This is a genomic window from Dyella sp. Tek66A03 (assembly GCF_052567735.1).
Window position 1 is genome coordinate 1,087,672 of the sequence record NZ_CP199584.1, and the last position, 114,345, is coordinate 1,202,016.

At 62.2% G+C, this 114,345-nt stretch carries 103 protein-coding genes, 3 tRNA genes and 1 pseudogene (2 of these 107 cut by a window edge); 67 read left to right on the forward strand and 40 right to left on the reverse strand.

Annotated features, from left to right (window positions below):
• Together ACT01B_RS04775 and ACT01B_RS04780 are read right to left on the reverse strand one after the other, a co-directional pair.
• A protein-coding gene (locus tag ACT01B_RS04775; RefSeq protein ID WP_445146240.1) for a DUF1631 domain-containing protein crosses the window boundary here: on the reverse strand, positions 1-711 show its beginning. Its footprint begins 1,581 nt before the window's first position; only the first 711 of its 2,292 coding nucleotides appear in the window; it begins with the start codon at positions 709-711; its stop codon lies beyond the left edge, outside the window.
• A 163-nt stretch (positions 712-874) separates the two neighbouring features.
• Entirely contained in the window at positions 875-1,147 is a 273-nt protein-coding gene (locus ACT01B_RS04780) for a Trm112 family protein (protein WP_445146241.1), read from the reverse strand.
• Positions 1,148-1,212: 65 nt separating this feature from the next.
• Here ACT01B_RS04780 and purE point away from each other — a divergent pair, with 65 nt between their 5' ends.
• Both purE and ACT01B_RS04790 read left to right on the forward strand, forming a co-directional pair.
• On the forward strand, positions 1,213-1,716 hold the full coding sequence (purE, locus tag ACT01B_RS04785) for a 5-(carboxyamino)imidazole ribonucleotide mutase (RefSeq protein WP_445146242.1): 504 nt from the start codon (positions 1,213-1,215) through the stop codon (positions 1,714-1,716).
• A complete protein-coding gene (locus tag ACT01B_RS04790) occupies positions 1,713-2,873 on the forward strand; it encodes a 5-(carboxyamino)imidazole ribonucleotide synthase (protein ID WP_445146243.1) in 1,161 nt (386 codons plus the stop codon). Before purE ends, ACT01B_RS04790 begins: the two co-directional genes overlap by 4 nt.
• Positions 2,874-3,014: 141 nt before the next feature.
• On the opposite strand, the gene sodB is transcribed toward ACT01B_RS04790, so the two are convergent.
• Complete coding sequence (sodB, locus tag ACT01B_RS04795) at positions 3,015-3,593, reverse strand: superoxide dismutase [Fe] (RefSeq protein ID WP_445146244.1); 579 nt, start codon at positions 3,591-3,593, stop codon at positions 3,015-3,017.
• A gap of 117 nt (positions 3,594-3,710) precedes the next feature.
• Here sodB and grxD point away from each other — a divergent pair, with 117 nt between their 5' ends.
• From grxD to ACT01B_RS04825, 6 genes are all read left to right on the forward strand, one after another.
• Entirely contained in the window at positions 3,711-4,034 is a 324-nt protein-coding gene (gene grxD, locus ACT01B_RS04800) for a Grx4 family monothiol glutaredoxin (RefSeq protein WP_445146245.1), read from the forward strand.
• Positions 4,034-4,804, forward strand: coding sequence for an SDR family NAD(P)-dependent oxidoreductase (locus tag ACT01B_RS04805; RefSeq protein ID WP_445146246.1), 771 nt, complete (start codon positions 4,034-4,036; stop codon positions 4,802-4,804). The genes grxD and ACT01B_RS04805 overlap by 1 nt, the downstream gene beginning before the upstream one ends.
• 36 nt (positions 4,805-4,840) lie before the next feature.
• Positions 4,841-5,440 (forward strand): YhgN family NAAT transporter, encoded by a 600-nt coding sequence (locus ACT01B_RS04810; protein WP_445146247.1) that lies wholly within the window; start codon positions 4,841-4,843, stop codon positions 5,438-5,440.
• 101 nt (positions 5,441-5,541) lie between these two features.
• The gene (locus tag ACT01B_RS04815) at positions 5,542-7,251 is read left to right on the forward strand and encodes a GNAT family N-acyltransferase (protein WP_445146248.1); all 1,710 of its coding nucleotides are present in this window, start codon (positions 5,542-5,544) and stop codon (positions 7,249-7,251) included.
• Positions 7,252-7,723: 472 nt separating this feature from the next.
• Positions 7,724-10,150 carry a TonB-dependent receptor gene (locus ACT01B_RS04820; RefSeq protein ID WP_445146249.1) on the forward strand — a complete coding sequence of 809 codons (2,427 nt, stop codon included), beginning with the start codon at positions 7,724-7,726 and terminating at the stop codon, positions 10,148-10,150.
• A 478-nt stretch (positions 10,151-10,628) separates the two neighbouring features.
• Positions 10,629-13,937: a TonB-dependent receptor gene (locus tag ACT01B_RS04825; protein ID WP_445146250.1), complete on the forward strand. Its 3,309-nt coding sequence runs from the start codon at positions 10,629-10,631 to the stop codon at positions 13,935-13,937.
• A gap of 110 nt (positions 13,938-14,047) precedes the next feature.
• Here ACT01B_RS04825 and ACT01B_RS04830 read toward each other — a convergent pair whose 3' ends face one another.
• Positions 14,048-14,422 carry a DUF2784 domain-containing protein gene (locus ACT01B_RS04830; RefSeq protein WP_445146251.1) on the reverse strand — a complete coding sequence of 125 codons (375 nt, stop codon included), beginning with the start codon at positions 14,420-14,422 and terminating at the stop codon, positions 14,048-14,050.
• Between the two features lie 291 nt (positions 14,423-14,713).
• Here ACT01B_RS04830 and ppnN point away from each other — a divergent pair, with 291 nt between their 5' ends.
• From ppnN to ACT01B_RS04845, 3 genes are all read left to right on the forward strand, one after another.
• The gene (ppnN, locus tag ACT01B_RS04835; RefSeq protein ID WP_445146252.1) at positions 14,714-16,126 is read left to right on the forward strand and encodes a nucleotide 5'-monophosphate nucleosidase PpnN; all 1,413 of its coding nucleotides are present in this window, start codon (positions 14,714-14,716) and stop codon (positions 16,124-16,126) included.
• Positions 16,127-16,193: 67 nt separating this feature from the next.
• Positions 16,194-16,270 (forward strand) — tRNA-Asn (locus ACT01B_RS04840).
• Positions 16,271-16,454: 184 nt separating this feature from the next.
• Positions 16,455-17,672, forward strand: coding sequence for a tyrosine-type recombinase/integrase (locus ACT01B_RS04845; RefSeq protein ID WP_445146253.1), 1,218 nt, complete (start codon positions 16,455-16,457; stop codon positions 17,670-17,672).
• Positions 17,673-17,715: 43 nt separating this feature from the next.
• On the opposite strand, the gene ACT01B_RS04850 is transcribed toward ACT01B_RS04845, so the two are convergent.
• Positions 17,716-18,249 (reverse strand): hypothetical protein, encoded by a 534-nt coding sequence (locus tag ACT01B_RS04850; RefSeq protein WP_445146254.1) that lies wholly within the window; start codon positions 18,247-18,249, stop codon positions 17,716-17,718.
• Positions 18,250-18,601: 352 nt separating this feature from the next.
• Here ACT01B_RS04850 and ACT01B_RS04855 point away from each other — a divergent pair, with 352 nt between their 5' ends.
• The 9 genes from ACT01B_RS04855 to ACT01B_RS04895 all read left to right on the forward strand — a co-directional run bounded on the left by ACT01B_RS04855 (position 18,602) and on the right by ACT01B_RS04895 (position 24,181).
• Entirely contained in the window at positions 18,602-18,952 is a 351-nt protein-coding gene (locus ACT01B_RS04855) for a hypothetical protein (RefSeq protein WP_445146255.1), read from the forward strand.
• A 93-nt stretch (positions 18,953-19,045) separates the two neighbouring features.
• Positions 19,046-20,032 carry a hypothetical protein gene (locus tag ACT01B_RS04860; RefSeq protein ID WP_445146256.1) on the forward strand — a complete coding sequence of 329 codons (987 nt, stop codon included), beginning with the start codon at positions 19,046-19,048 and terminating at the stop codon, positions 20,030-20,032.
• A gap of 110 nt (positions 20,033-20,142) precedes the next feature.
• Entirely contained in the window at positions 20,143-20,355 is a 213-nt protein-coding gene (locus tag ACT01B_RS04865) for a helix-turn-helix transcriptional regulator (RefSeq protein ID WP_445146257.1), read from the forward strand.
• A 259-nt stretch (positions 20,356-20,614) separates the two neighbouring features.
• On the forward strand, positions 20,615-21,100 hold the full coding sequence (locus ACT01B_RS04870; RefSeq protein WP_445146258.1) for a hypothetical protein: 486 nt from the start codon (positions 20,615-20,617) through the stop codon (positions 21,098-21,100).
• 342 nt (positions 21,101-21,442) lie between these two features.
• Positions 21,443-22,060, forward strand: a complete 618-nt coding sequence (locus ACT01B_RS04875; protein ID WP_445146259.1) for a hypothetical protein — start codon at positions 21,443-21,445, stop codon at positions 22,058-22,060.
• A 72-nt stretch (positions 22,061-22,132) separates the two neighbouring features.
• Positions 22,133-22,699, forward strand: a complete 567-nt coding sequence (locus ACT01B_RS04880) for a hypothetical protein (protein WP_445146260.1) — start codon at positions 22,133-22,135, stop codon at positions 22,697-22,699.
• 285 nt (positions 22,700-22,984) lie between these two features.
• Positions 22,985-23,257 (forward strand): hypothetical protein, encoded by a 273-nt coding sequence (locus ACT01B_RS04885; RefSeq protein ID WP_445146261.1) that lies wholly within the window; start codon positions 22,985-22,987, stop codon positions 23,255-23,257.
• 33 nt (positions 23,258-23,290) lie between these two features.
• Positions 23,291-23,491 carry a hypothetical protein gene (locus tag ACT01B_RS04890; protein ID WP_445146262.1) on the forward strand — a complete coding sequence of 67 codons (201 nt, stop codon included), beginning with the start codon at positions 23,291-23,293 and terminating at the stop codon, positions 23,489-23,491.
• A 231-nt stretch (positions 23,492-23,722) separates the two neighbouring features.
• Positions 23,723-24,181, forward strand: a complete 459-nt coding sequence (locus ACT01B_RS04895) for a hypothetical protein (protein WP_445146263.1) — start codon at positions 23,723-23,725, stop codon at positions 24,179-24,181.
• Positions 24,182-24,925: 744 nt separating this feature from the next.
• Here ACT01B_RS04895 and ACT01B_RS04900 read toward each other — a convergent pair.
• Together ACT01B_RS04900 and ACT01B_RS04905 are read right to left on the reverse strand one after the other, a co-directional pair.
• A complete protein-coding gene (locus tag ACT01B_RS04900; RefSeq protein WP_445146264.1) occupies positions 24,926-25,462 on the reverse strand; it encodes a hypothetical protein in 537 nt (178 codons plus the stop codon).
• 522 nt (positions 25,463-25,984) lie between these two features.
• The gene (locus tag ACT01B_RS04905; protein WP_445146265.1) at positions 25,985-26,542 is read right to left on the reverse strand and encodes a GspH/FimT family pseudopilin; all 558 of its coding nucleotides are present in this window, start codon (positions 26,540-26,542) and stop codon (positions 25,985-25,987) included.
• A 157-nt stretch (positions 26,543-26,699) separates the two neighbouring features.
• On the opposite strand from ACT01B_RS04905, the gene uvrB reads away from it, so the two are divergent.
• From uvrB to ACT01B_RS04925, 4 genes are all read left to right on the forward strand, one after another.
• Complete coding sequence (uvrB, locus tag ACT01B_RS04910) at positions 26,700-28,718, forward strand: excinuclease ABC subunit UvrB (protein ID WP_445146266.1); 2,019 nt, start codon at positions 26,700-26,702, stop codon at positions 28,716-28,718.
• Positions 28,719-28,799: 81 nt separating this feature from the next.
• Positions 28,800-28,874, forward strand: a tRNA-Val gene (locus tag ACT01B_RS04915).
• Positions 28,875-29,136: 262 nt separating this feature from the next.
• The gene (locus tag ACT01B_RS04920; protein WP_445146267.1) at positions 29,137-29,700 is read left to right on the forward strand and encodes an OmpA/MotB family protein; all 564 of its coding nucleotides are present in this window, start codon (positions 29,137-29,139) and stop codon (positions 29,698-29,700) included.
• Positions 29,701-29,824: 124 nt separating this feature from the next.
• A complete protein-coding gene (locus ACT01B_RS04925; RefSeq protein WP_445146268.1) occupies positions 29,825-30,274 on the forward strand; it encodes a CopD family protein in 450 nt (149 codons plus the stop codon).
• Positions 30,275-30,303: 29 nt separating this feature from the next.
• Here ACT01B_RS04925 and ACT01B_RS04930 read toward each other — a convergent pair.
• Positions 30,304-30,645: pseudogene (locus tag ACT01B_RS04930) on the reverse strand (GDP-mannose 4,6-dehydratase); the annotation flags it as partial.
• A gap of 333 nt (positions 30,646-30,978) precedes the next feature.
• Here ACT01B_RS04930 and thrS point away from each other — a divergent pair.
• The 9 genes from thrS (at position 30,979) to ACT01B_RS04975 (ending at position 39,086) form a co-directional block, all read left to right on the forward strand.
• The gene (gene thrS / locus ACT01B_RS04935) at positions 30,979-32,880 is read left to right on the forward strand and encodes a threonine--tRNA ligase (RefSeq protein ID WP_445146269.1); all 1,902 of its coding nucleotides are present in this window, start codon (positions 30,979-30,981) and stop codon (positions 32,878-32,880) included.
• 45 nt (positions 32,881-32,925) lie between these two features.
• On the forward strand, positions 32,926-33,453 hold the full coding sequence (infC, locus tag ACT01B_RS04940; RefSeq protein WP_323134909.1) for a translation initiation factor IF-3: 528 nt from the start codon (positions 32,926-32,928) through the stop codon (positions 33,451-33,453).
• A gap of 331 nt (positions 33,454-33,784) precedes the next feature.
• On the forward strand, positions 33,785-33,982 hold the full coding sequence (gene rpmI, locus ACT01B_RS04945; protein ID WP_017463631.1) for a 50S ribosomal protein L35: 198 nt from the start codon (positions 33,785-33,787) through the stop codon (positions 33,980-33,982).
• A gap of 16 nt (positions 33,983-33,998) precedes the next feature.
• On the forward strand, positions 33,999-34,358 hold the full coding sequence (rplT, locus tag ACT01B_RS04950) for a 50S ribosomal protein L20 (RefSeq protein ID WP_131409389.1): 360 nt from the start codon (positions 33,999-34,001) through the stop codon (positions 34,356-34,358).
• Between the two features lie 256 nt (positions 34,359-34,614).
• Positions 34,615-35,610: a phenylalanine--tRNA ligase subunit alpha gene (gene pheS / locus ACT01B_RS04955; RefSeq protein ID WP_445146270.1), complete on the forward strand. Its 996-nt coding sequence runs from the start codon at positions 34,615-34,617 to the stop codon at positions 35,608-35,610.
• Positions 35,611-35,901: 291 nt separating this feature from the next.
• A complete protein-coding gene (gene pheT, locus ACT01B_RS04960) occupies positions 35,902-38,301 on the forward strand; it encodes a phenylalanine--tRNA ligase subunit beta (RefSeq protein ID WP_445146271.1) in 2,400 nt (799 codons plus the stop codon).
• 1 nt (position 38,302) lies between these two features.
• The gene (gene ihfA, locus ACT01B_RS04965; protein ID WP_019467382.1) at positions 38,303-38,602 is read left to right on the forward strand and encodes an integration host factor subunit alpha; all 300 of its coding nucleotides are present in this window, start codon (positions 38,303-38,305) and stop codon (positions 38,600-38,602) included.
• Entirely contained in the window at positions 38,583-38,939 is a 357-nt protein-coding gene (locus tag ACT01B_RS04970) for a MerR family transcriptional regulator (RefSeq protein WP_019467383.1), read from the forward strand. Before ihfA ends, ACT01B_RS04970 begins: the two co-directional genes overlap by 20 nt.
• A 70-nt stretch (positions 38,940-39,009) precedes the next feature.
• Positions 39,010-39,086, forward strand: a tRNA-Pro gene (locus ACT01B_RS04975).
• Positions 39,087-39,187: 101 nt separating this feature from the next.
• Here ACT01B_RS04975 and ACT01B_RS04980 read toward each other — a convergent pair.
• Positions 39,188-39,871, reverse strand: coding sequence for a TetR/AcrR family transcriptional regulator (locus tag ACT01B_RS04980; RefSeq protein WP_445146272.1), 684 nt, complete (start codon positions 39,869-39,871; stop codon positions 39,188-39,190).
• 85 nt (positions 39,872-39,956) lie between these two features.
• Here ACT01B_RS04980 and ACT01B_RS04985 point away from each other — a divergent pair, with 85 nt between their 5' ends.
• Genes ACT01B_RS04985 through ACT01B_RS05005 form a run of 5 tightly spaced genes read left to right on the forward strand, consistent with a single transcriptional unit; the run spans position 39,957 to position 45,573 of the window.
• On the forward strand, positions 39,957-41,585 hold the full coding sequence (locus tag ACT01B_RS04985) for a xylulokinase (protein WP_445146273.1): 1,629 nt from the start codon (positions 39,957-39,959) through the stop codon (positions 41,583-41,585).
• A complete protein-coding gene (locus ACT01B_RS04990; RefSeq protein ID WP_445146274.1) occupies positions 41,582-42,232 on the forward strand; it encodes a class II aldolase/adducin family protein in 651 nt (216 codons plus the stop codon). The genes ACT01B_RS04985 and ACT01B_RS04990 overlap by 4 nt, the downstream gene beginning before the upstream one ends.
• Positions 42,229-43,704 carry an aspartate aminotransferase family protein gene (locus ACT01B_RS04995; protein WP_445146275.1) on the forward strand — a complete coding sequence of 492 codons (1,476 nt, stop codon included), beginning with the start codon at positions 42,229-42,231 and terminating at the stop codon, positions 43,702-43,704. Before ACT01B_RS04990 ends, ACT01B_RS04995 begins: the two co-directional genes overlap by 4 nt.
• A gap of 5 nt (positions 43,705-43,709) precedes the next feature.
• A complete protein-coding gene (locus tag ACT01B_RS05000; protein WP_445146276.1) occupies positions 43,710-44,348 on the forward strand; it encodes a hypothetical protein in 639 nt (212 codons plus the stop codon).
• A gap of 46 nt (positions 44,349-44,394) precedes the next feature.
• Positions 44,395-45,573, forward strand: coding sequence for an MFS transporter (locus ACT01B_RS05005; protein ID WP_445146277.1), 1,179 nt, complete (start codon positions 44,395-44,397; stop codon positions 45,571-45,573).
• 60 nt (positions 45,574-45,633) lie between these two features.
• Here the strand turns inward: ACT01B_RS05005 and serA are convergent, their stop codons facing one another.
• Positions 45,634-46,866, reverse strand: coding sequence for a phosphoglycerate dehydrogenase (gene serA / locus ACT01B_RS05010; protein WP_445146278.1), 1,233 nt, complete (start codon positions 46,864-46,866; stop codon positions 45,634-45,636).
• Positions 46,867-46,989: 123 nt separating this feature from the next.
• On the opposite strand from serA, the gene ACT01B_RS05015 reads away from it, so the two are divergent.
• The 3 genes from ACT01B_RS05015 (at position 46,990) to pip (ending at position 50,500) form a co-directional block, all read left to right on the forward strand.
• Positions 46,990-48,372, forward strand: coding sequence for an FAD-binding oxidoreductase (locus tag ACT01B_RS05015; protein WP_445146279.1), 1,383 nt, complete (start codon positions 46,990-46,992; stop codon positions 48,370-48,372).
• 67 nt (positions 48,373-48,439) lie between these two features.
• The gene (locus ACT01B_RS05020; RefSeq protein WP_445146280.1) at positions 48,440-49,471 is read left to right on the forward strand and encodes a YncE family protein; all 1,032 of its coding nucleotides are present in this window, start codon (positions 48,440-48,442) and stop codon (positions 49,469-49,471) included.
• Between the two features lie 72 nt (positions 49,472-49,543).
• Positions 49,544-50,500, forward strand: a complete 957-nt coding sequence (gene pip / locus ACT01B_RS05025) for a prolyl aminopeptidase (RefSeq protein WP_445146281.1) — start codon at positions 49,544-49,546, stop codon at positions 50,498-50,500.
• Positions 50,501-50,560: 60 nt separating this feature from the next.
• On the opposite strand, the gene ACT01B_RS05030 is transcribed toward pip, so the two are convergent.
• The 5 genes from ACT01B_RS05030 to ACT01B_RS05050 form a co-directional block, all read right to left on the reverse strand.
• Complete coding sequence (locus tag ACT01B_RS05030; protein WP_445146282.1) at positions 50,561-52,327, reverse strand: EAL domain-containing protein; 1,767 nt, start codon at positions 52,325-52,327, stop codon at positions 50,561-50,563.
• A gap of 52 nt (positions 52,328-52,379) precedes the next feature.
• Positions 52,380-54,026, reverse strand: coding sequence for a methyl-accepting chemotaxis protein (locus ACT01B_RS05035; protein ID WP_445146283.1), 1,647 nt, complete (start codon positions 54,024-54,026; stop codon positions 52,380-52,382).
• Positions 54,027-54,276: 250 nt separating this feature from the next.
• Entirely contained in the window at positions 54,277-54,918 is a 642-nt protein-coding gene (upp, locus tag ACT01B_RS05040; RefSeq protein WP_445146284.1) for a uracil phosphoribosyltransferase, read from the reverse strand.
• Between the two features lie 103 nt (positions 54,919-55,021).
• Positions 55,022-55,375 (reverse strand): PsiF family protein, encoded by a 354-nt coding sequence (locus ACT01B_RS05045; RefSeq protein ID WP_445146285.1) that lies wholly within the window; start codon positions 55,373-55,375, stop codon positions 55,022-55,024.
• 158 nt (positions 55,376-55,533) lie between these two features.
• Positions 55,534-57,036 carry an aminotransferase class III-fold pyridoxal phosphate-dependent enzyme gene (locus ACT01B_RS05050; RefSeq protein WP_445146286.1) on the reverse strand — a complete coding sequence of 501 codons (1,503 nt, stop codon included), beginning with the start codon at positions 57,034-57,036 and terminating at the stop codon, positions 55,534-55,536.
• A 284-nt stretch (positions 57,037-57,320) separates the two neighbouring features.
• Here ACT01B_RS05050 and ACT01B_RS05055 point away from each other — a divergent pair, with 284 nt between their 5' ends.
• From ACT01B_RS05055 to ACT01B_RS05105, 11 genes are all read left to right on the forward strand, one after another.
• Positions 57,321-58,235, forward strand: a complete 915-nt coding sequence (locus ACT01B_RS05055; RefSeq protein WP_445146287.1) for an ABC transporter ATP-binding protein — start codon at positions 57,321-57,323, stop codon at positions 58,233-58,235.
• Complete coding sequence (locus ACT01B_RS05060) at positions 58,235-59,029, forward strand: ABC transporter permease (protein WP_445146288.1); 795 nt, start codon at positions 58,235-58,237, stop codon at positions 59,027-59,029. Before ACT01B_RS05055 ends, ACT01B_RS05060 begins: the two co-directional genes overlap by 1 nt.
• 45 nt (positions 59,030-59,074) lie before the next feature.
• Entirely contained in the window at positions 59,075-60,289 is a 1,215-nt protein-coding gene (locus ACT01B_RS05065) for a sensor histidine kinase (RefSeq protein WP_445146289.1), read from the forward strand.
• 187 nt (positions 60,290-60,476) lie between these two features.
• A complete protein-coding gene (locus tag ACT01B_RS05070; RefSeq protein ID WP_445146290.1) occupies positions 60,477-61,079 on the forward strand; it encodes a response regulator transcription factor in 603 nt (200 codons plus the stop codon).
• Positions 61,080-61,146: 67 nt separating this feature from the next.
• A complete protein-coding gene (locus tag ACT01B_RS05075) occupies positions 61,147-62,367 on the forward strand; it encodes a DUF3142 domain-containing protein (protein WP_445146291.1) in 1,221 nt (406 codons plus the stop codon).
• 278 nt (positions 62,368-62,645) lie between these two features.
• A complete protein-coding gene (gene queA, locus ACT01B_RS05080) occupies positions 62,646-63,677 on the forward strand; it encodes a tRNA preQ1(34) S-adenosylmethionine ribosyltransferase-isomerase QueA (RefSeq protein WP_445146292.1) in 1,032 nt (343 codons plus the stop codon).
• Between the two features lie 215 nt (positions 63,678-63,892).
• Positions 63,893-65,020, forward strand: coding sequence for a tRNA guanosine(34) transglycosylase Tgt (tgt, locus tag ACT01B_RS05085; protein WP_445146293.1), 1,128 nt, complete (start codon positions 63,893-63,895; stop codon positions 65,018-65,020).
• A gap of 205 nt (positions 65,021-65,225) precedes the next feature.
• On the forward strand, positions 65,226-65,567 hold the full coding sequence (gene yajC / locus ACT01B_RS05090) for a preprotein translocase subunit YajC (RefSeq protein WP_445146294.1): 342 nt from the start codon (positions 65,226-65,228) through the stop codon (positions 65,565-65,567).
• A 90-nt stretch (positions 65,568-65,657) separates the two neighbouring features.
• A complete protein-coding gene (gene secD, locus ACT01B_RS05095; protein WP_445146295.1) occupies positions 65,658-67,529 on the forward strand; it encodes a protein translocase subunit SecD in 1,872 nt (623 codons plus the stop codon).
• 16 nt (positions 67,530-67,545) lie between these two features.
• Complete coding sequence (gene secF, locus ACT01B_RS05100) at positions 67,546-68,502, forward strand: protein translocase subunit SecF (protein WP_445146296.1); 957 nt, start codon at positions 67,546-67,548, stop codon at positions 68,500-68,502.
• 1,007 nt (positions 68,503-69,509) lie between these two features.
• Entirely contained in the window at positions 69,510-72,326 is a 2,817-nt protein-coding gene (locus ACT01B_RS05105; RefSeq protein ID WP_445146297.1) for a TonB-dependent receptor plug domain-containing protein, read from the forward strand.
• Between the two features lie 116 nt (positions 72,327-72,442).
• Here ACT01B_RS05105 and ACT01B_RS05110 read toward each other — a convergent pair whose 3' ends face one another.
• The 6 genes from ACT01B_RS05110 to ACT01B_RS05135 form a co-directional block, all read right to left on the reverse strand.
• Positions 72,443-73,549, reverse strand: coding sequence for a radical SAM protein (locus ACT01B_RS05110; RefSeq protein WP_445146298.1), 1,107 nt, complete (start codon positions 73,547-73,549; stop codon positions 72,443-72,445).
• A 514-nt stretch (positions 73,550-74,063) separates the two neighbouring features.
• Positions 74,064-75,179, reverse strand: a complete 1,116-nt coding sequence (locus tag ACT01B_RS05115; protein ID WP_445146299.1) for a sterol desaturase family protein — start codon at positions 75,177-75,179, stop codon at positions 74,064-74,066.
• Between the two features lie 174 nt (positions 75,180-75,353).
• Positions 75,354-76,025, reverse strand: coding sequence for an N-acetylmuramate alpha-1-phosphate uridylyltransferase MurU (gene murU, locus ACT01B_RS05120; RefSeq protein WP_445146300.1), 672 nt, complete (start codon positions 76,023-76,025; stop codon positions 75,354-75,356).
• On the reverse strand, positions 76,022-77,032 hold the full coding sequence (locus tag ACT01B_RS05125) for an aminoglycoside phosphotransferase family protein (protein WP_445146301.1): 1,011 nt from the start codon (positions 77,030-77,032) through the stop codon (positions 76,022-76,024). Before ACT01B_RS05125 ends, murU begins: the two co-directional genes overlap by 4 nt.
• A gap of 192 nt (positions 77,033-77,224) precedes the next feature.
• Positions 77,225-78,565, reverse strand: coding sequence for an ammonium transporter (locus ACT01B_RS05130; RefSeq protein WP_445146302.1), 1,341 nt, complete (start codon positions 78,563-78,565; stop codon positions 77,225-77,227).
• The gene (locus tag ACT01B_RS05135) at positions 78,555-78,893 is read right to left on the reverse strand and encodes a P-II family nitrogen regulator (protein WP_445146303.1); all 339 of its coding nucleotides are present in this window, start codon (positions 78,891-78,893) and stop codon (positions 78,555-78,557) included. Before ACT01B_RS05135 ends, ACT01B_RS05130 begins: the two co-directional genes overlap by 11 nt.
• A 340-nt stretch (positions 78,894-79,233) precedes the next feature.
• On the opposite strand from ACT01B_RS05135, the gene ACT01B_RS05140 reads away from it, so the two are divergent.
• The 5 genes from ACT01B_RS05140 to ACT01B_RS05160 all read left to right on the forward strand — a co-directional run bounded on the left by ACT01B_RS05140 (position 79,234) and on the right by ACT01B_RS05160 (position 84,698).
• Positions 79,234-79,668 (forward strand): SUF system Fe-S cluster assembly regulator, encoded by a 435-nt coding sequence (locus tag ACT01B_RS05140; protein WP_445146304.1) that lies wholly within the window; start codon positions 79,234-79,236, stop codon positions 79,666-79,668.
• A gap of 44 nt (positions 79,669-79,712) precedes the next feature.
• Complete coding sequence (gene sufB / locus ACT01B_RS05145) at positions 79,713-81,191, forward strand: Fe-S cluster assembly protein SufB (RefSeq protein WP_445146305.1); 1,479 nt, start codon at positions 79,713-79,715, stop codon at positions 81,189-81,191.
• Positions 81,192-81,303: 112 nt separating this feature from the next.
• Positions 81,304-82,074, forward strand: a complete 771-nt coding sequence (gene sufC, locus ACT01B_RS05150; protein ID WP_445146306.1) for a Fe-S cluster assembly ATPase SufC — start codon at positions 81,304-81,306, stop codon at positions 82,072-82,074.
• Positions 82,071-83,390 carry a Fe-S cluster assembly protein SufD gene (gene sufD / locus ACT01B_RS05155; protein WP_445146307.1) on the forward strand — a complete coding sequence of 440 codons (1,320 nt, stop codon included), beginning with the start codon at positions 82,071-82,073 and terminating at the stop codon, positions 83,388-83,390. The genes sufC and sufD overlap by 4 nt, the downstream gene beginning before the upstream one ends.
• A 60-nt stretch (positions 83,391-83,450) precedes the next feature.
• Entirely contained in the window at positions 83,451-84,698 is a 1,248-nt protein-coding gene (locus tag ACT01B_RS05160) for a cysteine desulfurase (protein WP_445146308.1), read from the forward strand.
• Between the two features lie 165 nt (positions 84,699-84,863).
• Here ACT01B_RS05160 and ACT01B_RS05165 read toward each other — a convergent pair whose 3' ends face one another.
• The 9 genes from ACT01B_RS05165 to ACT01B_RS05205 form a co-directional block, all read right to left on the reverse strand.
• The gene (locus ACT01B_RS05165; RefSeq protein WP_445146309.1) at positions 84,864-85,187 is read right to left on the reverse strand and encodes a putative hemolysin; all 324 of its coding nucleotides are present in this window, start codon (positions 85,185-85,187) and stop codon (positions 84,864-84,866) included.
• Between the two features lie 258 nt (positions 85,188-85,445).
• Positions 85,446-86,909 carry a radical SAM protein gene (locus tag ACT01B_RS05170; RefSeq protein ID WP_445146310.1) on the reverse strand — a complete coding sequence of 488 codons (1,464 nt, stop codon included), beginning with the start codon at positions 86,907-86,909 and terminating at the stop codon, positions 85,446-85,448.
• On the reverse strand, positions 86,906-87,664 hold the full coding sequence (locus ACT01B_RS05175) for a class I SAM-dependent methyltransferase (RefSeq protein ID WP_445146311.1): 759 nt from the start codon (positions 87,662-87,664) through the stop codon (positions 86,906-86,908). Before ACT01B_RS05175 ends, ACT01B_RS05170 begins: the two co-directional genes overlap by 4 nt.
• Positions 87,665-89,809 (reverse strand): glycosyltransferase, encoded by a 2,145-nt coding sequence (locus ACT01B_RS05180; RefSeq protein WP_445146312.1) that lies wholly within the window; start codon positions 89,807-89,809, stop codon positions 87,665-87,667.
• A gap of 44 nt (positions 89,810-89,853) precedes the next feature.
• Entirely contained in the window at positions 89,854-90,933 is a 1,080-nt protein-coding gene (locus ACT01B_RS05185) for a hypothetical protein (RefSeq protein WP_445146313.1), read from the reverse strand.
• A gap of 69 nt (positions 90,934-91,002) precedes the next feature.
• Positions 91,003-92,127, reverse strand: a complete 1,125-nt coding sequence (gene wecB, locus ACT01B_RS05190; protein ID WP_445146314.1) for a non-hydrolyzing UDP-N-acetylglucosamine 2-epimerase — start codon at positions 92,125-92,127, stop codon at positions 91,003-91,005.
• A 210-nt stretch (positions 92,128-92,337) separates the two neighbouring features.
• Positions 92,338-94,374, reverse strand: a complete 2,037-nt coding sequence (locus tag ACT01B_RS05195; RefSeq protein WP_445146315.1) for a M13 family metallopeptidase — start codon at positions 94,372-94,374, stop codon at positions 92,338-92,340.
• A gap of 77 nt (positions 94,375-94,451) precedes the next feature.
• Positions 94,452-95,831 carry a sensor histidine kinase gene (locus tag ACT01B_RS05200; protein WP_445146316.1) on the reverse strand — a complete coding sequence of 460 codons (1,380 nt, stop codon included), beginning with the start codon at positions 95,829-95,831 and terminating at the stop codon, positions 94,452-94,454.
• Between the two features lie 25 nt (positions 95,832-95,856).
• On the reverse strand, positions 95,857-96,534 hold the full coding sequence (locus tag ACT01B_RS05205) for a winged helix-turn-helix domain-containing protein (protein ID WP_445146317.1): 678 nt from the start codon (positions 96,532-96,534) through the stop codon (positions 95,857-95,859).
• 258 nt (positions 96,535-96,792) lie between these two features.
• Between ACT01B_RS05205 and ACT01B_RS05210 the strand changes: the two genes are divergently transcribed.
• The 3 genes from ACT01B_RS05210 (at position 96,793) to ACT01B_RS05220 (ending at position 97,944) form a co-directional block, all read left to right on the forward strand.
• Entirely contained in the window at positions 96,793-97,005 is a 213-nt protein-coding gene (locus ACT01B_RS05210) for a hypothetical protein (protein ID WP_445146318.1), read from the forward strand.
• 73 nt (positions 97,006-97,078) lie between these two features.
• Positions 97,079-97,627, forward strand: a complete 549-nt coding sequence (locus tag ACT01B_RS05215; protein WP_445146319.1) for a GNAT family N-acetyltransferase — start codon at positions 97,079-97,081, stop codon at positions 97,625-97,627.
• 38 nt (positions 97,628-97,665) lie between these two features.
• Positions 97,666-97,944: a non-heme iron oxygenase ferredoxin subunit gene (locus ACT01B_RS05220; RefSeq protein ID WP_445147427.1), complete on the forward strand. Its 279-nt coding sequence runs from the start codon at positions 97,666-97,668 to the stop codon at positions 97,942-97,944.
• A 79-nt stretch (positions 97,945-98,023) separates the two neighbouring features.
• On the opposite strand, the gene ACT01B_RS05225 is transcribed toward ACT01B_RS05220, so the two are convergent.
• The 5 genes from ACT01B_RS05225 to ACT01B_RS05245 are packed head-to-tail and all read right to left on the reverse strand — an operon-like array spanning position 98,024 to position 103,097.
• Complete coding sequence (locus ACT01B_RS05225; protein ID WP_445146320.1) at positions 98,024-98,833, reverse strand: MipA/OmpV family protein; 810 nt, start codon at positions 98,831-98,833, stop codon at positions 98,024-98,026.
• A gap of 27 nt (positions 98,834-98,860) precedes the next feature.
• Positions 98,861-99,796: an efflux RND transporter periplasmic adaptor subunit gene (locus ACT01B_RS05230; RefSeq protein WP_445146321.1), complete on the reverse strand. Its 936-nt coding sequence runs from the start codon at positions 99,794-99,796 to the stop codon at positions 98,861-98,863.
• Complete coding sequence (locus tag ACT01B_RS05235; protein WP_445146322.1) at positions 99,793-100,551, reverse strand: ABC transporter ATP-binding protein; 759 nt, start codon at positions 100,549-100,551, stop codon at positions 99,793-99,795. Before ACT01B_RS05235 ends, ACT01B_RS05230 begins: the two co-directional genes overlap by 4 nt.
• Positions 100,552-100,554: 3 nt before the next feature.
• Complete coding sequence (locus tag ACT01B_RS05240) at positions 100,555-101,688, reverse strand: ABC transporter permease (protein ID WP_445146323.1); 1,134 nt, start codon at positions 101,686-101,688, stop codon at positions 100,555-100,557.
• Positions 101,688-103,097, reverse strand: a complete 1,410-nt coding sequence (locus tag ACT01B_RS05245; protein WP_445146324.1) for a TolC family protein — start codon at positions 103,095-103,097, stop codon at positions 101,688-101,690. Before ACT01B_RS05245 ends, ACT01B_RS05240 begins: the two co-directional genes overlap by 1 nt.
• A gap of 383 nt (positions 103,098-103,480) precedes the next feature.
• Here ACT01B_RS05245 and ACT01B_RS05250 point away from each other — a divergent pair, with 383 nt between their 5' ends.
• Both ACT01B_RS05250 and ACT01B_RS05255 read left to right on the forward strand, forming a co-directional pair.
• Positions 103,481-104,185 carry an MtnX-like HAD-IB family phosphatase gene (locus ACT01B_RS05250; protein ID WP_445146325.1) on the forward strand — a complete coding sequence of 235 codons (705 nt, stop codon included), beginning with the start codon at positions 103,481-103,483 and terminating at the stop codon, positions 104,183-104,185.
• Between the two features lie 47 nt (positions 104,186-104,232).
• Positions 104,233-105,642 carry an aspartate aminotransferase family protein gene (locus tag ACT01B_RS05255; protein WP_445146326.1) on the forward strand — a complete coding sequence of 470 codons (1,410 nt, stop codon included), beginning with the start codon at positions 104,233-104,235 and terminating at the stop codon, positions 105,640-105,642.
• Positions 105,643-105,796: 154 nt separating this feature from the next.
• Here ACT01B_RS05255 and ACT01B_RS05260 read toward each other — a convergent pair whose 3' ends face one another.
• Positions 105,797-107,215 (reverse strand): sensor histidine kinase, encoded by a 1,419-nt coding sequence (locus ACT01B_RS05260; protein WP_445147428.1) that lies wholly within the window; start codon positions 107,213-107,215, stop codon positions 105,797-105,799.
• Positions 107,216-107,256: 41 nt separating this feature from the next.
• A complete protein-coding gene (locus tag ACT01B_RS05265; RefSeq protein ID WP_445146327.1) occupies positions 107,257-107,946 on the reverse strand; it encodes a response regulator in 690 nt (229 codons plus the stop codon).
• A 226-nt stretch (positions 107,947-108,172) separates the two neighbouring features.
• Between ACT01B_RS05265 and ACT01B_RS05270 the strand changes: the two genes are divergently transcribed.
• Genes ACT01B_RS05270 through ACT01B_RS05290 form a run of 5 tightly spaced genes read left to right on the forward strand, consistent with a single transcriptional unit; the run spans position 108,173 to position 112,852 of the window.
• A complete protein-coding gene (locus ACT01B_RS05270; RefSeq protein ID WP_445146328.1) occupies positions 108,173-108,832 on the forward strand; it encodes a PepSY-associated TM helix domain-containing protein in 660 nt (219 codons plus the stop codon).
• A gap of 12 nt (positions 108,833-108,844) precedes the next feature.
• The gene (locus ACT01B_RS05275; protein WP_445146329.1) at positions 108,845-109,360 is read left to right on the forward strand and encodes a DUF2271 domain-containing protein; all 516 of its coding nucleotides are present in this window, start codon (positions 108,845-108,847) and stop codon (positions 109,358-109,360) included.
• A 21-nt stretch (positions 109,361-109,381) separates the two neighbouring features.
• A complete protein-coding gene (locus ACT01B_RS05280; RefSeq protein WP_445146330.1) occupies positions 109,382-110,194 on the forward strand; it encodes a DUF4198 domain-containing protein in 813 nt (270 codons plus the stop codon).
• Between the two features lie 58 nt (positions 110,195-110,252).
• The gene (locus tag ACT01B_RS05285; protein ID WP_445146331.1) at positions 110,253-111,209 is read left to right on the forward strand and encodes an FAD:protein FMN transferase; all 957 of its coding nucleotides are present in this window, start codon (positions 110,253-110,255) and stop codon (positions 111,207-111,209) included.
• Complete coding sequence (locus ACT01B_RS05290; RefSeq protein ID WP_445146332.1) at positions 111,206-112,852, forward strand: flavodoxin domain-containing protein; 1,647 nt, start codon at positions 111,206-111,208, stop codon at positions 112,850-112,852. Before ACT01B_RS05285 ends, ACT01B_RS05290 begins: the two co-directional genes overlap by 4 nt.
• Before the next feature lie 3 nt (positions 112,853-112,855).
• Here the strand turns inward: ACT01B_RS05290 and ACT01B_RS05295 are convergent, their stop codons facing one another.
• The 3 genes in view from ACT01B_RS05295 to ACT01B_RS05305 are tightly spaced (at most 8 nt apart) and all read right to left on the reverse strand, a layout consistent with a single transcriptional unit that may run on beyond the window.
• On the reverse strand, positions 112,856-113,425 hold the full coding sequence (locus ACT01B_RS05295; protein WP_445146333.1) for a HutD/Ves family protein: 570 nt from the start codon (positions 113,423-113,425) through the stop codon (positions 112,856-112,858).
• Positions 113,422-113,961: a GNAT family N-acetyltransferase gene (locus ACT01B_RS05300; RefSeq protein WP_445146334.1), complete on the reverse strand. Its 540-nt coding sequence runs from the start codon at positions 113,959-113,961 to the stop codon at positions 113,422-113,424. The genes ACT01B_RS05295 and ACT01B_RS05300 overlap by 4 nt, the downstream gene beginning before the upstream one ends.
• Before the next feature lie 8 nt (positions 113,962-113,969).
• Positions 113,970-114,345, reverse strand: the 3' portion of a protein-coding gene (locus tag ACT01B_RS05305) for an SET domain-containing protein-lysine N-methyltransferase (protein WP_445146335.1). 101 nt of this gene lie beyond the right edge of the window; only the last 376 of its 477 coding nucleotides appear in the window; its start codon lies off the right edge, out of view; the stop codon is at positions 113,970-113,972.

Genomic DNA, 114,345 nt, shown 5'->3' on the forward strand with positions numbered 1-114,345 from the left:
GGCCACTTCATGGCGCAACTGCGGCAGCACGCCGGCCTTGATCAGCTCGGCGTTGATTTCCTGGTAAAGCTCGTCCAGCGAAGCCAGCACGTAGCGGTCGAACAGCTTGTAGATGATGAGCTTGACGCGCATCTCGGCGTTGAGTTCGCGCATGGCCTGGCGAAATGCCTGGGACAGTGCGGAGGGGCCGACCGGGTTGCTGCCGTCGTCGATCTGGATGCCGCCGTAGATCACCGACAGGCGTTGGTTCACGGCAAAAAGATCGCGCGTCAGGCGCGACTCGTTCTTGCCGATCATGCTGGTGATGGCGAGCGATTCTTCCAGCTCGTTGTCGGCGACCAGCGACAATTCCACCGAGCCGATCGGCAGCGGCGATCCGCTGCCGGTTCCCGCGTTGTTCCGGTAGTTCGAGGAGAACTCGCTCAGGTCACGTGACACCTGGCTCAAGAAACCGCGCTCAACCATCGGGCGGCGTTTGCGCACTTCGCGCATGCCGTCGAAGTAATGCATCTGCGCAGCGTTGTTCTCGGCCTTCTCAGCCAGGTCGAACAACGCATCGTCGACATGTTCGAACATGCCGTTGACCAAAATCTGCAGGCGGCGACCTGCGACGTCCCGGACGTTGTTCAAGAGGGCGCCTCCGCGCTCGCTGGAAGGGTCCAGGCGCTGGCTCAGGCTGACGATATTGGATGGTTCACTGGCATCTTTCATCGCCACACCCCTAAGTGATGCCGATGTTCAATCAGCCCATCGCGACAATACGCTGGCCTACAATAAGGTATAGCCGGGCGCGCTGTCATGCCCCGTGTGGCTCGGCTGTGACGCGGTCGTCAGGGGCAGGTACTTACGCCAGCAGAAAAGTCTGGCGAAGGGGTCAGGCGGCGGTCGGGAAATCCCGCAATTGGGTGGTCCCGATACCTTCCTCCGGGAGCATCACCGGGATGCCATCCTCGACCCGGTAGATGACCTTGCGATCGGTCGTGATCAGGCCTTCGGCCAAGGCTTCACGGACGGCCACGCCGGACACGCTTTCGACCTGGCTGCTGCCGATGGCGTTGTTCAGGGCGTCCAGTTCGGCCCGGCTGAGCGGGCGGACCGGAACCTTGCTGACGGGGCAGCACAGGATGTCGAGCAGGCGTTTGTCCATAGGAAGCAGGGTCGTGCCGAAACGCGGAAAGTCCGTACAATAACCCCTTTTGGATGGCTTGGGTCATGACTTCGACTTCTCTCCCGCCGCGCGTAGGTGTCGTGATGGGTTCCCGCTCGGACTGGGAAACCATGGAGCACGCGGCCAGCGTGCTGGTTGAGCTGGGCGTGGCGCACGAAGTACGAGTGGTATCCGCACACCGCACGCCGGACCTGTTGTTCCAGTACGCCGAGGAAGCGATAGGTCGCGGTATCCAGGTGATCATCGCCGGTGCCGGCGGTGCCGCCCACTTGCCGGGCATGCTGTCGGCCAAGACGCGCTTGCCAGTCTTCGGCGTGCCGGTGCAGTCGAAGGCCCTCAATGGCATGGATTCCCTGCTGTCGATCGCCCAGATGCCCGCGGGTATCCCGGTCGGCACGCTGGCCATCGGCCGCGCCGGTGCGGTGAATGCGGGTCTGTTGGCGGCCTCGGTGCTGGCCTTGCATGACCCGTCCTTGGCCACAGCGCTGGACAACTACCGCGCTCGCCAGACGCAGAGCGTGCTGGATCATCCGGACCCGCGTTCGTGAGCGCTCGCCGTCAGCCTGTCGTAGGCATCCTCGGTGGCGGTCAGCTCGCCCGCATGTTGGCGCTTGCGGCGGCCCCACTGGGCGTGAAAAGCCTGGTCGTGGACAGCGCCGCTGACGCGTGTGCCGGTCAGGTGGCGCCGCTGGTGGTGGCCGATTGGACTGACTATGAGGCCTTGGAGCGCTTTGCCGCCCAGGTCGACGTAGTCACCTTCGATTTCGAGAACGTGCCGGCGGAAACCGCCCACTGGCTGGCGCGCAAAGTGTCGGTGTTCCCGGCGCCGCGTGCCCTGGCGGTAGCGCAGGACCGCTTGGCCGAAAAGACCCTGTTTCGCGAGTGCGGCCTGCCGACGCCCGAATTCAAGGCGATCGACACGCGCGCCGAGCTGGATCAGGCCTTGGCGATCATTGGTGCGCCGGCCATCCTGAAAACCCGACGCCTGGGTTACGACGGCAAGGGGCAATTCCGCATCAAGAGCTTGGCCGATGCCGATGCTGCGTGGGCGGCATTGGGCGGACAGGCGACGGCGCATGGCCTCATCCTCGAAGCCTTCGTGCCGTTCGATCGCGAACTGTCGGTGATTGCCGTGCGCAGTCGGGATGGCGATTTCCGCACCTGGCCGCTGACCCAGAACTGGCATACCGAAGGCGTGCTCTCCTTGAGTCTCGCGCCAGCACCCGACATCGCGGCATTGCAGGCGCGTGCCACCGGACTCGCGCGAACCCTGGCTGAGAAGCTGGAGTACGTCGGCGTGTTTGCGCTGGAATTGTTCGTCAAGGACGGCCAGCTGCTCGGCAACGAGATGGCGCCGCGCGTACACAACTCGGGCCACTGGACCATCGAAGGCGCGCTCACCAGCCAGTTCGAGAACCATGTGCGTGCCGTGCTTGGCCTGCCGCTGGGCGATACGTCGGCGCGTGGCCTCTCGGCCATGTTCAACTGGATCGGCGAGCTGCCTGACGCGGCGCCGGTACTTGAGGCGGTGGATGCGCACTGGCACGACTACGGCAAGGAGCCGCGTACGGGCCGCAAGGTGGGGCACGCCACGGTATGTGCGCCCGATGCGCAGCAACTCGTGCAGCGCCTGTCGGGCATTGCCCATGCGCTGGGCCGCGACCTGCAGGCCGAGCCAGCCGTGGGCGAGCTCGAAAACAAGTAAGGCCTGTTGTAGGAGCGCACCCTGTGCGCGAACAGCCTGCGTAGCGGCAACCTCGTGATCGCGCACAGGGTGCGCTGCTACAAAAGAGGCAAAAAAACGGGGCCGTGATGGCCCCGTTTTCATACCAAGGTCACGGCGACATCAGGCCAGGTTCTTGGCCGCAAAGTCCCAATTAACCAGGTTCCAGAACGCCTCGATGTACTTCGGACGAGCGTTGCGGTAGTCGATGTAGTAAGCGTGCTCCCACACATCGCAGGTCAACAGCGGCTTGTCGCTGCCAGTAATCGGCGTGGCGGCGTTGGAGGTGTTGACGATGCCCAGCGAGCCGTCCGCACGCTGCACCAGCCAGGTCCAGCCCGAGCCGAAATTGCCGACGGCTGACTTGGTGAACTCTTCCTTGAACTTCTCCACCGAGCCGAATGCCTTGGTGATGGCGTCAGCCAGCTTGCCGGTAGGCTCCTTGCCGCCGGTCGGGCTGAGTGAGTGCCAATAGAACGTGTGGTTCCAGATCTGGGCCGCGTTGTTGAATACGCCGCCGGACGACTTCTTGATGATGTCCTCCAGGGGAGCGCTCTCGAACTCAGTACCCTTGATCAGGTTGTTGAGGTTGGTCACATAGGCCTGGTGATGCTTGCCGTAGTGATACTCCAGGGTCTCGGCGGAGATGTGCGGTTCGAGCGCGTTCTTTTCGTAGGGCAGGGCGGGGAGTTCGATCGCCATGTTGTGGCTCCTGGGCGTTGGCTAAGGATGGGGTCGCATCGGGGCGGTCAGACGACCACCGATACACGACTGTTACACTATCGACCTACATGCATTGTAATGATGAATGAAAAGACTATGGACGTTAACGAGCGAATCAAGGCCGTATTGGGTGATCACGCCATCGTGCTCTTCATGAAGGGTACGCCGCAGTTCCCCATGTGCGGGTTTTCCAGCCGCGCCGTGCAGGCGCTGCGGGAGGCGGGCGCGGAATTCCATGCCGTGAACGTGCTGGCCGATCCGGAAGTGCGTGCCGCACTGCCGCACTACGCCAACTGGCCGACGTTTCCGCAGCTGTTTATCCAGGGTGAGCTGATCGGTGGCTGCGACATCGTCGAAGACTTGAAGGTCTCCGGTGAACTCGCCCGCATGGCGGCCGAAGTGGCCGGAGTGCAGCACTGATGGCTTTGCCGCTCGTACGTTTGCCGCAGTCTTGGACGTCCACTGCGGATGCGCTGGCTGGTCGCGTGATCCTGGTCACCGGTGCCTACGGCGGCCTTGGCGCCGCGGTAGCGCGCGCCGCGGCGCGCGCCGGCGCGACGGTGGTGATCACGGGTCGCCGCAAGCGTCAGCTGGAACAGCTCTATGACGCCATGCTGAGTGAAGGCTTGTCCGAGCCGGTCATTCATCCGCTCGATATGGAAGTCGCCACGCCGCGTGATTACGAAGCGCTGGCCGACGGCCTTGAGCGCGATTTTGGGCGGCTGGACGGTATCGTCCACGCGGCGGCCAGCTTCAACGGTCTTACGCCGCTTGCCGTGCACAAGCCGGATGACTGGCTGCGTGCGATGCATGTCAATGTATCGGCGCCGTTTGCGTTGACTCAGGCTTGCATGCCCTTGCTGACCCTGTCGGAAGACAGCGCCGTCGTGCTGGTGTTGGACGATCCCGCGCTGATGCAGCGCGCCCACTGGGGTGCTTACGGGGTGTCCAAGGCGGCACTGGAACGCTTGGTCGAAATCCTGCACCAGGAAACCGAGCAGACGCCGTTGCGTGCGCATGCCTTGCTGCCGGCGCCGATGCGCACCACCTTGCGCCGTGCGGCCTATTTCGGTGAAGACACCACCCTCCAGCCGCTGCCGGATGCCACCGCGTCTGCCGCGGTCTATCTGCTTAGCGCGCAGGGCACGGTGGCGCGCGGCGCGGCACTCGACCTGCGTTCGCAAGCATGATCGTGCCATCGAGGCCGATCTGACATGGAAGCGCAGATGACCACGCTGTCGGCGGCGATCCTGTTGTTCCTGATCATGGATCCGCTGGGCAATATCCCGATCTTCCTCAGTCTGCTGAAGGATGTAGCGCCCAAGCGCCGTCGCCACGTGATGGTGCGCGAGTTGCTGATTGCACTGGGCGTATTGTTGGTTTTCCTGGTCGGTGGCCAGCACATTCTCAAGGTGCTGCAGCTCAAGCAGGAATCGATCAGCATTGCCGGCGGCATCGTGCTGTTCCTCATCGGCATCCGCATGGTGTTTCCACCGGCGGATGGCGGCGGCATCTTCGGCAAGCCTGGCGAAGGCGAGCCCTTTATCGTGCCGATGGCTATTCCTGGCGTGGCCGGGCCTTCGGCCATGGCGGCGCTGCTGCTGCTTACCAATACGCAGCCCGGCCGTACGGCGGATTGGGCGATTGCCCTGCTGGGCGCATGGCTGGCGACGGCGGTCATCCTGCTGTGCTCCACCTACCTGTTTCGCTGGCTGGGCGAGAGCGTGCTTACCGCGCTGGAGCGGGTGATGGGCATGCTGCTGATTGCCTTGTCGGTGCAGATGTTTCTCAGCGGCATTGCGGCGTACCTGCATCTAGCCGTTTGAAACGTAGGCTAATCGCGCTGCGTAACTTTTTTCGTCCCTGAGCGATCACCTTGCTGTCATAATCCGCCACCAGCATCTGGGGTAATCCCAAGGAGGCGGTCATGCTCAGTGTTGAACAGACCCTCACCGAACGTCTGCCATGGTTGGCGCAACACCCCCTGATACGCCGGCCGGTCGCCGGCATGCTGGGTCGCCTGGCCGATCAGGATGGTTTCAACCGGACGCTGGACGCGATCGGCGAGGCTGAAGGCTTCGATTGCGTTGAGCGCGTGCTCGAGATTCTCGGCGTCAGCTATTTCGTGAATCCTCGCGAACGCGAGAACATTCCGGTCGAAGGTGGCGTGTTGATTGTCGCCAACCACCCGGTAGGCATGATGGATGCGCTGACCCTGCTCCAGCTGGTCGGCTCGGTGCGCAGTGATGTACGAATCCTCGCGAACGACTGGCTGATGTCCATACCGCAACTGCAGAAACTACTGCTGCCCGTGGATGTGTTCGGCAAGGGCGCGGCGTCGCGTATGCGCGCCATTTATCGCGCGCTGGAAAATGGCGAGGCGCTGATCGTGTTTCCCGCGGGGGAAGTCTCGCGCATGAGTCCGTCTGGCTTGAGCGACGGGCGCTGGGCTGACGGCTTTGCACGGTTGGCGTTGCACAGCCGCGTGCCGGTGCTGCCGATCCATGTTGCGGCACGCAATTCGGCCATGTTCTACGGCCTGTCGATGCTGGCCAAGCCCTTGAGCACGGCCATGCTGCCGCGAGAGGCGATATCGCCGGTGAGCCGGCGCATTGGTTTCAGCGTGGGTGCGCTGGTGTCGGCCGACGAGCTGGAGCAGCGCAGCGGCGGTTCCGCCAAGCGCGCCGCCAAGTTGATGCGCCGTCACGTTTATCGGGTGGGGCGTCACCGCGGACAGATTTTTGGCGGCCAGGCGCCGCTGGCCCATCCGGAACCCACCGATCGTGTGGCGGCCGAATTGCAGATGCAGGCCGAGAAACTGGCCGATCTCAACGACGGCAAGCAGGTGCTGCTATTCAAGGGAGCATCCGACAGCGTGGTGCTGCGCGAAATCGGGCGGCTGCGCGAGCTCACGTTCCGCAAGGTGGGCGAGGGCACCGGCGCGCGGCGCGATCTGGATGCCTACGATCCGCACTATGAGCACCTCGTACTGTGGGACCCGAAGGCACTGCGCATCGTCGGCTCCTATCGCTTCGGACATGGCGGTCGACTGATCGGCGAACGCGGCATGGCAGGCTTGTATACCTCCAGCCTGTTCAATTACTCGCCGGCCCTTGAATCGCGTCTGGCGCAAGGCCTGGAGTTGGGTCGCAGCTTTATCGCACCGGCCTACTGGCGCTCGCGCGCGCTGGATCAGCTGTGGCAGGGCATCGGCCTGTACCTGCAGCGTCATCCGGACCTGCGCTACCTGTTCGGCCCCGTCAGCATGTCGGTGAGCTTGCCACTGGAGGCTCGCGAATGGATTGCCGCCGCCCATCAGCACTACTTCGGCGCGCCGGGCCTGGCCTCGGCGCGGCAGCCGTTTGAAGTGTCGCCGGCCGTCATCGACCTGGTACGGGGCGCGCTCGAAGGTCTGGATCCCGCAGCGGGTCTTGGCAAGCTCAAGCATCATCTTGATGCGCTCGGTGTCAGCCTGCCGGTGCTGTATCGCCAGTATGTAGACCTGGTGGAGCCGACCGGCGTGCAGTTCCTCGCCTTCGGTGAGGACCCGGGCTTCTCCGGTTGCGTAGACGGCTTGGTGATGCTCGATCTGGCCAGCCTGAAGCCGGCAAAACGCACCCGCTACTTGGGCAAATAAAACTCGTCTTCATGTCGCGCATCCTTGCGCCGCTGGCGCAAGGATGCGGCTGCTCGGCTATCGCCGACGCTCGCTCGCATCGCGCAAAGTTTCGATCAACCGAGTGATCTCGGTGAGAATTGTGAGCTATTGGTAAATTCACTGTAAAATACTTATGCCAACCTTAGCGAGTTAGCCCAAGCGCAAGGGGTGTTTCGCGGCTTGGGTCAACGTTGTCTGGTTGTTTTCTGCATTTCTGCCCGATCTCTCCGATCGGGCTTTTTTTGGCTCGGAGGAAACGTTTAAAATTACGTTAAATGACAAGAAATTGCGTTAAAGCACAACTGCTTACGCATGTTCTTTCGATCTTCGAGAGATTTTCTGTCGGGCCATGCCCCCTATATCCGAATCGTTTGCTGGCCATTACCACGGCGGTCGGCGGGTTCACTTTTGCCATTTATTTCAACCTTTGCAACTTAGGAAATACCTAACGATGAAACGAAACCACCTTTCCATGGCGATTGCCGTCGTGTTTTGTATGGCTGCCGGTTCGAGCTGGGCGCAGGATGCAGCAAACCAAGCAGCAAACCAGGCTGATCAGGCCGCAGCGACAACCCAGCGCAACAGCGCGTCCAGCACGTCCAACACGACGACGTCCAACGACACCAAGCGCGTGCAGCAGCTGAACACCGTGACCGTGCAGGCGCAGACCCTGTCGCTGGGCGGCGGCCTGATGTCGGTGCAGACGGCGCCGAAGTCGGTTTCCACGATTACCCGCGACGCCATCATCAAGGCCTCGCCGGGCGCGAATTTCACCCAGATGATCGCCACCATCCCCGGCGTGAATGCGGCAACCGATGACGTTACCGGCCTGGCCAATGGCCACTACAGCATCCGTGGCTTCGACTCCTCGGATATCGGCATGACGCTCAACGGCGCGCCGATCACCGACTCGGGCAGCTACTCGGTCTACGCGACGGAATACGGCGATACCGAGAACATGGGCGATATCACGGTGTTGCAGGGCATTCCGGATATCGACATGCCGGACTCCGGCGCCAGCGGCGGCCACATCGGTTGGGCCACCATCGACCCGACGCATACGGCGGGCTTGGACTTCACCCAGAGCTGGGGCAACAACGACTATCGCCGTACCTTCCTTCGCCTCAATACGGGCGATACCGGTCCGGTTCGTTCGTGGCTCTCCTATTCGACCAACAGCGCCAACAAGTGGCGCGGTTCGGGCGATATGGATGTGACCAAGGTGGACGGCAAGTCGATCTGGACCATCAACGACGACAACTCCATCAGCGCGTCGCTGCAGTACAACCGCGAAAACAACATCAACTACCGTTCGCTGACCAAGGCCCAGGTGGCTCAGAACGGCTATAACTACGACTACACGCAGACCTGGATGCCGGGCTCGTCCGCCGCCGCCATCGCCAACAACACCTACTACTACGGTCTGCGTACCAACCCGTTCCGCAGCTACCTGTTTAGCATGGATGGCGAGTTCAAGCTGGCCGATAGCCTGCGCCTGTCCGTGGTGCCCTACTTCTGGTACGGCAATGGCGGCGGTGGCGCCGGTGCGACGGTAACCGAGAGCACGCTCCAGGCGGATCGCTTCGGCTATGCGGATCAGGACGTCAATGGCGACGGCAAGGTGATCAACAACACCAAGGGTGTGGTCTATTCGTTCTCCGCGGCCACGACGTATCGCCCCGGCGTGATCGCCAAGTTCAACCAGGATTTCGGTCTCAACAACGCCCTCGAGTACGGCGTGTGGTACGAGCGTTCGCGCAAGAGCCAGGAAAATGTCTACGGCCAGGTCGACAGCTCGGGCAACCCGGTCGATCTGTGGGGCAACTCCAGCTTCATCACCTACCCGGTCAGCGGCCTGCCGCAGAAGGTGTATGACGAATACACCACCACCGAGATCAAGAAGGGCTTTGTCACCGACAACTGGACCCCGAACGACCAGTGGACCTTCACCGCTGGCGTCAGCTACCTGTGGACGAACCGCACCGGCTACGTGTGGGAGTACCCCGGCTCGACGTCCGGCTCGGCCACCAAGCTGCAGAACTTCACCGACGTGGACAAGAACTGGAACAAGTTCCTGCCGACGGCAGGCATCAAGTTCCAGCTCGATGAGCGCAACCAGTTCTTCATCGGCAGCGGCAAGACGTTCCGCGCTCCGCCGAATACAGTGCTGCTGTTGAACACGCTGGACAAGCAGTCGCAGGCCAATGCGCCCGAGACCGCCTGGAACACGGACCTTGGCTACCGCTTTTATGGCGATGCACTGTCGGCCAGCCTCGACGTCTACCACAGCAATTACAACAACAAGCAGGAAAGCGCCTACGACCAGGCGACGGGCTACACCTACTACACGTCGATCCATCGTATGCACATGGACGGCTTCAGCGGTGAGTTGAGCTACAAGATCGCCAAGGACTGGACGGCCTACACCTCGTACACCTACACCAAGGCGCAGATCGTGGGCTCGATCGACGGCGGCAGTGGCGACGGCATCTATCCGACCGACGGCAAGACCATGCCGGACACGGCTCGCCACATCGGCAACGTGAGCCTGGGCTACGACGACGGTAGCCACCTGTGGGCGAACCTGTCGGCTCGCGTCACCAGCTCACTGTACGGTGACTACATGAATACCGAGCGCGTGGGTGGCTTCACTACGTTCAACCTGAGCGCGGGCTACCGCTTCAACAACTGGCAGCTGCTGAAGAGCCCGTACGTGAAGTTGAATCTGATGAACCTGACCGATCGCAAGGCGTTCTCGTACGTCAGCTCGGCGCAGTTCCTCGCCATGGCAAGCGGCTCGCTCTACGCCAGTTCGCCGACGTATGGCCTGCTGCAGCCGCGTGCGTTCATGGTGACCGTCGGTACGTCCTTCAACTAAGAACAACGACGAACGGTTCAGTCGAAGCCGGCCCCGAAAGGGGCCGGCTTTTTTGTGTTGCCCGAATGTATTCCGTGGCCGCCCGTTGCATGCAGTGCCTGCACCCGCCAGGCGCTGCCCGAGCCGCCGAGGCGTGCCACGCGAGCAGTCGAGCCGCGATCTCCCAATCCCCATGCCCATGGACGAGCCCTCAAGAGGCGCTTTTCCGCGCTCGCATGGACCTGCAGAGAGAGAAAGATCCTACGATTTTTGGTGGTGAGATGGCGCAAGAAATAAGTGGTTTTCCTCAAGAAGTTACGTATCTGTAATATTATGCGCTTACATTCGTCGTGACGCGCCTGGGCCGGTGACTACTCCGAGCCCCTAGGCAAATCAAATAATTTCATGGAATCAGCCACTTAAGACGGTGGTGGAGGGCATGAGACTCCTCTGCGCTGATCCCATGCTCTTTTGCGAATCTCTTAGGGGTTGAATCTCGATGAACCACTCTTTGCGCACGAAATTACTACCGATAACGATCGCGACGCTGCTTGCGGCATCGCCAGTCCTCGCCCAGGACACTTCCTCTTCGATCAGCGGTCGCGTGCTGGATGCCAGCGGCCAGCCGATTGCCGGCGCCACCGTGCAGATCGTGCATGCGCCGACGGGCACCACCAAGACCACCACCACCGACGCCAGCGGCCGCTATGCCGCCCAGGGCCTGCGCGTGGGCGGTCCGTTCGACGTGAAGGTCTCCAAGGATGGCACCCAGACCGAGCAGGACAATGTCTACCTGCAGCTGGCGCAGGACACCGCGGTCAACTTGAGCATGGGTACGGCCCAGGCCGCTGCGAAGACATTGGATGGCGTGACCGTCTCGGCCAATTCGCTGTCGCAGACGTTTACCCCGGACAACAAGGGGCTGTCGACGAACGTCTCGCGTCGTGAAATCGAAGCCACGCCGACGCCGGGCCGCTCGATCCAGAACATCGTGCGCCTCGATCCGCGTATCACCATCACCGACCGGGCCCGTGGTGAAATCTCGGCCGTTGGCCAGAACAGCCGCTACAACAACATCACCGTCGATTCGGTCAGCGCGAACGATCCGTTCGGCCTGAACGCCAATGGTCTGCCGACGCTGGGTACGCCGATCTCGCAGGACACCATCGAGGAATACAACATCTCGACGGCGAACTACGACGTGGCCACCCGTCGCGGTCTCGGCGCCAATATCAACGCCGTCACCAAGAGCGGTACCAACGACGTCCACGGCTCGGTGTATTACGCCTTCCAGAACACCGACATGATCGGCGACAACGAGATCGGCAAGGAATACGCCGGCTTCAAGCGCCAGTGGACGGGTGGCGCCACGGTGGGCGGTCCCATCATCAAGGACAAGCTGTTCTTCTTCGCCTCGGTGGAAAAGAGCGAGCAGGTCGGCTCAGGCAGCCCGTACGGCCCGCAGGATTCTGGCGCAGCGACGCCGATCAAGGGTCTGACCAACGCGCAGGTGCAGCAGGTGCGCGACATCGCCGCCAAGTATGGCCTGACCGATATCGGTTCGGTCGGCGGCGGTAACTCCAACCTGGAGGACAAGCGCTATCTCGGCAAGATCGACTGGAACATCACCACCAATCATCGCGCCAGCTTTACCTATAGCGAGACCAAGGAAAACAAGCCGATCATCACCGGCAGCCAGACCAAGCTGGTGCTGTCCAGCGGCTGGTACAAGACCAACGTCGACAACAAGAGCTATGCGCTGCATTTCTACGACGACTGGTCGGACATCTTCTCGACCGATACCACGGTGTCGTACGCCAAGTTCGATCAGAACCGTGGTCCGTATAACGGTGTGGCGATGCCTGACATCACCGTCTATCCGGTGGCGTTCGGCGGCCCGGCGGTGGAGTTCGGTACCGAGTACTCCAGCCAGGCCAACGTGCTGCAGGTGAAGACCTTCAATGCAGCATGGGCCGGCTCGCTGTTCCTCGGCGACCACACCGTGAAGGGCGGTATCGATTTCGAGAAGGATCAGTACTACAACCTGTTTCTGCAGAACTATTTCGGCAGCTACGTGTTTCAAGAAGTTCCGGGTCCCAAGGGCTCGACGGGTTTGAGCAACTTCGCTGCCGGTAACTACTACCAGTACCGCTACAACCGACCGGCCGACGGCCTGAGTCTGGACGATGTGGCCGCGCGCTATACCCTCAACCAGTGGGGCGTATTCCTGCAAGATACCTGGCAGGTCACCAACAATCTTTCGCTGCAGTACGGCGTCCGCGTCGACATTCCGTTGATGGACGACAAGCCGATCTACAATCCCAAGTTCGCAGCAGCGCCGGGTGTGGATGCGAAAGGCGCCGCCACTGGCGGTTTCGGTCGCAGTAACCAGGCCACCATCAACGGCAACCGCGTGGTGCAGCCGCGCATGTCATTCAACTACGCATTCAACACCGAGTTGATGACGCAGTTGCGCGGTGGTGCGGGTCTGTTCGTGACCAACCAGCCGGGCGTGTGGCTGGGCAATATCTTCTCCAACTCGGGCATGACCCAGATGCAGTACAACTGCGGTCCGACGCAGTCCGCTCCGTGTAACACCAACCTGCCGGCGTTCAGTCCCGATCCGCATAACCAGCGCAACGGCCCGGGCGGCTCGGGCGTGATGACGGTCAATACCATCTCGCCGGACTGGCATATTCCCACGGCGTGGAAGCTCAGCCTGGGCATCGATCGCGAGCTACCCTGGTACGGCCTGGTTGCGACCGCCGACTGGCTGCACATCGCTCAGCGCGATGCGATCTGGTTCCAGAACGTCAACCTCGGCGCGCCGACCAACGTGCTGCCGGATGGTCGAGTTTCTTATTACGGGGCACTGACTGACCCTGCTACGACCAAGCCTGGCGCGCGCGCAAAAGCGAACCCGGCGTTCTCGGGCCAGATGATCAATCTCGCCAATACCAGCAGGGGCAGCGCCGACAGCATCGCGCTGGCACTGCGCAAGCCGTTCTCGGACGACTGGTCGGGCATGGTCGGTTTCACCTGGAGCCGTTCGACCGAGGTGAACCCTGGCACGTCGTCGGTGGCCAACTCGAACTACAGCAACAATTACGTCTACAACTCGAACGAAAACATTGCCAGCACGTCGAACTACTCGGTGCCGCGCCGCGTGATCGCCTCGCTGAACTGGCAGCATCGTTTCTGGGGTGACTACAACACCAGCGCCAGCATCTTCTACGACGGCCACTCGGCTTCGCCGTACAGCTGGACGTTTGGCAATGACGCCAACGGTGACGGTTACACCAACGACCTGGTCTACATCCCGCGTCCGGGTGAGGTCGAGTTCCGTAAGGATACCGATCCGAAGCTGATCCAGCAGTTCTGGGACTATATCCAGAAGAACGACTTCCTGAAGGACCATCAGGGTGAAGTGGCCAAGCGCAATGATGATCGCGCCGGCTGGATCAACCAGATCGACCTGAGCTTCAGCCAGGAAATCCCGGGCATCTTCAAGGGCAACAAGGGCATCATCCGCTTCGACGTGTACAACTTCACCAACATGCTCAACAAGCATTGGGGCATCGAGAAGCGCGTGAACTTCCCTGGCGGTCGTGCATTGGCTGACTATGCTGGTGTCGATCCGAAGACCGGTAAGTACATCTACAACATCGATTGCGGCGGCAAGGCGTCCTGCACGACCTACAACCAGGGCAATGGCTACCAGCCGCTGCCGGTGCCGACCTATATCAACAACAACGACGACCTGGCCCAGCGCTGGTCGGTCCTGTTGACGCTGAAGTACGCGTTCTAAGGCCTGATGAAGTCTTGGCGTCCCCGCGCGGGGACGCCAAGACCACAACACGCATTGCCCGTTTCGCACGATGCGGTCCGGTTTCAGGAACGTCGTGGCTGAGACTCCGGTTATCTGCGTCGCCGCGGTGGAACCAGGCGCCAGGCTAGCAGTACGAGCAAGGCGAAGAGCGCATAGGCGAGCGTAAACACCCAGGACGGCAAGTCGTAATAGAGCAGACGGCTCACCCAATGCTGTACAAAGCCTTCTGCGCCGACTGCACCGGTACGCAGCCAGTCCTCCAGCACGGTCAATGGGCAGGCTATGCCTAGCAGCGCCAGCGCCGCCACCACGCCGATGGCGCATAAGTGGAACAAGCGAAAGCGCCGATTGCCGACCCACTGCCAACCGACGCCCGCGCCGATCCATATCGCCGCTAGTCCGCCAACGATGAACAGCACGAGCAATGCGTGCACCGCGAGTACGGTGTTGGCCAGCCAGGCCACGGCGTTCTCCTCTATTTTCAGCAAATTTTCGACGCGTGTCTCGCGTAAAGCAATCGCGGCGTTTCTTTCCAGGGAAGGTCTGAATAAGCCGTCATTCCAGCGAAAGCTGGCATCCAGTGCCTTCAGTACCTTGCAAAGACACTGGATCCCAGCTTTCGCTGGGATGACGATCAAAGAGTCATTCAGGCCTTCTCTGGCTTGACCCTGCCATGCCTGGCGCGGGAAGCTAGACGGCCCGCCACGTTCCTGCGGACGTACGAGCCGCGAGGACGCGGTTAGGAGATTGCTTCAATGAATGACATGAAAGCCAGCAAGGCCGGTCGAGCCGCCACCGTCAGCGCGCGCATTTCGCCCGCCGGTGGCCTGGATATTCTTTCGCGCAACGAGGTCGCGCGTTTGCGCGATGCCAGTGGTTCGGGCTTGCACGCCTTGCTGCGCCGCTGCGCGCTGGCGGTGCTGACGTCGGGCAGCATGAGCGATGATCCGCGCACCATCCTCGAGCAGTTTCCCGACTTCGACATCCAGGTGCTGCAGCAGGATCGCGGCATCAAGATCGAGCTGACCCACGCGCCGGCCCAGGCGTTTGTCGATGGCCAGATCATCCGCGGCATCAACGAACTGCTGGTCGCCGTGATGCGTGACATCGTCTATGTGTCGACGCAGATGGCGCAGGGGAATTTCGACCTGGACGACAGCGTCGGCCTGACCCACGTGGTGTTCGAGATCCTGCGCAATGCGCGCATTCTCAAGCCGCAGATTGATCCCAACCTGGTGGTGTGCTGGGGCGGCCATTCGATCTCGCGCGACGAATACGAATACACCAAGCAGGTGGGCTATCAGCTCGGTCTGCGCTCCCTGGATATCTGCACAGGTTGCGGCCCGGGCGCGATGAAGGGGCCGATGAAGGGCGCCACCATCGCCCACGCCAAGCAGCGTCGCCGCAACAACCGCTATATCGGCATCACCGAGCCGGGCATCATCGCCGCCGAATCGCCCAATCCGATCGTGAATCACTTGGTGATCATGCCGGACATAGAGAAGCGCCTCGAGGCCTTCGTGCGCATGGGCCACGGCATCATCGTGTTCCCGGGTGGCGTCGGTACGGCTGAGGAAATTCTTTACCTGCTCGGCATCCTGTTGCATCCGGACAATGCGGGTGTGCCGTTCCCGCTGATCCTCACCGGTCCCAAGCACTCGGCCGCCTACTTCGAGCAGATCGATCGCTTCTTGCGTCTGACGCTGGGCGATAGCGTGGCGCAGCACTACCAGATCATTGTCGACGACCCGGCCGCCGTGGCCCGCGCGATGGTCCGGGGCATCGACAAGGTGCGCAATCACCGACTGGACAACAAGGACGCGTTCTTCTTCAACTGGACGTTGAATATTCCGTACGCGTTCCAGCTGCCGTTCCGCCCGACGCACGAGGCCATGCGCGCGCTCGCGATTCGTCGCGATCGTCCGCGCCACGAGCTGGCCGCGGACTTGCGCCGAGCTTTTTCCGGCATCGTCGCCGGCAATGTGAAGGAAGAGGGCGTGCTGGCCATCGAGCAGCGCGGCCCGTTTGAGATCGACGGCGACAACGACATCATGCACACCCTGGACGAGCTCCTGAAGGCGTTCGTCTCCCAGAACCGCATGAAGCTGCCGGGCGGCACCGCCTATGTTCCGTGCTACCGGGTGCTTACCAGCGAGCCGGCCCACTGAGGGCACTCAAGTAGCCTGAAAGGCTTGACAGCTCGGGGCTGGATATTCAAACTATCTAGCTCACCCCGCCCGAATAGCTCAGCTGGTTAGAGCACTTGACTGTTAATCAGGGGGTCGCTGGTTCGAGTCCAGCTTCGGGCGCCAAATAAGAGTCTCAGGACGTCCCATAGAGTCCAGAAACCGTAAAGAAACCCGCCGTTTAGCGGGTTTTTTTATGCCCGCTCGTCCAGATTCGTCCAATTCCGTCCCAGGGCATCGCACCCTTTTGGTGAGTAACTTTGGGAGTAACATCGCCCCTAGCCCGTTACTCACTGGGGGAGTTACTCACATGCTGACCGATGTGAAGCTGCGTGGATTGAAGCGCAAAGCGGCCCTTTATCGGGTGGCGGACGCCGATGGGCTGGCGGTGGAAGTTCCGGTGTCGGGTGCCCTGCGCTGGCGCTACCGCTACCGCTTCGCCAGCAAGGCCAAGATGCTGAGCCTTGGCACCTATCCCGCCGTCTCCCTCGCCCAGGCCCGCCAACGTCGGGATGCGGCTCGAGTGCAACTTGCCCATGGCATCGACCCCAGCACGCACCGACAGACCGTCAAGCACGCTCAGATCCAGGCGCTGGCACCCGTGGTGACGTTCCAGCATGTGGCTCTGCAGTGGGCGGAGCGACAGAGCGTTGCCCAGATAACGGCCAACAAGAGCCAGTGGATCTTCGCGAGCTTCCTGTTTCCCGAAATCGGGGATATGCCCATCGGTGAGATTACGCCACGCATCCTTCTGGATGCCCTGCGCAAGATTGAGGAAACCGGCAAGCTGCATACGGCCAGCCGGGCGAAGGTCAAGGCGGGGCAAGTATTTCGCTTTGCCATCCTGGAAGGCCTCACGGACAACGATCCGACCGCCAGCTTGCGGGGTGCCATCAAGACACCCAAGGCCAAGCACCACGCCGCGATCACCGATCCGAAAGCCGTGGGCGAACTCCTGCGAGCCATCGAGGGGTTCTCTGGCCAGTACGTCACGCAATGCGCCCTGAAGCTGGCCCCGCTGGTGTTTGTAAGGCCTGGCGAACTGAGGCAAGCCCAATGGTCGGAGTTCGACCTGGACGAGGCTCTGTGGCGCATCCCGGCCACGCGCATGAAGATGAAAGCGGCCCACCTCGTGCCCTTATCGACTCAGGCCATAGTTGTCCTGAGGGAACTGCATGCCATGACCGGGCAGGGTGGCTATGTGTTCCCGGGTATCCGCACTTCTAGCCGCCCGATGTCGGAGAACACGATCAACGCGGCCCTGCGTCGCCTAGGCTACAGCGGTGACGAGATGACGGGGCACGGTTTCCGCAGCCTCGCAGCTACCAGACTCAACGAAATGGGCTGGAATCCGGATGCCATCGAGCGCCAGCTAGCCCATGCCGAATCCAACAAGGTTCGTGAGGCCTATACCCATGCCGCCCAGTACCTGGATGAGCGCAAGCGCATGATGCAGGCGTGGGCGGATTGCCTGGATGGTCTTCGCGCAGGTGGACGTGTCGTGGCGATACGGCGAAAGGCAAGCTGATTAAGCGTCAATTGCCCTTCCTCGGGGTGCGCCTGATGCAACTCTATCCATGATGGTTCATGAGCAGCGAGTGCAGTAGATCCATGCCGTTCGGCAGGTGCCGCAGACCTGCTTCGAGCAATTTAGTCGTGAGCGTTTTCATCGCTTCAGCAGGAAGTGAACGAACCTGCTTGACCATTTCGCTTTTCATTGTGGTGGATGCGTCGGACTTTTCCACTCGATCAATGATGAGGGCTTTGATGCTGTCCTCGTGAAGCTTGATCGTGACCACGCCTAGAAGGGCCGTTAGGCCTCCATCGTCGGCCAAAAAGTCGCGCCCTTTGGCGGTTATTTTGGCGGGATATGCCATGATATCCCCGCTCATCATGGCCTGGAACTTGGTGTCTACCAGTCCATGTTCCGTTAGGTAGTGAAGTTGGGCAATTACCTCGCGCTCGTCCCTCTCCTTAAACAGCTCACCGTACAGCGTCTCTGGATAACACTCGTCCAGCTGCTCGAGAAGTTGGCGCTGAAGCTCGCGGTTCATTCTTGTGGCCAACGGATTTTCCTCTGGTAAATGGATGTCCATAGTATGCATGTGTGCATCTCTTATGCTGAGACCTTCCGTGCCCTAGAGCTTTCTCTGAGTTGCCTCATAGACCTTCCGTGGTGCTTGGTTGACTCTCACTACGATCAGCGTATACATACAGCTGTCGCCGCCAATTCGGCGACCAGGCGTAGGAACCTGTTTAGTTACGAGGCGCAACGGCGCCTATGGCGTTTTTTTTGTGTCCGTTGCGTCACGCCCGAGCCTTCTATGGTGGGCGTGTAGGGCAGCCTTCGGGCTGGCCGGTTACCTCGTACACCGGTATTCCTACCCCTGCACGTCCGCCACCCTCTTCGCAATGGTTTGGGTGGCTCCTTCGAATAGAAGTGACCAGGGGTAGATCATGGCGAAGAAGAAGCTTGCACAAACCGAGGATTACGCACGGGAGACATTCGATGCGTATCTGTCCAAGGAGCAGATGGCGGAGATAGAGGAAGCGGCACGACACCCAGATCGCGGATGCGTACGGCGTATCGGGCTCGCTTTTCTCACAAGGTCTAAAGACCAACTCATGGAAGGCATGGACACGGCTGGCGCAGAAGCCCTAATGCATGCCTTTGATGCTGTGCACGCGTATAGGGAGCATCTCCAGAGCATTATTGGCATCATGGAATCGGTGGAAGTACGAATGATGGTAGTGCTGCACTCGGCACTGCAAGTGAACCCTGATCTAGCTAATGTCGAGATGGATTGATTCGAGCTTACGCCGCGCCTAGGACGGCCATCCGAACACCGGGCACCTTCCCTGGCTGGCGCGGCATCCCTTGAAGGGCGCAGAGGTGAGCGCATGGAACTTGAGTTCGTTACAAGTCTCGACGAGCGGTATTCATTGGGCGATAGCTACGGCGAGCTATTCCGTGAAGCGTTTCGCGAAAAGATCCGTGCACTAGAGGGGCGGATCAGTCAGCGTGCAATCGAGTCGCTCAACAACTATGGCTCGCGCTATAGCCGCCAGGATTATTCGTGCTATCGCATGCTTAACCCTGCTGGGGCTTGGAGTGGTTATTGGGTAAGTCAGGAAGGAAATTCGCCTCAAATAGTTATGTGGGCACGTCAGTTAGAAGTTGCGCGGCATGGCTTTCCCGACCTCTACGAGTCTCATCTAGCAGTTTCGGTGGAAGGCAACTCGGACTGGACAACCGTTTCAAAGTCTATCCCGACCCACACGATTGACGAAGCGCACGATTTCTTCACTGCGGTGCTGAAGGGTCATCACGGAGACCTATTGGCGCACGCGCTAGGAGAGAGCCCTGCCATTCGTCTTTTTGGGGTAGCGTCCGCTCCCAAGGCGCTGGGAAATATGGTGGACGTGCCCACCCCTAATCGCACGGAGTTGCTAAGGGCCACGGCAGATATCAAGAAGGGAGCGATAGCCCTCCGCGATGCTCTAAGGTCTTGGGAAGGAACTGATGCCCTCAACTATCTGATCGATGCAGGACTACGTAGGGATCTTAGGAACTTTCATAGCAGGGGCAGTTCATATCCGCTTGAGGGGACTGTGGAGGTGCTTTGCTCTATCGAGCAACTTTTTTCATCGCCTGCCAAGCTACAGGGTAGGCCTGCTAAAGGCGGTCGTGAACATAGACTGGCGAAGATTCTCGCTCGTCTTTGGACGGCCTGTGGATTGGGTCCGCCGAAGCTTTCGCCTCAGTCGCGGTTCGTCCGCGCGTGCGCGGTCGTCCTGCCATGGCACAACGTCCATAAGGCAGACGTATCGCAGTTCATGCGAGCTGAGCTTAAGAAAGAAACTCACAAGGGAGTACTAATTGGCTAGTTTGGGAGCATTAGTACAAGGGTGCATTCCGCCCAGCATTCCCACGAAATCACCACTGACGTAACTGCCGCTCGTCAGATGCAATAGGCGTCACCAACCGAGGTGACGCTATGGAATTCACTCCCGACGCTATCCGTTTCATCCGTCTACCGGACGTTTGCCGTCAGACAGGTCTTAGCCGCTCCCAAATCTACCGGCTTGAGGGCTCAGGTCAGTTCCCTCACCGTGTGAAGCTCGGGCAGGCCGCCAGCGCCTGGATCGAATCCGAAGTCCTTCAATGGTGCGCTGACCGCATCGCCGCCTCTCGCGAGGTAGCGGCATGACTGCACTGAAGCTGACGGGTTGTCGCTGCCAGTGCTGTGCATGCAGCGAGTTCTTCACGTCTGAGCGAACGTTCGACCGCCATCGAGTGGGTGAACATGGCAGGAGCCGCCGTTGCCTGTCTGTGGTGGAAATGCTGGCGCTTGGTTGGGTGAAGTCTGAGCGGGGGTTTTGGTCTAACAAGCCCTTTGGACACGCGCAGGCCGACATTTCGGCCTCGCCGAGCACCCGCCCCGCTACCACCCTACAGGGGGTGTGACTGTGACCAGCAAATTCCAGAAATTTCGTGGCCGGAAAGAGTCTGGCACTTTCCTCAAGGTTCCCACTGACGTACTCGGCAGCCCCAACTTCTGCACGCTGTCCACGAAAGCCAAAGCACTCGTTCTGGACATCGGTGCGAAATACAACGGCCACAACAACGGCGACTTGGCCGCTCCCTGGTCATGGATGAAGGAGCGAGGCTGGCGGTCGAAGGATACGTTGCAACGGGCAATCCACGAGCTACTTAGCAACGGCATCGTGGAGTTGACACGTCAGGGTGGTCTACACGGCCCGAACCTCTATGCGTTTACCTGGCTAGCCATCGACCAGAGCAAGGTGAGGTTGGATGTGCCAGCAACCAACGTTGCATCCGGGAAGTGGAAACTGCCAGCGGAAGAAATAGTCTCGCCGAAAACACAATGCCCACCCCGATCATTGGGGCAACCTACCCCGATAGTCGGGGCAGCGATAGCGAAAACAGCCTGATTTGGACGCTCACCGCCCCGATAGTCGGGTCCATTTCTCAAGATTTGAGACTTTTGCCACCCCGATAGTCGGGCACCTTCTAAGAATCTACCAAGGGGGTGTATGCCCATGCTCTTGCAACTAATCTCCTCTTCAACTGCCGGCGGCCGATTTGTGGATCTGAGAACAGCCCTTGCTGCCGCCAGCCGTTCGGCGGGCTGGAACAACCGACCGCGAGAAATTCAACAGTACCGGCTAGACGGCTGCGTGCTGTACGTCGTGCCATTTCGGCGTTGGGCGTGGCGACGTAGGGAGCGCGAAATCGCGCAGGCCCAGCCCGGGCTTCGGCAAGGCTGAGCTGATATGGCAGATGGCGGGCAGGCCATTTACCACTCCGACGTTGTCGAACGTGCTGCGCGAATCCTGGCTAAGGCTCTGGGTACAGGGCAGGCCTGGTTTGCCGACATCGAGCACGCTAGCAGTGCACAAGCGTCCGGATACGAGATCGACCCAAGCGAACGCTTAGCGATCGCTAGGCGTGGGCGTGTGGTTGAGCAGGCGGCCAGGGCAGGGAAGGCACGTCACGTCCGCAGGCAGCATGAGTGGCATCGGTCTACAGTGGTGGTGGCCATTCCTCAGCACCGCCCCAACTACGATGCCTTGGCCGCGCTCAGCTTCGCCAAACTGGAGGGTCCGCTGGAGGCGATCCTGTTGCTGTATGCCACGGGCGATGTACGTCGGTACTGGCCGACCGTAAAACGGTTCGGTTTGGCTTCGAAACCCAGTGGGTTTTCAGAGGAGGCTTTGACTGACGCGATGCAGCGCATACTTTGTGGGAAAGCTGCAATTGCCCAAGACGTTCGAGCCAAGGAGATTTGCATCAGGGCGGCACGATATCGTCAATTGACGAAGGAGTACGAAGTCATGCTGCGCGAATGGCTTAGAACAGCTGCGAGGAGGTTCATCGCGGCGCAAGAATGAACGCTGCTGTTCGGTTGGCCAGCTTGTTAGAATTACAGCCGAAATCTGAATATTATTCTTAGGAATGGAAGCTTGAAGCCTACGTCGATACAGAAGTTCGATATGGATGCAGCTCCGCCATCCTGGTACGAGGTCGCAAAGGCTCTCAACGCCCAAGCGCGGACGCTACAGAAGAGTAGAGGAGTGGTCATTCATTTCACTGATAGGCATGGGAATGCTCGCTCGCGCTATGAAGCCAATCGAGGCGTCTTTCTATTGGCTGGCTTTTCCATCGAGAACATTCTGAAGGCTTTCTTGATCTATGAAGATCCAGCCCTGATTGCTGATGGACAGATCTCAAGAAAGATCAGGACTCATGCGCTCTCAAAGCTATGGGAGGCTAGTTCCTTCGTTCCCTACAAAAGGAGATACGGGCCGACGGTGGCGTCCCTGGAAGACGGGCTTGAGTCTTGGGCACGCTATCCCTGTGGTTTGAATCACGAACGGAATGCCGTTGAAGGCGTCATGACGGACAAGCTATGGGCTGCGTATCTTTCTGTATTTTCGGCATGTTCGAAGCGATTGGAGCGCCTTCTATCGAAAGGTTGGGTGGATCACAACGGGGAGTTCTATAGCATGAGCTTTGAGCATTTCGACTGACAGACGAGACGCGTCTGGACGGAAACACACCACGAGAACGACAAGGTAAGTAGAGGGGCGTACTGCCTTGCGTAGTCCTCTCCCGTCGCCGTGCCGGGTCATGCACGGCCCCAATTCCACAAGGCAGAGGTAGACATCATGAGCGGCGGCGGCGGTCCTTCCAACGTAACCTAGACCACATAGACCCAGCTTCCTGCGTGGCTCACAAGCGCGAATGAATTCGGCATCGGGCAAGCGCAGAACCTGTATAACCAAGGCGGTGCCAAGTACTACCCGGGCCAACAAGTGGCTGATCTGTCTCCACTGCAAAACCAGTATCTGACGGAGAGCCAGCAGCTTGGCGTTAACGGCAATCCGTCGCTTAATGCGGCGATGAATTACGACACTAACGCTGCCAACGGCGCTTACCTCAACGCTAACCCATACCTTAATTCCACGTTCCAGAACGCAGCGAACGCGGTACAAAATCAGGTTGGCTCGGAGTTCGCTGGATCGGGCCGCAATCTGGAATCGTCCATCCCGGTCCAGAATGACCAGATGAACCAGCTGGCCACCTAGATCTATGGCGGCAATTACGCGAACGAGCGCCAGTTGCAGGCGCAGTCCGCGCTCCTGTCCCCAGGGCTCAACCAAGCGAACTTGCAGAACCTGGACCAACTCGGGGCTGCCGGCCAAGCCCTTCAGGGGCAATCGCAAAATCAGATCAATGCGGCAATGAACCAGTGGAGCTACAACCAGAACCTGCCATTGAACAACCTCACCAATTACATGAATCTTGCCAATTCGCTGTAGCACGGCAATAGCACGGCCAACACGCAACCGGTCTACTAGAACCAGCTCGGCAATGCGCTTGGTACGGGGCTAGGGGCACTCGGTCTCTATAACGCAGGCACTACTGCGGGTCTGTGGGGTGCGGGCGCGGCTGGGGCCGGCGCAGCGGCTATGGCGACGGGTGGTTCGGTGCTTGGCTCGACAGCCGTCGATGCTTTGGCCGCTGGCGCGATGTTGGCGTAAGGAGAGCACATGACTGGCTCACGTAAAGCGTCACCGCTCCTAGACATGATCGACATCGCCGCTAAAGATGACGCGCCCGTTTCACCTCTGGCGTCATTAGCGGTAGGGGATGGCGGGACTGGATTCTTGCCGCTGATTGCTGCCCAGCATGTCCCCAAGGCGTGCGCAGACTTCGACTCGCTGTTCTGGGCTGGCTTTCGAGGCCAGGCGATGACCTTCCTTTCCTTGGGCGAAGCAGATCATGTGGGGCTGATTCGCGAAGATCCCCAGAGGGCCATCAAACTGTACGACATGATCAACCATGCGCATCAGTACAGCCGCCAGCTAGAACAGTGGGTCGATGCCATGAAGACGGTCCACACCCGCGCACAGACCGTAGCCGCAGCTATTGCCCAGATCTACCCGAATATGGGAGTGGGGCCCAACAGTAGCCCCAAGCTGGAAGTCGCTGGGATAGGGCATGCCTGAAAGGGCGAGGCCGGGGGCTATCTAAAGTAGATCGAGATAGATCACGGGCAGGGGCGTCCTGACGGCTAAAGTAGTGATGAGTAGCGATGGTAGGCTGCTTGAATCGCAAAGTGCGATCAAGTGCGATAAATCCGAGCGGACAGCTAGGGTGTGCCGGGGGAATTTTCCTACGCGGGCGAACAGGGCTGGCTATCCGCTGATAGCCTCAAGATCGACCGAGAAGACGCGCTGGTGATCTATGGGGAGTGCTGGCCACCACTGAAGCCGGCCAGTTCCTCGGCCCCGGATCCGTCCACCTAGCGCAGGGAGGTGAGCCATGGGTGAGTCTCGATGGCGTCAGAGATGCGCGGTGATGTCACTCCATCGGATCGACCTGCTCCCACCGGACTGGATGATCATCGTCCCCTCCGCCAACTAGGCGGAGCCGGTTCCGGCGGCCGCATTCTGGACAGATGAAGTGCAGTCCGAAATCGTCCACGCCGGGTCGGACGTCTTTTTCAGAAAGCCGCACCCCGCAGCAGATGCAGATCCACATGGCGCGCCCTCCAGCTTTTAACCGGAATTTTACGCCTCAATTTGGTGGGGGCATGAACCCAGCACGAATCACCACCTACCGATCGGCAGGAGTCAACAGCGCGCTGCAGGCTGGCTACACCAGCACCGTGTTAAGGCGCAGCCGGAATGGTGGTCAGCCACCGGAACCCGCAAACCGAACGTCATTGAGAACAATGAATATCAATGGTGTCAGCGCATGGATTCCGCCACATGTTTGGCCATGTCTTCGATGAGATCGTCTGGCGTTGTCAGGTTGGTGGCCGAATGAGTTCGGTTACTGAAGAACGCCATGACCTGGCCATCTGAGGTACGGAGCACGCGTACGGAGACGCCAGCTCGCTCAGCTCGGAAGGTCATGGGGGCTACTCGGTAATAGTCCTCCACATCGCCGTTGACCACATATGCGAATCCCTTAGCTTTGGCGTAGGTCACTGCCTGATCGTCGCTGAGCTGAATCTTGGGCGTAACTGGGCGGTCTAGCGGTGCAGCCTTCATGCCGGGTTGCTGAGCGATGATACGGGCGAAAATCGAGCCGGCAGTTAGACCTGATCCATCGCAGTCTTCCTGTCCCGCGATTGTGCAGTCACGGAACATGATGACGGCGACGTCGCTTCCTGCTGGTATGCGCTCTCGGACAGTCACAGGAGGCGTGGATACACAGGCCGCCAGCACGAGCGGGCCCACTGCTGTTGCAGCCATCGTAGCGAGCGCTTTGAGCTGCTTCATAAGATTCCCCTTGTTGCCGGCTTTCCGACTGTGCGTCATTTTCGCGTCGAACCGCGTCTACGTCCCCGATTTGATCGGCTCGCCTGGACGGCCTCTCGCCACTCAATGATGTCCCTGGCCAGCCAGCGAGGATGCCCGTTACTGTCTACCCTCTTTGGGAATCCAGGCTTACAGACTAGGTGATCGCGGACATAGGTCTTGCTATATCCAAGAAGCTCGCCGACCTGTTCGGCATTGAGCGAACGCAGTTCGAACGGGATTTCGATGTGATCCGGTTCGTGCATGACCCGATCTCCAAGCGTGAAAGCTAGAGAGTCCATGGCGACTCTTGAGCAAGCGCAATTCTAGAGCCGAGGGTACTCACTCGTGTTGTGAGTAACTTTGGGAGTAACAATTCAATCGTTGCCTGAAGAATGGCTAAATGACTGGCTTTGTTAGTCCAGCTTCGGCGCCATATTCGACGAGGCCTTGCAGCGATGCAGGGCCTTGTTTTTTGGTGTTTGCGCAGCGCGGCAGCAGTGTCTAGCCGGCTTTGGCGCAGTCGCGGACATTATCCGGCTTGACCTCAGCGTTTCTGATTCGACCTGAATTTGAGACGGCGACGCTGAGCGCGCCGTCAGCGCGGCCACGCAGGCAAAGTGTGAACGTGACCGTACTTCCTTCGGCACTGCCGTCGCTCTGGAAGCGCACGCGAGGGCGCCCGGCCGTGCTGAGGATGGTGACTTGCTCGTGGCTAGGCCCCGTGAGCAATGGCTTGCCATGCAGCAGGTCGGATTGACCTGTGCGGTAGTGGCCGATGAGCCAGCCACCCTCCCAATGCTGATCACTGACGCATCGCTGGCCGTCGCGAGTAGGGCAGAGCATGGTGCGGCGCCCCGTGGTTGCCGCCAGCGCCCGCGTGTGATGCAGGGCCGAGACCAGGTCCAGCTGTGCTGCTTGCAGGCGGCTCCGACTCAGTAGATGGGCCATGGCGGGCGCGGCCATGCAGGCCAGCGTGATCGTGATCATGCCGGCCAGGATTTGCTCGAAGAGCGTGAATCCTCCCTGGTGCCGGTAGGCGGGCAGCCGATGCTGATTCATGGGACGCCGCTTCCTGGGCTGCCGGGTGGAATAGGCTACGCAAGCCCGTAGGGCGGTTGCAGTCATCGCCATGGCGATCCTGGCGTCATTGCCTGCTGACAAGCCCTGTCAGTAGGGGCAATTTAAAATGTCCCCCTGCGACCTCATGTAGACCGCCATGACTGACCGCTTTGAACTCGTATCCCCTTACAAGCCATCGGGCGATCAACCCGCGGCTATCCGTTCACTGGCCGAGGGCTTCGAGGCGGGTCTCGCGTCGCAGACGCTGCTGGGTGTCACCGGCTCGGGCAAGACCTTCACGATCGCCAAGGTGATTGAGAAGGTACAGCGGCCCACCATCGTGCTCGCGCCGAACAAGACGCTGGCAGCGCAGTTGTATGGCGAGTTCAAGGAATTCTTCCCGCACAATGCGGTGGAATATTTCGTCAGCTATTACGACTACTATCAGCCAGAAGCTTACGTGGTGGCATCGGATACCTTCATCGAGAAGGATGCCTCGATCAACGAGCATATCGAGCAGATGCGACTGGCGGCGACGAAAGCGCTGTTGTCGCGTAAGGATTCGTTGATCGTTGCGACGGTATCAGCCATCTACGGCCTGGGCGACCCGGAAGACTATCTGTCGCTGCGCTTGATCCTGGCGCGCGGTGAGCACATCGATCAGCGTGCATTGATTCGCCAGCTTACCGAGCTGCAATACACGCGCAACGAACTGGAATTACGCCGCGGCACCTATCGTGTGCGGGGTGAGGTGATCGATGTGTTTCCGGCTGAATCGGAAACCGAGGCGCTGCGCATTGAGTTGTTCGACGGCGAAGTGGAAAACATGTCGCTGTTCGATCCGCTGACGGGCGAAACCATCCGCAAGGTGCCGCGCTACACGGTGTACCCGCGTACGCATTACGCGAGCACGCGCGAGAGCGTGCTCAACGCGGTCGAGACCATCAAGGTCGAGCTGAAAGAGCGGTTGGAGCAGCTGTACAAGGACAATAAGCTGGTGGAGGCGCAGCGCCTCGATCAGCGCACGCGCTTCGACCTGGAGATGATGGCCGAGGTCGGCTACTGCCAGGGCATCGAGAACTACTCGCGCCATCTGACGCGGCGTAGCGCTGGCGAGCCACCGCCGACCCTGTTCGACTACCTGCCGGCCGACGCGTTGCTGGTGGTGGACGAATCCCACGTCACCATTCCGCAGCTGGGCGCCATGTACAAGGGCGACCGTTCGCGCAAGGAGACCCTGGTCGAGTTCGGCTTCCGCCTGCCTTCGGCTATGGACAACCGCCCGTTGCGCTTCGAGGAATGGGAGCAGCGCGCGCCACGCTCCATCTATGTTTCGGCCACGCCGCGCGAGTACGAATTGCAGAAATCACAGGACGCCATCGTCGAGCTGGTGGTGCGCCCGACCGGTCTGATCGATCCGGAAGTGGAGGTGCGTCCCGTACGAACCCAGGTCGACGACCTGCTCGGCGAGGTGCACAAGCGCGTGGCCATGGGCGACCGCGTGCTGGTGACGACGCTGACCAAGCGCATGGCCGAGAATCTCACCGAGTACCTCGGCGAGCATGGCGTCAAGGTGCGCTACCTGCATTCGGATATCGAAACGGTGGAGCGCGTGGAGATCATCCGCGACCTGCGACTGGGCGAATTCGACGTGCTGGTGGGCATCAACCTGCTGCGCGAAGGCCTGGACATGCCCGAGGTTTCGCTGGTGGCGATACTCGACGCCGACAAAGAGGGTTTCCTGCGCTCTACCGGATCATTGATCCAGACCATCGGCCGCGCGGCGCGCAATTTGCGCGGCAAGGCCATCCTCTACGCCGATGTGATCACCCGCTCGATGAACGCGGCGATGGAAGAGACCGCCCGTCGCCGCGAGAAGCAGCAGGCTTATAACGAAACGCACGGCATCACGCCGCAATCGGTGGTGCGCCGCATCTCCGACATCATGGAGGGCGCCCGCAGCGAGGGTGCCAGCCGTGGTCGTGGCAGTCGTGGCGAGCGCCGCGCGGTGGCCGAGCAGGGCGCCGACTACGCCGCGCTCAGCGCCGACCAGGCCTCGGTCATGATCAAGAAACTGGAGGCGCAGATGTACAAGCACGCCGAGAACCTGGAGTTCGAGGATGCGGCCCGGCTGCGCGACCAGATCCACCACTTGCGGGAGCGCGCCCTGCGCTGAGATGCCGTTTTGCGGGGTGGTTGTCGAGGTGATTTCGCTCACGTATACTGCGCGGCTCGCACGGTACGCCGTTCGAGAACCGGGCGGTTAGCTCAGCGGTAGAGCACTACCTTGACATGGTAGGGGTCACAAGTTCGATCCTTGTACCGCCCACCAATTCGTAACCCATTGATCGAATGGGGCTAAGAGAGGAATCCGAGAGGGTTCCTCTTTTTGTTTGCGTTTTGCGGGGACGCACAAATCAAGCCCCTGGAGCCGGTGGCAAGGATCACCGAATATCCACCCCCCTCCCTCTCCCCCCCGCAATTTCTTTTTGTTTTGTTCACAAAGTGTCGGCGAAGATCCTTGTCACAAACGGCAATTTTCTTCAGGGGCCAAGATCGCAACCGCACAACTTCTCGGTGAGAGGGGAAGCCCAATGACGAAACTTTCGACAGTGTGCGTATTAGGTGCAGCTCTGCTTATGGCGGGCTGCGTGTCGCAGCAGAAATACGATGAATCACAGCAAAGGAATGCTGAGCTCGAGGCGCAGTACCAGCAACTGAACCAGACCATGGGCACCGAGATCAATTCCCGCGACGTGCATATCACGCGGATGCAAAACGCGATCAAGGTTTCGGTCAACAGCCAGTTGCTGTTCCCCTCGGGCGGTTGGGAAATGTCGGCCCAGGCCAAGACGAGCATTGCCAAGATAGCCTCGGTCCTGGCGCCTCATCAGAAAAACAAGATCAACGTGAACGGCTACACGGATAGCACGCCGATAGGTGCGCAACTGGCGAGTCAGGGTGTCTCGACCAATCTCATCCTGTCGCAAAAACGGGCTGACAACGTAATGCAGTTCATGATCTCGCAGGGCGTCCGACCGGACATGGTCTCGGCTCACGGCTTCGGCGAAGAAAATCCGGTGGCTTCCAACGATACGGCGGAGGGCAAGGCGCAGAATCGCCGCGTGGAACTGACCATAGCGACTCCCAGCCAGTGACCTAGCGAAACAGGGGCAGGGTACACTTCAAGAAGGATCGTACTCTGACCCCTATGATTGGCTCCGACGAAACGGCGCGGCCTTAGGGTTCGCGCTGTTTTTATTTCTGCCGAAGGAGCCGTGCATGACGTATCAGTGGATCAAGACCTTCCATGTGTTGTTCGTCATTGCCTGGATGGCCACGGTGTTTTACCTGCCGCGCATCCTGGTGAATATCGCCGAGGCCGGCGACGAGCCGGCGGTGCGGGCACGGTTGGTGTTGATGGGGCGTCGGTTGTACCGCTTCGGGCACAACATGTTTGGGCTGGCGGCAATATTTGGCCTGACCCTTTGGCTGGGTTGGCGAGTGTTTCCAGGCGTGCTGCCGAACGTAACGGCATCGCTGCATTGGATCGATGCCAAGCTGGGCCTGATTGTTCTGCTGCTGGGCTATTTCATCTGGACCGGCCGCCTGCTCAAGCGCAGTGAGCAGGGCGGTGCGCTACCGTCGTCCAAGACGCTGCGCGTCATGAACGAACTGCCGGTATTCCTGCTGCTAGGCGTGATTTTCCTGGTGATTGCCAAGCCGTTTTGAGGAGCTCGCCGCCTCCTTAGCGTCATCGGGTTGCTCTGCACGTAGGCTTGGGGGCTTTTCAGCGAATAGCGCACGCCAGCCTGGGCGGCGGGGTTCACCACACGCTGCGGGCGAAAGGCCGCAAAGGCGTCGTTTATGGCATCCGCGTCCGCCAGGTCGGCGCGCCGATGGGTGTCATTCGGGTGTTGGGCAAAGCGCGCGAGACGCGCGTCTTTTAGCTTCGGATCGTAGTAATCGTTGTGGTTGTCGATGCCATAGACCTCGTCGCCGCGTGCCAGCAGGCGCCCAGCCAGGGCGGCGCCAATGAATCCGGCCGTGCCGGTGACGAGATGCGCATCCGAATACCCTTCGGAATGATCGGCGCATTCTATCGCCGCGGCTTGCGCGGCCCTACTGAATTGACAGCGCATAGTGGGCTAAACTAGCGTTCTATCAGCAAACCACAGAGACAAGGTGGCCCGCGCTCATCACGCCGGCCGAGTGTGCGACATGGCAACTACGAACTTCCAACGCTGACCACGCCACGCCTTGTACTCAGGAAGGGCGCGTGGCGCCCTTTATTTTTGGGTTTTATTCATGGCCGCCAACCGGGCGAGCAAAGTAAAGACCGGCCATCCTTGGCTGGACTATTCACAAAAAGCACGCTTCGCATGTACGCGTGTAACTAAGAGCACGCTTTGTGGGCGTGCGTATCAGGTACTGACATGATTGAGATCACGCTACCCGACGGCAGCAAACGCCCTTTTGAACATCCGGTGACGGTGCAGGATGTCGCTGCGTCCATCGGTGCCGGCCTGGCCAAGGCCACGCTGGCCGGCAAGGTCGATGGCAAGCTGGTCGATGCCAGTTTCCCCATCGACCACGACGCCAGCCTCGAGATCGTCACCGAGAAGAGCCCGGAGGCGCTGGAGATCTTGCGCCACTCCACGGCGCATCTGCTGGCGCAGGCCGTGCAGCGCTTGTATCCCGGCGCGCAGGTCACCATCGGCCCGGTGATCGACAACGGCTTCTTCTACGACTTCGCCTATGAGCGCCCGTTTACGCCCGACGATCTGGTGAAGATCGAGGCGGAGATGGAAAAGATCGTCAAGGAAGGCCTGCCCGTAACGCGCAGCGTGAAGACGCGCGATGACGCAGTGACGTACTTCCGTGGTCTTGGCGAGGAATACAAGGCTGAGATCATCGAAAGCATTCCGGCCAATGAGGAGCTCTCGCTCTACACCCAGGGCGAGTTCACCGACCTGTGCCGTGGCCCGCACGTGCCGAACACCGGCAAGCTGCGCGCGTTCAAGCTGATGAAGGTGGCTGGTGCCTATTGGCGCGGCGATTCCAACAACGCGATGCTCACGCGCATCTACGGTACTGCCTGGCTCAACGACAAGGACCTCAAGGCCCACCTGCATCAGTTGGAAGAGGCCGAGAAGCGCGACCATCGCAAGATCGGCAAGGCGCTCGACCTGTTCCATCAGCAGGAAGAGGGCCCGGGCATGGTGTTCTGGCACCCCAACGGTTGGGCGATCTGGCAGCAGGTGGAGCAGTACATGCGCCGCGTGTATCGCCAGAGCGGCTATCAGGAAGTGCGTTGCCCGCAGGTGCTGGACGTGTCGCTGTGGAAGAAGTCCGGTCACTGGGACAACTACCAGGAGAACATGTTCTTCACCGAGTCGGAGAAGCATACATACGCGCTGAAGCCGATGAATTGCCCGGGTCACGTGCAGATCTTCAACACCGACCTGCACAGCTACCGAGAGCTGCCGATTCGCTACGGCGAATTTGGCGCCTGCCATCGCAACGAGCCTTCGGGCGCGTTGCACGGCATCATGCGCGTGCGTGCCTTCACCCAGGACGATGGTCACATCTTCTGCACGCCGGAGCAGGTCGAGGCTGAAGTCACCGCCTTCCACTTGCAGGCCATGAAGGTCTACTCCGACTTCGAATTTACCGATATCGCGGTCAAGCTTGCGCTGCGGCCCGAAAAGCGCATCGGTTCCGACGAGTTCTGGGATCGCACGGAGGACATGCTGCGGCGTGCGCTGCGTGCGGCTGGCGTTGAGTGGGAAGAGCTCCCAGGGGAGGGCGCGTTCTATGCGCCCAAGATCGAGTACCACCTCAAGGACTCGATTGGTCGCGCCTGGCAGGTCGGCACCATGCAGGTGGATTTCATGATGCCCGAGCGCCTCGGTGCGGATTACGTTGACGAAAATTCACAGCGCCGTCATCCTGTGATGTTGCATCGTGCCATCGTTGGCTCGATGGAGCGCTTCATCGGCATCCTGATCGAGCACCACGCTGGGCTGCTCCCGCCTTGGCTGGCCCCGATCCAGGCCGCCGTGTTCAGCATTACGGACGCGCAGGCCGACTATGTCCGCGAGGTTACGCAAACCCTTGTCGATAAAGGTTTCCGCGTACAGGCCGATTTGCGCAATGAGAAGGTCGGCTATAAAATCCGCGAACATACGATGCAAAAAGTCCCTTACCTGCTAGTGGTCGGAGATCGCGAGAAGGAATCAGGGGCTGTTTCCGTGCGTACGCGTTCGGGCGAGGACCTCGGCAGCATGCCGCTGGCCACGTTTATCGAACGCCTGGAAGCCGAATCCCGCCGCTAAGCGCGCGGGGCGGCACTTTTAAGAACTCTTCTGGAGGATTGTGGTATCGCTACCACCGACACTAAGGGCAATCGCCGTAACCACGAAATTCGCGTTCCTCGCGTACGCGTGATCGGCGCCGATGCGGAACAGCTCGGCATTCTCACCCGTGATGAGGCGCTGGCACTGGCCCAGGAAGCGGGGATGGATCTGGTCGAGATCCAGCCGAACGGCGACCCACCGGTCTGCCGCATCATGGATTACGGCAAGTTCAAGTTCGAAGCCCAGAAGAAGGCTCAGGCGGCCAAGAAGAAGCAAAAGCAGGTTGAAATCAAGGAAGTGAAGTTCCGTCCGGTCACGGACGTGGGCGACTACCAGATCAAGCTGCGCAACATGCTTCGCTTCCTCGAGGAAGGCGACAAGGTCAAGGTCACCATCCGCTTCCGCGGTCGCGAAATGTCCCACCAGGACCTGGGCCAGAACCTGGCCAAGAAGATCCAGGAAGACGTGGGCGAGAATGGCGTGGTGGAGTCCTTCCCGCGCCTGGAAGGTCGTCAGATGGTCATGATGATCGGCCCGAAGAAGAAGCAGTAAGCGAAAAGGCGGCCTCAGAGGCCGCTTTTTTCTTCCTCTCCCCTTCGGGGAGAGGACCGAGGTGAGGGGCGGGTGCTCGCGAGAGCCTTACTACCCGTGTTTTCGCCCAATCCAGGACTGAGGCCAGCCCGGCCCCTCACCCCAACCCTCTCCCCGGAGGGGAGAGGGAGTGAAAGGCTGGCATTGGCCACACTTCCTCCGTATAATCGCCGGTTCGACCCATACGGACGGGTCGTGAACCGATCGTGGCAGGACGGAAAGAGCAGCCTTCTGGGTTGCCGCCAGATCAGTCAGAAACCGGGGTCTCAATCCCCACTCAAGGAGCATTCCGATGCCCAAGATCAAGACCAACCGGGCGGCAGCGAAGCGTTTTCGCAAGACCGCATCGGGCAAGTTCAAGGCGGGTCACGCCTTCAAGTCGCACATCCTGACCAAGAAGTCGACCAAGCGTAAGCGCGGTCTGCGTGCGACCAACCACGTCAAAGCTTGCGACACCAAGAGTGTTGCACGCATGTTGCCGTATCTCTAAGGCGGAGGACTGAACCATGGCTCGTGTTAAGCGTGGCGTTACCGCCCGTCGTCGTCACAAGAAGATCATTGGCCGTGCGAAGGGTTACTACAATGCCCGTCGCAAGGTCTTCCGCGTTGCCAACCAGGCCGTCATCAAGGCTGGTCAGTACGCCTACATCGGCCGCAAGCAGCGCAAGCGTCAGTTCCGCGCCCTGTGGATCGTGCGTATCAATGCCGCTGCCCGTCAGTTCGGTCTGTCGTACAGCCGTCTGATCAATGGCATGGCCAAGGCCGGCATCACGGTCGACCGCAAGGTCCTGGCTGACATCGCCGTGCACGACATCAAGGCATTTGGTGCGATCGCAGAGAAGGCGAAGGCCAGTCTGGCCGCTTGATCGTCTAGCGCTCTGCGCACCGACGATATGATGTGATCAAGCGGGGAGGAGGCCATCAGCCTCCTCCCCGTTTTTGTTTGGATGGTGCTCACGGCGTTCGCCTCCTCTCCCCTCCGGGGAGAGGACCGAGGTGAGGGGACAAGACTTGCCTCGATCCTCAATCGAAGCGCGCTTCGAACAGGCGGCAACGCAAGAGTGACCTCTCACCCTGCCCGCTCCCCAAAAGGGAGAGGGAAAGTAGCGAGAAGCGCATCTTATGGACGATCTGGATAGCCGCGTCGCACAGGCGCTGGCCGATATCGACAAGGCCGACACGCTGGAAGCGCTCGATGCGCTGCGTGTGAGCCTGCTTGGCAAGAGCGGCATTGTGACCGCTGCCCTGAAGGCGCTCGGCGCCTTGGCACCCGATGAGCGCAAGGCGCGTGGCGCCGAGGTCAATCGCGTCAAGGATCGCCTCGCCGACGCACTGGCCGCACGCAAGCAGGTGCTGGAGCAGGCCGAGCTGGATCGTCGCCTTGCATCGGAAACACTGGATATCACGCTGCCCGGCCGCAATGGCGAGCGCGGTGGTATCCATCCGATCACGCGCGCGCTTGAGCGCATCTCCGCGATCTTCTCGCGCCTGGGTTACCAGCGTGCCGACGGTCCCGAGATCGAGGACGACTGGCACAACTTCGAGGCGCTGAATTTCCCGCCGCATCATCCGGCGCGCGCCATGCACGACACCTTCTATTTTGGCGACGGCCGTTTGCTGCGCACGCATACCTCGCCGGTGCAGGTGCGTTCGATGCAGGGACGCCAGCCGCCGATCCGCATCATCGCGCCGGGCAAGGTCTACCGCAGCGATTCGGATCAGACCCATTCGCCGATGTTCCATCAGATTGAAGGCTTGCTGGTCGACGAGACATCCAGCTTCGCCGACTTGAAGGGCACGCTGGCGGAATTCATTCGCGCGTTCTTCGAGCGTGACTTCGAGATGCGCTTTCGCCCCAGCTACTTCCCCTTCACCGAACCTTCGGCCGAAGTGGACATCCGTTGGGATGCCGAAGACGGCAGCACGCGCTGGCTCGAGGTGCTGGGTTGCGGCATGGTGCATCCGAATGTGCTGAGCAACTGCGGCATCGATCCGGAACGTTACACCGGCTTCGCTTTCGGCCTGGGCGTGGAGCGCTTTGCCATGCTGCGCTACGGTGTTTCCGATCTGCGCGCGTTCTTCGAGAACGATCTGCGCTTCCTCAAGCAGTTCGCCTGAGAGCCTGTTTATGGTCTCCATGCAGTCCGCGTTGAGTCGGTGTGCCCGCCAGGGAATGGCGCGTGGCGAAGCGCCTGACTGGCTGTCAGGTCGAGCCGCGAGCCGTTTCCTGGTGGGCACACCGACTCAACCCTTCGGGCCGGATCTGTTTGCCCCCAGGCCGGCGTCATCACTCGGTTGTGTACGGACGTACACGCCCTCGTTCTTCCTTGGCCTGCGCGCAAACAGCTTCCGGCGCGGGCTACATGGAGACCATAAACAGGCTCTTAGTCGCGGCAGGAATCGATACGCATGAAATTCTCCGAGAACTGGCTGCGCGAACTGGTCGAAATCCAGGCGGACCGCGCGGTACTGGCTCACGCGCTGACCATGGCCGGGCTGGAAGTGGAAGAACTCACGCCACTGGGCGATGGCCTGGACGGTGTGGTGGTCGCTGAAATCATTGGTGCGGAAAAGCATCCGGAAGCCGATCGCCTGCAGGTGTGCAAGGTGAGTGTGGGGCAGGGCGAGCCGTTGCAGATCGTCTGTGGCGCGCCGAACGCACGCGTAGGCCTCAAGGTGCCGCTCGCTACAGTGGGCGCGACTTTGCCCGGCGGTATCGCCATCAAGGCGGCCAAGCTGCGTGGCGTGGAGTCGTTCGGCATGCTGTGTTCGGCCAAGGAGCTGGGCATCGATGCCGACGCTTCGGGCTTGCTGGAACTGCCTGCCGACGCGCCTGTAGGCCGGCCGCTTGCTGCCTATCTGGGCTTGCCCGATGCCAGCTTCGAACTGAAGCTCACGCCGAACCGTCCGGATTGTCTGGGCCTGTTTGGCCTTGCGCACGATGTGGCAGCCTTGTTCGGCAGTCACGTGAAGGTTGGCGAGCAGGCGGCGGCACCGGTAAGCAGCGACGGGCGCCGTGGCATCCGTCTTGAAGCCGGCGCCGATGCGCCGCGTTATCTCGGTCGCGTCGTCGAAGGCATCGATCCGAAGGCGCGCACGCCGCTGTGGCTGGCCGAACGTTTGCGTCGTGCGGGACTGCGCCCGATCAGCGCCGTGGTCGACGTCACCAACTATGTGATGCTGGAGCTTGGGCAGCCGCTGCATGCCTTCGACAACGACAAGCTGCACGGCGACATCGTGGTGCGCCACGCGCGGGCAGGCGAAACGCTGAAGTTGCTTGACGGTTCCGAAGCAAAGCTCGATGAAGGCTTCGTAGTGATCGCCGACGAGCAGAACGGTTTGGCCGTCGCTGGTGTGATGGGCGGCTTCGATTCGCGCGTCACCGACGACACGCACAACATTTTCTTCGAAGCGGCGCACTTCGCTCCCGCAGCGATCATGGGCCGTGCGCGCAAGCTCGGCATGCATACGGATGCCTCGCATCGCTTCGAGCGTGGTGTCGATCCGGCCTTGCCGCGTCGTGCACTTGAGCGCGCTACCGAACTATTGCTGTCCATCGCAGGCGGCAAGGCGGGCCCCGTGCTGGTGGCGGAAAACCTCGCTGACCTCCCCAAGCCTGCCACCGTGGTGTTGCGTCGCGCGCGCCTCAAGCGCGTGCTGGGTATCGAGGTGGCTGATGCCGAAGTGGCGCGCATTTTCACCGCGCTCGGCATGCAGGTGGTGTCGCAGGCGGACGGCTGGCAGGTCACCGCGCCGAGCAGTCGCTTCGACATCGAGCGCGAGGAAGACCTGATCGAAGAGGTCGCCCGCATCCACGGCTACGACAATATCCCCACCCATACGCCTGCCGGTGCGCTGACGCTGGCGGCTGAGCCGGAGGGTCGCCTCAACGAATTGGCCGTACGCGAGCAGCTGGCTGCGCGCGGTTACTACGAGGCGGTCAATCTCGCCTTCGTCGGCAACGACCTGCTACAGCGCTGGGGCATGACCGAGCAGTTGGTGGCGCTAGCTAATCCGCTGTCGGCCGACCTGGCGGTGATGCGTCCCTCGCTGCTGCCAGGCTTGATCGAGGCGTTGTCGCACAATCGTGCGCGCCAGCAGGAACGTGTGCGCCTGTTCGAACTGGGCCGCACCTTCCAGATCACGCCGGCAGCGGCTGCCAGTAAAGAGGCGCCGACGGAAACCCCGTCCTTGGCCATCGTGGCCTGCGGTACGGCCCACGCCGAGCAATGGGGCGAAGCTGCTCGCACGTTGGACTTCCATGACCTCAAAGGCGACCTCGATGCCCTGATCGCCTGGGGCGGTGAGCCGCAGCGCTGGGCCGTCCATGCCGATGGCTTGCCCGGCTGGCTGCATCCGGGGCGTGGCGCGCGGGTGACCCGTGATGGCGTGACGGCCGGTTACCTGGGTGCGCTGCATCCCCAGCTGGCCAAGGCCTTGGACCTCGGTGCCGATGTCCACGTGCTGGAGCTGGCGCTGGATCCCGTGCTGGCGCGTCGCCTGCCCGAGACAAAGCCGGTGCCTCGCTTCCCCTCGGTTCGCCGCGATATCGCCATGGACCTGCCGGAGGCGGTCAGCTGGTCACAGATTGAGCAGGTCATCCGGGCCACCCTGGGCGGGCAACTCAAAGAGCTGCGCCTGTTCGACCGTTACAGCGGCAAGGGGGTCGAAGCAGGCCGAAAGAGTCTCGCTATGGGCTTGATTTTGCAGGACGATTCACGCACGCTTACTGACGACGACGCGGACCGTTATGTACGTGAAGCGGTCGCTGCGTTGGAGATGGCATGCAAGGCAAGATTGCGAGGGTGAAATGGCGCTGACCAAAGCGGAGATGGCAGAGCGCCTTTTTCTCGAAGTGGGCCTCAACAAGCGTGAGGCAAAAGAATTCGTGGACGCCTATTTCGAGGTGGTCCGCGAGGCGTTGGAAAAGGGTGAGCAGGTCAAGCTGTCCGGTTTCGGCAATTTCGACCTGCGACAGAAGAACCAGCGACCGGGGCGTAATCCCAAGACGGGTGAGGAAATTCCCATTTCCGCACGCCGCGTGGTGACGTTCCGACCGGGTCAGAAACTCAAGGTGCGAGTCGAGGGCTATGCTGGACCAAGGGAATAACACCGAACTTCCGGCCATTCCGGCAAAGCGCTACTTCACCATCGGTGAGGTCAGCGAACTGTGCGGCGTGAAGCCCCACGTGCTGCGCTACTGGGAGCAGGAATTTCCCGCGCTCAATCCGGTCAAGCGCCGCGGCAACCGTCGTTATTACCAGCGCCATGATGTGCTGATGATCCGGCAGATCCGTGGCCTTCTTTACGACGAAGGCTTCACCATCACCGGTGCGCGTGCCCGTCTGGAAGGCCCGCAGGCACGCATGGAGTCGAGCATTTCCCACCAGATCGTGCGCCAGGTGCGCATGGAACTGGAAGAAGTGCTTGCTTTGCTGCGTCGCTGAGTACGAATCGTCTTTAATGACTTCCGGTGCTACCCGCTGAGCTGGTAGACTCGTCGACTTGCCGCATCGTCGGGGCGTAGCGCAGCCTGGTAGCGCATCTGCCTGGGGGGCAGAGGGTCGTGGGTTCGAATCCCGCCGTCCCGACCAATTCGGCAACTGAATCAAGAAAACGGCGCCCTTGGGCGCCGTTTTTGTTTCTGCGTGGTGATGCCTGGCCGCGTTCACCGTGGTGGCAGTGGGTTATCCCATCACCTGTTGCTGGCGGCTGTTGCGCTCAGGCGCTCGAAGTAGCTGGTCAGGGTGGCCGCCACGATGGCCATGACCGCGGGCGGATCCAGCGAGGGATCATCGAACAGCATTTCCAGCGCGGCGTAGGCCGTGCCATCGGCGACGCGGCTGATGAGTTCAAGCTGCGCCACATCGATGTGTGGGAATACCCGGCTCAAGCGCTGCGTGGTCTGGGCGGTGACTTCGCGGGCCGATGCCAGCCGCACATCCTGCAGTGCGGGCACGGCACGCAGCGCGCGCAGGATCCACATGCCGCCCTTGGTCTCCTGCGTGACCCGGTAGGTCTCGAGCAGCAGTCCGGTTAGCGCCTGTTCCAGCGCGAGGCCGTTGCCACGAAACACCGACGGCGTGAGCCAGCGGGCGATAAGTGCGTTCTGCTGCACCATCAGGCGACGGCCAAGCTCGTGCAGCAGGGCGTACTTGTTTGGGAAGTAGCGATACAGCGCCGGCGGTGACAAACCCGCCCGCTCGCAAACCATATTGGTCGAGAGCCGCTCGAAGCCCACTTCGGTGAGGATTTGCGCGGTGACGGCCAACAGATGCTCGTAGGTCTCGGCGGCGCGCGTTTGCGCCGGGCGCAGCTTGGGCGCGAGCTCGGGTGCGGGGAGCTTGGTGCGGCGAGAGCGGGGCGATGTGGAGGGCACGATCGGCATCCGGGGGAGGGGATTGTCGAAATTATAGTCATAACTATACGATAGCGATAACTACCTTATTCGAGCCGAGCCCCCGATGCCTGTCGCTACACCAGCCGCCGCGTCTGCCCACGCCCCCTGCCTGGTGCTGGCTGTCGACCTGGGTACCTCGGGCTGCAAGTGCGCCCTGGTGGGATTGGATGGCGTGGTGCATGCCTGGGCGTTTCGTCCGGTGGAGTTGCACCTGGTTGGCGACGGCGGCGTGGAACAGGACCCGCAGGACTGGTGGGAGGCCTTCCTTGGCGCCGCCCGGGAACTGCTGGCCCCGGAAAACGGACGTCGCCGCCAGGTGGTGGCCGTGTGCTGCTCGTCGTTCGGCGAGTGCACGGTGCCGGTGGATGCCGAGGGACGCGCACTGGCGCGCGCGATGCTTTGGTGCGACATGCGCGGGGCACAGGCCATTCGCCGTCGTGCGCGTGGCGGCTTGTTGAGCGTCCAGGGTTACGGTCCGCTCAAGCTGGCGCGCTGGTTGCGCCTGACGGGCGGCGCACCGTCGCTGTCGGGCAAGGATTCGGCGGGGCATCTTGCGTGGCTGCACGATCATCACCAGCCGCTGGTCGAGCGCACGCACAAATTCCTCAACGCGCTCGATTTCATGAATCTGCGCTTGACTGGCCGTTTTTGTTCCACCCACGACTCCGCGCTCACCACCTGGGCCACGGACAATCGTGACCTGTCCAAGGTGCGCTATGACGCCGGTCTGCTGAAGGCGCTCGGCCTGAGCGGCGACAAGCTGCCCGAGATAGTGCATTCGACCGACGTGATCGGCACCTTGCTGCCATCCGTCGCCGCACTATTGGGGCTGGCACCAGGCACACGCGTGATCGCCGGAGCGGTCGATAATTCGGCGGCCGCGATTGGCGCGGGCACCGTACGCGACGGCGAGCTGCACCTGTATCTCGGTACGTCTTCCTGGCTCGGCGCGCATATTCCAGAAAAGCGCACCGACCTGGGCTCGTTCGTGGCCTCGCTGCCTTGCGCGCAAAAAGACCGCTATCTGGCCATGGCGATGCAGTCGGCCGCCTGCGGCAACCTGGCGTTCCTGCGCGACCGCATCCTGTTCCACCCCGACGAGTTGTTGAGCGACGACATGCGCCCGGACGTCTATCAGATACTCGACCGTATCGCCGAGCGCGTGCCGCCGGGTTCGCGCGGCTTGATCTATACGCCCTGGCTGTTTGGCGAGCGCACGCCGGTCGACGACAAGACGCTGCGCGCTGGCTTGTTCAACCTGTCACTGGAGCACACACGCGAGGACGTGATCCGCGCCTTCCTCGAAGGCGTAGCATTGAACACGCGCTGGATGCTTGAGCCGATGCTGCGTTTCATCCGCGGACAACGCGGCGCGGCCATGACCGTGGTAGGCGGCGGCGGCCAGTCGGCGGTGTGGTGCCAGATGATCGCCGACGTTACCGGCATGGTGGTGCGCCAGCCGCAGGCGCCGATCCAGGCGAATGCCCTGGGTGCCGCCTTTATCGCCGGTGTGGCCCTGGGCGAGCTGAACTACGCTGACGTGCCAGCGCTGTGTCGCCATCGCCAGCAGTTCGAACCGCGCGAGTCGATGCGCGGGCTCTACGACGAGAGCTTCGCCACCTTCAAGGAACTGCATCGGCGGCTCGCGCCGATGTATCGCCGTATCAACCGCAACAAGGAGGCGCCCCGATGAGATTCCAGGCCGAACGCCAGTGCGTGGTCGAGATCAGCAGGAAACTGGCTGACCGTGGCTACTTCGCCGCCACCGGCGGCAATCTCGCGCTGCGCATCGATGACGAACACATGGCGGTCACGCCGTCGGCCACCGATTACCAGCGCATGCTGGCGACGGATGTATGCGTGCTGCGCCTGGACGACCTGCGCAAGGTGGAAGGCGATCGCAAGCCATCGGTGGAAACAGGCATGCATGCGCAAATGCTGCGCGCGCGGCGCGATTGCCGTGCCAGTGTGCATACACATCAACCGGCGGCCAGTGCGTGCACGCTGCTCGGAAAGGCTTTAGTGGTTGATGACCAGCGCCGTGTGCTGTTGGGCGCGGAAGTGCCTGTAGTTGGCTACGCTCCTTCTGGCACCAGCTGGTTGTCGAACAAACTGCGGCGCGCGCTGCGCCCGGACGTGAATGCCTACCTGCTGCGCACCCACGGTGCGATCTGTTGCGGCGCATCCATCGAGGCAGCGCTGCAGGCCGTTGTCGCGCTCGAGGCGCTGGCGCAGGAGCAGTTGCGCGCTCGCATTGCGGCGCGCGCATCCACCAACCTCGCGCTGCAGCATTTGCTCGCCACTCTCGACGATCACCCGGTCCAGGACTTACACGCATGAATATCACCCGTGCTCCCATCGAGCCGCCTGTGGGCAGCGCCATCTCGCAATGGCCGGACACCGATACGCTGTATCGCCGCTTCGATGCCTTGGTCAACCAGCCCATGCGTCCGATCCGGCGCGAGGCCATGGCCAAGGTGATGGACTACTTCGAGCAGCGTTGCCAAGGTTCCAGGCGCCTGGCCGAGCAGGCCAAGCAAGTGATTCCCGGCGGCGTGCAGCACAACCTCGCGTTCAATCTGCCGTTCCCGCTGGCCATTGCCGACGCCAACGGCGCGCACATGACGGATGTGGATGGCAATCGCTACATCGATTTCCTGCAAGCCGGCGGCCCGACCCTGCTGGGTTCCAATGACCCGACGGTGCGCGCCAAAGTATTCGAGCTGCTTGAGCACTGCGGACCCACCACCGGTTTGCTGCACGAATACGAAGTGAAGTTGGCCGAGCTCGTCTGCGAGCTGATGCCGGGCATCGACATGTTGCGCATGGCGGGATCGGGCACCGAGGCGGTCATGGGCGCCATCCGCCTGGCGCGTGCCTATACCGGTCGCAAACGCGTGATCAAGATTGGCGGTGGTTATCACGGCTGGAGCGACTCGATGGTCTATGGCATGCGCCTGCCCAAGACGGGGCGCATGGAAGCGGTGGGCATTCCGCGTGGCGCCACGGCGAACACGCAGGAAAGCCTGCCCAACGACCTGGAAGCGATCCGCCGCAAGCTGCGTTGGAACCGCCTGCGTGGCGGTACCGCAGCGGTGATCGTCGAGCCGTTCGGGCCCGAAAGCGGTACGCGGCCGGTGCCCAAGGACTTCAACGCCCAGCTGCGCAGGCTGTGCGACGAGTTCGGTGCCTTGCTGATCTTCGACGAAGTCGTGACGGGATTTCGTGCCGGCCTGGGCGGTGCGCAGGCCTATTTCGGCGTGACGCCGGATCTCACCGTGCTCGGCAAATGCCTGACCGGTGGCTACCCGATGTCAGGCGGAATCGGCGGGCGGCGCGACATCATGATGATGTTGGTGGGCGGCATCGGCACCACAGCCAAGCGTGCGTTCGTCGGCGGCACGCTGACGGCCAATCCGCTGTCCTGCGCCGCGGGATATTACGCGCTGAAGGAAATCCAGCGTACCGATGCCGCGGTGAAGGCCGGGCGCGCGGGCGATCGCCTGCGTCATGGCTTGGACCAGATCATTGAGCGCCTGGGGCTGCCCTTTGTGGCGTACAACATGGGCTCGATCGTGCACCTGCAGACTTCCGGCGTGATGTTGCTGGACACCAGCAGCCTGCTCAAGCTGGTGCGGCTGAAGGATGAAGCCAAGCGTCGCAAGCACATGATGGAAGAAATGGGCGCGGCCTATACCGCGCATGGTTTGATCACGCTCGCCGGCAGCCGGATCTATACCAGCCTCGCCGACACCGACGAGATCGTCGACGAGGCGTTGAACCGCTTCGAAGACGTGTTGAAACTGGTGTGACGCCCATGAACCTTTCCCACCTGCTTGACGAAGCTTGCCAGCGCCTGCATGACCGCCACCTGCTGGGCACGGACGGCAGCATGTCGATGCGCCTGCCTGGCGAAGCGGTCATGTTGCTGCGTGCCGCCGATGCCGATGGCGGCAGCCTGGTGTCGGTACCGTTCGCCAAGGCGCAGGGCGACGCCGCGGTGCATGCCGCGATCTATCTCGCCCGCGCGGATGTTGGTGCGATCGGGCTGGGCGGTGGCGCGTTCGGACGTACCCTGGCCGGTTTCGGCGGTGGCTTGCCACAGGTCTTCGACGAACAAGCGCGACATCTCGGCCGCACTACCGTGCCCTTGCGCGCCATCGGCGCGGATTTGCGTACGGATGCGAAGCGTTGTCTCGCGAAGGGCGGCAACCTGTGGGTCTGCGGACGGCGCGTGGCGATTCTGGGCACGACCGAACAGCGATTGGTGCTCAACGCGGAACTGGCCGAGAAGTGCATCAAGGCCTATGTGATGGCGGCGGGCACCGGTGATCCGGTGCATACGCTGCCGTGGTGGGTCTGCTACATCGCTAACGGCCGCTTGCATAAAGACCAGGCGCGCGCGGCCACGCGTATGGCGTCGGGGCTCAGACCGGAAGAATCGAACGGTTACTAGGGGGCAGCATGCAACGCGACGACGTCTGTATTTGCCGGGTACGTCCATGAATAAGCCCGTTTCAACGAACTTCCGTCGTTCCGAAGTGATCGCGGCGCTGCTGCTCGGTTGCGTGGCGCTGATGATGCTGGGGCTGCAGCCGGTCCTGCTGGGCGAGTTGGTGACGCAGCGAAGAATCTCGCTGGAAGGCGTGGGTGTGGTCGCCATGGGCGAGATCTTCGCGCTTGGCGTTGGCGTGATCCTCGTCGAAAAATGGCTGCCGCTAGGATATCTCCGCCACACGACGGCGCTCGCCAGCCTGCTGCTGGCTGGCGTCAACCTGCTGACGCCATTGGCTCATGGTGACCTCGCCTGCGCGTTGATGCGCATAGCGGCCGGACTGCTGGCGGCTGGTTTGTTCGGGATCACGGCCATGGTGATCGTGCGCTCGATCAAGCCTGATCGGCTCGCTGGCATTTTTCTCACCTTGCAGACGCTGGCCCAGGCGCTGGTGGCCTTGTTGCTGGCGCGCTGGCTGATGCCTTATGTCGGCTGGCAGACGGGCTTCGTCGCGCTGGCCGTGCTGTCGCTGCTGCCGCTGCTCTTGCTGCGCTGGCTGCCCATGCGGCTGGGCTTGCATGAGGAGGCGATCACGCCCTCGGTGGTGTCGCTTCGCGGTTTCCTGGCGCTACTGGTGCCATTCGCGCATCTGTGCGCGGTGGGTACGCTTTGGGCCTATATGGAGCCGCTGGGGCAGGCAGCCGGATTCACTGCAAGCAACGCGCAGGTACTGGTGGCACTGGTGCTGGCGATGCAACTGATTGGCGGCAGCGTGGCTTCCGCCGTGGTGCGCTGGTGGCGGGCGCCGTATGTGCTGGTGGCTGGCGCCGTGTTGTTCGCCGCCATCGGCGTGGCCATCCATGGTTTGGCCGCAGGCAATACGCTGATGTTTGCCGTGCTGAGCGGCGTATTTGGATTTGGATGGCTATTCCTGATGCCGTTCCATATCCGCCTGGCGTTCGACGTTGATCCGCAAGGACGCGTCGCCATGCTCGTGCCGGCTGCCCAATTGCTGGGCAGCGCCTTTGGTCCCTTGACGGCCTCCTTCAGCATCAGCGGCAATGACGTGGGGCATGTGCCGCTGGTGGCTACGGGCTTCGCCTTGCTGGTGGCAGCGTCCCTGCTGGCGCTGCGGCTCCGCGCACCGGCGGCATCGCTTAACCCTACCGGCGCGAGTCCAGAGTAGTCCGTTGCGCAAAAGAAAACGGCGCCGCGAGGGCGCCGTTTTCTACCGTTGGCGCGGGACTCAGTACAGTACGCGACTGCGCAGCGTACCTGGGATGGCGGCGAGCTGGTCCTTCAATGCGCCCGACTGCTTCTCGTCGGCGGCGACATCGATGACCACGTAGCCGACCTCACTATCGGTCTGCAGGAACTGGGCGTCGATATTGATATTGCCGCTCGAGAACAGTTCGTTGATGCGCGAAAGCGTGCCCGGCACGTTGCGATGGATGTGCAGCAGGCGGCGACTGTGCGGGTGTTCGGGCAGGGATACTTCGGGGAAGTTCACCGCGGACAGGGTCGAGCCGTTGTCGCTGTAGCGCACCAGCTTGGCCGCCACTTCGATACCGATATTGTCCTGCGCTTCCAGCGTGCTGCCGCCGATATGCGGCGTCAGGATGACGTTGTCCATGCCGACCAGGGGCGATACAAAGGCGTCGTCGTTACCCTTGGGTTCCACCGGGAACACGTCGACGGCGGCGCCGAAAAGATGGCCGGAACGCAGCGAGGCGGCCAGCGCATCGATATCCACCACGGTGCCGCGCGAGGCGTTGATCAGCAGCGAGCCTTGACGCATGCGCGACAGCTCGTTTGCACCAATCATCATGCGCGTAGCGGCCGTTTCGGGGACGTGCAGGGTGACAATGTCGGCACGTTCGAGCAGATCTTCCAAGCTGTCGGCGGCCCGCGCATTGCCCAGCGACAGCTTGGATTCGATGTCGTGGAAGATCACGCGCATCCCCAAGCTTTCGGCCAGCACGCCTATCTGGGTACCGATGTGGCCATAGCCGACGATGCCCAGCACCTTGTCGCGCGCCTCGAAGCTGCCGGCGGCGGACTTGGTCCAGCCACCGCGATGGCAGAGCGCGTTCTTCTGTGGAATGCCGCGCAACAGCATGATGGCTTCGGCGATCACCAGTTCGGCCACGCTGCGCGTGTTGGAGTAGGGGGCGTTGAACACCGGGACGCCCAGTCGGCGTGCGGCGCCCAGGTCCACCTGGTTGGTGCCGATGCAGAAGCAGCCGACGGCAATCAGCCGTTTAGCCTGCTGCAGCACGTCGTCGGTGAGCTGGGTGCGCGAGCGGATGCCGACGATATGGGCGTCCGCAATACGTGCCTTCAGTTCGGCTTCCGGCAACGCCTTTTCGTGGAACTCGATCTGGCTGTAGCCGGCGCGGTGGAAGCTGTCCACGGCGCTGTGGCTGACGCCTTCCAGCAGGAGCACCTTGATGTCTTGTTTCGGGAACGAGGTCTTCATGGGCCGTTGCGCAAGGGATAACCTCCTCACTATGCCAGACCTTGTGACAGATTTGCGGCATCGCAACACTGGACGCTGCGAGCCAGCGCTGGCAGGCTGCACAGATGCCTCTGGGACCTTTTCATGACTGACGCTCGCCTGGCCGTTCTTGCCGACCGACTGCCCAACCTGCGACTGCTGACCGACCCGGCCGACCTTGAGCACTATGGCCGCGACTGGACCCGCCGCTGGACACCCGCCCCGCTGGCCATCGCCTTGCCGGCTGAGGTGGCCGAGGTGCAGGCGATCGTCCGCTGGGCGAACGAGCGGGGCGTGGCGGTGGTGCCTTCAGGCGGTAGGACGGGCCTGTCTGGCGGCGCGGTGGCGGCCAACGGCGAGCTGGTGCTGAGCCTGGAGCGGATGAACCGTGTGCTCGAGTTCGATGCCGTAGACCGCACCCTCAGCGTGCAGGCCGGCATGACCTTACACGCCGTGCACGAGGCGGCACGGGAGCAAGGCTTGGTCTATCCCGTGGATTTCGCCGCGCGCGGTTCCTGTTCCATCGGCGGCAATATCGCCACCAATGCCGGCGGCATCCGCGTGATCCGTTACGGTAATACGCGCGAGTGGATCGCCGGGCTGACCGTGATAGCAGGCAATGGCGAACTGCTGCAGCTCAATCGTGGCTTGATCAAGAACTCCAGCGGCTATGACTTGAGGCAATTGATGATCGGCTCGGAGGGAACCCTGGGCGTGGTGGTCGAAGCGACCTTGCGCCTGACCAATCCGCCGCCGCCGTCGCAAGTGATGTTGTTGGCCTTGCCGACCATGGAAGCCTTGATGGAGGTGTTCGCGCTGTTCCGCGCGCGCCTGTCGCTGCAGGCCTTTGAGTTCTTTACCGATGCCGCGCTAAGCCACGTGCTGGCGCACGGCGCGCAGCGTGCCATCGACGGCGATCATCCGTATTACGTGGTCACCGAATTCGATGGCGACGAGGCCGCCCAGGATGCTGCGCTGGCAACGTTCGAACTGGGTATGGAGCGCGGCTGGATCAGCGATGGCGTGATGGCGCAGAGCGACGCGCAGGCCGCCGCCTTGTGGCGCCTGCGCGAAGGTATTACCGAGAGTCTGGCGCCGCATCGGCCGTACAAGAACGACATCTCGCTGCGCATCAGCGCGTTGCCCGATTTCCTGCACGAAATCCAGGGGCTGCTCGGTCGCGAGTATCCCCATGTCGATGTGGTGTGGTTCGGGCATATCGGCGACGGCAACCTGCACATCAACGTGCTGCGCCCCGCGGATCTATCCGAGGCCGATTTCATCGCGCAGTGCGAGCACGTGACCAAGCTGCTGGCGGATACCCTGCAGCGCCATGGCGGCAGCATTTCCGCGGAGCACGGGATCGGGCTGGTGAAGCGTGCCTACCTGGGAAGCACCCGTAGCGAGGCGGAGATTGCCCTGATGCGCGGTGTGCGCCAGGTATTCGACCCCAAGGGCATCCTCAACCCCGGCAAGCTGTTCTGTTGACGTCACTAAGGCGGCCCTAAGCCCAAGGGAGCATGCTCAGCGGACCTCATCTCCGACGGGCCTGAACATGCAACGACATCTCCGCAGCACCCTGGCCGCGACCCTGCTCGTTTTCTGCGCCTCCTACGCCATGGCCGCGCCGCAGCCCTCCGACTACCGCGTGCTGTCGCGCCTGCAGCTGGGTGGCCCGGGTGGTTGGGACTACCTGAGTTTCGATGCCCAGCACCGGCATCTCTTTGTCAGCCGCGCCGATCGTGTGTTGGTCGTCGACGTTGACCAGAACAAGCAGATCGGCACGATCCCCGGCACCGAGGGCGTGCACGGCATTGCCATCGCTCCCGAACTGAAGCGTGGCTACACCAGCAATGGCAAGAACGCCTCCGTGACCGTGTTCGACCTGGATTCCCTGGCCGTCGTCGCCACGGTGAATGGCACCGGCGAGAAGCCGGACGCCATCCTCTATGACCCCGCATCCAAGCACGTGTTCACGTTCAACGGCAAGAGCAACTCGGCCAGCGTGATCGACACCAAGACCAATAGCGTGGTGGGCACCATCGCGCTCGCCGGCAAGCCGGAATTCGCGGCCACGGACGAGATGGGTCATGTCTTTGTAAATATCGAAGACCGCGCCGAGCTGGTGAAGATCGACACCAAAACCAATACCGTGGCCAGTACCTGGAAGCTGGGTACCTGCGAGTCGCCCAGCGGCCTGGCCATCGATAACAAGAAGCATCGTCTGTTCTCGGTCTGCGACAACAAGCAAATGGCCGTCGTCGATGCAAATAACGGACACGTCGTGGCGATCGTGCCGATTGGCGAGGGCCCGGACGCAGTTGTGTTCGATGAGGGCACGTCGATGGTGTACAGCTCCAACGGCGAAAGCGGCAATATCACGGCCGTGCACCAGGACGATGCGGATCACTACAGCGTCGTGGCCACGATTCCCACGCAGCCGAGTGCGCGCACGCTCGCGCTCGATCCGAAGCTGCATCGCCTGCACCTCTCGGCGGCACAGTTGGTTGCGCCCACGACACCGGGTGCCGGCAAGCGCTCGATGGTTCCCGACAGCTTCACCATCCTGACGGTGGGACGCCCGTAAGGATCGCCCTGCGAGCTCAGGGACGGCGTGATAGCCTTATCCGCCGTCCCTGATGTGTTGAGGAGATTGAGCATGCCGCAGGCACTTCGTTCGTTGTATCCCGAGATCGAGCCGTATGACAGCGGCATGCTCAAGGTGTCCGACCTGCATACGCTTTATTACGAGCAGAGCGGCAATCCGAACGGCAAGCCGGTGGTGTTCCTGCACGGTGGCCCGGGCGGGGGTACCAACCCGAAGTGCCGCCGTTTCTTTGACCCGGCGGTCTACCGCATCGTGCTGTTCGATCAGCGCGGTTGCGGCAAGTCCACGCCGCATGCCGAGCTGACCGACAACACCACCTGGCATCTGGTCAACGACATCGAGCGTGTGCGCACGCAACTCGGCATCGATCGCTGGCAGGTATTCGGCGGTTCCTGGGGTTCGACCTTGGCGCTGGCGTATGCGCAGACGCATCCCGATCGCGTCACCGAACTCGTGTTGCGCGGCATCTTCATGCTGCGTCGCTCGGAGCTGGAGTGGTTCTACCAAAAGGGTTGCGACGTGCTTTATCCGGACGCGTGGGAGTCCTTTCTCCATGCGATTCCGGAAGCTGAGCGCGGCGACCTGATGAGTGCGTATCACCGTCGTCTTATCAGCGTCGACCCGCAGGTGCGCGTAAATGCTGCGCGTGCCTGGTCGGTGTGGGAGGGCGCCACCAGTTATCTGTGGCAGGACACCTCACATATCGAGTCGAGCGCCGAAGACGAGTTCGCGTTGGCGTTCGCCCGCATCGAATGCCATTACTTCGTGCATGGCGGCTTCTTCGAACACGATGACCAATTGCTGCGCAACGTCGACCGTATTCGCAAGATTCCCGCCGTGATCGTGCAGGGCCGTTATGACGTGGTGTGTCCGATGCGCAGTGCATGGGACCTGCATCGCGCGTGGCCGGAGGCCGATCTGCGCATCGTGCAGGATGCCGGTCATTCGGCGTTCGAGCCCGGCAATATCTCGGAGCTGATCGAGGCGACCGACCGCTTCCGCGGCTGATCTCGTAAGCAGGTAGATTTGCAGCGTCAGCCCTGGCCGGTAACGGTCGGGGCTTATTGTTTAGGGAGTCACCGCTTCCAACGGCGGCGTCACCCGCGCGAGTACATGCAGGCCCACGTTGGAGCGCTTGGCCTGTCGCTTGGCGCGTGCTGCGAAAGCCGCAATCGACTGGACGCGCTGCGGCAGCGGCGGTGATAGCTGTACCGCGCCCATGACTACCGTAGTGAACGGAAAGAACTGCGGCGTGCCGCGACGATCCTTGCCGCGCAGTCCGCCGCGTGCAATATCGGCGGCGTCGAACAAGTGGGGCGAGCGCGAGTTGAAGGCCTCGATCACGCGATGGCAACGCGCAGCCCAGTCCTCACTCTGAAACAGCACCACGAAATCGTCACCGCCGATATGCCCGACGAAGTCGAGCGCAGGATCGACATATTCGCTGAGCAGGCTGGATAGCAGCCGGATCATCTCGTCGCCGCGCGAGTAGCCGTAGTGGTCGTTGAATGGTTTGAAGTCGGTCAGGTCGACGTGCACCACCACGAAGCGTTCGCTGCCGCTGAGCAGACGCTCCAACTGTTCGGTGGTTGGGATATTGCCGGGAAGAAACGTCAGCGGATTGGCATGTCGTGCGGCGTCGATGCGCAGTTCGCTCACGCGGCGCACCAGGGCTTCGCCGGTGCCGAGCCCACGATACTCGCCATCGCTGGTGACGATAAAGCCATCGCTGAGATAGCGTTGATCCTCGCCGCGAAGGACGTCAGCGAGGCTTTCCAGGCTGCGGTGTTCATCGCACACCAGGGGCGCGCCATTCATCAGTGCCGTACATGACTTGCGCGCCAGCAGTTCACGGGCGAAAGGTTGGGCCATGCGTTCATTGACCAGCCGGCGATTGATCAAGCCGATGGGGCGGCCATCCTTCACCACCGCCACGGCGTGCAGTTCCGGGTGGAGGACAAACAGCGCCATCACTTCGTCGTTGGTCTGTCGGGGATGCACGGAAGGTGCATCCATCAGCAAGTGACGCACCTGGGTGGGGCGCTGCGTCACCGGCCCTCGCGGCCGAGGCGGCACCGAGACCGAAGGCGTGCGCAGCATCTGTTGCGCCGCTTCGCTGGCCTCCGTCACCGGTTCGCCGATCGGCTTGCCGATCAGGAACCCCTGGGCGTAAGGAATGCCGAGTTCGCGCAGCAGGCGCAGGTCGGCGGGATCTTCCACCCCTTCGGCGACCAGATCCGTGCCCAGCGTTTCGGCGACCTGGCAGAGCGCGCGGACGATGGCCAACCTTCCCGCGCTGCGGGACAGTCCGTGGATGAGGTAGCGGTCGATCTTGACGACATCCGGATGGATCTCGTTCCACATCTCGAAGCTGGAATGGCCATTTCCGAAATCGTCGAGCGCAATGCGGATGCCATGCGCACGCAGATAGCCCAGCGCATGGGCCAGGCGGGCAGGGTTCTCCACCACGTCGCGTTCGGTCACTTCGATGGTGATGCGCGCGGGGTCCAACCCGCTGCCGGTAAGGGCTGTCAGAACCTCGTCGGGACGCAAGGCATCGTGCAGGATCGCCTGGGCGCTGAGGTTGACCAGGAGCCGGCCATCACCGGGATGCGTAGCGAAGGCGCGGCAGATGGTGCGCGCCGCGTGCAGCTCGATATCCGCCAGCCGACCCTCCATGCGCGCGAGATCCAGCAGGTTGAGGATGGAGAAGTTGCCGGGCATGAAGGCGCAACGACTGAGTCCCTCGTGTGCGACGACTTCGAGCGTATCGACGCGCACCAGCGGCTGGAATACCGGTGTGAGACTTCCTGCCGCGAGTGCGCGCTCGAGCATGTGATGTCGGGACTCAGGGCGTAGCGGGATGGCTGGCATGCATGGCTTGGACTCAGGCCGCCGCAGCGACCCGATACGAGTGCTTCACTGCGAGTGGGGGCGGCGCCTCGTGCGCCTGCTCATGAGTGTCTTCCACGGCATCGGGAAGACGGAAGAAGGCCACCTGGCGCATCAACGCCTCGGCGTCGGTGCTGAGCGCGCGGCCCGTCATGTTGATGTCGTCCACCAGGCCAGCGTTTGCCTGCGTGATCTTGTCCATGTCGAGCACACTGCGATTGATCTGGGTGACGCCGCTGACCTGCGCCTGGCCGGCATCGGAGATCTGCGAAACCAGGCCCGAAACGCGCGCCATGCTTTGCACGATGCCGTCCAATGCCTCGCCGGATAGCGCAACGCGTGCCCGCGCCACATCGACGGCTTCCGTGCTGCTGGTGACGAGACGGCGGATATCCTTGCCGGCCTCCACACAGCGCCGCGCGAGCAGGCGCACCTCATTGGCCACCACAGCGAAACCGCGGCCGCGCTCGCCGGCGTGCGCCGCTTCGATGGCCGCGTTGAGCGAGAGCAGGTTGGTCTGGAAGGCAATGCTGTCGACCAGGTCGACGATCTCCGTAATCCCAAGACTGGCTTGTTGAATCGCGTGCATGGAGTCCAGCGCTTCGCCGGCAACGTGACGCCCCTGTTCGACATGCCCCAGCGCTTCGCGTGCCGCGTGGGCGGCGCCATCGGCATGGTCGGCGCCTTGGATGGCCTTGCTGGACATGTGTTCGATCGAGGCGGCGGTCTGTTCGAGGTTGGCAGTCTGCGCCTGGGTGCGCTGGCTCAACGCCTGGTTGTCATGCGACAGGCGATGCGCGCGTTCGTCCACCGAGCACGCGCTGGCGCGGACTTGCTTCAGCACGCGCGTCAGCTGTTCGTCCATGGAGGCCAGCGCGCGCAGCAGCTTGCCCAGTTCGTCATTCACGCCGGCATCGAATCGTTCGCCGAGGGTGCCGGATGCAATGCGCTGGGCGACGTCGGTGGCCAGGTTCAGGCGCTGCATCAGGCTGCGCATCAGGGTGCCATCGAGCACGATGGTGGAAAGCAGAGCCATCACCAGCAAGACGAACAGCAGGAGCATGCCCTGGCGATCGGCCTGGCGTTGCGCCTGCACCTGGCTGTTGCCCTTGGCCAGTGCGGCCTGGAACAGGTTGGCGAAGTCGCTCTGCAGCGGTTCGTAGGCCGGTTGTACTTCCGTGCTGAGTTTCAGCGCGCCGATGTCGAACTGGCCGGCGTCGAGCAGGGCCAGCGTTTCGTCGATGGCGCGGTCGGCCTCGGCGCGATGCACCTCGGTCAACTTCAAGGACTGGGCCTGTTCCTGTGCCAGCTCGCTGGTGAGCAGCCGCTTCCAGTGACGCTGCGCATCGACGCGATCGGCATGGATGCGGGTGTGCGCGTCGTCGACAGCAGAGGGTAGCTGCGACAGCACAGCATGTACCAAGGCCTGCAGGCTGCTGTTGTAGTCGTTCTGCACGCGGCCGACATCGGCCACCGGACTGAGCGAACCCTGCACGAGCCCCTCGATGCGCGTGTCAGCCCGACGCAGCTGCACGATGCCTGCGGCGCAGGTCAACGCGAGCAATCCGAGGATGGACAGCAGGCGCAGCAGCAGACGCTTGCGCAGCGTCAGCAGGGGAATCCACTTCGGTAGCTTGAGCATGGGATGTCTGAGGGTGAGAAGACTGCAAGAGCTATCGGCTCACCACGCAGTTACTTAAGCAAAAAGATTAATTAGTGCTACGGAAATCAAATTGTTATGGCTGTTCTTGAGGGACGGACCAGCGCCGGAAAGATCGCATGGCTAGATGTCGTCTCCGTGACTTTCGTGCTGCATTTCTCATTCCGCATAAAACGAAAAGCCCCGCTGTCGCCAGGCGGGGCTCTGTGTGGGTGCCGTGGAGGCAAGGCCGTCAGGTGGCTGGCAGCTGCTTGGTGCCGAAGATCTTGTCGCCTGCATCGCCGAGGCCGGGCAGGATGTAACCGTGCTCGTTGAGCCGTTCGTCGATCGCTGCCGTATAGATCTCGATATCAGGATGGGCGGCTTCGATGCGCTTCAGGCCTTCGGGTGCGGCGACCAGGAACAGCCCCTTGATGCGTTTGCAGCCGGCGGCCTTGAGCATGTCGACGGTGGCGACCAGGGTGCCAGCGGTGGCCAGCATCGGGTCGACGATCAGCGCAATGCGCTCGTCCATGCGGCCGGTGAGCTTTTCGTAATAAGTGACGGGCTTGAGTGTTTCCTCGTCACGCTGCAGGCCAACCACGCTCACCTTGGCGGCCGGGATGAGATCGAGCACGCCGGGCAGCATGCCCAATCCCGCGCGCAGGATCGGCACGATGGTGATCTTCTTGCCCTTGATCTGCTGCACGGTCAACGGCCCAGCCCAGCCGTCGATGGCCTGCTCGATGGTCTCCAGGTCCTTGGTGGCCTCGTAAGTGAGCAGGGCCGCCACCTCGGAAGCGAGCTCCCGAAACTCCTTGGTGCTGATGCCGGCGCGGCGCATCAGGCCGAGCTTGTGCTGGATGAGGGGGTGGCGGACTTCGACGATTTTCATGCGGGAGTGTCCCTGGGAGCTGGCGCGATTGTCGTTTACGCCCTGTGCCGCGCACGAAAAAAGGTGCCGGCGTGTGCCGGCACCCTGGTGGCCTAGGCGTGAATCAATGCGTCGTGGGGGCGGCATCGCCCTTGAGGCAAGTGCTCATGAACGACTTGCGGGCGTCGCCCTTGAGCGACTTGGCCTGCGGATCGGCGTTACACGCCTTCATCTTTTCCTGCTGCGTCTGTTTGGCGGCAGGAGCGGCCGGGCTTTCACCCTTGAGGCAGGTGCTCATGAAAGTCTTGCGATCTTCACCGGTCTTACCCGTCGCCTGCTTGTTGCAGTCGGCCATGCGCTGTTGCTGCGAGTTCTTGGCGGGTACGCTGCTGCTGGCAGCCTGCGGTGCGGCAAAGGCAGAGGAAGCGGCAAAGGCCAGCGCGAGGCTGGCGACCATCAGGCTTAAACGCGAAGACATGCGGATACCCTCCTGGATGACCGGCGAGTGCCGGTGGCGCAAGTCTATGCCTGCCGAAGTATCCTGCGTGAGAGGGCGTGCCCAGGGCGTTACGGGCGCGATTCATCCTGCGGCGCGCTGGCGTTCAGCCTCGCCGCAGGTGAATCAGGGCAGGCGGTTCAGGCCGCCTCGGCCTCAGTCTTGAGCTTGCGCGGACCTTGCAGCAAAGCCTGGCTCACGTGAGCCACCACCAGATCCACCTCGGCACTGGTCACCAGGAAATGCGGGGTGAAGCGCAGCGAGTTGGTACCGCCGTGGATCACGCCGACGCCGCGCACGCGCATGTACTCCTCGATGGAGTCCGCGCCGTAGCACTTGAACTCCGGCGACAGCTCGCAGGAAAACAGCAGGCCGGTGCCCTGGACCTTGGTGATGAGGCCGCCCAGTTCGTTCTTCAGCAGGTTGAGCTTGTCGACGAATTCACGGCCACGTTCGCCGATGTTGCGTCGTACGTCGTCGGACATCTCGCCAAGCGTGGCAAGGGCTACGTCGAGCGCGCGCGGATTGGCGGTCATGGTGTTGCCGTAGATGCCCTTGCGGTACAGCTTGGCAACGCGTTCGCTCACGGCCAGCACCGACAGCGGATATTGGCCCGCGTTGAGCGCCTTGGAGAAGGTCTCCATGTCGGGCGGGGCCAGCTTTTCGAAACCCGGATAGTCGGTTAACGAAAGCACGCCGTGGGCACGCAGACCCGCTTGGATGGAGTCGACCAGCAGCAGCGCGCCGTGTGCTTCGGTGAGTGCGCGCGCCTTTTGATAGAACTCGGGCGTCACCGCGCGACCCGGGTCGCCTTCGCCCATCACCGGTTCGAGGAACATCGCTTCGATAAACCAGCCATGCTTGTCGGCATCGGCAAACACGGCTTCGAGCTGCGCGATGTCGTACGGCTGGATGGTCAGCAGCGTGTCTTCATTGCGGTAGCTGGCGAGATGCTGCAGATAGGTCTTGCGAGTGGAATCGGAATACAGCGCCGGCTTGTCGGTGCGGCCGTGGAAGGCCCCCTTCACCGCCAGGCGCTTGATGATGCGACCGGCATGGCGTGCGCCGGGATCGGTCATCAGCTTGGCGTTGACGTCTGCTATTCGGCAGGCCAGACCTACCGACTCCGAACCGGAGTTGAGGCATAGGTAGCGCGTGTACGGGTTGTTGCCACCGTTTCGACCCAACTCGCGATCCATGGCTCGCGTGAACTGCATCTGCGAGACGCTCGGCGTCATCACGTTGGCCATCGCCTGCGGGCGGGCCAGCGCAGCGTCGACGGCCGGGTGGTTATGGCCCAGTCCGAGCATGCCGTAGCCGCCATTGTCGTGGATCACCGCACCCTTGAGGGTGACAACCCAGGGGCCACGTGCGGCCGCCGGCAGGTAGTGATTGATGGCGTCATCAGGATAGAAATTGACGAACTCCGCCTGTGCCGTGGCGATCTGCTCGGCTTCGTCCAGCTTGAGGAAGTCGCCCAGTTCGGCACGCAGTTCGCGATGTCGCGCGACGGCCTCATCGATTGCCTGCGCCAGCTGCGGATGGCTGGCCGCAAAACGCTCGACGGTCGCGTCGTCCAAACCGGTGGTCTGCGCCGCGCCACCGAATTCGCGCAGTTCGCGCAGCTGATTAATGACACCCATGGGAACCTCCTCAAAGTCGACGTGCCTGCCGTCCCGATGGCATGCGCGTCGACGCGTCTGTGAATGCATGTGGGAACGCGTGAATCTGCGGCGTTTCCCAAGCCTGCAAGGGCTTTGTCGCACTGCGTTTCATCGGGGATGTGGCAATGCAACGGCGACCTGAGCATAGCGCGGCCTCGTCGCCACCGGTACCCCGTGTGACGCTTGTCACCTGCGCCTGCTGACGTTGGCGACTGCGTGCAAACCCTTGCCACACCTAGCATGGCGGGGAAGGAGTAAGGCCCATGAAACAGCACGCTGCACCTGTCGCCAGCCTGGTCGGAGCGGTCAAACATTACGGTTCTTTAACAGCACTAGACGGTTTAGACCTCATGTTGCATCGCGGCGAACTAGTGGCCCTGCTTGGCCCCAACGGTGCCGGCAAGAGCACCGCGATAGGTCTATTGCTCGGCTTGATACGCGCCGATGCTGGACGCGTCGAACTGTTCGGTGAGGAACCGCAAAGCCTCCGTGCGCGCCGGCGCGTCGGCGTGATGCTGCAGTCGGCCATGCTGGCGCAGACGTTGCGGGTGGGTGAGTTGCTGCGTCTCACCATGAGTTATTACCCGTCGCCTCGCACGCTGGATGAATGCGCGACGTTGGCCGGTATCACCGATCTTCTCTCACGGCCCTACGCCAAACTGTCGGGCGGGCAGCAGCGTCGCGTGCAGTTTGCGATGGCGCTGTGCGGACGGCCGGAACTGCTATTCCTGGACGAACCCACCGTCGGCATGGATATCGATGCGCGACAGAGACTGTGGACGGCCATACGCAACCTCGTGAGCGAAGGTTGTGGTGTGGTGTTGACCACGCATTATCTGGAAGAAGCCGAAGTGCTGGCACAGCGCGTCGTGGTGCTCGCCAAGGGGCGTGTACTCAGCGATTGCAGCGTGGATGCATTGCGCTCGCGCGTGGCATTGACGCGCATATGTTGCCTTAGCGGCCTGGACGAAGTCGCGATTGCACGTTGGACGCACGTCGTTTCCGTCGAACGCGACAGCGGACGTTTGCATATCCGCACCGACGCGCCTGAGAACATCCTGCGCCGTCTGCTGGACGCCGATCCCTCGTTGTCGGAACTGGAAGTGATGCGCGCTGGCCTGGCCGAAGCGTTTACCGAACTCACCCGCGAAACTTCTACGGAGCAGGAGGCAGCGTGATGGCTACCGTTGAAGTGTCTTCCACACCATCAATCACCATCGGCGAGATGCCGCTGCGCCGTGTATGGGGCGCTTATGTCGCCGAAGCGCGCAGCGAATGCCTGCGTTACCTGCGGGCGCCGGGCTTCCTGCTGCCAGTCACCCTGTTCCCCACCATGTTCTACCTGCTCTTTGGCATCGTGATGGATCACGGCGGCAACGCCGACATGGCGCGATATCTCCTGGCCAGTTACGGCGTGTTTGGTGTGATGAGTCCGGGCCTGTTCGGGTTTGGTGTGTCATTGGCGATAGAGCGCGACATCGGCCTGCTCACCCTCAAGCGCGCCCTGCCCATGCCTCCCGGTGCCTATCTGCTAGGCAAGATGCTGATGGCGATGATGGCTGCGGGGACGGTGATCGTGCTGCTTCTGGCCTTGGCCGTCGGCCTGGCGCATGTGACGCTGACGACGGGTCAGGCTGGCATGCTGCTGCTCATTGGCATGCTTGGGGTGTTGCCGTTCTGCGCCATGGGCATGTTCGTAGGCACGCTGGTCAAGGGGCAGGGCGCGCCTGGCGTGCTCAACCTGATCTACCTGCCGATGTCCTTCCTTTCGGGATTATGGATACCCCTGTCGATGCTGCCGCCGACGCTGCAGCGCATCGCACCTATATGGCCCAGCGCGCACCTGCAACCATTGGCGCTGCGGGCGCTGGGAGTGGGGCAGCTCGATCCGTGGCCACATATCCTGGTGCTCGGTGCCTATGGCATGGCCTTTCTGTTGCTTGCCGCGCGACGCTTGCAGCGCCTCGGTTGAAGTAGCATGCAGCCCCAGAGGGAGACACAACGGGAAGTGGGTGCAATGCGCAAAACCCTACGTGCATGGTTTACCCCCGCGCCGGATTCTCTGGTCGCTGCCAACACGCAGCGCGGTCGGTCCCCGTGGACCGATGCTGTGAACCTATTGTGGTCGGTCTGGGTGTTCATTACGCCGGTATTCGATCATTACACCTTGCGCTGGGCCGTGCTGACGGCCATCACTTATCCGATCTTCCTGCTCCTGTACGCCAAGTGCTGCCTGGTGTCGCGACGGGTTGCTTACCAATACGCGCTGATGCTCATAGCGCTGAGCATGATCCTGCTTCCCTGGTATGCCACCGGTCTGACCTATTTCATCTATGGTTGCATCATGCTGCGCAGTTGCCGCATGAGCCTGCGCACCTACCTGTTGACGCTGGCAGGCATGAACGCTGTCGTTCTTGTCGAAGCGTGGTTTCTGCACTTCGCGTGGCAGGCGGTTATCTGGCTTCCCGTGACGACCTTCATTGTCGGCCTGGTTGTGAATGCCCAACGACTGACCAACGAGAAGGACGCCGAACTGAGGCTGTCGCATGATGAAGTTCGTCGCCTGGCTGCGACGGCCGAACGTGAGCGAATAAGCCGTGACCTGCATGATCTGCTCGGTCATACGCTGTCGTTGATCACACTGAAACTGGAGTTGTCACGCAAACTGTTCGATCGCGACAGCGAAGCGGCGCGGCGCGAGTTGGAGGAGGCCGAAAAGGTCGCCCGGCATGCCTTGGCTGAAGTGCGCGCCGCGGTGAGTGGCTTTCGCGCCACCGATCTGGCCGCCGAACTGGCGGCGGCGCGGCTGATGCTGGAGTCCTCTGCAGTGACGCTGGACAGTGGCGTGCTGCCGCCATCATTACCCGCAGATGTCGAGCGCGGCCTTGCGTTGGTCTTGCGTGAGGCCGTCACCAATATCGCGCGACATGCCAGGGCGACTAAGGCACGAGTGTCAATTACCGTGGTGGCCAACGTGCTGCGACTTTGCGTGGAAGACAACGGTCGCGGCGGGATAAGCAGCAACGGCAACGGTCTCAATGGCATGCGTGAACGTGTCGGCGCGCTGGGTGGTTCGCTGGAGGTCGATTCGCCGGCCGGCCACGGTACCCGCCTGCATATTCATGTGCCGCTGCGCCTCCGCACGAATCCGTGGGAGCGGGAGGGCGACGACATCCAGGACGACGCGCCGACGGCCTCGGCGTTGCCGCCGCTGGAACGGCGCGCCTTATGAGGGGCATATCTGACCCGTATTCGGCCTTTCTTCCGGGGCTGGCGGTCGTCAGCGTGACGACGACAAGCACGCTATTTTCAAGCAACGGAGGCACCATCAAGATGCAGAAGGGCAAGATCGGTGCTGGCGTTCTCCCCACCGAAGGCAGGGGGCCCGTGAAGAACATGGCAGGCCTGAGGAATGCCGCATGATCCGCGTGTTGCTCGCCGAAGATCAGGCGATGGTGCGTGGCGCGCTATCGGCCCTGCTCAATCTCGAATCGGATATCGACGTTATGGGTTCGGCGGCCGATGGCGAGGCGGCGTGGCGCGAACTGCAGCGCCTGAAGCCCGATGTCCTGGTCACCGATATCGAGATGCCAGGCTTGACCGGACTGGAGCTGGCGCAGCGCATCCAGCGCCATCAGCTGCCGATCAAGGTAGTTATCGTGACCACCTTTGCGCGCCCGGGTTTTCTTCGCCGCGCGCTGGATGCCGGCGTGTCCGGCTATCTGCTGAAGGACGCGCCCGCGGAGAATCTGGCCGAGGCGTTGCGCATGGTGCATCGAGGCGGTCGCGCCATCGACCCGCAACTGGCTCTGGAAGCATGGTCGGAGGCCGACCCGCTCAACGACCGCGAACGACAGGTACTGCGCCTGGCTGGGGAGGGACAATCGGCGAACGATATCGCCGGCCAGCTCAACCTCTCGCACGGCACGGTCCGCAACTACCTGTCCGAGGCCATCGGCAAGTTGGGGGCGACCAACCGGATCGAGGCGTACCGCATGGCTCGGCAAAAAGGGTGGCTGTAAGCCAGGTGGTAGGCAGCCAGCGTACATTGGGCTGCCATGGGCGAAAGCCGGTTGCTTGAGCGCTGCCTTGTCGACATTGAACACACGTCTGTTTCGCTGCCTGACTTGGCCTCTGCTGGGTGCCGTGATGGGCGCTGCCCTGATGGCTTGTTCGGGCCGCAAGCTCGCGCTCTCCAATGATGCCTATGTATGGCAGCGTCAATGGACGCCATCGCTGATCGACGCCGTTCGTCAAAGCGCCGATCAGGTAAGCGAGTGGCGCGTGCTGGCCGGTCAGGTGGACGTGCAAGGAAACTGGCGAACGTTCTCGCCCGATTGGGCGGCGCTGGCAGCCACCGGCAAGCCCGTGGTGGCCGTGGTACGCATCGAAGGGCAGCTTGCCGATTGGAACGAAGCCACCCTGCTCACCGACGTGCAAATGGTGCTGGACACCTGGCGTCAACATGGTTTGACGCTAGCCGGTGTGGAGATCGACCACGATTGCGCGACGGCGCGCCTGCCGGCTTACGCGCACTTCCTGGCGGTGTTGCATTCCCACATGCCCGCCGGCGAGCGCCTTTCGATCACCGCCTTGCCTACCTGGCTGGGCAGCGCCGATCTCGACGCCGTCTTGGCGCAGGCCGATGAAGCCGTTCTACAGGTGCACGCCGTGCAGTCGCCTCGGGCCGGTCTATTCAATCCTTCGGCGGCGCGCGCCTGGTTGGCCGACTTCGCCACGCATACGCACAAGCCTTGGCGCGCGGCTCTGCCGGTCTATGGCATGCGGGTGAGCTGGGACGAGCAGGGGCGTGTCATCACGGTCGAGAGTGAGCGGCCGACCTTGGTAACGGGTGCGGGTGCCAGCGAACTGTTCGCCGATCCACAGGTCATGCAGCGGTTTGTGGCCGCGCTGGAGTCCGACGCGCCGCCTGGTCTCGTCGGGATTGCCTGGTTCCGGCTGCCTACCGAGGATGATGGGCGAGCCTGGAGCATGGCGACCTGGCGCGCGGTACTGGCGCGAATACCGCTAAAGGCGTCGCTCCTGGGCGTGGCGCGCGCCAGGGACGGTACGGCGTTACAGGATCTGGTCTTGATCAATGCGGGCAATGCTGATGTGTCGTTACCATTGCTGGTGCGGGTGAATGCCGCATGCAACACCGCTGACGGCATCAACGGTTACTCTGTGTTGCGCACGGCTCACGGCCTGTTTCTGCAACGCACGCAGAGTGGTCTGCTGCGTGCGGGCCGTCAGCTGAACATCGGTTGGTTGCGCTGTGGGGGTGGAACGGCCGCGCTGCATATCGATTAATCGATGCTTCACGTCGCCGTGGGCGTGGCGTGGCGGTCCATCCCTCACACCAGAGCCTTCGCGGTGCGGAGCGCCTCCTGTCGCGTGCAGCTATGTACAGGCGCCACACGCCATGCGGTGCCATCAGCCGACCGAGACCGGCGGGTCTTCGTTCCGTTGGCTGCCTGGCGGCATGGATCGCGTTGAGGAAACGGCGCATGCCAGCGGTTTGACGGGGTTTTTGGACGTCGAAATGGGGTTTTGCGCGATAATGGCCTATTCGATGCCCAAGCCCCGCCGTGAAGAAGACCGATTTCGATTTTGAACTCCCGCCCGAGCTGATTGCCCAGGCACCGCTGGCCGAGCGTTCGGCCAGCCGTCTGTTGCTGCTCGATGTGGCGGCGCAGACGCGTCAGGACCGCCTGTTTCGTGAGCTGCCCGACTTTCTGCGCGAGGGCGACCTGCTCGTGTTCAACGACACGCGCGTATTGCCGGCACGACTGCATGGGCGCAAGGACACCGGCGGCGCGGTCGAAATTTTGATTGAACGCGTCACCGGCGCGCACGAAGCCACCGTGCAGTTGGGGGTCAGCAAGAAGCCGAAAGAAGGCGGGCGCATCGAGCTGGCGGATGGCAGCCATGCCGTGGTGCTGGGGCGCGATGGTGGATTCTTCCGACTGCGCTTCGAGTCGCCTGAACCGCTTGAACGGCTGTTGCTCAAGCTCGGCGAAATGCCACTGCCGCCGTATATCGAGCGCCACGCCGACGACAGCGATCTGGAGCGTTACCAGACGGTGTTTGCGCGTGAGCCCGGTGCGGTCGCTGCACCCACGGCTGGCCTGCATTTCGACGAAGGCATGCTGTCGCTGCTGCGCGAGCGTGGCATCCAGTTTGGCTATGTCACCTTGCACGTGGGCGCCGGTACGTTTCAGCCGATCCGCGCGGATGACATCAAAGATCACCAGATGCATCGCGAGTGGTTGAATGTCGGCGCCAGCCTGGTGGAGCAGATCCGGCGCACGCGCGCTGCTGGTGGCCGTGTCATCGCCGTCGGCACCACTGTGGTCCGCGCACTGGAAAGCGCGAGCCGCGATGGCGAGTTGCAGCCGTTCGCGGGCGAAACGCAGATCTTCATCTTCCCCGGCTATCGCTTCACCAGCATCGACGGCTTGCTCACCAATTTCCATTTGCCGCAGTCGACCTTGCTGATGCTGGTGTCGGCGCTGGCGGGGCGGGAATTCATGCTCGGGTCGTATCGGCATGCGGTAGAACAGCGGTATCGGTTTTTCTCGTACGGCGATGCGATGTTGATTCTGCCGCCGGGCGGTTAGGTCTAGCTCGTCATCCCAGCGAAAGCTGGGATCCAGTGACTTTCGCTCTTCGTGTCCGCGAACGCGATCTAGTCCCTCCGCAGGCAAGCCCTAAGGCGCTGGATCCCAGCTTTCGCTGGGATGACGGGCGAAAAAAGTGGCTGGGGACATTCGACGAATACACCAAAAACCCACCTCGCAAAGCACGAATCCCCAGAACACGCGATAATTGCACGATGACTTCCATGACTTTCGAACTTCAGGCCACCGACGGCGCGGCCCGTCGCGGCCGCCTCACGTTTGACCGGGGCACGGTGGAGACGCCGGCGTTCATGCCGGTGGGCACCTATGGCTCGGTCAAGGCGATGACGCCGCGGGATATCCGCGAGGTGGGTGCCGAGATCATCCTGGGCAATACCTTCCACCTGTTCCTGCGGCCGGGCCTCGAGGTGGTGGAACAGTTTGGCGGCCTGCATCGCTTTATCGGCTGGGACAAGCCGATCCTCACCGACTCGGGTGGCTTCCAGGTGTTCTCGCTGGCGCACAAGCGCAAGATCACCGAGGAGGGCGTGGCGTTCGCCTCGCCGGTCGACGGTTCCAAGGTGTTCCTGTCGCCGGAAGAATCGATGCGGATCCAGAAGGTGCTGGATTCGGATATCGCGATGATCTTCGACGAGTGCACGCCGTATCCGGCCACGGAGAAAGTGGCGTCCAGCTCGATGGAGCTGAGCCTGCGCTGGGCCGAGCGTTCGCGCCGGGGGTTCGACGACCTCAAGAATCCCAATGCGCTGTTCGGCATCGTGCAGGGCAGCGTGTACGAGAACCTGCGCCGCCGTTCTGCCGAGGGACTGGTCCAGATCGGCTTTGATGGCTATGCCGTCGGCGGCCTGGCCGTGGGCGAGCCGGAGGCGGAGCGCAATCACACGTTGGACTTCACCGTGCCGCTGCTGCCGCAGGACAAGCCGCGCTACCTGATGGGCGTGGGGCGGCCCGAGGACATCGTGGAAGCGGTGCGTCGCGGCATCGACATGTTCGACTGCGTGATGCCGACCCGCAACGCCCGCAACGGTTTCCTGTTCGTGGCCGAGGGCACCTTGCGCATTCGCAACGCCAAGTACGCCCAGGACACCCGGGTAATCGAGGAAGGCTGCGATTGCTACGCCTGCAGCAACGGCTTCAGCCGCGCCTACCTGCGGCATCTTGACCGCTGCAACGAGATCCTCGGCAGCCAGCTGGCCACCATGCACAACCTGCGGCACTACCAGCGGTTGATGGCGGGGCTGCGTGGGGCCATTGCGGCTGGCCGGCTGGATGACTTCGTGGCGGAGTTCTATGCCCGCCGGCAGGGTGCCGTGACGGCCTGATCGACCCGTCTAGTAAGGGCGGACGCGGAACCATCCCGGCCTTCCCACGGTCCAGCCCTTGGAAACCGTGCTCCCCGCCGCCAGAACCAGTGGCGGGAGGGCCTTGCGGCGCATGCAGGGTCCAGGGGCGCGTGGCATAATCCACGATCTTTTATCAGGTGCTGACAGAAATCCCTGTTGGTACCGCTACTTGCGAGACAAGCTGATGAATCTTCCGATGTCCTTCGTGATCGCTCAGGCCGCTCCGGCTGCCGGTGCCGCTCCGGCCGCGAATCCGCTGATGACGTTCCTGCCGCTGATCCTGCTGTTCGTGGTCTTCTATTTTCTGATGATCCGCCCGCAGATGAAGCGCCAGAAGGAACACCGCAACCTGGTGGCGGGGCTGTCCAAGGGCGACGAAGTCGTCACCAATGGCGGCATCGCCGGCCGTGTGGATGAAGTGGGTGAGAGCTTCATCACGGTCGAAATCGCACCGAATGTGAAGATCAAGCTGCAGAAGGGCGCTGTGCAGCAAGTGCTGCCCAAGGGCACGCTGAAGTCGTCCTGAGGGACGGGCCGGGGCGAGGGGCGCCGGCCACAATATGACGCATAGCTACCGCCGTGGCCGTTCGTGCCGCGGCTTTGACGGATTCAAGGCATGAGTGATTTTCCACGCTGGAAATATGCGCTGGTCGCCATCGTATTGGTGCTCGGTATTGTTTATGCACTGCCGAACGCCTTCCTGCCGGTACCTGCCGTGCAGATCACGGCGAACCGCAACGGCACGGTCGACCAGGCGCTCGAGCAGAAGGTCAGCGATGCCCTGAAGCAGCACAACATCGCCACCACCGGTGTCGATCTCAAGGGCGACCACCTGCTGGCGAGCTTCATCAATGCCGACGTGCAGCGGACCGCCGCGGACGTCATCAAGGCGGCGCTGGGTGACGACTTCACCGTCGCATTCAACCTCAAGTCCACCGTGCCGGGCTGGCTTACCGCGATCGGCGCCAAGCCGATGCCGCTGGGCCTGGACCTGCAGGGTGGCGTGCATTTCCTGATGCAGGTTGATCAGAACGACGTGATCGACAAGCAGGAAACCCGTTACGCCGACGACATCCGCAGCCTGCTGCGCGAAAAGAACATCCGCTACGAATCGGTAGCCCGCAATGCCGTGCGCGGCCAGGGCGTATCCATCGTGCTGAAGTCGATCGGGGACCGCACGACGGCCTCGAACGCCATCGCGGCCGAGTACCCCGACCTCGCCGTGCAGGACGGCCCGGCCACCGGCGATCGCTACGTGCTCAACGCGGCCGTGCGCCCAGACAAGTTGCGCGAGCTGTCGCTCAACACCATCCGCCAGAACCTGGGCACCTTGCGCAACCGTATCAATGCGCTGGGCGTGTCCGAGCCGATCATCCAGCAGCAGGGCGATAGCCGCATCGTGGTCGAGTTGGCGGGCGTGCAGGATACGGCCGAGGCGAAGAAGCTGATCGGCGCCACCGCCACGCTGGAATACCGCGCTGGTTACGGCACACCGCAGCAGGCCATCGACGCCGTGCGCAGCGGCATCATTCCGCCGGACGCGCGTCTTTATAAGAATCACGAGGGCCAGCCCTACCTGCTGAGCAAGAACATCATCGTCACCGGCGACCAGCTGGCGGACGCCTCGTCGACGTTCGACCAGCAGAGCGGCAGCCCGGCGGTGTCGGTTACGCTGAACGCGGCCGGCGCCAAGAAGATGTTGGACTTCACCACCAGCAACGTCGGCAAGCCGATGGGCGTGGTCTATGTGGAGCGCGTGGTCGACACCAAGATCGTCGATGGCAAGGAAGTGCGCACGCCGAAGATCACTGAAGAAGTGATCAACTACGCCACCATCCAGGGCGTGTTCGGCAAGAACTTCCAGACCACCGGCCTGCGCAGCCCGAAGGAAGCGTCCGAGCTGGCGCTGCTGTTGAAGGGTGGCTCGCTGGCCGCGCCGGTCGACATCGTCGAAGAGCGCGTGATCGGCGCCAGCCTCGGTCAGGACAACATCCAGAAGGGCTTCAAGGCCGTGATGATCGGTCTGGCCCTGGTGCTGCTTGCCGCCGCGATCTACTACAAGCTGTTCGGCCTGGTGGCCGATATTGCGCTGTTCTTCAACCTGGTGATCCTGGTCGCGGTGATGTCGGCCATTGGCGTCACGCTGACCATGCCAGGCGTCGCCGGTATCGTGCTCACCCTGGGTATGGCCATCGACGCGAACGTGCTGATCTGCGAACGCATACGAGAGGAGTTACGCAACGGCTCCACGCCGCATGCGGCGATCCGCGCCGGCTACGACAAGGCGTGGGCCACCATTCTCGACGCCAACGTCACCCACCTTATCGCTGCGCTCGCCCTGACCACGATGGGCTCCGGCCCGATCAAGGGCTTCGGCGTGACGCTGCTGATCGGTATTCTGACCTCGATGTTCACCTCGGTCACCGTGACGCACGCGATCACCGCGCTCATCCACGGCCACCGCAAGCTCAAGACGCTGTCGGTCTGAAGAGGAACAGGCACACATGGAAATCTTCAACCACAACAGCAATATCAACTTCCTTGGCATGCGGAAGATCAGCATCGCCATCTCCATCCTGCTGATGATCGTCTCCATCGGCCTCATCGCGGTGAAGGGCCTCAACTACGGCCTGGACTTCACCGGTGGTGTGGCCTTGGTGGTCGATTACCAGCAGCCGGTGACGACGGCCGAAGTGCAGGCGGCGCTGGACAAGGCCGGCATCGAGCATTCGCTGGTCGCCAGCCTTGGCGGCACGCGCGAGGTCTCGGTGCGCTTCCAGCCCACCGCAGCGATGAAGGACGAAGCCGGCAAGGTCAACCTGGACAAGGTCGCCAGTGTCGCTACCGCCGCACTTATCGCGGCGCGTCCGGATGCCACGGTAAAGAGCCGCGACTATGTCGGCTCGCAAGTGGGCGACGAGCTGCGCAGCGACGGCATCATTGCCGCCCTCGTGGTCATGCTCGGCATCGGCGTCTATCTGGGCATCCGCTTCGAGTGGCGCTTCGCGGTCGCGGCTATCGTGACCGAGTTCCACGATGCACTGATCACCGTTGGCGTGTTCGCCTTGGTGCAGCGCGATTTCGATCTGACCGTGTTGGCCTCGGTACTCGCCGTGATCGGTTATTCGATCAACGACAAGGTCGTGGTGTTTGACCGCGTGCGCGAACTGTTCCGCTCGTCGCGCAAGGCCGAGCCGGAAGAGATCCTCAATCGCTCGATCAACAACACGCTGTCGCGAACCATCATCACGGCACTGTTCACCGCCATCACCATGGCCGCGCTGTATTTCATCGGTGGCCCGGTGGTGCACGGCTTCGCCATCACCATGCTGATCGGCATCCTGGTCGGCACGCTGTCGTCGATCTTCGTCGCCAGCCCGATCCTGCTGTGGCTCGGCGTGTCCAAACAGGACCTGATGCCGAGGACCAAGGAAAACCCGGAGCTCGCGCGTCGTCCGTAAGCAAGCATCGCGACTCCAGCGAAATAGAAAAGGCCCGGGATTCCCGGGCCTTTTTTTCTCCACCGGTGCAGCCGCTCACTTGCTACAAGGCTGACTTATCCAACCGAAGTAATGCCACGCGACATATCGGAATTACCCGATGTCCCAGGCGATGACGCTTTGGTTTACTCCCATCCGCTCGCACCAGAGTCATGCTCTTCGTGCGACACCCTCGAGTTCACCGGCGTTCCGGTGACTCCTTGGCCCCCGTAAGGGGGCCTTTCTTTTTGCCGGTGGTGATCTCTGCTCTGGCGTCCATGTGGCACGCGTTCCGAATGACGCATCGCCGTGGTCGCGCTGTATTTCATCAGTGGTCCCGTGGTGCATGCCTCCGTCATCACCGTGTTGATCAACATCATGGACGGGCACGCTGTCCTTGATCTTCGTTACCAGCCCGATCCTGTTGTGGCTTGGGTGTCCAGGCAGACTCAAAGCGCCACGCGACTTAGTTGAAACACAACGGCCGAGGTTTCCCGGGTCGTTTTTTTGTTTCATCGAGTCTGCAATTTTTTACGTGGACCGACAATGACGTGCTCAGGCCTGCCGCTGATCGCTCTTTTCTGTAAGTAAACATCAGCTCATTACGTCGGCATGCAACTCCAGATGGATAAGGCGCATCGCACATTCGTAAGTGTTTGACTAACAGCTTGTAAGCAATTGGTGCGGCGCTAATTTCCCGCTCAAAAATCGTAAGAAATCCCTTTATGGTTTTCCCCGTTCCTCCGTGACGTCCCGGGAGGCGACTGCTCTTGCAGTCGTAGGGACGAGACGTCCACGGAGGTTCCCGAGCCAGGGAGTGCTGGGCAACCAGCCAATCCGGCCGGTCATAGCGGCCGCCGCGCTTGACGGTTGGCCTCGCTTCTTTGCCCAGCACGTTGGGCCGTTACGGGGAGAAATGAGTGATGAAGTATCCGACGTTGAATCGTGGCGGTGAGCCACGACGCTCTGCCTTAGTAGGCGCGATTCTAATGAGCCTGGCTGGTACGGCATTCGCACAGGAGAGTGGCAGTCAGGCAAATGCTGAGCATGCCAAGAAGCTGGAAATGGTCACGGTCACCGGTTCGCGCATTCCGCGTGTGGATGTGGAAACCGCCCAGCCGGTGGTGATCATCAACCGCGCGCAAATCGAGAACCAGGGTTTCACCTCGGTCGCCGATATCCTGCAGAACTTGACTGAAGTGGGCACGCCGCCGATCAGCCGTGCCCAAGCGCTGTCCTCCGGTGAGAATGTGGGCGGTTCCTACGTCGACCTGCGCAATCTGGGGGCCGAACGTACCCTGGTCCTGGTCAATGGCAAGCGCCTGGGCGCCAATACAACCGGCCTACAGGATCTCAGCCAGATTCCAGTGTCCAGCATCGAGCGCATTGAGGTGCTGAAGGACGGCGCTTCATCGATCTATGGCTCCGATGCCATCGCGGGCGTGGTCAACGTCATCACCCGCAGCAACTTCACCGGCGCCGAGGCCAACGCCTATGTCGGCGAGTACGAGCAGGGCGACGGCAAGAAGCAGAGCTACGACTTCACCCTCGGCACTGCGAACGAGCGCGGCTCGATCATGCTGAGTGCGCAATACCAGAAGGAAAATCCGGTCTGGGCCAAGGATCGCGACTTCAGCGCCTACCCGTCGGGGCCGAATCATCCGGGGCCCTCCGACGGATGGAGTGCGGTGAGCCAGAACGGCTATTTCTCTGGTCCCTGCGGCCCGGGCGGTAAAACGGCGAACTGCACGCTCACGCACGGCACAGATCCCCGCAACATCGCCAACTATCATCCGATCACGGCAGCCGAATACGCGAACTCCAACCAGCAGATGATGTTGCAGACCGGCTTGGAGAAGACTTCGCTATTCGTCGCCGGCAAGTACAACCTGTCCGACAGCATCGCCTTCAAGACAGACTTCCTCTACAACAAGCGCAGCACCTTGCAGCAGATCGCGGGCTATCCATACCAGTCGGCCTCGTTCGGAACACCACTATCGGGTCAGAGCTATTTCAACCCGCTGGGCAAGACCGTCAACTTCGCCCGCCGCGGCTGGGAAATGCCTCGCACCACGGATAGCCAGCTGGAAACCTATCGCTGGACGGCGGGCTTTGAGGGCTATTTTGATCTGGGCGGACGCACCTTCAACTGGGATGTTGGCGCGATGACAAATCGCAACAACATGCTGAAGATCGGTCACGGCGACTTCAATCTGATCAACGCCGAGGCCGCGCTTGGGCCGTCTTTCCCCGGTTCCGATGGCAAGGTACATTGCGGCAGCAACGGTAAAGCGATTACCGGCTGCGTGCCCTGGAATCCACTGCTGCCCTACGGCCAGGCGGGCGCGGGCTCCCTGGCCGATCCGGATTTGCAGAACTTCCTGTTCCCCGAGTATCACGACACCGGCAAGACCACCACGGTCGACTACACCGCCAACCTGGCCGGTACGCTGTTTTCGTTGCCCGCGGGTGACCTCGGTGTCGCCGTGGGCGTGGAGCATCGCGAAGAAGAAGGTCGCTTCGTGCCGGATGCGTTCAATCAGGCGGGTCTGAGTTCTGGCCTGCCGGCAAAGACCACCTCGGGCAAGTATCGTGTGAACGAGGCCTACCTGGAGCTCGAGGCGCCGCTGCTGAAGGACATGACGATGGCTCGCGAACTGACGGTCAACGTCGCCGCCCGCTATTCCGATTACAACAATTTCGGCAACACGACCAACGGGAAGTTCGGTATCAAGTGGAAGCCGATTGATGACCTGCTGGTACGTGGCAGCTGGTCGCAAGGCTTTCGCGCGCCATCCATTTCGAATCTCTACGGCGGTATCGGCAGCAGTTTCTCCTACTATACCGACCCCTGCGATTCGCAGAATGGTGCAGCGGCGAAAAACCCACCGGTAGCCTCGCGCTGTGTCTCTGGTTTCGGCGGCCAGCCGCCGGTGGCCGCTGGCTTCCAGCAGCTGGGCCAGGGTGGGCTGCCTTGCAAGACTTATCCGTGCCAGACCGGTTACCAGTTCACCACCGGCTCCAACCCCTACCTGACGCCGGAAACCGCCACGACCCGCACGCTTGGCCTTATCTACAATCCGCATTTCGTGGAGGGCTTCGACGTTTCGTTGGACTGGTACAAGATCGATATCAAGAACGTGATCGACCAGGACAGCGTGAAGGACATTCTGGATGACTGCTACGGAGCGGGTATTGCATCGCGTTGCGACCGCTTCCAGCGCAACCCGGCTACGGGGGTCATCACCAATATGTTCTACGGTTGGACCAATAAGGGTTGGCAGAAAACCGAAGGCTACGATTTTGGTGTGAACTACCGCCTGTCCACCGCCTCGCTGGGCAAGTTTGCGGCTCGCTGGAACACCACATATGTCGACTATCTTGATATCAAGGCGGACGATAACCCGAAGACCATAGTCCAGCCGCTCACAGGTATGGGTCCCAACTTCCGTATCCGTTCCAACCTGACGCTGGATTGGACATACGGCATTTTCGGTGCGACCTGGACCATGCGCTATTACTCGGGCATGGCGGAGAGGTGCTCATACAAGACAGAATGCAACGATCCGAATCATATTGATGCGTTCAATGGTGCCTATCCGCTGCGTCGCGTCGGCAGCACGACGTTCAACGATGTGCAGTTCCGCTGGACCATGCCGTGGAAGGGCATTATCGCGGTCGGCGCGAACAACGTCTTCGACAAGGTCGGCCCAATTATGTACTCGAAGCCGACCAGCTCCTTCGGGTACTACGGTGGGTTTGACATCGGCCGTGCGTATTACGTGAAATACTCCCAGCGCTTCTAGTCATCCGCGCACGATGAAGAAAAGCCGGAATCCTTGGATTCCGGCTTTTCTTTCTGGGTCTAGGTCAGATCATGGCTATGGTGCCAGGTCCGAACGTCGGGTTTCCTGGGGACGGGTCACGGATGATCCGGCTTTAGTTCACTTTTCGACGATGCACGGAACGCGGCGCGTCGCTTCGTCAGGGAGGTGGCCCTCATGCTGGGTAGCTCTTCACGCGAAAGCGCCCACAGTGAAGTCGCGACGCCGCGCTGGAACAATGAGCTGACGGCCGAGCGGAAGTCGCCCCTGCCGAGGGCCTGTGCCGAGTCGGCCACGGCCATGGCGCCGTGCATCAGGACGCTGGCATGGCGGTAGCACGACATCATGCAGGCGTTGCAAGGCTCGCGTTGATCGGGGTAGCGATCGAAGTCGAAGACCGAGCCCATGGGCTCTGACCAGGCCTCGCAGCGCCAGATATCGAGGTTCCAGTCGAGATAGAAATACTTGCTGCCGCCGACGCAGGGAATCAGTTGCTGCTCGCCGCGCACGAAACGGGCGACCTCGTCGAGCGCTGCATTCGGATCCATCACGCGAAAACGCTTTTTCAGGCGGGCGATTTCGCTCAAGGCGTCGAGAATTTCTTCAGCACTGAGGTCGACGAGCGTCGACGTTTCATCGTAGACCAGCGACGAGGAGCCGAACGCCTCGCGCCTTGGATAGGAAAACGAGACGGAGTCGAAGCCAAGCCGCTCGAGCGTCGCAGGCAACGACTCGTAATGGACCAGACGGCTCACGGTGACCGAGGCGGAGACCGGGATGCCGAAGCTGCGCGCACGTGCGATGCCGTCGGCGATACGGGCCTCCAAACCCTGCAGGCCGCGGTTGTGCTCATGCTCGCCCATGTTCGCGCTGTCGATCGATACCAGCAGGCGCTTGAGACCGGCGGCTGCCAGCTTCTCGATGTGTTTGGAAAGGAACCAGCCGTTGGTGATCAGACCGCATTGCATGCCGGCCTTGGTGGCCGAGGCCACGAGCGCTTCGATCTGCGGGTGAACCAGGGGCTCGCCGCCCTGAAACGTCATGTAGCGAATCTTGCGTCGGCGCAGGATCGGCAGTGCGCGCTCAAACTCGTCTGGCGCAAGATAGCGTGCCGGGCCGGCCAGCTTCTTGTCGCGCGAGAATCCGCAGAAGTCGCAGGCCGCGTTGCATACATTGGTTACCGAAACGTCGCAGACTGCTGGCAAGGGGTTCCGTGGGGGACTGCCGATACTATCGGTGTGCCGAGGATCCTGCCCCGCCATGTTCCGCACTTGTGTATCCATAGAACCCTCGATGGTCTGGCCACGCGCCACACGCTACACGGCGATGCGTGCTCGCGTCACTATCCGGTGGCGGCCGTTCAGCTTGAGGCGGGGGGCAGCCAGCGGCATAGGGGATGCTAGGGCCATTCCTACATGCGATATGTGAAGGTCGTGTATCGAGTTTTCCTGAATCAGGCCAAGGCCGAACGGGAAGCCGCCCCTTCGATTCCGTAGGCGGCAGCTTGATCGCGCCTGTCGACGCGCAAGCCCCGGGACCGCACGCTTCAAGCCAACGCGATGGGTGGGAGTGACTTCAGACGCCATGGCGAACAACGAGGCAAGGGTTTGTCGCGACTGAAGTCGCTCCCACCACAAGTCGCGTTCGCGTGATCACGGCGATGCAGACCAGCGCTTTTTGAATTCCCTAGCGAGCCAGGAGGCTGCCGCTGTCCTGGGCTCAGGCCGTTTCGGCGCTTTCGCGGACCGTCGTGCTGGTGCTTTCCGCCTCGTGCAAAGCATGGGCGGGCTGCAGCACGTGGTGCCCCAGTGCGTGCAGGTCGAGCTGGTCGACGGGGATCGGTCGGTAGTCGGGGCCGAACGCCACTTCCCCGAGTTTCCAGCCAGCCGGGCGGCGCACGGCGCCCCAGAAGCGCTTGATCGCGTTCCAGTGCAGGCCGATGAGGTTGTGGTTGTTGTCGTCGTCGACCATCGGGTCGCCCACGCCGGTGGGACGCGGCGGTTCGCCGTACAGCGCGGTGCCGAACAGCACATCCCAGATCGAGAACACCTGGCCGAAGTTGCAGTTATGCAGCTTCGGTCGGGTCGGATCGACCAGCATGTGGTGCAGGCGGTGGAACTTGGGCGCCACGAACACGCGATTGAATACCGGGCCAAAACCGAGACGAACGTTGGTGTGCGAGAGGTTCTGCATCAGTTCGCCCACCAGCACCAGCCACGCGAACTGCTCTGGCTCCACGCCGATCACGATACCGACCACGGCGAGGATCATCGATTGCAGAAAGCCATCGATCGGGCTGCCACGGTCATTGGTCCAGCAATTCATCTGGCGCGTGCTGTGATGCATGCTGTGCAGCGCCCACCACCACGGTAGCGCGTGTTGCATGCGATGCATCCAGTAGTACGCGAAGTCGTAGACGAGGTAGTAGCAGAAGAACAGCAACCATGGATGCTCTTTCAGTACCGGCACCCAATGGGTGAGCGCGAGCGGCGAGGCGCTGGGGTCGCTGGGGCCGGTGTCGGGGCCGCCGAAGAAGTTGGCGATCGGCGACAGCACCAGGTAGCTGAAGACGGGGAAGATGCCGATCAGCATCATCAGCGTGTACTGGAAATCCACGCGGGTGAGCTTGCGGTCGGTCCATTTTTCCGCCGGCATCACGCTTTCCAGCGGGCGGAAGATGAAGCCGATGATGCATAGCTGGAGCGTGGCGACCAGCAGCGCGCCCGAGATGTCGTTCGCATTGCCAGCGAGTTCTTCCAGGTGCAGGAACTGCAGTACGGGGAGCACAGCATGGCTGGCAAACCAGCTAACCAAGTGGGACCACAGTTCGGACATCTTTCACACACCTTGGATGGAAGCGGGCGGGGCCAGCAGGCGGGAGTCATGGGCGCGACCGACTGGGGATGCCCGTGGCGCCGCTCCGGCGCTCTACTGAACCGGGTGGTTTAGGATACCGTCGGCGACCGCGGGCATCCAGCTGGCAGGATTTTGCGGCAGGCCATCTTTCGCTCAGCTGCCGCGCAGCTGAGCGTCGAGTTCGGCGAGCTGGGCGGGGTTGCCCAGGTTGCGCCAGAAGCCGCCGAAGCACTCGCCGTCGAGTTGTCCGTCGCGCATGGCCTGTTGGTATAGCGGTAGCAGTTTGAAGCGGCCGGGCTCCTGGCCATGCAAGAATTCCGGACGATAGACACCGATATTGCCGAAAGTCAGTCGTTGCCCAGGGCCGTCTTCATGCAGTCGGCCATCCGCGAGCACGAAGTCGCCCGTTGCATGCCAGTCGGGGTTGGGCACCATCACCAAATGGGCCAGGCCGGCCGGTTGTAGAGGCAGCGCGGCGTAGTCGTACTCGCTATAGATATCCGCGCTCACCGCGATAAACGGTTCCGGCCCGAGCAGACTAAGCGCGTTGAGCATGCCGCCACCGGTTTCCAGCGGCGTGGGCCCTTCGTACGCATAGCGAATGCGCAGACCCCAGCGCGAACCATCGCCAAGCGTGTCAGAAAACTGTTCGGCCAGATGCGAGGTGTTGATCACCACGTAATGCACGTCGATGGCGGCGAGCTTTTCCAGATGCCACACGATCAGCGGTTTGCCGCCGACAGGCAGCAAGGGTTTGGGCGTGTGATCGGTGAGCGGCCGCATGCGCTCGCCCAGGCCCGCCGCAAAGATCAGCGCATGCCTCATGCGGCGGCCACCTGGGTCAGGTCGCGTCCTTGCGCGTGACGCTCAAGCAGGGCGACGAACTCGGCGAGTTCGGGATAGCTGCGTGCCACCGACACTACGTAGTGATAAACCCGCGGCACGTCGGCCAGATAGCCGGGTTTGCCATCGCGGTACCACAGCCGATAGAACTGTCCGAGTACGCGGATATGACGATGCAGGCCGGTGAGATCGAACCAACGCAGGAAGCGTGTGCTGTCGACGTCGCCACCGATCATCCCGGCATCCAGCAGACGCAAGCGATAGGACTCCACCCAGCCCGCGATGCGTTCGCGCGGCCAGGTGATATAGGCATCGCGTAGCAAGGAGGCGAGGTCGTACGTGATCGGGCCGGCCAAGGCACCTTGAAAGTCGATGATGCCGGGATTGTTGTCGTCGACGATCAGCAGATTGCGGCTATGGAAGTCGCGATGCACGAAGGAGCGCGGTTGTTGCAGCGCGTTGCGTATCACCACGTCGAACGCGGCTTCCAGCACGTCCCACTCGTCGCAATCCGGTGTGTGGCCGAGATGTCGGCCGAGAAACCATTCCGGCATGACTTCCAGTCCGCGCACCAGCATGGCGTGGTCGAACGGTGGCAGGTCGCTGTAGTCCATGCGCGACTGCATGCGCAGCAGCGCATCCATGGCGTCGCCGTAGAGTTGGTCTGCGGTGTCGCCGTTCAAGGCAGGCAGGTACAAGCGCGTGCCGAGATCCTCGATCAGCAGGAAACCTTGCTCGAGATCGTGCGCGTGCACCGCCGGTACATGCAGGCCGGCGGCAGCGAGGCGCGCACCCATGGCCAGCCACGGACGCGGATCTTCCTGCGCGGGCGGCGAGTCCATCACGATCCAGCTGGCGCCCGCGTGATGCGTGCGCCAGTAGCTGCGGAAGCTGGCGTCGGAGGAGGCGGGCTCGAGTGTCAGCGTGGCGTCGCCGAGGGTGGAGCGGGTCCAGGCAAGGCGGGCGGCGGCGCGGTCGGAGGCGGTCATGGTGTGCGGCTTGGGGCGATGCGTAAAGCTTAGCGGCTTGCGGCTCTAGCTTCCTCTCCCCTTTGGGGAGAGGATTGAGGTGAGGGGCGGGTGCTCGCGGGAATAGTTCTACAGAGCGCCCTTCGATCTGGCGGATTCGCAAGATTGGCCCCTCACCCCAGCCCTCTCCCCGGAGGGGAGAGGGAGCCGAGATCACGACAGGTTGTAAGCCTTCTCTTCGTGCAGCGCCAAATCCAGGCCCACCTGCTCCTGCTCTTCGTCCACACGCAACCCCAGCGTCCAGTCGATCAGCTTGAGGATGACCAGGCTGAGTACGGCACTCCACAGGATGGTGAAGCCCACGCCCTTGGCCTGGATCCACAGCTGCCCCCACAGCGATTCCACCGTGCCGAAACCGCCGAGCTTGGGCGACGCCAGCGGGCCGGTGAGCAGGGCGCCGACGATGCCGGCTACGGCGTGCACGCCGAACACATCGAGCGAGTCGTCATAGCGAAGCTTGTGCTTGAGACGCGTGGCACTGAAGAAGCAGATGACGCCGGCAAGCAGGCCCAGCACCAGCGCGCCGCCCGGACCGGCGGTGCCGGCAGCCGGGGTGACGGCGACCAGGCCCGCGACGGCGCCCGAGACGATACCCAGCACGCTGGGACGCCCATGCAGGATCCATTCTGCTCCCAGCCAACCGAGCGCGGCGGCGGCGGTGGCGATCTGGGTGACCAGCATGGCCATGCCGGCGCTGCCATTGGCGGCCACCGCCGAGCCGGCGTTGAAACCGAACCAGCCCAGCCATAGCAGGCTTGCACCCATCACGGTGTAGCCGAGGTTATGCGGTGGCATCGGCACCGTCGGGTAGCCACGACGCTTGCCGATCACCAGGCAAGCAACCAGGCCGGCGATGCCGGCGTTGATATGCACCACGGTGCCACCGGCAAAGTCGAGCACGCCCAGGTCGCCCAGCAGCGAACCGGGTCCGCTCCACACCATATGCGCCACCGGCAGATAGACGATGGTGAGCCAGAGTCCGCTGAACCACAGCAGTGCACTGAACTTCATGCGTTCGGCAAAGGCACCGATGATCAGGGCCGGCGTGATGATGGCGAAGGTCATCTGGAACATGACGTACACGCTTTCCGGCACCGTCTGGTAGCGCGAATCCGGTTTGAGCCCGGCGAGGAACACGCGGTCCAGCCCGCCGATAAAGGAATGCAGGTTGGTGACGCCCGCCTGCATGCCTTTCGTGCTGAAGGCCAGTGAATAGCCATAGAGCATCCACAACACCGACACCACGGCGGTGATGGCAAAACACTGCATCAGGATCGACAGCAAATTCTTGGAACGCACCATGCCGCCGTAGAACAGGGCCAGGCCCGGGATGGTCATCAACAGCACCAGGGCGGTCGCCGTGAGCATCCACGCGGTGTCGCCGCTGTCGATATGCGTGGGGGCGGCTGTCTGCGCCCACACGGGTGCCGCGGCGGCCATGGCCAGCAAGGCTAGTGTCACGCGGCCCTTCAGGGCCCTTCCATCAAAGCGCATCGACGTCGACCTCCTGCGTGCGAATGCGGATGGCCTGTTCCAGCTCGCTGACGAAAATCTTGCCGTCGCCAATCTTGCCGGTACGGGCGGTACTGCTGATCGCTTCGATGGCGCGTTCCAGTTGCTCGTCGGCCACGGCCACTTCCAACTTCAGCTTGGGCAGGAAATCCACCACGTATTCCGCACCGCGATACAGCTCGGTATGCCCGTGCTGCCGGCCAAACCCCTTGACCTCCGTGACGGTCATGCCCGTCACACCCACCTCGGTCAACGCCTGGCGCACATCGTCCAGCGTGAACGGTTTGATGATGGCCGTAATCCACTTCATTCCCAAAGCTCCCCATGACGTAGATATGTGGCAGCGCAGCACGATGCGTGCCAGGAAGGTTTGGGTGGTGCGATGTTGATCACCAACGCCCGTCACCGTCATTCCGGCAAAGGCTGGAATCCAGTGTCTTCAGGGGGTTGCAGAGGCGCTGGATCCCAGCTTTCGCTGGGATGACGGTGAGGTATTGGCAGGTGACGGGAAACCAGGGACTCCGCATTGCCCAAAAGCGGGGCGGCGCAGCACGACTAAGCCCACTTTTGGTGCAGTGCCGTGGTTTGACTGGCACCTCGTTAATCAGTACCATTTTGGTCCCGATTCAAGCAGTCCTGGCCGCTTCCCCATGCTTCGTGTCAGCCGACTCACCGATTACGCCACGGTGGTGATGACCTGCATCGCCGCCCATCCTGACGACGTGCTCAGCACGGCGCAGATCGCCGATGAGACGCATCTCGAGCTGCCCACCGTGAGCAAGCTGCTGAAGTTGCTGGGTCATGCCGGCCTGGTGGAATCCTTCCGTGGCGTCAACGGCGGCTACCGGCTGGCGCGACCGGCCGGGGAGATCACCCTGGCGCAGATTGTCGAAGCGCTGGAAGGCCCCCTCGGCATGACCGAATGCAGCGTGGCCGTCGGTCAGTGCGAGCGCGAGTCGCTATGCGGCGTGCGCAGCAACTGGCAGCACGTGAACAGCGTAGTGGACAGCGCCCTGCGTGCCGTCAGCCTCTCCGACATGCTCAAACCACCCAGTCGTCGCATCGACGCGAACCTGATCGGATGACCCCCGATCCTCCTTCGACCGCCCACGACGACACGAAGACGACCATGACCATCGAAACCTCCGAACGCAGCGACACCTCCACCACGCTTCGCGACAACGCGGAAGTTGCCGAGGCGCTGGGCCGTCGCTACGAGGCCGGCTTTGTCACCGACATCGAAACCGACAGCCTGCCGCCCGGTTTGTCCGAAGACATTATCCGCCAGCTGTCCGCGATCAAGCAGGAGCCGGAGTGGATGACCGAGTGGCGTCTCAAGGCGTATCGCCACTGGCTCACCATGCCGACGCCGGATTGGGCCAAGCTCAATCTCAGCCCGATCGACTATCAGGGCATCAGCTACTACGCCGCGCCCAAGCAGGGTCCGAAGTCGCTGGACGAAGTCGATCCGAAACTGCTGGAAACCTACGAAAAGCTGGGCGTGCCGCTGCACGAACGCGCCAAGCTCGCCGGCGTCGCCGTGGATGCGGTGTTCGACTCCGTCTCCGTGGGCACCACCTTCCGCAAGGAACTTGCCGAGGCCGGTGTGATCTTCTGCTCGATGAGCGAGGCGATCCGCGAGCACGGCGACCTGGTGCAGCAGTATCTGGGCAGCGTGGTGCCGACCGGCGACAACTATTTCGCAGCCCTGAATTCGGCCGTGTTCTCCGACGGCTCATTCGTGTTCATCCCCAAGGGCGTGCGTTGCCCGATGGAACTGAGCACGTACTTCCGCATCAACGCGATCAACACGGGACAGTTCGAGCGTACCTTGATCATCGCGGAAGAGGGCGCCTACGTGTCCTACCTCGAAGGCTGCACCGCGCCGATGCGCGACGAGAACCAGCTGCATGCCGCCGTGGTGGAACTGGTCGCGCTGGAGAAGGCGCAGATCAAGTATTCGACCGTGCAGAACTGGTACCCGGGCGACGAGAACGGCGTCGGCGGCATCTACAATTTCGTGACCAAGCGCGGCGATTGCCGCGGCGACGATTCCAAGATCTCCTGGACCCAGGTCGAAACCGGTTCGGCCATCACCTGGAAATACCCGAGCTGCGTACTGCGCGGTGATCGTTCGGTCGGCGAGTTCTATTCGGTGGCGCTTACCCATCATCGTCAGCAGGCCGACACCGGCACCAAGATGATCCATATCGGCAAGGGCACCAAGTCCAAGATCGTCTCCAAGGGCATCAGCGCCGGCCGTAGCTCCAACGCTTACCGCGGCCTGGTGAAGGTGGAGAAGGGCGCGGAAGGCGCCCGCAACTACACCCAGTGCGACTCGTTGCTGATCGGCAAGCGGTGCGGCGCGCACACCTTCCCCTATATGGAAGTGAAGAACCCGACCGCCATCGTCGAGCACGAAGCCACCACCTCCAAGATCTCCGACGACCAGCTGTTCTACTGCCGCAGCCGTGGCATCGGCCAGGAAGACGCCGTGTCGATGATCGTCGACGGCTTCTGCAAGCAGGTCTTCCGCGAACTGCCGATGGAGTTCGCCGTGGAAGCGAAGAAGCTGCTGGAAGTGTCGCTGGAAGGCGCGGTGGGATGATCCCTTTCACCCGGCATCCGCAGCGCCCGTGGCGCGAAGTCGCCGTCCGTATTGAATCGATTCCACTTATTGATCGTGTCGTGCCTTCGGGCCGCTAACTGAAGAATCCGCCATGCTGAAGATCGAAAACCTGCACGCCCGCGTCGAGGGCAAGGACATCCTCAAGGGACTCACGCTGACCGTGAACTCGGGTGAGGTGCACGCGATCATGGGGCCGAACGGCGCCGGCAAATCCACGCTGGGCCACGTGATTTCTGGCCGTGAAGGTTACGAGGTAACCGAGGGTTCCGTGAGCTTCAACGGCGTCGATCTGCTCGCACTCGAGCCCGAAGCGCGCGCCGCGGCCGGCGTATTCCTGGCCTTCCAGTACCCGGTGGAAATTCCCGGCGTGAACAACACGTACTTCCTGCGTGCCGCGCTCAATGCGCAGCGCAAGCAGCGCGGCGAGAAGGAACTGGATTCCATGCAGTTCCTCAAGCTGGTGCGCGAGAAGCTCAAGATCATGCAGATCTCCGACGAGCTGCTGCATCGCGCGGTGAACGAAGGTTTCTCCGGTGGCGAAAAGAAGCGCAATGAGATCTTCCAGATGGCCGTGCTGGAGCCGAAGCTGGCGATCCTCGACGAGACCGATTCGGGCCTGGATATCGACGCGCTCAAACAGGTGGCGCAGGGCGTGAATGCGCTGCGCTCGTCCGAGCGTGGCTTCCTGGTGATCACGCACTACCAGCGCCTGCTCGACTATATCGAGCCGGACTTCGTCCACGTGCTCGCCGATGGCCGCATCGTGGAAAGCGGCGACAAGACGCTGGCGCTCAAGCTGGAAGAGCAGGGTTACGCCTGGGTGACTGAGAAGGATCCCGCACTGACGGGAGCGTCGGCATGAGCGAGCCGCAACGCATGCCGTTCGTCGAGTCGCTGCTGCAAGCGGCGGCGCAGGCGCGCTTGCCCGGCAGCGATATCGGCTGGCTGGATGCCGCGCGTCGCGAGAATCTTGAAGCCTTCGCCGCTGCCGGCTTGCCGGATACGCGGATGGAAGCCTGGAAGTACACGGCGCTACGCGCGCTGGGCCAACGGCGTTTTGCGCCCGGCGATGCCCTGGCAGCCACACGCGACGTCGATGCCGCCGCGCTCGCCTTGCCGGGTGTGGACGGTCCTGCCTTGGTCTTCGTCAACGGCGTTTTCCGTGCTGACCTTTCGCGTATCGATGCCTTGCCTGCCGGGCTGAACCTGCAGCCGCTCTCGCAGGCCTTGCAGGGCGATGCCGAGCCGCTGCGTTTTGCGCTGTCGCGCCATTACCGCGAAGGCGGTGACGTATTCGCGCGCCTCAACGCAGCCTTGGCTGGCGATGGCGTGGTGCTGCAGGTGGCGGCAGGCGCAAAGATCGCGCAACCCGTACATCTGTTGTTTGTCGGTGCGCCCGCCGAAGGCGATCTCGCTTGGCACGTCCGGCATGTGATCGAACTGGGCGAGGGCGCCGAGCTGTCCCTGGTCGAGCATCACGCGGCCAGTGGCACGCACCAGCATCTGGGTACCCAGGTGATGGACATCGTGCTGCGCAAGGGAGCTCAGTTGCAGCACGTCACGCTGCAGGATGCCGCTGAGGGCAGCACCCTGGTGCGCCACAACAGCGTGCAACTGGATGCGCAGGCGCAGGCCATGTTGTATGCCTTGGAGTTGGGCGGTTCCCTGGTTCGGCATGATCTCCACGTGACCTTGGCAGGCGATCAGTCCCGCCTGGATACGCGTGGCGTGTTCGTGCTGCAGGGCCGCCAGCATATCGACACGCAGATGGCGATCCGCCATCAGGCGCTCAATACGGCGTCGGCGTCGGTGTGGCGCGGTGTGGCTGATGGCCGTTCGCGCGGCGTGTTCCGCGGTGCCATCGTGGTGGCCCCAGGTGCCGACGGCAGCGATGCCAGCCTCAGCAGCAAGAATCTGCTGCTCTCCAGTCAGGCCGAAATCGACACCAAGCCCGAGCTGGAAATCTATGCGGACGAGGTGAAAGCGGCGCATGGCGCCACCGTCGGCCAGCTCGACGAGCGCTCGCTGTTCTATCTGCGCTCGCGCGGCATTCCGTTGACCGAGGCGCGCTCGATGCTCACGGCGGCATTCTGCCGGGCGGTGTTCGAGTCATTGCCCGACGAGAACCTGCGCAAACACCTTTATCACGAGCTGATGGCGCACCTGCCGTCCGCTTGAGTCATACCGACGGTGCGGTGACCCTGGCGTCACCGCAAGCGACAAGGCGAAACGACCACGATGAACGCACAGTCCAAACATCTTCCTACGGTTTTCGATGTGCAGCGCATTCGCGCGGATTTCCCCTTGCTGTCGCGCACCGTGCACGACAAGCCGCTGATCTATTTCGATAACGCCAATACCAGCCAAAAGCCGGTGAGCGTGATCGAAGCGGTGAACAATCATTACCGCGAACACAACGCTAATGTGTCGCGTGCCGTGCATTTGCTGGGGGAAGAAGCGACGGCGGCCTATGAGGGCGCGCGCGACAAGCTGGCGCGTTTCATCAATGCCACTTCGCGCAACGAGCTGGTGCTGACCTCGGGCACCACGCAGTCGATCAACCTGGTGGCCTACAGCTACGCGCTACCCCGGCTGAAGGCGGGCGACGCAATCCTCACGACGGTGATGGAGCACCACTCCAATATCGTGCCCTGGCAGCTGGTCGCCCAGCGCAGCGGCGCGACGGTGAAGGCGGCACCCATCGACGAACGCGGCGAGCTGATCGTCGAGAAATACCTCGAGATGCTCACGCCGGAAGTAAAGCTGGCTTGCGTCACGCATGTGTCCAACGTGCTCGGTACGGTGAACCCGATACGCGAAATCGCCAGGGAGTGCCGCAAGCGCGGCATCCCGCTGCTGGTGGATGGGTCGCAGGCCGTGCCGCATCGGCCCGTGGATGTGCAGGCCCTGGGCTGCGATTTCTACGCGCTGACGGGTCACAAGATGCTTTCGCCCACCGGTACCGGCGCCTTGTGGGCGCGCAAGGAACATCTCGATGCGATGCCACCGTTCTTCGGCGGCGGGGAGATGATCCGCGAGGTTCGTTTCGATGGCACCACCTTTGCCGAGCCGCCGCACAAGTTCGAAGCCGGCACGCCGAACATCGCGGGCTTCGTGGGCTTGGGCGCCGCCATCGACTATTACGAATCGATCGGCTTCGAGGCCATCCATGCGTGGGAGCAGCAGTTGCTTGCCTACGCGACCGAGCGGCTGCGCGAGATTCCCGGCCTGCGCCTGTTTGGCGAGGCGAAGGAAAAAGAGCCGGTCATCTCGTTCCTGATCGAAGGCGCGCAGGCAACCGATCTGGCAACCCTGCTCGACCTGCAAGGCGTGGCCGTGCGCTCCGGTCATCACTGCGCGCATCCGCTGATGCAGTTCTACAAGGTGCCAGCCACGCTGCGCGCGTCACTGGCGTTCTACAACACGCGCGAAGAGATCGACGCCTTCGTGACCGCCTTGCTCAAGGTGCGCAAACTGTTGATGTAAGGCTTTGCGCTGACCGGCTTCTTTGCTCGTCATTCCAGCGAAGGCTCGAATCCAGTGCCTTCAGTACCTCGTAAAGGTACTGGATTCGAGCCGTCGCTCGGATGACGACTTATTGAGAGGCTTGCTGTGCCATCAGCTGATGCTGCATCTCGAGCAAAGAGCCAATCAGGGTTTAAGGGCGCTCCCAGCGGTCGTCGGCCGAGGCGGAGCGACACACTGACGGTTGCGAAACAGAGCCCATTCTTCGCACTCGCGGCCATCGGGTAAGAGACACACGCCATAAATAATGCCTGCCGGGTCGCGGCGCAGGTCAACTCGGCCGCCTTGTTCAGTGCAATTGACCGAGGCTGGATTGGGTATGCCGATGCGTGGCCTTGGCGCTGTGCTCGCGATGCCGGGTACAGACGTTGTGGCTGGAGGTGGTGGCGCCCGCTGCGACGTGCAGGCGGCAAGGGCGAGAACGAGCACGGCAAGCATGGATGACTTCATGTGCACTCCCACAAGACCGAGCGATCAGGTGCCGTCACTATAGTGCCAGTAGGCGTGGCGATAGCGTCGATAAACGTCCTAAAAAGTTGATGACGTCTATCCACACTGCAGCGCTTGCTGCCCAGGTAATAGAAAAGCGCCGCGGCTGAGCCGTGGCGCTTTGGTTCACGCTATAGGGAGGGAAATCGTCTTTGCGCTCTTCATTTGCTTGTCGGTAAAAGGGGTCGTTTGGTCCTTCCCACATTCGAGCGTGGCGGATCAGCTGCCTAGATTCGCTTCGATCAGGGCGAAGCCTAGCCTTCGGTTGTCGTCACCGGTTCCAAGTGTTTGGGGGCAGAAGGTCTGAGACGTTTCTAGTTCAAGTATTACCGAGCCTGCTACTACCAAGCGCTGGTCAAAGTGGATATCGGTCATTCCTACTCCAGCGTCTTGCCAGGTATGTAGCAGATCGCCGTTCGCGCGCAAGGTGAGTTTATTGGGTGTTTGCTGGCCCCGAGGAAGCAATCCGCGGAGCACAAGACGCACTTTACCCTGGGCGTATAGCTCAATCCGGGAACAACCCTGGCTCCAGAAGACCTCGTCATCGTTGCCGAGGTGCCAGCCGTAGATAAGGCCAGCACGACCGAGGCTCGGGGCCAGAATCTTTGAGGGCGCCCGCCCTGGTCGCGCTGCGATCTTGTAAGGGCAGGCGCGACACTTTTTATCCTTGGCATGGAGATAGTTGGCGCGGAACACGAGGTAGGAGGGGCTATGCCAGATATCGGCAAGACTCAGTTCACCCAGTCGCCCCATGACAATCTGGTCCCTTCTTTCGCAGGTAACGACTTCTCCGTCGGCCAGGATGTGAACAGTATGCCAAGGGTCTTGTTCGCAGCCGTGGATTCTGGCTTCGCTCGTCAGCGGCCACGGATAGGGATGCGCCTCGTCATTCAGCGACCCGCGTTCATCCACCTCCGGCGTGGAGACATTGAACGTCAGATCAGGGAACGAGTTCCTGGTCCTGGTTATGGCACCGTTCAACGCTGCCAGAAAGGAGGGTCTCAGGCGTTCGCCATCAAGTTCGTCGGCGAATGTCTCCGGTATCGGATCACGTCGGATGATTGGGTGAATATCGATTTGTTTGAGGCCCAGTGTCGATGCATAGTCGGCAATGGCGTGAAGATCCTCAAGATTCCGCTGCATGGCGACGAATGCGAAGTTGACTTCCATTCGTCGTGGTGCCGACTGCGACAGTTCGACAATGCGCTCGATACGCGCACGCATCTCGTCAATGCTGCTGAATCGATAGATGTCCTTGAAGCGCTGCTCATCAAGCGTGTGCAGCGAAATAGTCAAACGTGAAATACCTGCGTGGGCCAGTGCATCGACGCGATGCCACGGTACCGATGAGAGCGCCGTCACTAGTTCAACCGTGGCGCCGGTGCGGGACGCCAGTTCGCAGGCTTCGACGATATGCGGATGGTGGGATGATTCGCCTGAATAATTGAGTCGAATAATTTCCGGTTCGCCGAGCTCCTGGATGATTCTACGGAACATCTCGATATCCATATGCTGCCCCTTGCCGCGGAGCAATTTCCGAGAGCAAAACACACAATCGAATGGACAGCGTGAGGTCAGCTCTATCCACGCGACGCTCGGCATCATTTTCGTGCGAAGTACAGATGGATCTTCCGCTGAGAGAGGCAGGCGACGCGACGGGCTGAAGTGGCTGAGAATGCTCATGTTCGCCTCAAGATCATGGTCACGAAACGGGAGTCGGAGGATTGTTTCTGTGCGCCATAGTCGAAATGGCAGGATGCCACCGCGTAGCCCGCCCGTTGAGCGATATCTATCAACTCATCCATGGCGTAGGGTTTGATAACTTCTTCCGTTTGGATGGCTTGCGTGTGGAGACCCTGTCTATCTCGCAGCACATAGCGTCGCTCGATTCGGTGCCTACGTTGGGAAAGTAGTGTGATTCTCTTGCTTCGCTCAAGCGTGCCGTCGCCGTGTGGACGTTTGTAGTCGAGTATGAAGTCTGCGAAGTGCTGCACTGGCTTGGGAATGAAGGTATCCACCACCACGCGACCGTTCGCTTCGAGCTGACCATGTAGGCTTGTAAGCAATAACTTGGCTTCAGCCGGGTCAGGTAAGTAGGTGATCAGAGAATAGGGAAGGAGGATGGTGCGAAAGTTGCCCCGCAAACCTAGGTTGCGCATGTCCATCTGGACTACCGCTGGTTCCAGGCCAACCACGCTGGCGTGGCTGTGAAGCGTCGACAGCATGGGCAAGGAGCGGTCGATCCCGAGAATGGGAATGCCGGCGGCAGCAAGGTCCAACAGGATTCGACCAGTACCGCAGCCGAGCTCCAGGACATTGCCACCCTGGTGGCGAGCAAAGGAGCGATACCATGCAACATCGTCAAAAGGCATGCTCTGCCCCATGTCCGTGGCGTAGAGCTCGGCGATGCGATCGTAGGACCAGGAAAGCATGCTCATTTAGCGTTCCATCAGCTCGCGATAGAGATTTTCCAGCCGCCCAGCGATGCTTTTCCACGTAAACTGGTTCAATCGAGCAGCGCTTGCAGTCTCCCTGCGATGGCGCTCTGCCGGATCGCTCAATAGCGCCGCGATTGGTTCAATCATGCTGGCGATATCGTGGCATATGACCATTCCCTCCAAATCACTGCTGAGGAAGCCACGGGCGCCATCCTGTGTAGTGACGCAAATCCTGCGGGCCAGTAGCGATTCGACCAGCTTGATCGACGACCCGTGAATGCCGGTCAAGGGATTAAGGGTAAGCGTGCATTGCTCAAGCCAGTGCGATGGATCTTCATATTGGCCAAAAACTGAAACGCCTTCGAGCAGCAGACGTGAGTCCGTTGCCTCGTCGGCGGCGCCATTCGCACTTAGGATGGTCAGCCGAAGCTCGGGGAAACGCCTCCTCAATTCCGGCCAACATAGGTCGAGAAACGCAAGAATGCCGAGGTAGTTTGGCTGATAGCGAAAGGGTCCCATAAAGAGCAGATGCGCCGCCGCGGACGATGGCCCCGAGGTGCGTCGGCGATCGATCGCGCCGTTGGGGATCAGCGCGGCTTCGAGGGGTTTGAGTAGATGGGAGTCCTCTTCCGAACAGGTGATCACTTGGTCATAGTGTTTTAGCACCTGCCGTAGTTTCTCATCGGCTGCTGCTCCCCCCTGCACGACGTCGTGCATGGTGAGCACCCAGCGGGACAGCTCGTCACGCTCTTCGACCAGGAGGGCCAGTTCCATGAATTCGATCTGGACGATATCGGGGGAGTAGAGCGCAATCAGCCTGCGCAGCTGCGCCCTCAGGCCTGGCCAAGCGTGGCGCTTCATGCGCTCGATCCAGCTCATCTGCGCTTCACCCTCCGCGTCACCTCGTCCCTCGATAAGATGGACGGCGTAAAGTCTGGAGAACCAGGCTTCGGACTGGTGCGTATACGTGGATCGTTCGTCACTGAGCAAGATGACATCGAACCGGTCTGAAACGCCCTCGATGAGTTCCGCAATCCGACGGGCTCCACCGTGGGCCGGCGGAAACACGGCGAACGGCGATACGATCAGGAGACGTGGGCGCTGGGTGTTGCCGACGTCCCTGGCCGTTCCGTGCCATTCGTCCACGCACAATCGTTGGTAGCCAAGGCCGCGTTCGCGAGCGCGGTGTGTGGCGATGCGGGCTAGCATCGCCCGCCAGGCAAGCCCCAGCCCGGTTAGTTCCCGGCGACTGGTCCTGGGCATAGCTGCCACACGATGCATCTGCAGTCCGGGTGGTTGGCCAGACCAGGCATTTCTAAGGTCAAACAAGACCGCATTTCGGTGGATGATGCGTTCGACTTCCGCGAGATCGTAGTACTTCCCTATAGTGCTTCGATGGTGATGATGCGCATGCGAGGTGGGACAGAACAGCACTTGCCAACCATCCGCCCACGCACGGGTGCCCCACTCGGCGTCTTCCCAGTAAAAGGGCGAGTAGTCACGCGCAGCCTTTATATAGGCTCGCAGTTGCAACGTTCTATAGAGCGAGGACCCGCCACCCGCGTAGACGTGTGCTCTGATGAGCTCGCCTGATTCGGGGAGGCGGTCGTAAATCTCCGGAAGATCCACGCGAGGGTGGAAGTCGGTCCAGCCAGTCTCTTCACGGCGCCGCTGCTGGTCGACAAAAAAGATCTGTGAAGCGACGGCGAACACTTCGGGGCGGCGATACGGGAGTATGTTGCGCAACGCATCCGGTGCCAGTTCCATATCGCTATTTAGCAGATAGCTCCACTCGTATCTGGCCAACTTCAGGCCGGTCCTGATCGCGCCGTTGTAACCAAGTGGTTTCACGGTAAAGCGCCAGGTTGCCTGGGAGAATCTGCCCTGCAGCGCGAGGTAGTCGGCCTGGTCAGCGCCATTGACGATGACGATGATTTGCACCGGTTCGTCAAGCGATGCACACGCAGCTTCAAGTGCCGTCAACGTATGATGAAGACGATCGGGGGTGCCGCGCTCACCTATGATAATGCTTAGGCCGGGCTCTTCGTTCGAGGTTCGTTCGCGCTGTGGCCAATGGCCGACGAATCGGCGGCCCATGACGTCGGCGAGTCGAATGGCCGCGTACAACGGCGCATAACGCCACATCCGTGGCTGCGACCACCAATGACGCCGTCCGCTTATCTCCGATTTCATACGAGTAGATCGGGCCTCATCCCTGCCAGGTTATCGGTGTAGCTGACGTACCAGCGAAGCGCCTGCTCCGCGAACATGGCTGTCCATGTGTTCACAGTTCTTGGCTGCGGTTTGCGTGCAAAGCTGATGCTTCCAACGCTATCGACCTGTTCTGTCAACAGGAGCGCCAAGCGCTCCAATGTGGAGTCCATGAGCGCACCAGCCGGGCCGTAGCTGCGCAAAAGAAGGCCGAGTCTGAGCGCTTGGGCAACGATGTCATTCCGGTAAATCATCCCACCCGAATCGCGCGTCGTTGCCTCCTGCTCGGGCAAGCTGCCATCGGGTTGCATCAGCTTCAGGCAGCGATCGAGTATCTTGCGGGCTTCGTCGCGCTTCGTTGTGCCGTATCTCGCCAGACCCTCTGCAAAGTACAGCGTGGGGTGCAGCATCCCGAGGTCCATGTCATCTGAGCGATGGTTCCATCGTCTCCCGTAGTCGGCGCAAGCCTGTCTTAGCCCCTCGGAAAGGGAAGGCGTTGGCGGCGCGAAGTCGACGGCAGCGGTTGCCTTGAGCAAGAAAGGACCGGCCGAAGTCGACCAGCGTTGCGGCAGGACCTTCCATGCGTGACGTGGAAGCGCCGGCGCGATGATCCCGTGACGTTCGTGAAGCGAAAGCTTTGCTGCAAGATTGTCCAGGAGGGCGTCATCCTGCTTGGCGATTCCGGCGGCGAACGTGGCAACGAGTCCGCGCTGGATCATCGCCAGGTCGAAGAAAAATATCCCATCGTTGCGCCAATCATCATGTTGGCCCTGCAGGAAGATCCGAGTCTCCGGTATGGCCGACATATGGAATTCGCGCTTGACCCATCCGATGCTGCGCGCTGCGCGTTCTGCCAGTATTTTCGCGGGAGCGGCATTTTCGAGGCCGGATAGCCAAAGCAGGTAATAGCCGGTAATTTCGGAGTAAACATAATTTGGCTGGCCATCCGTGCCCAGGCTGCCGATGACTCCTCCATCTTGCGCTCCACCTTGGACTTGCGCGGGACCATGCAGCAGCCATTCGCGTAGCCTCCAGCTTGCAGCGGCCGCGTTGTTCATTGTTGGCGATCTCAAACTCGGCAGCATAGAGTCGGTGTCAGCTTAATGCAGTGAATGGGGAAGTGAGCCTCAGGGAGTCTCTACTGGATTTGTGATGCGATCTGCAATACGCATTCCAGCATGCCCGTCTCCGTTGGGCGCCAAATCGTCGAATGGAACGGATGGGGGGCGAGGCTGCGAAAGAATGCGCCTCGCCGCGTCGTAAATGCCGTCTGCGGTAGCCTGCACGAGCTTCGTCATGCACAGCGCGACCTCTTCAACGCGCTCCGTGTTCTGCCGCACGACGAGAAGGGGTGTGCCAAGATGAGGTGCTTCCTCCTGAATCCCGCCGGAGTCCGTGATGGCCAGCGAGGAACGCCGAAGCAACGCGATGAATGGACGGTAGTCCAACGGCTCAGTGAGGTGAATGCGTGGATTGCCCGCGAGATTGAGCGCTAATTGCGTGCGTGTTGAAGGATTGGCGGGTAGGGGGCAGAACGCTATGAGATCCGGATGGTCAGCGATCAGTTGCTTTACGGCGATACTCGCCTGCTGTATGCCCTTGCCCTGGTTTTCGCGGCGATGCAGAGTAAGAGTAATGACTCGCGCACCTGAGGGAACGGGGACGGGAAGCAGTGGTTCGGCCGCACTTGCTTCGTTCCTGAGGAGGTCAACAATCGTGTTTCCAGACCGGACAATATGGGATTCGGCAATCCCCTCACGCTGCAGATTGGATACGGCAGATCGAGTGGGCGCAAAGTGCAAACTGGCGATCCGACTGATGCTTCTCCTGAAATATTCTTCCGGGAATGGACGCGACGGATGTTCCGTGCGCAATCCTGCCTCTATGTGAGCGAGAGGCAAGCCGAGGTCCCGCGAAGAGAGCGCGGTTGCATAAGCTGTCGTCGTATCGCCTTGCGCAACAAGGATGTCGGCGCCATGCGCCTTGGTCGCTTCTCGAATGCGGCTTCGAAGCAGGGTTACGTTTGCGAACAAAGAGTGTGCGCCGATCTGGCCGAGGCTGACGTCGCAGTCGATGCCTAAATGCCGAAGCGTCCGTTCGACCATGATGTGGTGCTGGCCGCTATTCATCAGGATGGGCGTGCAGCCTTGCCGGTTAGACAGGGCCAGATAGACGCTGGCGAGCTTGAGGCACTCAGGTCGAGTTCCTGCAACTAGCAACACTCGACGTTGGGAGGACGGAGGTATGCTCAAGCAAGGACATCCTTGTGTCGGGAAGGCTGCACGCCAGGCGACCCATGAATTGCGGGCGCTCAACTTACCCAGAGCATAACAACTTGCGCCGATGATAATGAACGCGGCAGACCGTGTGTTGCAAGAGCGGCCCGGAGATTGGCGCTGCCCAACCGGGAGGGCTGGATCCGGATGGCCCGCCGGTCTTCCTGACCGGCGGGCAGTCCTGATTTACCAGATCTTTACCTGCTTGTCGTCGGAGCGGACCATCTTGTCACCGGCCTTGCACTGGAACGCCTGGGCGAACGCGGGCATGTTGGACGGTGCGCCGATCGCGCGGAACTGCGCCGGCGCGTGTGGGTCGGTGTTGAGCAGGGTCAGCTGCGCTTCTGGCCGGATACTGCCACGCCAGACGCGACCCCAGTTGAGGAAGAAGCGCTGTTCCTGCGTGTAGCCGTCGATCTTCTTCTTCGCTTCGGCCGGGTTCTTGGCCAGTGCCATCTGCAGCGCATCGTAGGAGGCGTTGAGGCCGCCCAGGTCGCCGATGTTTTCACCCATGGTCAACTTGCCGTTGACGAACTTGCCGGGCAGCGCCTCGTAGCTGTTGAACTGTGCGGCGAGCTTGTCGGTGCGGCTGGTGAATGCCTCGCGATCGACGTCGCTCCACCAGTTCACGTTGTTGCCCTGGGCGTCGAACTTGCTGCCCTGGTCGTCGTAGCCATGGCCCATTTCGTGGCCGATGACGGCGCCGATGCCGCCGTAGTTGAGCCCATCGTCCACCTTCGCATCGAAGAACGGCGGCTGCAGGATCGCGGCCGGGAACACGATCTCGTTCTTTTGTGCGTTGTAGTACGCGTTCACCGTTTGTGGCGTCATGCCCCATTCGGTGCGGTCGACCGGCTTGCCGATCTTCGCGACCATATAGTCGTAATTGAACTTCTCCGCCGCCTGCACGTTGGCGTAGTAGTTGCCCTGCTGGATCTCAAGGGCGGTCCAGTCGCGCCACTTGTCGGGGTAGCCGATCTTCGGCGTGAACGTGGCCCACTTCTCAAGCGCCTTCTGCTTGGTGGCGTCGCTCATCCACTCCAGCTTCTCGATGCGCGACTTGTAGGAGGCACGAAGATTGGCGACCAGTTCCTGCGCGCGCTGCTTCGATTCCGGTGAGAACGTCTGCGCGACATAGAGCTGGCCCAGTGCCATGCCCATGCCGCCTTCGACGGTATCGAGCGTACGCTTCCAGCGCGACTTCATTTCCTTCTGGCCGTTCAGCGTCTGCGCGTTGAAGGCGAAGTCTTCCTGCTGGAACGGCGTGGAAAGGTAAGGCGCGGCGTCGTCGATGGCGTGGAAGCGCAGATACGCCTGCCAGTCGGCAACCGATACGTCGCCCAGCATCTTGTCGAACTCGGCGAAGAACTTCGGTTGCGACAGCGAAAAGCCGCTGGAGACATCGGCGTTCTGGGCTTTGAAGAAAGCCGCCCAATCGAAGTGCGGCGTCGCCTTGTCGGCGTCGGCGATGCTGACGTAGTGGTAGCGGTTTTCCGGCTGGCGCAGTTCGGTGGGCACCAGGGAGGCGGCGGCCAGGCGGGTCTCGAACGCCATCACGGCCTTGGCCTGCTTCTGGGCTTCGTCGACGCTTACGCCGGTCAGCTCCAAGGTGCGCGCGATGTGGCCGACGTAGGCCGTGCGGATCTTCTCGAAGTCGGGCTTGCTGTAGTAATCGGCGGTGGGGAGTCCCAGGCCGCCCTGGCCCGCGTAGGCGATTTGCTTGCTGGAATCCTTGAAGTCCGGGCTGCCGTAGAAGCGGAATGCCACCGGATTGCCCTGGGCGTAGCTGTCGCGGATATAGGCGACGATATCGCTGCTGTTCTTCAACCCGGCAATGCGCGCCAGCTCTGGCTTGATCGGCTCGAAACCGGCCTTCTCGATGGCAGCCTCGTCCATGCCTGATGCATACAGGTAGCCAATCTTCTGCTCGATCGAGCCCGGCGTGGCCTTGGCGGCGTCCTTGGCGGCCTGCTCGACAATGCTGTGCTGTACGTTGAGGCTGTCCTCACGCAGCGAATCGAACGAGCCCCAGCGCGTGCGGTCGGCAGGGATCGGATTGGCAGCGAGCCATTTCGCATTGACGAAGCCGTTGAAGTCGTTGCACGCGTCCTTGGCGCTGCCGAGCTCCTTGATGTTAAAGGCGCCAGACGGCGCGGCCCATGCGCCGCTGCAGAAGGCCAGGCCAACGGCGAGCGCTAGCGGTTTCACAATGCGGTTCTTCAATGCTCTCTCCCTCTTGGGTCTGTGCGAGACGGCCAGCCCTGAGTCGATCAGGGCTGCCTTCAGCGTGATCCTTCAGGCTAGATAACGCTAGGCCGAACGGCACAGTGTCGAAGGTCATATATGTGAGCAGGTGGAGCAAGTTCCGATGCCGGGAAAGCGAGTTCGACGACAAGTCCGGGAGCGCCATCGCCCAACACCAGCCGTATGCCATGGAGATCCGCGACGGCGGCGACCAGTGCCAGCCCAAGCCCGCTGCCTGGCGTGGCTCGACTGCTGTCCAGGCGCACAAAGCGTCGCAGTACGTGATCGCGCGCCTCAACGGGAATGCCTGGCCCGGAATCACTGACGCGTCCGACGATGCCGTCGGGCGTCGCAAACAGGTCTAGCTGGACACGGGAGCCGGTAGGCGTGTGATGAAGGGCGTTCTCGATCAGGTTTGCCATCACCTGCGTCAGCAGTGCGAGGTCGCCGAGCACGCACAGGCCCGGCTGAATCATCGCGTCGAAATGCTGCCCGAGATCCTCGGCGACAGGGCGATAGGTCTCGGCGATGGATTCAAAGACGCTGGACAGGGCCACGGCCCCGAATCCCGCCCTGCGATGGCGCGATTCGACGCTGGCAATACGAAGCAGTGCCCGGAAGACTGCCAACAAATGGTCAATATCGATGATCGACTGCTGCATGCCCTCCCGCAGGTGCACTTCGTCATCGTGGCGTTCAAGGCACACTTCCATGCGTTGGCGCATGCGCGTCAATGGCGTCCGGAGATCGTGAGCGATGTCGTTGGATACCTGACGCATGCCATCCATGAGCACGCGCATGCGGCTGAGCATCTGATTCAGCCGCGTGGCCAACCGGTCGAACTCGTCGCCCTTGCCTGGGTCAGCAATGACCATGGTCGACTGTTCCTCCAGCGCGCGTTCCGCCATGGCGCCCAGGCGGTCGATCCGGCGTAGATACAGCAGGCCGCCGAATCCGCCGATCAGCAGTACAAGCACGATGGCGGGTATGCCGATTTCCAGAAAGCGGCTGCTCATGAGCTCGCTCAGCTCTACCACGGTGCGGTTATCGCTACCCGCGACGACCCAGCGCCCGTCGGCGAGGTGCGCGGCGTAAAGGTGGACGCTATCCGCATCCGAGTTGTCTTCGCCGAGTGCGCCCTGCAAGGCCACCGTGTGCCAACCGACACGGGTGGGCCGGTAGCTGAGGTTGCCTGCTAGTCGTTGCCCGGAGGCATCGGTCAGAAGGTAGTATTCCGGGCCTATTGGCATCACGGCAACGCGTTGATTGATCTGCTCGCGCAAGGTGCCGTCCGAGGCGGCCTGCAGCAGGCTGGCCATTTCGGTCTTAACTTCTGCACGAAGTTGGGCTTCGGCGTAGTCGCTGACGCTCCACCATGTGCTACCCAGCAGCGCGACCAGCACCGACGCGAAGAGCGAGGCCTGAATCAGGGCCATGCGGAATGCGGCCGTTCTCCACAAGCTAGTCCGAAACACGAAGGCAATATCCCGCACCGCGCACGGTGTGTAGCAGCTCCTGATGAAAGCCCCGGTCGATCTTGGCGCGAAGGCGGCTGATATGCGTCTCGATCACACTGGTCTGGGGATCGAAATGAAACTCCCAGACGTGCTCAAGCAACATGCTGCGGGTTACTACGCGTCCGTTATGGTTCATCAAGTATTCCAATAGCCGGAACTCGCGTGGCTGAAGGTCGATCAGCTTGCCGTTGCGACGCACCTCGTGGGACACCCGGTTCAATTCCAGGTCCGCTATGCGCAAGAGCGTGGCCTTGTCGTTCGCATGGGAGCGACGCGACAGCGCGGCGGATCGGGCGCGCAGCTCGATCATGGCGAAGGGTTTGGCGAGATAGTCATCGGCGCCGGCTTCCAGCCCCTCGACGCGGGCGTCCACTTCGCCGAGCGCTGACACCATGAGCACGGGTACTTCAAGACCGGCATTTCGCAGTTCGCGCACCATCGACAGGCCGTCGAGCCTGGGAAGCATGCGATCGACGATTAGCAGGTCGTACTGGGCACGCCCGGCCATGGTCAAGCCCGTATAGCCATCCATGGCATTGTCGATGTGTGTGGAATTGGCCCGCAATCCGGCAGTGATGTTCGAAACGGTCTCTCGATCGTCTTCTACAATCAGAATTCTCATGAAGGGTGTTCCGGGTTCCGTTGGCAGGCAGTTTCTGTGAAGTGTTTGGCCATGCAGGGCTTCCTTACAGGTCGGTAAGTTCCCTGCGTCCCCTTGGTCATAGCACTTGTCTAGTTTCGGTTGGATGACAGCACGCGCCGGTGGGCATTCCATCGTTGCGAAAACGTCCGGGCGTTTATTCACCGAAGGATTCATCCATGGCTCGGAAATAAGCCGGAAGCATTCCTGTGGGTGTCGTTACGCTCACGGGGGGCGACCATGGTTCATGCGGCGGCACCCGCAACGCTCAAGGGACTCGTCGAAAACGAACTTCATTCCGTGGCCGGTGCGAGCGTGGCCCTCAGTGAGCTGGGCCGCAGCGTGACCACGGACAGCGATAGTGAGCTCGAGATCGGGGGTTTCGAGCCTGCCAAGGGCAAGCCGGTGGAAGGCTTCGGCATGCTGGTGGCGACGCCGGTCGCAGGGCACTAAGGCGGGCCATCTGGCGGCGCACCGTGAGGTGCGCCGCCATGACGGGAACGAAGGCAGGCATTATCATCTGCCGATGTCTCTGTCCTCGCCGCTTTCATTCCGTACGGCCGTCATAGCCGATGTCCCGTCCATCGTCAGCCTGGTCGAGTCCGCTTATCGCGGTGAGTCCGGCATGCGGGGATGGACGACCGAATCCCATTTGCTCGATGGTCGGCGTACCGATGCCGAGAGCGTTGCCGGCTTGATCGAACGTACGGGCAACGTCTTGCTGCTGGCCGAGCAGGAGGGCACACTGATCGCCTGCTGCCATATCGAACAGCAGGGGAAGGTCGGTTACTTCGGTATGTTCGCGGTTAGCCCTGTGCTGCAAAAAGGGGGGCTTGGCCGGACTCTGTTGGCCAAAGCGGAGCGAGTCGCGAGCGATGAATGGCGTTGCACCGCGATGCACATGACAGTGATCGAGCAGCGCGCCGAGTTGATTGCCTGGTACGAACGTCGCGGCTATCGGCTTACGGGTGAATTCAAGCCGTTTCCCTACGGCCAGGAGCGTTTCGGCATTCCGCGTCGAGAGGATCTGCGCTTCGTCTGCATGAGCAAGCCGCTGGACGAGGTGGCCGCGTGAATCTCGCCGACTGGATTTTCGTGGGGACGCGCAGCGAAATGCTGCCTGGCGAGTTCAAGGTGGTGTGGGATGGCGATACCGCCATCGCCGTCTACAACATCGACGGCGATCTCTACGCCATCGAGGACGTCTGCAGCCATGATGGCGGTGATCTCGCCGGTGGCGAAGTACATGGATTCGAAGTGGAATGTCCGCGTCATGGCGCGCGATTTGATGTGCGTACCGGTGCGGTGACCTGTCCGCCTGCCTACGAGCCCATCGCGAGCTTCCCGGTGCACGAAGTCGATGGGCAGATCTGGACGCGTGACGATCGTTGAAGCCGGGTCGGGCGGTGGCTTGCAACGTCGGCGACGAAATCACCAGTGCGGTCGTTTGGGCAGGCCAATAGCGGCGTTTTCAGAAGCGGTACGAGAAGGCCAGCGTCGTCGTGAGCTGATTGGCATTGCCATAGTGGCGTACCAGCGGGCTATCCGCTGCCTGGTCGAGCAGGCGCGTGTATTCGATCAGGAGCGCAAAGCCGGTATGCAGGCTGGTCGGCATGAATGCGCTGTATTCCAGTGATACCTGCTGACTGCCGGAACCGGGGTTCCATGGATTCACGCCGAGGCGTTCCGCCTGTTGCGGCGTGAGCCCAAAGAAGCGTCGCATGGCCGGGCCATTCATGCCCTGCCACTGCAATTCCGCGGAGTGCATCAGGTAACCGATGGCGGGCAGGTCGTAGTCGGCATACAAGGTGTAGTAGGCGCCGGCACCATTGGTGTCATGGCTCACATTCGTCCCCACATCGAACTGCACGGTGAAGTGATATTCGAGGTACCCGCCCAGGTTCAGCCGGGCCGGCAGCGAATCGACGATGCCTTCGAGCCTGGGGCCGAGTTCATCCCGATCGCGGCCCCACTGATAGTTGCCGTACAGGCCGCCGTGCCACTGACTTTCGTGGATCAGGTCGACGGTGAGGCCGTCGGTGGTGGACAGCGTGATATGCCAGGGGAGCTCGGCATAAATGAAAGGGACCGCTTGATTGTGCTGATGGTCGGCGCCCAGCCACGCGGGCATGCGCTGGATACCGCCGCCAAGCAGGATTGTGGGCCCTTCCAGCGGGTCATCAGCATGGGCATCGGTCGGCATGCCCGCCATCAGGGTGAGCATGACCAGCAACGACGTGAATGCCGCAACGATCGAAGGCTTGCGTCGATACGAAGTCATGTCGGCACGCTCGCGGGCCCGGTGGCGTCAGGAGCCGGACTTGCCCGATAGGCTGGCGTCAGCAACAAACTGCACGATAACCCGTTGCCCGATACGCAGCGAAGCCGGGGGTGGCTGGTCAAACACCAGCACGCACTGAACAGTGCGTGTGTTTGCCCGGATCAGCGGATCCTCCTCCAGCGCGCTAGGTCCGAATACTGTACCTACACGCTGTACACGTGCCGTCAACGTAGGGGCACCGCTGCCGCTGTCGTCGACGATCTGGGCGCGCATGCCTTCATGCACGGTGCCGACAAAGGATTCGTTGAGCTCGGCGCGCACGATGCGCGCACCTTCCGGCAGCAGCACAAAGGCTGGGCCGGATTGCGGCGACACCGCGGCACCGGGCTGGATGAGGCGTTCCACAATCTGCGCATCGACCGGTGCGGTCAGGCTGCGTTGCGCCAGTTCGTAACGCGCGGCCTCGAGTTTCTGTCCGGCCATGGCCGCGTTCGCGCGGGCACTGTCCAGCTCGCCCTGCAGTTGCTGCGCCGCTTCGCGTGCGTCATCGGCGCTTTGGCCGTCGCCTGCACCGGCCGCTGCGGCTGCCACGAGACGTTTGGCGCGTTGCTGGGCTGCCTTGAGGCGCACTTCGAGCAACTTGCCCTGGGCGACCGCCTGCTGCTGCTCGGCCTGGGCGGAACTCACCGCCAGTTGTGCCGGCTTGCTATCGAGCATGGCCAGCACCTGGCCCTGATGCACGTGATCACCCTCGTGCACCTCGATATCGGCCACGACGCCCTCGCGCGGCATGCTCAGCCTCAGCAAGCCGCCCTCGATGTCGACGCGCCCGCGCGCTACCGCCAGAAAGGCGGGGGCGGTTGCCTGGGCGCTGGCCTTGCCACTGTCATCGTGCGAGCAGGCGGCAAGCAGCGACGTGGCAACGGCCAAGGCGAGCAAGGGAAAAAACGGACGCAAACTCATGCGGAAGGTTCCTCGATGCCTGGCGTCGGCGTCGATAGGGGGGGCGGCACTCGGTCGCTAAGGATACGGCCATCCTCCATCGCCAGCACGCGATCTGCATGCCCGGCCAGTCGCGGATCATGGCTGACGCACAGCACGGTGGTGCCATGCGTGCGCGCGATGCGATGCAGGATGTCGATGATGATCTGCCCATTGGCAGCGTCGAGTGCGCTGGTCGGCTCGTCGGCGAAGAGTAAGTCCGGTTCCTTGGCCAGCGCACGCGCAATCGCTACGCGTTGCTTCTCGCCGCCGGAAAGCTCCGATGGGCGCAGGCCCATGCGTGGCCCCAGGCCCACTTCTTCCAGTGAAGCCCTGGCGCGGCGGCGGGCCTCTACGGGGCTGATGCCGAGATAGCTTAACGGCAGTTCCACCTGCTCCAGCGCGTTGAGCGCGGGGAACAGGTTGAAGCCCTGGAACACGAAGCCGGTGTGGTGCAGGCGGAAGCGTTCGAGCGCGCGCTTGTCGAGCACGCCCAGATCCTCGCCGAGCGCGATGACGTGGCCGCTGTCCGCGCCCTGCAGGCCGCTGAGGATGGCCAACAAGGTGCTTTTGCCACAACCGGAAGGGCCGGAGATGAGCGTCAGCTCGCCGGCGCGCATATCCAGGGTGAGGTCGTGCAACACGGTGGCGCGGACGGCGCCCGAGGTGAATGACTTGCTGACGTTGCGCGCCTGCAACGAAATGGAAGGCGCGGGTTGGGGCGACGCGTTATTCATGTCTTACCTCAACAACGTCGCGGGATCGGCACGGTGCAGGCTGCGCATCGCCGCCAGGCCCGACACAATGGCCAGTCCCATGCCCACCACCAGGCAGGCGAGCGCAGTCCAGGGATCGAGTGCCACCGGCACGCTGCGGGTGCGTGCAAGCACCAAGGCGATGCCGCCGAGCACCGTACTGCCCACCAGACCGATGGCGCCGACCCAGAAAGCTTGTTCCATCACCACCTTGCGCAAGTCGCCCACGCCTACGCCGAGTGCGTTGAGGGTGGCGTATTCGCGAATCGAGCCGATCACGGCGGCGACCAGGGTCTGGCTGGTAATGACGGCGCCGACCAGAAACACGATGCCAGCCAGGAACAGCACGCCCGCGCCGGCGCCGGTGTCGAACATCCAGTACAGCTGTGAGCGGCGGGCGAAATCCTGTGCGGTCCACACGTCGTATTTGCCGAAGGCACGATTGCCGCGCAGTCGCTCGGCGACCTCGGCAGCGACCGCAGGATCGTGCAGCTTGGCCACGAAATACGTCATGCGGCTGGCATTGGACGGATCGGTATCCAGCTCCGATGCGGTGGCCAGCGAGGCCACCACGTTCACGCCGCCCAGCGCACGCAGTCCGTTACTGACACCCACCACGCGCACGCGATGACCGTTGATCACCGCGCTGTCGCCCACGCTCACGCCCAGGCTGTCCAGGTCGGCGCGATCCACGATTACCGCATCCGGCTCGTTCAGTCGTGCACGCAAGGCGGGTGGCAGGGCATGCGCGAACAGCATGCCATCGGGGCGCGCGTTGATGCCGGAGACGAATACCGACACGCCGCCGGTGTCACTGGGGCCGCGCCAATCGGCGTCGACCCAGTGAAACGGCTCCACCGCCGTCACGGCTGGGTCCATGCGCAAGCGCATTTCCACGCCAGAGTCGATGGATCGGCCGAGGTTGACACTTTGCGTGCCCGGATAGCCGGCCCACAGGTCAGCCGACGAACCGGTGATGTACACGCTGGCGCTGCCGAAGATGCCCAGCACCAGCGCGGCTTGCAGCAACTGCAGCAGGCCGGCGAAGCCCACCGCGACGATGGCGGGCAGGAAGCGGCGCCATTCGTAGATCAGGGTCTTGCGAGCGAGCGCCACCATCAGTTGGCACTCGATGGCAGGGGAGGGGTGGGCATGGATGCACCACCGAGTGCTTTGTATAGCGCGACATAGGCCAGGTCGCGTGCCGCCACGGCGCCCACGACCTCCAGTTCTGCGCGATGACCTTCGATAAGGCCATCCTGCACGTCGAGGTTGCTGCCCAGATTCAGTTCGGCACGCTTGCGTACGGCCGTCATGCTGGTTTGCAGTGCCTGGGCGGCCTGTTGCGACGCCGTCTCGCGACCGCGTAGCTGCTCCAGGTCGCCCATCGCCGTTTCTGCCTCAGCCACGCCTTGCAACACCGCCTGGCGATACGCCAGCACGGCGGCACGCAGCTCATGGTCCTTGGCGTGGGCATTGGCCACGCGCTGGCCCCAGTCGAACAGCGGGATGTCGATGACCGGACCGTACGAGAAGATGGCTTCGCCGGTATGCACGCGGTAATTGCTGGCGATATTGGACGACCATTGAACCGACGCACCCAGGCCGACATGCGGATAAATCTCGGCACGGCTCATGCCGAGCTCGCCGGCGGCGCGCAATACCTCCGCCTCGGCGCTGGCGATCTCCGGCCTCGCGCGCAGCATGTCGGCCGGTGCGGTGGTCAGCTGCCACTCGCCGAGCTGAGGTTGCGCGCCAGGTTGCAGCCATTGCGGATCGGGCTCATTCTGGCCCACCAGCACCGCCAATTGCTGGGCGCTGCTGTTGATCACTTGTTGTGGGTCGGCCAGTGCCGCCTGGGCGCGCGCCAGCTCGGCCTGAGCTCGGGCCACCTCCAGTGGAGGCGCCAGCTTCAGTTGCTCGCGCACTTGCAGCAGCCGCAGCTTTTCCTGCTGGGCGTCGCGGATGGCCGTCAACAATTGTGCCTGCCGTTGGGCCGAGCGCAGTTCGATCCAGCGCCGGCTGACTTCGGCCACCAGCGACACCTGGGCACCACGCAAGGCAGCGCTGGCGCCGTCGAGCTGCCCTTGCGAGAGGCGGCCGGTGCTTTGCCAGGCGCCGAACAAGGGCAGTTCCCACAGCGCGTCGAAGCCGACCACAAAGTACGAGGCCGTGGTGTCGGGGTCGATCACGTCGTTGGTGCGCCCATGCAACGAAGGCAGGTACGAGTCGTGAGCGTGACGATTCAACAGGCGGGCCGCGCGCATGCGCTCGGCGGCTTGCGCCACGTCGAGATTGCTTTGCAGGGCGCGATCGATCAGCGCGTTCAACTCGGGGTCACCCAACGCCTGCCACCAGCCGTGCAGGTCGGCCGTCGGGGGCGCGACACCGGCCGGCGCGTTGCGCCAGGATTCAGGTACGGGGGGCTTGAGTTGGGGCAGCGGCGCCGCTGTGCAGCCGGCCAGCAAGACCAGGCCCCATGCCAGCAGCGCAGGCGCCAGGACGAGGCGGCCGCCGCGGGTCGCCATTCCTTGGATCGACGGTAGCGGTTTATATCGACGCTGAAACACGAAATTCCAGAAAATTCAGGTGGTTGAGTCCGACTGTGGCCGCTAGCTAAACCACTGCTACTCCCTCGGAGCCCGTTACGGCCAGTAAGGTTCCGCGCAGGGAGGGGACAGCGGCTGCCTGGGGCCAAATCACTGTGGATATCGGTGGGCGCTGAGCTCGCTCATAAACCACCAATCATACTTGAGGACGCTTATGACTGGCTTTGTCTAAAGAACTGGGCGGTTTTGCCTACGTTCTGGGACGGCATGGCCGCACACTTTGCGCAGTATCTTTCGGAAAGAAAGGAGGCCGAAAGGGGCGGGTACCTAAGGTGTCGCCATACTGCAATGCGGAGCTTTACGTGACTGGCTGGACCATTCTCTGCGATTTTGACGGCACCATCTCCGTCGAGGACGTCATCGACTCGCTGCTCGACCGTTTCGGCCGCCCAGGCTGGGAAACCCTTGAGCAGGACTGGCGCGCAGGTCGCATCGGCTCGCGTGAGTGCATGACCGGCCAGGTTTCCCTGCTGGATATGACCCGTGAAGCGCTCGACAAGCACCTCTCCTCGTTGTGGATTGATCACGCGTTCCCGGCGTTCGTGAAGCAGGCGCGTGAGCTGTCCACGCCGATTCGCGTGGTGAGTGACGGTCTCGACTACGCCATCCACAAGATCCTCGGTCGTTATGGTCTGGACGATCTGCCGTTGGCTGCCAATCACCTGGCACCGGCGACCCCGCCGCGCCAGTGGCAGCTCACTTCACCGTTCCAGGCTGACGGCTGCCGCAGTGGTACGTGCAAGTGCGCCGTGGCCGCCCAGGCGAGCAAGGGCGGCACCAAGACCTTGCTGATTGGCGATGGCGCTTCGGACTTCTGCGCCGCCGACCGCGTCGATTTCGTGTTTGCCAAGCATCGTTTGATCGAGCATTGCCGCGCCGCCGGCATTCCGTACGTGCCAATCACCGGTTTCGAGGACGCGCTGGAGCTATTGCCGCGCCTGCTCGATGGCAGCCTGCTCGCCGAGCACGCACCGGTTGAGCCTGCGCTCGCCGTTGCCTCTCTCTGATCAGATCCCCCTGATCACCCCTTTTTGCACGTTTCAGGATTTCTCTGATGAACGCTTTTGACAAGAACGCCGCTGGCGTCGTGATTCCCGACGAGCAGCTGCTGGCTGACGAGGCCCAGTGGAGCTCGTTTGGCGACACCGTCCATTACGTCGACCCGCCGAAGATCTTCCGCCACGGCGAAGGCAGCTGGATGTACGACACCGCCGGAGTGCCGTTCCTCGACCTGCAGATGTGGTACTCCGCGGTCAACTTCGGCTACGGCAACAAGCGTCTCAACGACACGCTGAAGCGCCAGATCGACGTGCTGCCGCAGGTTGCCAGCCAGTACCTGCACCAGACCCGCATCGAGCTGGCCAAGACCATTGCGGTCGACGCGCAGCAGAAGTTCGGTCTGAAGGGCCGCGTGCACTTCAACGTGGGCGGCGCGCAGGCGGTCGAGGATTCGCTCAAGCTGGTGCGTAACTACAGCAACGGCAAGAGCCTGATGTTCGCCTTCGAGGGCGGCTATCACGGCCGTACCTTGGGCGCATCGGCGATCACGTCGAGCTACCGTTACCGTCGTCGCTTCGGCCACTTCGGCGAGCGCGCGATGTTCATTCCGTTCCCGTATCCGTTCCGTCGCCCGAAGGGCATGACGCCGGAAGAATATTCCGATGCGTGCGTGCGCCAGTTCGAGCGCCTGTTCGAGACGGAATACAACGGCGTGTGGGATCCCAAGGTCAACCAGGCCGAATACGCCGCTTTCTATGTCGAGCCGATCCAGGGCACCGGCGGCTATGTCATTCCGCCGAGGAACTTCTTCAAGGACCTGAAGAAGGTGCTGGACAAGTACGGCATCCTGATGGTGGTCGACGAAATCCAGATGGGTTTCTGGCGTACCGGCAAGCTGTGGTCGATCGAGCACTTCGGCGTGACGCCGGACGTGGTCGTATTCGGCAAGGCGCTGACCAATGGTCTGAATCCGCTGTCCGGCCTGTGGGCCCGCGAAGAACTGATCAACCCGACCATCTTCCCGCCGGGCTCCACCCACAGCACGTTCAATTCCAACCCGCTGGGTACCTCGCTGGGTCTGGAAGTGATCAAGATGGGTTACGAGCTGAACTACGAGAAGACGGTGGCCGAGAAGGGCGCTCACTTCCTCGACGCGCTCAAGGATCTGCAGAAGCGCCACAAGGAAATCGGCGACGTCGACGGCCTGGGTCTGGCGCTGCGCGCCGAGATCTGCACCGACGACGGCTTCACCCCGAACCGGGCCCTGCTGGACAAGATGGTCGACATCGGCCTGGCCGGCGACCTGCAGCACAACGGCAAGAAGATCGGCCTCGTGCTCGACGTGGGTGGCTGGTACAAGAACGTGATCACGTTCGCGCCGTCGCTGGACATATCGCACGAAGAGATCGACCTGGCTATCTCGCTGCTCGACCAGCTGCTGACCAAGGCCAAGAAAGCAATGTAAGACACCACTGCGCAGCCCAGGCTGCGCGGTGGCTGCTCACTGGTTTGTCTCGTGTTATTCCCATGCAGGGGATGTGTGACAACGGCGACGCCTATGCGTCGCCGTTTTTTTTGGACCCTGCAAACAGGCCCCTAGGAGCGCACAGGGTGCGTTTCTACATTGAGTCGTTGAATAGCGACTTGGAGGTGCGCGCGGGTGGGAACACGATTTCCACGCGCAGGCCGCCGCTGCTGCCGGCGAGATAGCGCACCTGCGCCAGATGCCGTTCGGCAATGCGTTGCACGATGGCCAGGCCCAGGCCCGTGCCTTCCTCGGAAATGCCAGGCACGCGGAAAAAGCGCTCACCCAAGCGGTCCAGGAAGGTCGGTGGCACGCCGGGTCCATTGTCTTCGACACTGAGGCAAGGGCAGTCGGAAACGACGGACACGCCCACCGTCACGATGCTGTTGCGGCCGGCATAGCGCAGGCTGTTGTCGATCAGGTTGTCCAGCATTTCCTGCAGCGAGACGCGGTCGCCATCGATCCAGATGGGACCTGGCTGCCCTTCATAGCCCAGGTCGATGCCTGCCGCGATCGCCTCGTGCACGCGCAGGCCCAGCAGTTCGGGCACGAGCTGGGCGAGATCGAGCAGGCATTCGGTGCCGGTTTCGCTCAGTTCGGGCGACTGCGCGCGGGTCAGGGCCAGCAGCTGGCTTGAGGTGCGGCTGGCGCGCTGGGTCAGGCGCAGGATGTGCTGCAGGGCGTCGCTGACGGTTTCCTTGCTGGGGTCTATCTGGGCGCGTTCGACATGGACGCGCAGCCCGGCCAACGGCGTCTTGAGCTGATGCGCGGCGTCGGCAATGAAACGTTCCTGCAAGGCCAGCATGCGTCGCTGTCGTGCGAATAGGCCATCGATGGTGCGCGTGAGCGGAAGAATTTCCACCGGCACATCGGCGTCGCCGATGGGCGCCAGATCGTGCTCGCGTGCCGCCAGGCGCGCGGTGAGCGGATCGAGCTGGCGCAGGCCCACGCGCACGCCATACAAGACCAGGAAGAACACGCCGGCGATCAGCAGCGCCTGCGCCGGAACGCTCAGCAGCAGGATTTCCCGCGCGCGCTGGTGGCGGTCATGAAAGGTTTCGGCCATGGTGACCGTGAGCTGGTCGCTCGGATCGTGCAGGTTGGGAATACGCACGGTGGCGGCACGCACGGTGCGACGCTTCAGCGCCGTAGTGTAGAGCACCGGTTCCCCGTCCAGCGTGGCAGCGGACAGCGCGGCGTGTTGCAGTTCCTGGCTGCCGGCCAGCAAGCCGTGCTTCTGGCTGTTGACGTTGAAATAGTTATGCCCTTCCGGCGCGTATTCGAGCAGGAAGCGCGCCTGTGGCGAGATTTGTCCGCCGAGGTCTTCCTGGCTGAGCATCTGCGCCAAGGTCATCGCGCTGTCGGCCAGGTCGCGGTCGTGCACGTGATTGGAGTAGATCAGCGCGCCGCTGTAGGTGATCAGGCTCTCGATCACCAACAACAACATCAGCGGCACCAGCAGCGAGGACAGCAGGCGGCGGCGCAGGCTCGGACGGTCTCCCGATTCGACCATGCGATACAGCCATGGCCTTGCTGGTTCGCGACCCGGTTCGCTCATGCCTTGCTTTCCTTGTCTTCCTTCGCTTCTTCCAGCAGATAACCAAGGCCGCGGATGGTGCGCACCTGAGTGCCGGAGTCCGCAAGCTTGCGACGCAGGCGATAAATGGCGATATCCAGCCCGTTGTCGGTCAGTTCCTCGTCCCAGCTGCACAAGGCCTCGACGAGTTGCGCGCGACTGGTGACGCGGTCGGGCCGTGCGGCGAGTGCTTCCAGCAAGCCGAACTCGCGTGCCGTGAGTTCCAGCGGGGCATCACCGATCCACGCGCGGTGGCCCGGCAGGTCCAGTCGCAGCTGTCCCATGGTCAGTTCGGGTGCGCCTTGTGCGGTATAGCGTCGCAGCAAGGCGCGCACGCGTGCCTCGAACTCGGCCAGCGCGAAGGGTTTGACCAGGTAATCGTCAGCGCCGAGATCAAGCACGCGTACGCGTTCGCGCAGACCCTCGCGTGCCGTGATCACCAGTACAGGCAGGCCAGTGCCGCGCTTGCGTAGTCGCTGAAGTACATCGGCGCCGTCCAGATTGGGCAGGCCAAGATCGAGGATGAGCAGGTCGTACGGCGTGTCGCGCAGGGCCGCATCGGCCTTGGCGCCATCCGCGACACAATCCACCGCATGGCCACCCTGGCGCAGCGAAGCGCTGACGCCCGCGGCAATGGAAGGATCGTCCTCGGCAATCAAGATGCGCATGGGGGATACCGGTGGGGGCGGTCGGCCAGATGAAGGGATGGCATGGTAGCGAAGCGGGTCAAATTGCGAGTGATTCTCATTTATGGCAACATCCCGGCCTGATGTCGGGGAAGCGCCGTCCAAGACGGCAGCTTAGCGCCCCGACGAGTTGCTAGGACAGTTTGCGCGCGCCGTCGTTGCACGGCCCGACATGCGTCCGGACGATCCGACAGGCAAGAAGGCAGGCATGGAATCAGCGGCGCGCGCGCACGGCAGCAAGATGGGATCGAGCCGCGGCGGTTCAACCCGAGCGTTTTGGCTCAAGCAGCTGCATCAATGGCATTGGATCAGTTCGGCGCTGTGCCTGGTCGGCATGCTGCTGTTCGCCATCACTGGCTTCACGCTCAATCATGCGGGACAGATCGAAGCGAAAACGCAGACCGTGCACCGCAACGGCGAGCTGCCCGCGCCTTTGCTTCAAGCCGTCGCCGGTGACGACGAACGCAAGGGTGTGGCCTTGCCTGCCGGCGTGGCCGATTGGGTAGCAGGCACGCTGGGCGTCAACGTGGCGGGTCGTGCCGCTGATTGGTCGACCGATGAGATCTATGTATCGATGCCGCGCCCGGGCGGCGATGCCTGGCTGAGCGTCGATCGCGCCAGTGGCAAGGTGGAATACGAGCGCAGCACGCGCGGTGTCATCGCCTATCTCAACGACCTGCACAAGGGACGCCACGCCGGTCCCGCCTGGGGCTGGTTTATCGACGTATTCGCACTGGCTTGCGTGATTTTTTCGATCACCGGCTTGCTGCTGTTGAAAATGCACGCCGCGCAGCGTGGCGCCACCTGGCCGCTGGTGGGCTTCGGTCTGGTGCTGCCGCTGCTGCTGGCCCTGATCTTCATTCATTGACGGGAATTACTCATGCGCCGACTGCTGTTCTCCATGCCCGCCTTGCTGCTCGCCGCACCCGCAGTGGCTGCCGATCTCAATGTCACGGTGCAGATTCCGCAACTCGATGTGGCCGAGTATCACCGGCCGTATACGGCGGTGTGGATCGAGCGCGAGGATCACAGCGTCGCTGCACAGTTGGCCGTGTGGTACGCGCAGAAGGAGTCAAGGGAAGGCGCTGGCACCAAGTGGCTGCCGGAACTACGTCAGTGGTGGCGTCGCGGTGGCCGCGACCTGCAACTGCCGGTGGATGGCGTTTCCGGTGCAACGCGTCCGGCCGGGCAGCAAAAGCTGAATTTCCACGACGGCAAGGCGCCGCTCGGTGACTTGCCTGCGGGCAAGTACGAGCTGGTCGTGGAAGCCGCCCGCGAGGTCGGTGGTCGCGAAGTCGTGCGCGTGCCGTTTGTGTGGCCGGCGAGTGCACCGCAACAGCTCGCCGCGCAAGGCAGCAGCGAGCTCGGCGCCGTGAAGCTCGATCTCGCCCCGTAAGCAGGCTCCAAGGAGAACACCATGATCAAGCCATCGTTGAAGAGGAGCGTACTGGCCCTGGCCTTGAGCCTGCCGTGGGCAGCCCAGGCGCACAAGATGTGGATGGTACCGTCGGCGACCAATGTCTCCGGCGCCGATCCTTGGGTGACGGTGGATGCAGCTGTCTCCAATGATCTGTTTTACCCCGATCACATGCCGGTGGCCTTGGATCGCGTAATCGTCACTACACCGGACGGCCAGACGGCCAAACCGGAAAACGGCATCACGGGACAGTATCGCAGCGTGTTCGATGTGCACCTGACCGAAAAGGGCACCTATCGTATTGCTGCGCTCAATGGCGGTCTTTTCGCCAGCTACGAACTCAACGGCGAGAAGAAGCGCTGGCGCGGCGATGCCGCCAACCTGGCCAAGGAGATTCCGGCCGGGGCGAAGAACGTCGATGTCGCCGAGTCGATCAATCGCGTGGAGACCTTTGTCAGCAACGGCAAGCCGGGCGGCGTTGCGCTCAAGCCCGAAGGCAAGGGGCTGGAGCTGGTGCCAGTCACCCAGTTCACCGATTTGATGGCGGGCGAGCCGGCTACCTTCCAGCTGTTGCTCGACGGCAAGCCAGCGGCTGGCCTCAAGGTCACCGCGATTGCCGGCGAAACGCGTTACCGCAACGCGCAGGAAGACATCGACAGCACCACCGACAAGGATGGCAAGTTCAGTCTCAAATGGCCGCATGCGGGCATGTACTGGATCAATGCCAGCTCGCAGGACGACAAGACCAGCATCAAGCAGGCCAAGCAACGCCGGCTGTCGTACTCGGCCACACTGGAAGTGCTGCCGCAGTAATGCGCGCAGGTGTCATCACGCCATGTTGAGCGGGACTCCACCAGGAACGAACCTCGTCGTGCAGACCCTGCAAGGCGAGACCATGGGTACGACGTGGTGCGTGCGGGCGGTATTGCCGGCCGAACTGTCACTGCAGTCGTGGCGAGCTGGCATCCAGGCCACGCTCGACCTGGTCGATGGCCAGATGAGTACCTACAAGCCGCATTCGGCGCTGTCGTGCTTCAACGCCGCACACGCCGGTAGCTGGCAAGCACTGCCTGCCGAATGTTTTGAGGTGATTGCGCATGCGCTGAACGTGGCGCGTCACAGTGGCGGTGCGTATGACCCGACGGTGGGTCCGTTGGTCAACCTGTGGGGTTTCGGTCCGGGTGCGCCGCGGCGCGAGCCGCCTTCGGAAGAGGCGATCGCGGTGGCACGAGAGCGTGTTGGCTGGTGGAAGCTCAAGCTGGATGCCGCTACGCGCAGCGTGTATCAGCCTGGCGGGATTTATCTGGACCTTTCTTCCGTCGCCAAGGGCTATGGCGTCGACCAGGTCGGCCGCTATCTCGATAGCGTCGGCGTAGGTGCGTGGCTGGTGGAAGTGGGCGGTGAACTGAAAGGGCAAGGCAAAAAGCCGGATGGCGCGCCGTGGCGCATCGGTGTGGAACGCCCCGGTGCGGCAGTTGGCGCCGTGGAGCGCATGGATCAGCTCAGTCAGGTCGTCACGCTGAGTGGCCGTGCCATTGCAACATCAGGCGACTACCGCAGGCAGTTTGCAGTGGGTGGCCGTTCGTTCTCGCACCACATCGATCCGCGCACGGCGCAACCGGTGCCGCACTTTGTGGGGTCGGTGAGCGTGATGGCGCGCGACGCGATACAAGCCGATCCGATGGGCACCTTGATGACCGTGCTGGGTCCCGTGCACGGGCTGGCGTACGCCCGTGAACACGAACTGAGCGTGTTGTTCATCCTGCATGGAAAGAACGGCCCGGAGGAGCGCCTTTCGCCCGCGTTTGCCGAGGCGCTTCGCTCGTGAGTCGACCCGCCACCGCGTTGATCGAACGCAAGCCATGGGGTAACAGCGTGCTGATCGCGCTGCTGATCGTGCTGGCATGCGGGCTGCTGGCGCTACACGCCGGCGAATGGGAATGGCGCGATCCTGGCGCAGCGCGCTGGCTGCTAGCGTTCGCCGTGCTGGCGGCCTGGGTTGGTTTTACCGCATGGCTGGGTTGGTATCGTCGCCGAGCGACCGGAGCGCGGACGCTCTCGATGTCGTTAGCCGGCACGCCGCCGGGCGAAGCGGTGCTGGTGGTTTTCGCCAGCCAAACCGGTACGGCCGAACAGCTGGCCCGACAGACGGCGCAGAGTCTGCAGTGGGCGGGTATGGCGGTGAGCTTGAGGGAACTGGGCGCGCTCGATAATGAGGCGTTGATGCAGGCCAAGCGCGTGCTGTTTGTGGTGAGTACCACCGGCGAAGGTGATGCGCCCGACCATGCCGCGCCATTCGTTACCCGCAGCATGCGCGCACCGATTCCGCTCGGCCAGTTACATTACGGGCTGCTCGCGCTCGGTGATCGCGACTACGACGACTTCTGCGGTTTTGGACGGCAGCTGCAGCACTGGTTGGAGCGCAGTGGCGCACACGCGCTGTTTGATTCCGTCGAAGTGGACAACGGCGATCCCGCCGCGCTGCGTCATTGGCAGCATCACCTATCGTTGCTGTCCGGGGCTACCGAATTGCCGGACTGGGAACGCCCTGACTATCAGCGCTGGCAGTTGATCGAGCGACGCCTGCTCAATCCTGAAAGCTTGGGCGGCCCCTGCTTCCACCTCGCTTTCCGCTCCATCGACGGTGCAGCGACGTGGCAGGCGGGTGACCTGGTTGAGATGGGACCGCGCCATGCGCCGGACGAGGTGGCGCGCTGGCTGGCAACACCGCCCTACGATGGTGAGGTGCGAGTCGAGCATGAAGGGCGCAGTGCAAGCTTGCGGGAGTGGCTGGCGGAAAGTCACCTGCCTTCGTTCGACGATGTTTGCGGCCGCACAGCCGCTGAGGTTGTGCGCGATTTGCAGGCGCTGCCGCACCGCGAGTATTCCATTGCGTCCTTGCCCTCGGATGGTTCGCTGCATCTGCTGGTACGTCGCATGGCGCGTGCGGATGGCAGGACGGGGCTCGGCTCGGGCTGGCTCACCAAGCACGCCGAGCTGGGGGCTGAAGTCGCGCTACGCATTCGCAGCAATCCGGGATTCCACGCGCCGCGCGATGGACGGCCGCTGGTCCTTATCGGCAATGGCACCGGCGTGGCCGGCTTGCGCGCCTTGCTCAAGGCTCGCCTCGATGCGGATCATGCGCGCAACTGGTTATTGTTCGGCGAGCGTCAGGCGACGCGTGACTTCTACCATCGTGAAGAGATCGAGCAGTGGCTGCGCGACGGTCATCTGGCGCGGCTTGATCTTGCCTGGTCGCGCGATGAGGCCACGCCCGCGTACGTGCAGGATCGCCTGCGTGCCGCCGCGGACGAACTCAAGCAATGGGTGAGTGAGGGGGCTGCCATCTACGTCTGCGGCAGCCTCGCAGGGATGGCGCCCGCTGTCGACGCGGTGCTGCGCGAAGCGCTGGGTGATGTCGAGCTGGAGCGGTTGCGCGAAGACGGTCGCTATCGGCGCGACGTGTACTGAAGATCAGCCGGTCGGCAGCCTGGCCAGCACCACTTCGCCGCCGCCTTCGATGCGCACGGGATGGGCGGGAATCGGGTCGATCCACATCATGTCGTTGGGTTCGAGCATATGTGATCGGTGGTCAGCGATGACTTTGGCCTGTCCGGCGAGCAGCAGCACGAACCAGTGCCAGCCCTTCGGTGCCAGCAGCACCATGGCGCCATGCAGCGGGCGGGCAATCAGTTCACCCTGGACATCGCCGCGCAGCATCAGGTTGAAAGCGCGTGTGGCGCCCTCGGGCAGTCCGGCGTGTGGCGCGCTGTCGCCGCTGAACTTGGCGAGATCGAATCGGTTCAGGAATTGCGTACGGCCGTCGGGGAAGGTCAGCTCGACGGGGGCGTCCAGCGGCACAAACTGCCGCCGTGCGTCGGCAAAGGTCGAAAACGATGCGGCGTTCTCGATGTCAGCAATGCTGAGACGCCACTGCCATGCATCCTGATGTGGGCCGCAGGCAATTTCGGTGGTAACGCCAGCCCCATTCGCCCATGGCTGTCGGCGCAGTTCATCGACGGCTACGGGGCGAAGCACGCTCATGCGTAGGCGCGGCGTTGCTCGGGATAAGGCGGGTAATAGGCGAACACGTGGTTGTTGGTACCGAAGAAATCCATGTCGTCGATGTGTTCGCCGCCCAGGCGCTCGGCGACGCGGTCCGAGGCGTCGTTGCCGATGCGCACCAGGCTGATGACGCGCTGCGCGTTCAGCTTGCACCAGGCAAATTCCAGAATCGCATTACCCGCCTCGGTGGCGTAACCGTGATGGCGGTACTCCGGTCGCAACATCCAGCCCAGCTCCAGATCGGGCCAGCCTTCGGGTTGCATCAGGCCGGCGCGCCCGATGAATTCGCCGGTGTCCTTCAGCTCGAGCGCCCACATGCCATAGCCACGCAGCTGCCAGTGCCCGATCAGCATGGCGAGCGAGCGCCAGGCATTCGTACGGTCCAGCGGCTGGCCATCGCCCACCCAGCGTGTACTGCTCGGGTCGGCGAGCATGGCGGCGTAGTTTTCGAAATGCCGCTCGCCGAGAGCGGTCAGGCGCAGGCGTGCGGTTTCAAGGATGGGTATGTTGTTCATGGGTGTCATCAAGCAATACGGATGCCATTGAGCAGGTCGGCCAGGGCCTGGGTGCTCAGGGTCAGGCTTTCGATCCAGGGCAGGCCAACGATTTTCTGGCCCGTCGCGGTGTCGACGAACGCCTCCTCCTCGCCTGGCGGCAGCAGGTGGCGGTAATCCACGGTGATTTCGCTTCCGGCCGGCAGGTCCTGCAAGGCGAACACGAAACCCAGATGCCACAGTCCGGTCGGGCTGAAGCTGTGGTTGATATAGCACTCGTCCGGCCAGTCGGGCGAGACGGTATAGCGGTCTTCGAACCAGCGCGCGCTGGCATAGAGCTGCGCGGTCAGCTCGGGTGAGCCGGTGAGTTCGTCATACCGATAGGTGCGTTCGATGGCATCGGGC

What these genes read in the sequence shown, in the direction of transcription:
- ACT01B_RS04780 (WP_445146241.1), bottom strand. Translation starts at nt 1,147, where the DNA reads ATGGACAAACGCCTGCTCGACATCCTGTGCTGCCCCGTCAGCAAGGTT.
- purE (WP_445146242.1), top strand. Translation starts at nt 1,213, where the DNA reads ATGACTTCGACTTCTCTCCCGCCGCGCGTAGGTGTCGTGATGGGTTCC.
- sodB (WP_445146244.1), bottom strand. Translation starts at nt 3,593, where the DNA reads ATGGCGATCGAACTCCCCGCCCTGCCCTACGAAAAGAACGCGCTCGAA.
- grxD (WP_445146245.1), top strand. Translation starts at nt 3,711, where the DNA reads ATGGACGTTAACGAGCGAATCAAGGCCGTATTGGGTGATCACGCCATC.
- ACT01B_RS04805 (WP_445146246.1), top strand. Translation starts at nt 4,034, where the DNA reads ATGGCTTTGCCGCTCGTACGTTTGCCGCAGTCTTGGACGTCCACTGCG.
- ACT01B_RS04810 (WP_445146247.1), top strand. Translation starts at nt 4,841, where the DNA reads ATGACCACGCTGTCGGCGGCGATCCTGTTGTTCCTGATCATGGATCCG.
- ACT01B_RS04815 (WP_445146248.1), top strand. Translation starts at nt 5,542, where the DNA reads ATGCTCAGTGTTGAACAGACCCTCACCGAACGTCTGCCATGGTTGGCG.
- ACT01B_RS04820 (WP_445146249.1), top strand. Translation starts at nt 7,724, where the DNA reads ATGAAACGAAACCACCTTTCCATGGCGATTGCCGTCGTGTTTTGTATG.
- ACT01B_RS04825 (WP_445146250.1), top strand. Translation starts at nt 10,629, where the DNA reads ATGAACCACTCTTTGCGCACGAAATTACTACCGATAACGATCGCGACG.
- ppnN (WP_445146252.1), top strand. Translation starts at nt 14,714, where the DNA reads ATGAATGACATGAAAGCCAGCAAGGCCGGTCGAGCCGCCACCGTCAGC.
- ACT01B_RS04845 (WP_445146253.1), top strand. Translation starts at nt 16,455, where the DNA reads ATGCTGACCGATGTGAAGCTGCGTGGATTGAAGCGCAAAGCGGCCCTT.
- ACT01B_RS04850 (WP_445146254.1), bottom strand. Translation starts at nt 18,249, where the DNA reads ATGCATACTATGGACATCCATTTACCAGAGGAAAATCCGTTGGCCACA.
- ACT01B_RS04855 (WP_445146255.1), top strand. Translation starts at nt 18,602, where the DNA reads ATGGCGAAGAAGAAGCTTGCACAAACCGAGGATTACGCACGGGAGACA.
- ACT01B_RS04860 (WP_445146256.1), top strand. Translation starts at nt 19,046, where the DNA reads ATGGAACTTGAGTTCGTTACAAGTCTCGACGAGCGGTATTCATTGGGC.
- ACT01B_RS04865 (WP_445146257.1), top strand. Translation starts at nt 20,143, where the DNA reads ATGGAATTCACTCCCGACGCTATCCGTTTCATCCGTCTACCGGACGTT.
- ACT01B_RS04875 (WP_445146259.1), top strand. Translation starts at nt 21,443, where the DNA reads ATGGCAGATGGCGGGCAGGCCATTTACCACTCCGACGTTGTCGAACGT.
- ACT01B_RS04895 (WP_445146263.1), top strand. Translation starts at nt 23,723, where the DNA reads ATGACTGGCTCACGTAAAGCGTCACCGCTCCTAGACATGATCGACATC.
- ACT01B_RS04900 (WP_445146264.1), bottom strand. Translation starts at nt 25,462, where the DNA reads ATGAAGCAGCTCAAAGCGCTCGCTACGATGGCTGCAACAGCAGTGGGC.
- ACT01B_RS04905 (WP_445146265.1), bottom strand. Translation starts at nt 26,542, where the DNA reads ATGAATCAGCATCGGCTGCCCGCCTACCGGCACCAGGGAGGATTCACG.
- uvrB (WP_445146266.1), top strand. Translation starts at nt 26,700, where the DNA reads ATGACTGACCGCTTTGAACTCGTATCCCCTTACAAGCCATCGGGCGAT.
- ACT01B_RS04920 (WP_445146267.1), top strand. Translation starts at nt 29,137, where the DNA reads ATGACGAAACTTTCGACAGTGTGCGTATTAGGTGCAGCTCTGCTTATG.
- ACT01B_RS04925 (WP_445146268.1), top strand. Translation starts at nt 29,825, where the DNA reads ATGACGTATCAGTGGATCAAGACCTTCCATGTGTTGTTCGTCATTGCC.
- thrS (WP_445146269.1), top strand. Translation starts at nt 30,979, where the DNA reads ATGATTGAGATCACGCTACCCGACGGCAGCAAACGCCCTTTTGAACAT.
- rpmI (WP_017463631.1), top strand. Translation starts at nt 33,785, where the DNA reads ATGCCCAAGATCAAGACCAACCGGGCGGCAGCGAAGCGTTTTCGCAAG.
- rplT (WP_131409389.1), top strand. Translation starts at nt 33,999, where the DNA reads ATGGCTCGTGTTAAGCGTGGCGTTACCGCCCGTCGTCGTCACAAGAAG.
- pheS (WP_445146270.1), top strand. Translation starts at nt 34,615, where the DNA reads ATGGACGATCTGGATAGCCGCGTCGCACAGGCGCTGGCCGATATCGAC.
- pheT (WP_445146271.1), top strand. Translation starts at nt 35,902, where the DNA reads ATGAAATTCTCCGAGAACTGGCTGCGCGAACTGGTCGAAATCCAGGCG.
- ihfA (WP_019467382.1), top strand. Translation starts at nt 38,303, where the DNA reads ATGGCGCTGACCAAAGCGGAGATGGCAGAGCGCCTTTTTCTCGAAGTG.
- ACT01B_RS04970 (WP_019467383.1), top strand. Translation starts at nt 38,583, where the DNA reads ATGCTGGACCAAGGGAATAACACCGAACTTCCGGCCATTCCGGCAAAG.
- ACT01B_RS04985 (WP_445146273.1), top strand. Translation starts at nt 39,957, where the DNA reads ATGCCTGTCGCTACACCAGCCGCCGCGTCTGCCCACGCCCCCTGCCTG.
- ACT01B_RS04990 (WP_445146274.1), top strand. Translation starts at nt 41,582, where the DNA reads ATGAGATTCCAGGCCGAACGCCAGTGCGTGGTCGAGATCAGCAGGAAA.
- ACT01B_RS04995 (WP_445146275.1), top strand. Translation starts at nt 42,229, where the DNA reads ATGAATATCACCCGTGCTCCCATCGAGCCGCCTGTGGGCAGCGCCATC.
- ACT01B_RS05000 (WP_445146276.1), top strand. Translation starts at nt 43,710, where the DNA reads ATGAACCTTTCCCACCTGCTTGACGAAGCTTGCCAGCGCCTGCATGAC.
- ACT01B_RS05005 (WP_445146277.1), top strand. Translation starts at nt 44,395, where the DNA reads ATGAATAAGCCCGTTTCAACGAACTTCCGTCGTTCCGAAGTGATCGCG.
- serA (WP_445146278.1), bottom strand. Translation starts at nt 46,866, where the DNA reads ATGAAGACCTCGTTCCCGAAACAAGACATCAAGGTGCTCCTGCTGGAA.
- ACT01B_RS05015 (WP_445146279.1), top strand. Translation starts at nt 46,990, where the DNA reads ATGACTGACGCTCGCCTGGCCGTTCTTGCCGACCGACTGCCCAACCTG.
- ACT01B_RS05020 (WP_445146280.1), top strand. Translation starts at nt 48,440, where the DNA reads ATGCAACGACATCTCCGCAGCACCCTGGCCGCGACCCTGCTCGTTTTC.
- pip (WP_445146281.1), top strand. Translation starts at nt 49,544, where the DNA reads ATGCCGCAGGCACTTCGTTCGTTGTATCCCGAGATCGAGCCGTATGAC.
- ACT01B_RS05030 (WP_445146282.1), bottom strand. Translation starts at nt 52,327, where the DNA reads ATGCTCGAGCGCGCACTCGCGGCAGGAAGTCTCACACCGGTATTCCAG.
- ACT01B_RS05035 (WP_445146283.1), bottom strand. Translation starts at nt 54,026, where the DNA reads ATGCTCAAGCTACCGAAGTGGATTCCCCTGCTGACGCTGCGCAAGCGT.
- upp (WP_445146284.1), bottom strand. Translation starts at nt 54,918, where the DNA reads ATGAAAATCGTCGAAGTCCGCCACCCCCTCATCCAGCACAAGCTCGGC.
- ACT01B_RS05045 (WP_445146285.1), bottom strand. Translation starts at nt 55,375, where the DNA reads ATGTCTTCGCGTTTAAGCCTGATGGTCGCCAGCCTCGCGCTGGCCTTT.
- ACT01B_RS05050 (WP_445146286.1), bottom strand. Translation starts at nt 57,036, where the DNA reads ATGGGTGTCATTAATCAGCTGCGCGAACTGCGCGAATTCGGTGGCGCG.
- ACT01B_RS05055 (WP_445146287.1), top strand. Translation starts at nt 57,321, where the DNA reads ATGAAACAGCACGCTGCACCTGTCGCCAGCCTGGTCGGAGCGGTCAAA.
- ACT01B_RS05060 (WP_445146288.1), top strand. Translation starts at nt 58,235, where the DNA reads ATGGCTACCGTTGAAGTGTCTTCCACACCATCAATCACCATCGGCGAG.
- ACT01B_RS05065 (WP_445146289.1), top strand. Translation starts at nt 59,075, where the DNA reads ATGCGCAAAACCCTACGTGCATGGTTTACCCCCGCGCCGGATTCTCTG.
- ACT01B_RS05070 (WP_445146290.1), top strand. Translation starts at nt 60,477, where the DNA reads ATGATCCGCGTGTTGCTCGCCGAAGATCAGGCGATGGTGCGTGGCGCG.
- tgt (WP_445146293.1), top strand. Translation starts at nt 63,893, where the DNA reads ATGACTTCCATGACTTTCGAACTTCAGGCCACCGACGGCGCGGCCCGT.
- yajC (WP_445146294.1), top strand. Translation starts at nt 65,226, where the DNA reads ATGAATCTTCCGATGTCCTTCGTGATCGCTCAGGCCGCTCCGGCTGCC.
- secD (WP_445146295.1), top strand. Translation starts at nt 65,658, where the DNA reads ATGAGTGATTTTCCACGCTGGAAATATGCGCTGGTCGCCATCGTATTG.
- secF (WP_445146296.1), top strand. Translation starts at nt 67,546, where the DNA reads ATGGAAATCTTCAACCACAACAGCAATATCAACTTCCTTGGCATGCGG.
- ACT01B_RS05105 (WP_445146297.1), top strand. Translation starts at nt 69,510, where the DNA reads ATGAGCCTGGCTGGTACGGCATTCGCACAGGAGAGTGGCAGTCAGGCA.
- ACT01B_RS05115 (WP_445146299.1), bottom strand. Translation starts at nt 75,179, where the DNA reads ATGTCCGAACTGTGGTCCCACTTGGTTAGCTGGTTTGCCAGCCATGCT.
- murU (WP_445146300.1), bottom strand. Translation starts at nt 76,025, where the DNA reads ATGAGGCATGCGCTGATCTTTGCGGCGGGCCTGGGCGAGCGCATGCGG.
- ACT01B_RS05125 (WP_445146301.1), bottom strand. Translation starts at nt 77,032, where the DNA reads ATGACCGCCTCCGACCGCGCCGCCGCCCGCCTTGCCTGGACCCGCTCC.
- ACT01B_RS05130 (WP_445146302.1), bottom strand. Translation starts at nt 78,565, where the DNA reads ATGCGCTTTGATGGAAGGGCCCTGAAGGGCCGCGTGACACTAGCCTTG.
- ACT01B_RS05135 (WP_445146303.1), bottom strand. Translation starts at nt 78,893, where the DNA reads ATGAAGTGGATTACGGCCATCATCAAACCGTTCACGCTGGACGATGTG.
- ACT01B_RS05140 (WP_445146304.1), top strand. Translation starts at nt 79,234, where the DNA reads ATGCTTCGTGTCAGCCGACTCACCGATTACGCCACGGTGGTGATGACC.
- sufB (WP_445146305.1), top strand. Translation starts at nt 79,713, where the DNA reads ATGACCATCGAAACCTCCGAACGCAGCGACACCTCCACCACGCTTCGC.
- sufC (WP_445146306.1), top strand. Translation starts at nt 81,304, where the DNA reads ATGCTGAAGATCGAAAACCTGCACGCCCGCGTCGAGGGCAAGGACATC.
- sufD (WP_445146307.1), top strand. Translation starts at nt 82,071, where the DNA reads ATGAGCGAGCCGCAACGCATGCCGTTCGTCGAGTCGCTGCTGCAAGCG.
- ACT01B_RS05160 (WP_445146308.1), top strand. Translation starts at nt 83,451, where the DNA reads ATGAACGCACAGTCCAAACATCTTCCTACGGTTTTCGATGTGCAGCGC.
- ACT01B_RS05165 (WP_445146309.1), bottom strand. Translation starts at nt 85,187, where the DNA reads ATGAAGTCATCCATGCTTGCCGTGCTCGTTCTCGCCCTTGCCGCCTGC.
- ACT01B_RS05170 (WP_445146310.1), bottom strand. Translation starts at nt 86,909, where the DNA reads ATGAGCATTCTCAGCCACTTCAGCCCGTCGCGTCGCCTGCCTCTCTCA.
- ACT01B_RS05175 (WP_445146311.1), bottom strand. Translation starts at nt 87,664, where the DNA reads ATGAGCATGCTTTCCTGGTCCTACGATCGCATCGCCGAGCTCTACGCC.
- ACT01B_RS05180 (WP_445146312.1), bottom strand. Translation starts at nt 89,809, where the DNA reads ATGTGGCGTTATGCGCCGTTGTACGCGGCCATTCGACTCGCCGACGTC.
- ACT01B_RS05185 (WP_445146313.1), bottom strand. Translation starts at nt 90,933, where the DNA reads ATGAACAACGCGGCCGCTGCAAGCTGGAGGCTACGCGAATGGCTGCTG.
- ACT01B_RS05200 (WP_445146316.1), bottom strand. Translation starts at nt 95,831, where the DNA reads ATGGCCCTGATTCAGGCCTCGCTCTTCGCGTCGGTGCTGGTCGCGCTG.
- ACT01B_RS05205 (WP_445146317.1), bottom strand. Translation starts at nt 96,534, where the DNA reads ATGAGAATTCTGATTGTAGAAGACGATCGAGAGACCGTTTCGAACATC.
- ACT01B_RS05210 (WP_445146318.1), top strand. Translation starts at nt 96,793, where the DNA reads ATGGTTCATGCGGCGGCACCCGCAACGCTCAAGGGACTCGTCGAAAAC.
- ACT01B_RS05215 (WP_445146319.1), top strand. Translation starts at nt 97,079, where the DNA reads ATGTCTCTGTCCTCGCCGCTTTCATTCCGTACGGCCGTCATAGCCGAT.
- ACT01B_RS05220 (WP_445147427.1), top strand. Translation starts at nt 97,666, where the DNA reads ATGCTGCCTGGCGAGTTCAAGGTGGTGTGGGATGGCGATACCGCCATC.
- ACT01B_RS05225 (WP_445146320.1), bottom strand. Translation starts at nt 98,833, where the DNA reads ATGACTTCGTATCGACGCAAGCCTTCGATCGTTGCGGCATTCACGTCG.
- ACT01B_RS05230 (WP_445146321.1), bottom strand. Translation starts at nt 99,796, where the DNA reads ATGAGTTTGCGTCCGTTTTTTCCCTTGCTCGCCTTGGCCGTTGCCACG.
- ACT01B_RS05235 (WP_445146322.1), bottom strand. Translation starts at nt 100,551, where the DNA reads ATGAATAACGCGTCGCCCCAACCCGCGCCTTCCATTTCGTTGCAGGCG.
- ACT01B_RS05240 (WP_445146323.1), bottom strand. Translation starts at nt 101,688, where the DNA reads ATGGTGGCGCTCGCTCGCAAGACCCTGATCTACGAATGGCGCCGCTTC.
- ACT01B_RS05245 (WP_445146324.1), bottom strand. Translation starts at nt 103,097, where the DNA reads ATGGCGACCCGCGGCGGCCGCCTCGTCCTGGCGCCTGCGCTGCTGGCA.
- ACT01B_RS05255 (WP_445146326.1), top strand. Translation starts at nt 104,233, where the DNA reads ATGAACGCTTTTGACAAGAACGCCGCTGGCGTCGTGATTCCCGACGAG.
- ACT01B_RS05260 (WP_445147428.1), bottom strand. Translation starts at nt 107,215, where the DNA reads ATGGTCGAATCGGGAGACCGTCCGAGCCTGCGCCGCCGCCTGCTGTCC.
- ACT01B_RS05265 (WP_445146327.1), bottom strand. Translation starts at nt 107,946, where the DNA reads ATGCGCATCTTGATTGCCGAGGACGATCCTTCCATTGCCGCGGGCGTC.
- ACT01B_RS05270 (WP_445146328.1), top strand. Translation starts at nt 108,173, where the DNA reads ATGGAATCAGCGGCGCGCGCGCACGGCAGCAAGATGGGATCGAGCCGC.
- ACT01B_RS05275 (WP_445146329.1), top strand. Translation starts at nt 108,845, where the DNA reads ATGCGCCGACTGCTGTTCTCCATGCCCGCCTTGCTGCTCGCCGCACCC.
- ACT01B_RS05280 (WP_445146330.1), top strand. Translation starts at nt 109,382, where the DNA reads ATGATCAAGCCATCGTTGAAGAGGAGCGTACTGGCCCTGGCCTTGAGC.
- ACT01B_RS05295 (WP_445146333.1), bottom strand. Translation starts at nt 113,425, where the DNA reads ATGAGCGTGCTTCGCCCCGTAGCCGTCGATGAACTGCGCCGACAGCCA.
- ACT01B_RS05300 (WP_445146334.1), bottom strand. Translation starts at nt 113,961, where the DNA reads ATGAACAACATACCCATCCTTGAAACCGCACGCCTGCGCCTGACCGCT.